This is a genomic window from Solitalea agri (assembly GCF_023914155.1).
GTDB lineage: Bacteria > Bacteroidota > Bacteroidia > Sphingobacteriales > Sphingobacteriaceae > Solitalea > Solitalea agri.
Genome location: NZ_JAMWYS010000013.1, coordinates 1 through 82,096 on the forward strand (window position 1 = coordinate 1; position 82,096 = coordinate 82,096).

Consider the following 82,096-nt stretch of genomic DNA (forward strand, 5'->3'; position numbering starts at 1 on the left):
CAACAAATCCTGCTTTAACTTGTTGATAACCCCTGAAAATAGAAAGAGGCCGTCCTTTTGAGACAGCCTCTCCTGTATGTTGGTGCAAAAATTAAGAGTTCACTTCTATTTGTTTTGGCGTTGGTTTAAAGCCATATGCCCGATATAAGTAGAACAAAACATTTACTGCCGCAAAAATCAAAGAGAATAGATAAATTACTGAATCATCGGTTTCAGCATATGCATGATGCGCAATTGCCACAATGATTAATAAAATCGAAAGTCCTAAGCCAACTAAAGAGACTGTTTTATTACTGTTTAATAAAGTTTCCTTCTTGTTGTCTGATAGCAAGCTGTTTTTCATGCCATATGCAAGATAAACCGTAACTCCGATGATCATCCAGACGATTAAACGAATCCATGTGTCTAATGGAAGAAATACCATCATAAATAAGCAAGTTGCAACGCCCAAGATTGGCACTAAAGGAACAAGCGGTGTTTTAAATGCACGTGGTGCATCAGGCATTTTAACTCGCATAACAATAATGCCGATACAAACCAGGATAAATGCAAATAAAGTTCCGATACTGGTCATTTCTCCAACCACACGAGCAGGAACGAAAGCTGCAAATAAACTCACGAAAAGCATAAATAATAAATTGCTTTTAGCTGGTGTACGGAATTTAGCGTTTACATCTGAAAATACTTTTGGTAATAAACCATCTTTACTCATGGAGAAGAATACGCGTGATTGTCCCATTAACATCACCAGGATTACTGATGCATAGCCTGCAAGAATTGCCAGAATAATGGTTTGATTTAACCATGGGAATGCAGGGGTAATTTTTCCATTTGCTCCAACAGAGCCCATATGGTCAATTGCCACAGCAACTGGAGCAATGCCATCCTGACCTTTGAATGAAGTGAAGTTTGTTACACCTGTCATTACATGAGCAAAGAGTATGTACAGAACTGTACAAATTAATAAAGAAACCAGGATACCGATAGGCATATCTTTTTTAGGATTCTTAGCCTCTTGTGCTGCAGTTGAAACCGCATCAAAACCTATGTAGGCAAAGAATACAATTGCGGCTGCACGAACAATACCACTAAAACCAAATGCACCAAATGTACCGGTATTTTGTGGTATATAAGGAACGTAGTTTTCGGTTTTGATATAAGCCCATCCTAATGCAATGAATATTAACACAACGGCAACTTTTAATGCTACGATAATACCATTTATGAATGCAGATTCTTTTGTTCCTTTGATAAGCACTAATGACATTACCACAATGATAAATACTGCAGGCAAGTTTACTACTCCAGATATAACTGAACCGTCGGCCAAAGTTGCTGTGTCGAATGGAGACATGGTCATTTGGGCGGGCAGATGAATATTATAATAATCGAGGAACTTAACCAAGTACCTGCTCCAGCTAATCGAAACCGTTGCTGCTCCTACGGCATATTCTAATACCAAGTCCCAGCCTATTACCCATGCAATGAACTCTCCGAGGGTAGCATAGGAATAAGTGTACGCACTACCGGCAACAGGAATCATGGATGCAAATTCAGCGTAGCATAAGCCTGCGAATGCACAACCAACAGCTGCAATAATAAATGAAATGGTAATTGCAGGTCCCGCGTTATTAGCGGCCGCTCCACCGGTTATTGAAAACAAGCCTGCTCCAATAATGGCTCCGATGCCTAATGCTACAAGGTGATAACTAGTTAAAGTTCTCTTGAGTGAGTGTTCGCCTACTGCTTCAGATTCTTTAATTAATGACTCTAATGGTTTTCTGAAATTCATGATTGATAATTTCCGAGTAAGGTTCTGTATATAACTATTGAATGGTTAATTTTTCAAACCTAATTAAATTTTATGAAATATAATCTTGTTAAATGAAATTATCAGCAGTTAATTTAAACGCCAATTTTTATTTGTTACTAGGTGAAAATTATCATATAAGTAAAGTTATATAAAAAGAAAAGCAAGCCGATTAGGCTTGCTTTTAATTGTTTTATTTACAAATAGTTATTTCTTCTGGCAGCAAGATTTGTTTAATAACTCACTTCTGCTTGATCCTGCAGAGCTAACACATTTGTTACTTCCTTTATGTTCTACACAGCATTTTGCTTTTTCTTGCATTAACATGCCTGTGTGATTATCTGATTTTACAGCAATATGTGGTGCAATTACTAATGAAACAATCGACATTAGTTTAATCAAAATGTTCATTGATGGGCCTGATGTATCTTTGAAAGGATCTCCAACTGTATCGCCCGTTACGGATGCTTTATGCGGTTCTGATCCTTTATAAAAAGTTTCTCCGTTGATGACAACTCCTTTTTCAAAAGACTTTTTAGCATTATCCCATGCTCCACCTGCATTTGATTGGAACATTCCCATTAATACGCCTGATACAGTAACACCCGCTAGCGTTCCTCCCAAAACCTCAGGGCCAAAAGTGAATCCGATAATAAGTGGAACGATCAAAGCGATAGCCCCAGGTAAGATCATTTCACGGATGGATGCTTGCGTTGATATAGCCACACATTTTTCATATTCAGGTTTAGCCTTATATTCCATAATGCCTGGAATTTCGCGGAACTGGCGACGAACCTCTTGTACCATTGCCATAGCAGCACGACCTACCGCAGCGATGGCCAATGATGAGAAAATGAATGGAATCATTCCACCAATAAACAACCCGGCTAAAACGTCGGCTTTATAAATATCAATACTGCTAATTCCCGCTACACCTACGAATGCGGCAAATAATGCTAATGAGGTTAAAGCTGCTGATGCAATGGCAAATCCTTTACCTGTTGCCGCAGTGGTATTACCAACAGCATCTAAATTATCGGTGCGCTCACGCACTTCTTTAGGTAAGCCACTCATTTCAGCAATTCCCCCAGCATTATCAGCAATTGGTCCGAATGCATCAATCGCTAATTGCATTGCTGTGGTAGCCATCATACCTGCGGCGGCAATTGCCACCCCATATAGTCCTGCAAAATGAAAGGAACCAAAAATACCGGCAGCTAAAACAATGATCGGTAATACAGTTGACTGCATACCAACCGCCAATCCGCCGATAATATTTGTGGCATGACCGGTTGATGATTGCTGTACAATTGAATTTACCGGACCTTTACCCATGGCGGTATAGTATTCCGTAATTATGCTCATCAAAGCACCTACTATTAAACCTACTATAATTGCCAAATAAACATTGGTGGCGCTAAATTCAATCCCACGAAGTGACATGGTTTCAGGTAATAAATATTTAACTGCAAAGAACGAAGCTATGGCAGTTAATATTACCGACGACCAGTTACCCATGTTTAAGGCTCCTTGCACACTTGAATGTTCATCTTTAATGCGAACAAACACCATACTTACAATAGAGAATATTAATCCCAAACCAGCAATTAGCATTGGTAATAATATAGGTGCTAAACCTCCGAAGTTATCTTTCGAATCAATTTCTTGTCCTAAAACCATGGTAGCCAGAATAGTAGCTACATAAGAGCCAAATAGATCGGCGCCCATACCGGCAACGTCTCCTACGTTATCACCCACGTTATCGGCAATAGTAGCAGGGTTACGCACATCATCCTCCGGTATTCCTGCTTCAACTTTACCTACAAGGTCAGCACCTACATCGGCTGCTTTGGTATAAATACCTCCACCAACACGAGCAAATAGGGCAATAGATTCAGATCCCAATGAAAATCCGGTTAATACCTCAATGGCAGTACGCATTTCTTGTCCTGTAATTGCGGCTCCGGCCGGAACAAAGATTTTATAAAACACGATGAATAAACCACCTAATCCTAAAACGGCTAATCCGGAAACACCGAGTCCCATTACACTTCCTCCGGTAAATGATACTTTTAAAGCTTGAGCTAAGCTGGTACGAGCAGCTTGTGTAGTACGAACGTTCGCTTTAGTGGCTATTTTCATTCCGATGTAGCCGGCTGTTGCCGATAATACAGCTCCAATAATAAAAGCTACCGCAATGAGCCAATGTGAATGTACATTCGGTAGTGTACCCGACCAACCTAATAAAATGGCTGCAAGAATTACATAGTAACTAAGCACTTTCCATTCGGCTTTTAAAAAGGCCATGGCTCCGTCGGCAATATACCCGGCAAGTTCAACCATGTTCTTGTCGCCTGCATCTTGTTTTGAAACCCACGATGCTTTTATAGCTGTAACCAATAAGGCTACCACTCCAAAAAGTGGGATAATGTAAATGAGATTTTCTTGAAAAAAAGACATAATAATTAGTTAGATTTTTTCGGATCGCCTAAAATAGTTTTGATGAATGGAATAGTCAAATAAAATTTGATGAATCTGCGTGTTTTTAAAATAAAAAATTAGTTATTAGCAGATACAAAAGCATGGACATGGCTAAGTTTTGCTTCGTTAAGAGTGTGATAGTACATCCTTTTTTCAGCATAAAAGGCTACCTTGTTTCTTTAACTTAAACCCAAAACATTGTATGGAGCAAACAATTACTCATCAAAATCACCAAAATTTGAGTACAGAACATTCTGAAATGAAACGAGAACTGGGATTATTTGATTCGACCATGATCGTGGTAGGATCGATGATTGGCTCAGGTATTTTTATTGTAACCAGCGATATAGCCCGTTTATTGGGTTCTCCTTTCTGGATACTTTTCGTTTGGTTATTAACAGGTGCCATTACCTTAATGGCTGCATTAAGTTATGGGGAGCTTGCCGGCATGATGCCTAAGGCTGGTGGACAGTATGTTTATTTGCGTGAAGCCTATAATAAGTTTGTAGGTTTTCTGTACGGCTGGACAACCTTTATGGTTATTCAAACCGGAACTATTGCCGCTGTGGCTATTGCCTTTGCAAAGTACACAGGTGTTTTATTACCTCAATTGATCAACGCCGATCCTTTGTTTAATTTAGGTCCGATAGCGTTTTCAAGTCAGCAGTTTTTAGGAGTTGCTTTAATTGCTTTGCTAACCATTATCAATCTTTACGGCGTTAAGAATGCCAAAATTATCCAGGGGATTTTTACTGTCGCTAAGATTGTTTCGTTGTTGGGTCTGATTGTTTTAGGAGTTTACATTGGATGGAATTCGAACGCTTTTCACCAGAATTTTTCTAATTTTTTTGCAGCGCCTTTTAAAACTACGGCTAACGTAAATACATTAGATGTGATAAAGCTTTCAGGCTGGGCACTAATTGGCGCTATTGGTGGAGCTTTGGTTGGTTCGTTATTTTCATCAGATGCCTGGAATAATATTACCTACACTGCAGGCGAAGTAAAAGAGCCTAAAAGAAACATTCCACTAAGTTTATTCTTTGGAACTCTGATTGTTACCGTTTTGTATATTTTGGCCAATATTGCTTATTTATCTTTATTGCCGGTAAATGGTAACCCTGCAGGAAGTGATGTTCTTGCGAGAGGAATAATGTTCGCTACCAATGATCGTGTTGCAACGGCAGGTGCCGAAATCATTTTTGGAGGGGCAGCAGTAGTCATTATGGCCGTTTTGATTATGATCTCGACTTTTGGTTGTAATAATGGTTTAATTATGGCTGGGGCTCGTTTGTATTATGCAATGGCTAAGGACGGACTGTTTCTGAAAAAAGCTGAAAACTTGAACAACAAAGGTGTTCCTGCTTACGGATTAATTATACAAGGTATTTGGGCTTCTGTTTTGTGTTTTTCTGGAAAATATAATGAGCTGCTAGATTATGTGATTTTTGCGGTGTTGATATTTTATTCTTTGACCATCGGTGGGATTTTTATCCTTCGTAAAACACAACCTAATGCTGAGCGTCCATACAAAGCATTCGGTTTTCCAATCGTTCCGGCATTGTATATTATACTGGCAATGGCCATTTGTATCGATTTATTGATCGTTAAATCAACTACGAGCTTAATTGGCCTGGGAATTGTTCTTATAGGTATTCCGGTTTATTTTATCTTAAACTCGGGAAAAAACTTGCAACAGAATAAGAGTTGAGGATTATTAAGATAAACAAGGTTGATTTATAGGTGTTTATAACTTTTTTGAGAGAAATTGATTAAGTTTTGCTCAATTAAAAAATAACCTTAACTTAGATTCCTTTGAATGAATGAATGAAGAGTAATGACTTTTCCTGTAAGTGCAAGAATGCCATGTTTCTTTTATCGATCATTCTAAATGGATTGCTCATTTTTTAATAATTATAATGAAAACAGGAAAAGTAAAATTCTTTAATGAGTCAAAAGGTTTTGGATTCATTAAAACTAATGAAGGTCAGGAAATTTTTGTTCACGTAACAGGTCTTATCGACAAAGTTCGTGAAAACGACAATGTAACCTTCGAAGTTGCTCAAGGAAAAAAAGGATTAAATGCAGTGAATGTAAAGATTGCTTAAGATATTTTAATTACTTTTTGCAAAAGCCGGTTATTAACCGGCTTTTTTGTTTTATACAACCTCTGCAACAACAAATGTGCTTCCGCCTACAAATATTAAATCATCACTTGTGGCATTGGCTTTTGCAGTATTTAGTGCTTCAATAACCGATGCATAAACATCCCCGTTTAATCCATGGCTATTTGCTAGTTGTTGTAATTCTTTGGCGTCCATGCCACGTGGAATATCTGCTTTGCAGAAATAGTAGGTTGCGTTTTTAGGCATTAACTCTAGCACATGACTGATATCTTTATCTTTCACCATGCCAAAAACTATATGTAACTGATTGAAAGGAGTTTCGTTAATTTGTTCCACAACTTGAGTAATTCCGTCAACATTGTGTCCTGTATCACTAATGATTAACGGATTTTCACCCAGTAAATGCCACCTTCCTAAAAGCCCGGTTAATTTTTTCACCTGTTTTAATGCCGCATAAACATGCTCATCGCTAATATTGAAATTGGATGACCTTAAGAGCTCAACAGATTCGAGAACTGTTTTTATATTTTTTAGCTGATAGTTTCCCGTTAGATCGAGTTGAAGCTGATGGTATTCTTTTTCTGAAGCATTTTTGATATTTAACTTCCAGGTATGTGAAGTTTTAGTTTGATGTTCAATAATCCAGTTTTCAGAAGCAAAAGAAATAGGAGCATTCATCTCCTTAGCCTTTCCCAAAAATACTTCTCCCGCTTTTTTCTGAAGCTGACCAATAACCACAGGTACATTCTTTTTAATGATACCCGCTTTTTCAAAAGCGATGGCTTCAATTGTATCACCTAAAATGGCTGTGTGGTCAAAGCTGATGTTGGTAATGACAGATAATACAGGTGTGATGATATTGGTTGAATCCAGGCGGCCACCTAAACCTGTTTCAATTACAGCTATGTCTACCTGCTCTTTCACGAAATAATCAAAAGCCAGGGCTACACCCATTTCGAAAAAAGACGGCTCAACTTGATCAAACGTGGCTTTTTGAGCATCCACAAAGTTGATCACTTCCTGCTCTGGAATCATCCCTCCGTTAATTCGAATGCGTTCACGAAAATCACGAAGGTGGGGGGAGGTGTAGAGTCCTGTTTTGTAACCGGCTTCTTGCAGTATCGCCGCTAACATGTGTGAAGTTGAACCTTTGCCATTTGTGCCTGCAATGTGGATGGTAGTTAACTGTTCATGCGGATTGCCTAATACTTCGCAAAGCGCTTTTATATTGTTCAAATCAGCCTTATACGCTTTATCGCCGATGCGATGAAACATGGGTAAACGGCTGAACAGATAATCTAAGATTTGTTGATAGGTTGACACGGAATTAAAAACACTAATTGTCACATGAATTGCACGAATTGGATTTGTATGATTAGATCAATTCGTGCTTTAATTTATAGTCGAATTACACGAATTAAATTAGTGCAATTAGTTTTAATTCGTGCAATCCGTGTTGGAAGTTATTCTAATCTGAATGTAATCACCACCAAACCAACTTGTGTGTCTGGTCCTGAGTTGATAGCATTCAATTTGCATTGCAGTACCGCTTTTTCACATTTTTTCCAAAGGGCAACATTCGAAATGGTAGTTCCACGGGCACCAGCCTTCGCACTGGTAATATTTCCGTCCCTGTCTACAATAATCTCAACAGCTATACGACCTTCTTGTTGTCCATTATCTTCAATGCTAGGGCGACTTAAAAATTTACGTCCGGCCAGGTTCAAGGCTATACCTCCTGTGCCACTACCGGTTCCGTTATAGTTAGTAGAATTAGGATCTCCGTTAATTTTTCCTTGGTTGCCTGGTTCGGTACCTGTTCCATCACCGCCTCCAGTTCCGCTTTGTGTCTTTTTACCTTTGTACAAGGCATTTTGATTGACTTTTGGCGTTTGCTCTTTTGCAGTTTCCGTTGGTGATTTTGGAGTATTTACTGGTTGCTTAGTTTCAGTTTTTACTACTTTGTTGGCCGAAGTTTTTACTTCAGGAGCGTCTTCATTATCCTGTGTAACTAACGCATCGGTGTTTTCATTAGAAACTGTAGGCTTTGTTGGAGCAATGTCTTCAACTTTTTCGGTTTGTGGCTTATTGTTGGCGTTGGGTGAAATAGAAGGTTCGTCCATGCTGGTATAATCTGAGCCCATACCAACATCGGAAGTTCCGTAGTTAACCACAATTCCTCCTTCACCTTCTTCTTGTTGAGGTGTATAGGGGTTGGTAATCTTTACCAAAAAGCAAATCAGCAAGAATACCACATAAATTGATGTGGTTACCAAAAAGGCCCTGCCTGAATTTTTCTCTTCTTTTCTATAGATTGATTCCACAGACTAATCCTTTTTCTGGGCTGCCACCACCAGTTTTAACTTATATCGGCTGGCAATATCCATTACATTTACAAACGGCTGAACCTGAGCCGCAGAATCGGCGCTGATAATTACGGTTACCTCTTCGGCTTTACCTTGATAACTTTTTAGTGTTTCTTCAAGTTGAGCCTCGTTTACCGGCGTTTTATCGATAAAATATTCACCGGTTTTGGTTACCGAAACATTCAGGTTCTTTTTGGGAACGGTTTGTCCTGTAGCCGCTTTTGGCAAAGTTACTTTAATTACATGCGGTGCAACCAATGTTGATGCCAACAGGAAAAACAGTAGCAAGAAGAACATAATATCGTTTAATGACGAGGTGTTAACTTCTGCTCCAATCTTATGTCTTCGTCTTAAATTCATCGTAATGTTGTTGTTGTTGGTTCTTCTAGCAAGTCAATAAAATCTATAGCGTCGGTTTCCATGCGTAAAATCACTCGGTCTACCATCATGGTTAAAATATGATGCCCGATATAGGCGAAAATACCAATGATAAGACCAGTTGCCGAGGTGATCATCTTTTGATATAAACCACCCGATACTAAACCAATATTAATTTCGCCAGCTTGAGAAATACTATAAAAGATGGTGATTACCCCCGAAATGGTTCCCACGAAACCCAACATTGGAGCAATTCCGGCAATAATTCCTAAAATGTTAATATTCTTTTCAAGTTTCGAAACTTCCAGTTTACCAACGTTTTCAATGGAACCTTCAATCTCTTTGATCGGCTTGCCAATACGGGCAAGTCCTTTTTGCAACATACGTCCAATAGGAGTATTGCTGTTTTTACAAACGCTGATTGCAGCATCTAAATTACCGGTAATAATGTATTGGCGAATCTGCATCATTAACGATGATTCAGATTTATTAGCTTTTCTGATGGTAAAATAGCGTTCAAAAAAGATGAATAAGGCAAGGAATAACAAAATTGCCAATGGTATCATAACCCATCCGCCTTTGAACATCAGGTCTATTAAACTAAGACTTTCTGGCTTTTGAACCGAATTGATCGGTAGGTTGTTTACGGTATCGGCTACCCGTTGTGCAGTATCGGTAATTTGTAATAAAAACATATATGTTTTAAGTCTTTAAATAAGTAATTAATCGTTTTTTAAATTTCTATTCAGCTTTCAGGGAGTAATAGTAATACTGAAGGCCAAGCAGCAATCCCAGGGAAATGATGATGATGATAGCCAAAGAAATCAGCAGCCATTTCCAAACGCTTTTTTCCTGTTTTGTATTTTCAGCAAAGGAAATTTTCTTTTCAACAGCGTAGGCCCCTTTATGTGGTTCCATCGGCTTTGAAACAACTTGGCTTAGTCCAATATTGGCTTTGTTTAATACAAAATTATCGTTGCTAATAAACTTAATGTTGGCCATTTCGTCAACCATTAATGTGCCAATGCCCTCTAAGTCAATTCGGTTATGTCGGCTTAAGCCTTGCTTAATTTTTATGATGAACTTTTGCACTTCATATTCAGCCATATGTTTTTCCATATTTTCGGCTGATGCAATCTTATCTCTAAGCAATCCATCATCTGATAAACGGAATGGATTAAACGTAACCGAAACAGTTCTTGGATAAAACGTTCCATTATCATTGTCATAGTTCGTTTCCGTACGGCTAAGGTAAAAACCACCTATTCCCGGTATGGTTACTTCATTGTTTCGTTCAAGTAGTTGGATTATATATTTATTTACGTCGATCATTCTTTAGAAGGTTACACTAATTCCGGCAATAAAATTAAAGCCATAACTCGGATAATTTAGGTATAGATCATATTTTTTACCTAAAATATTGTTGATGTTGGCAAATGCGCCGAAGTTTTTGTGAAAACGATAGTTCATCCCAAGGTTTAAATCGGTATAACCACTTAGTGTTTGATATGAATTTACCGATGGGTCAATAAGTGCGTATTGTTTGCCAACATTAAACAAATCAGCTGTAAACGACAGGTCTTTCATAGCTTGGTAAGTACCAGATAAGGTTACACGGTAGTTAGGTGTTAACCAGGGTTTATCCACACCATTTAAATCATAGCTGTTAGTTAATATGTCCATGCCTAAACGCAATCTTTCTGAAGCGGCATACTCAAGGTTTGCAGAAAGAGTTGTCATATTACTTTTCTTGCCAGAATAAACCACATTATATCGTTCCGAAATATTTACCTCGGAACCTGTTGACGGCAATAGCTTATTGACGAAGAACGGCAAACTATCAATGCTGCTCGATGTAAACTGCACTTTAAAGCCAAGACCAGTAATAATAGTACCTTTTAAACCGGCGAAAACTTTCAAACGCTCGTTAGAGTTTTTGAGTACAATGTCGTTGCCTAAAAACGGATTTTTTACAGAAAGGTCTTTCAAAGTGTTTTTTTGAAGATCGCCATTCAAACCTCCGAAAAAGCTTAAATACTTATCAATTGCCTGGTATTCGGCATAAATATTTGGATAAATTTTAAATGAACTATTATCTCCAAAGTTCGACACAAAGTTCAGTCCTAGTTTGCTTTGCAGGCGTTCCTTACTTAGTGTTACATAAGGGTTTAACCTGAAAAAATGATTCTTGAACTTAGCAGCATCCTGATAATTATTCATGTCAAGATTTAATGCTACATGACCTCCAAAGTTGCCAAAATCATTTCCCAACAAGGTGTTTAGGTAAACATTGTTTTCTTTAGCTGAATAATTGTCAGAAAACGCATAACCACCCAGTTTAACTGCATAGGTCAAGGTTTTTACCGGATCGATATTGCTTGCAAGTTCAACTTCTCCGTTAAAGTTATTTAGCTTGTGCAAAACATCACTTTTATCGTACGATACCTGTGAATGATCGTATCCATAATAGTAATTATTGTTTTGCTTATAATTCAGGCTGCCTGTAGTGGTAAACGATTCGTTAATGAATTTTCCAAAAAGACCAACATTGTTACGTGAGTAATTTTGATTTTCAATTTCACCCTTAGCTGTGTATGCCTGATAGTAAAAGCCGTAATGTTCTGTTGGTGATTGAGCACTGTTAAAGAAGAACTCGCCTAAAATTGCAGAGTTATTGCCACCTCCTAATCTGGCATTAAACAATGGTAATATGGCATTGCCTTCTGATGGTAATTGCTGTGCATTTACTTTAGAAGTATTGGTGTTTTGGGTGAACTGCCTGTCGAACTGCGTATACTGCAGAACAGGTTTTGTTGTGTTTTCATCATTAAAATCAGGGTTTTTGCGAATTTTAATCGCATCACCTAACACTGGTTTATACGGACGAACAACATCAATTTCCTCCTCCAATTTTTTTTGTGCAAAGCTATTTGAACTGGCAAACAGGAGGGTGCCTAATACTATATAATATAAATTATGTTGAAATTTCATGATCGCTGTTATTTACCTGAACGGTTAATCAATGCTAATTTTTCTTTTGCCGAAGGAATTATATCATCGTTGCCTTCATAATTATCGATTATACTTTGCAAGGTGCTTTTCGCCTGAAAATTATCACCTTGTTTATAATAGTTGTCAGAAAGCAATAAGAAACTTTTTGCAACCCAATAGTCATGGTTTGAAAGGTTGTCGATCACCTCGAAGCAGCTTTTTTGCGACTGTTTGAACTGTCCCTTATTATACTGAATAAGCGCTGTTAGGTATTTGGCTTCAGCAGCGTTAACCGATTTGGTACTCGAAGAAACATTTCCTAATGATTTAACAGCTATTGTTGTATCTCCTTTAGCTAAATAAGCTTTTGCTGAGAATAGATAAGCGGAATTAATCTCTTCTAATGGCATTTTATCGAAACCAATTACTTTATTGGCATAATAAAGCGTTGAATCATTATTTTCTTCCTGGTTACTTACTCTCATTAAACCAACAATTGCATATCCGTAATTGGCCTTAAAATCGGCACTTTCCAGGCGTTTTAAATATGGTTTGGCCGCTTGATAATCCTTTTTGTCTAAATAGATCTTAGAAGTGTTGAATAAAGCCTTTTCGGTGTATTTATTATTGGTTTTTGCTGAAAGATATTGGTAGTCGGCCAAAGCATCTTCTGCGCGTTTTTGTTTCATTAAACATTCAGCCCGGCTGAAATGTGCGTCGTTGATAAAATAACCATTCGAAAACTCATCGATATAAGCCGTAAAAGCCGGAATGCTTTCATCACATTTACCTTTTAGGAACAAGTTGTTGGCCGCTTCAAAGCTAATCGAATCTTGGGCACTGGCACTTATTGCTGCCCCTGGGGTGTTTTTAGCGTAAGTTAAAAACTCACCGGCATTACCTTTATCTACGTAAATATTTTTAATGGCTAAAACAGCTTCTTTTGACTCAGGCGTGTTTGGATATTTAGCCACCACCGCTTTGTAGGCTATTAAAGCGTTGTTATCATCTTCGGTATTAAAATATATTAACCCTAAGTTAAGCATGGCCTTAGGGACGTAGCTACTATTAGGGAAGCGATGAATAAGATCATTAAAGCCAGTTTTTGCCTGGTCAAAGTTGTTTAATACGAAACTAGCATAAGCCGATTCGTAGATTCCATCATCAATGTATGAAGAACTAGGATATAGCTCTTGCAGTGATTTAAGTGAATAAACCTTGTCATTCAATTTGTTCTGCACACCCTGGATCATTGCTTTTTGGAAAATAGCATAGTCAGCTCCGGCTGCTCCGGCAATGATCACTTTATTATATTGTGTTAAGGCTTTATCATAGCTCTTCGCAACGAAGTTGCAGTCGCCAATGCGTAGTGTTGCGTCCATTGCCATTTTTTTATCAGCATTGGCGCTATTTACGTAACGATCAAAATAATCGGCTGCTTTTGCATAGTTTTCTCGTTGGAAATAAGCATAACCCAAATTGTAATAAGCGAACTTATAAATTGGTAAACCTGCAACACCCGGATAGCTTAAAAAGTCATCGTAGGTATTAATGGCTTCGTCATAACGTTGCAATTCAAATAACGACTCTGCTTTCCAGTATAAGGCCTGCATCTCAATTTTTCCATCAACTGGGTTGTTCAATGATTTGTCGAACAACTCTTCCGCATAGGCAAAATCACGTGCATTGAAAACTTCAGCTCCACGGTAATAAGCTACCTTTTGGTACAATAAGTCAGTGTTTTCCTTGCGTTTTTTAACGCTTTCAAGGGTTTCAAGCGCTTCTTTATAGTTTTTAGATGATAGCAAAATTTCTCCTAAAAGGGTTTTCGCTTCATCTATATTTTTAGAACGTGGGTATTTGCTCACGAATTCCTTAGCGGCTAATAAGCCTTGCTGAGAAAAGTTGGTTTCATATGCCAGTTTAGCATAGTTCAGTAAACAATCTTCCCGAACACCCTCATCATAGGTGAGTTTAGCTCCCCTTTGAAATGCTGCACGAGCATTCAACTTATTCTGTTTTGCCAAAAAAGCATTGCCTAGGGTAAGCATTCCATACTGACCGTATACATCATCAGCATCAATTAATTTTTCAAGCTGACCGATGGCTTTATCATATTCTTTGTTTTGGAAATAAGTATAACCAATTTGGTAAGTATCCTGAGTTGTTTGATCAGCAGTTGCTGCTGAGTTCTCCAGATAAATATCAAAATTACGTTGAGCAATCGGGTAGTTCTTTTTATTGAAATAAGCAGCACCTAAAATTTTATGCAATTGAGGCTTGTATTTCGAACTTCCCTTATTAATAATTGGTTCAGTAAAAGAAATTACATCATTATACTTTCCATTGATCAGGAAAATTTGCGCAGTGTAAAACTGATAGATCTCTGCGTATTTCGCTGAATTTTTAATTTTATTCAGATGCGTAAGAGCCGTCGGATAATCCTTATTTATGTAAGCAATGTGAGCATAGTAATAGGTAGCATCTTCGCTAAAGCGATTGTAGCCATCTTTTACTTTCGTAAAATGCGCTTTTGCTTTGTTGTAGTCTTTCGCAACAAAATAGCAGTATCCTAATTTGAAATTGTATTCTATTTGGTCGGTTTCGTTCAGGTCAATTTCTTCAACCTGTGTGAACCAGTTTAAAGCCTCGGCAAAGCTCTCGTTTTTAAAGTAAACTTTACCGATTTGAAATTTCGCAGTTTTCGACTTCGGGTTATCCGGATAAGTTTTTATGAATGATAAGAGTTCGCTTTCGGCGTTTTTATTGTTCAACTCCAGTGCACAAACAGCTGCATAGTATTTTGCATTTACCTTATAAGTAGTGTTTTTGCTTGGGTCGTAACTGCTGTTGGATGTAGAGTTTGCATCCGTGTAAACCTGTCGAAATAATTCATTAGCGGAAGCATATCGCTGGGTGTCGAAAAGTTCGAGTGCTTTTCTGTAAGTTTCGTTAACAGTATATTCAGCTGTTGCCTGTGCGTATGAAAAGTGAACGGCAAAAAATGAGATTATTAACGCTAACAGTCCTGATTTTTTAATCATTGTTGATGAACCTTATCTAAATTTATTTAATCGTATATCTTGATTGCCCCTTAGGCAAAGTTTGTACTAGTTATTAGCTTTTGCTGGTAAATGAAACCGCGATTGCGCCTTACTTTATGAATAAAATGTTCAAAATCTAAAATTATTGCAATTCTCGACGTTAAACAGTGGGGAGTTATTCACAGGTGTGGATAATTAAGATGAGTGTAAGCCTAAAGTTACACAAGAAAACAAAGTTCGTTGACGTTCGCTTTTTTCTTAAATACTACAGCGTGTACAAAAATGAGGCATTAACTCCACAACTTTTGAGTAGAAGCTACAGCAACATCGATAAAAGACTTAATTAGGCTAATTGATTTTGGCTGGCCAATAAATACATAACTGCCATACGCACTGCCACTCCATTTTCCACTTGTTCTAAGATGATCGATTGTTTAGAATCGGCCACATCAGATGTAATCTCCACTCCCCGGTTAATTGGTCCAGGGTGCATAATGGTAATTTCTTTATCAAGCGAGTTGAGGATTTGCTTATTCAATCCATACATCATCGAGTATTCGCGGATAGAAGGGAAATATTTAATGTCGAAACGCTCAAGTTGGATACGCAACATATTGGCAACATCGCACCAATTGAGCGCTTTAATCAAGTTATGCTCTACTTTTACGCCTAGTTCTTTAATGTAACGAGGCATTAGGGTGGTTGGACCGCACACCATTACTTCTGCGCCTAATTTTTGAAGGCAAAGAATATTTGAAAGGGCTACGCGTGAGTGTAAAATATCGCCAACAATAACCACTTTTTTACCGGCTACATCGCCATATTTCTGACGAATCGAAAAGGCATCTAACAGAGCTTGTGTTGGGTGCTCATGGGCTCCATCGCCCGCATTTACTATTTGTGCATTAATATGTTTCGAAAGAAATATTCCAGCCCCAGCATACGGATGGCGCATGACGATCATATCAACCTTCATGGCTAAAATATTATTAACTGTATCGATCAAGGTTTCGCCTTTGCTCACTGATGATGAGGAGGCCGCAAAGTTGATAATATCCGCTGATAGGCGTTTTTGTGCTAATTCAAATGAAAGTTTAGTACGAGTAGAGTTCTCAAAGAAAATATTGGCAATGGTCACGTCTCTTAGTGAAGGAACCTTTTTAATTGGCCGGTTAATCACTTCTTTGAAATTGTCGGCAGTCTCGAGAATTAATTGGATATCATTTTCGGTGAGGTCTTTAATACCAAGTAAGTGTCGGGTGCTGAGCTGTTGCATGTTTTAGAATTTGAGTCTTTTTACTTCGGTTTTATTGCAAAGCGCAGAGACGTGTAAGTTTTTTCTGCACCTTCGCGTCTCTGCGGTATTTAAAGGCACAGAAAATCCTGTTTATTTTCCGGTAATCAATTCAACTATATCAGTTCCTTCAGTTTCTTTCCATGAAACCCGCACGTTTTGTGATGCGATCGAATCAACCTGGATTCCTATATAATCAGGCTCAATAGGAATTTCACGAGAGAAACGACGGTCGACCAAAACCAAAAGTTCTATTTTTTTCGGTCTTCCATAGGCAAGCATGGCATCCATACCGGCTCTGATAGTTCTTCCGGTGAAAAGCACGTCGTCAACCAGGATAACCTTTTTGCCTTCAATAATAAAGTTGATATTGGTAGCATTGGGAACTAAAGGTGATTCGCGGCGACGAAAATCATCCCTGAAAAATGTGATATCCAAGTTGCCGCAATCAATATGTGCTTTTGGTAAAATTTTAGATAATTCTTCCTTAATCCGGTTAGCTAAATAAATACCTCTCGGCTGCAAGCCAATAATTGCCGTGTTTGAGAAATTATTATGATTCTCTATCAACTGATAGCAAAGACGTTTGATGGTAAGGTCGAATTTTGGACTGCTAAGCAACGGTTTGTGTAGCATTGATTGCGTTTAAAATTTGACAAATATAGAAAAATGATGGAAGAATACATTGAACAAGATAGAAGGAATTTGACGACAAAAGCATTTAAATGAAGAAAGCCTCCCGTTTCCGGAAGGCTTTCAATATGTTAAACAGAAAAATTAAAGATTATTTTTTCTTGTCATTTTCCATTTGTTCTTTCAAAGCAGCAAGAACATCAAGATCACCTAAAGTGGTTCTCTCTACTGATTCTTTTACTTTTTTCACAGCTTTAGCTTGAGCACCAGCCTCTTTTTTCTTGGTATCTCTTTCTACCGCACGCTCTTGGGCTTTTTCTTCTTCCCAAATACGTGAGTGAGAAACTAAGATACGTTTTGAGTCTTTGTTAAACTCAATAACCAAGAATTCAGAAGTATCTTCAGCACCTAAAGATTTACCGTCTTCTTTAACTAAGTGTTTAGTAGGAGCGAATCCTTCAACACCGTAAGGTAAAGCAACGATAGCACCTTTATCGGCCATTTTGATGATAGTACCTTGATGAACTGAATCTAACGTGAAGATAGTTTCGAATGTATCCCAAGGGTTCTCTTCTAATTGCTTGTGACCTAAGCTTAATTTGCGATTTTCAGCATCAACCTCTAATACTACAACTTCTAAAGTTTCACCAACTTTAGTGAATTCGTGAGGGTGGTTGATTTTCTTAGACCAAGAAAGGTCAGAGATGTGAACTAAACCGTCGATACCATCTTCTAACTCAACGAACACGCCGAAGTTAGTCATGTTTTTAACGGTAGCTTTGTGCTTGCTGCCAACAGGGTATTTATCAGCAACACCTACCCAAGGATCTGGAGTAAGTTGTTTAACACCTAATGACATTTTACGCTCTTCGCGGTCTAAGGTTAATACAACTGCTTCAACCTCATCACCCACTTTCATGAATTCTTGAGGATTGCGTAAGTGTTGTGACCATGACATTTCAGAAACGTGGATCAAACCTTCAACACCTGGGATGATTTCTAAGAATGCTCCGTAGTCAGCTACAGTAACGATCTTACCTTTTACTTTAGAACCAACCTGAATTTCGGTAGCTAAAGATTCCCAAGGATGAGCTTGTAATTGTTTCAAGCCTAAAGCAATACGTTTTTTGTCATCATCGAAATCAAGAACTACAACGTTGATTTTCTGATCTAATTTCAATACCTCTTCTGGGTGATCGATACGACCCCATGAAATATCGGTAATGTGTAATAGACCATCTACGCCGCCAAGGTCGATGAACACACCAAATGCGGTGATGTTTTTAACAGTACCTTCAAGTACCTGACCTTTTTCAAGTTTAGAGATGATGTCGATTTTTTGATTTTCAAGATCGTCTTCGATAAGTACTTTGTGAGATACAACAACGTTCTTGAATTCGTGGTTGATTTTAACAACTTTGAATTCCATTGTTTTACCAACGTACACATCGTAGTCGCGGATAGGTTTGATATCGATTTGAGAACCAGGTAAGAAAGCTTCTACACCTTGGATATCAACGATCAAACCACCTTTAGTGCGGCTCTTAACAAAACCATTAATGATTTCGTCGTTTTCGAGCGCTTTATTGATAGTTTCCCAAGATCTTTGGGTTTTAGCGCGTTTGCGAGAAAGGATTAACTGACCGTTTGAATCTTCCTGGCTTTCAACGAAAACGTCAACGTCATCGCCTACTTTTAAATCAGGGGTGTCACGGAATTCAGATAATGATACTAAACCATCAGATTTAAAACCGATGTTTAATACCACGTCTTTGTTGTTGATCAATACTACTTTACCAGTAACGATCTCTCCTTTAGTAACTGAGCTTAAAGTGCCTTCGTAAAGAGCCTCTAATTTTTCACGCTCAGCTTTAGAGTAGTTTCCAAAACCTTTTTTGTTGCCATCCCAGTCAAAATCACCTGCGTTTTGGGTCAGGCTTGCTGATTTGATCTGTTCAATAGACAATGAATCTGCTTCAGATTCAACTTGTTCGCGGCGAGAAGTTTTCTCTACGCCCTCAACATTAGCAGTCTTTAATTCAGCTGCCAGAACGTCTTGTTCTTTGTCTTTTTTTGCCATTTATTTTTTCATGTCTCCTTTTTCCGCCCTTTGGCGGACCGCAAAAGTACACATATTCTCTGAAATAAATGAAAAATTATTTAATTGAAAATGAACGTTATAGCAAGATGAATTGAAATATAGGCTAGTTATTTATTCATCTTTTGATGAATGATTGCTAAAAACTTGCAGTATTAAATGGTTCTATTGCCTTTCCAATAAATTCTTATATAATTTTGCCACAAATTCTAGTTGCTGTTCAGGTGTCATGTGTGAGTTGTCGAGAATAACAGCGTCGTCGGCTTTACGCAATGGGCTTTCTTCACGAGTAGTATCTTCGTAATCGCGCTCTTTCAAATTGTCGAGTACTTCACGAACCGAAATTTCTTCACCTTTGGCTTTTAGTTCTTTGTAACGTCGTTCTGCTCGTATTAATGGTTCGGCTGTCATAAATACTTTTAACTGTGCATCCGGAAATACGGTGGTGCCTATATCTCGGCCATCCATCACTATGTTTTTGGTTTTGCCCATTTTCTGTTGCAGCTTCACCATCGCTTTCCGAACCTCTTTGATGGCACTAACTTTACTTACATTTTGCGAAACCGGCATTAGGCGTATTTCCTCCGAAACATCTTCATCGTTTAATAAAACCTGAGTGTAATCATCTTCGAGGTGAAGTTCTACATGCACTTGGTGTAGCACATTCATAACGGCATCATGATCATGCCAGTCGATATTATTGCGTAGGAAGTACAAAGTAATTGCTCTGTACATAGCTCCTGAATCAATATAAATAAAATTTAAACGTTTGGCTAAAGCTTTGGCAATTGTGCTTTTTCCACAGGAAGAATATCCGTCGATAGCAATAATAAAATTTTTCGGCATGCTATTAAGTTAGAACGCCGCAAATTTAGAAAATTCATGCTTAGAAACAGCAGTTGTTGAAATTTGAGACAAGCTATTGATAATGGAGAAGGTATTGAAAAAAAAACAAGGCGACTTGTTTAAGTCGCCTGTTTCTTCTTAGATATTGGATTAGAGTGGATTGCTAAGTAAAGAATTTTATTTCTTTAAAACAACAGTTGGTTTACTTATTATTTTGTATCAAAGTTCAAAAGAAGTGCTATCTCTTGGTTGCTAGTTTGTTGGATAAGTTATCTTTTAATGAATTTGTGAGCGTATTCCATTGCAACGAATCTAAAGCGCTTGTTTTGTTTTTTAAGTGTAACTTATTGATTTGATTAAGTATTGAACCGGCTCTTTCTTTTGAATTAGGATGCGTGTTTAATAAAACTAAAAGGTCAGACATATCGGTAGTGGCCGACAAACGCATTAAGAAAGTGGCTAAGTATTCAGGATCGATATTGGCATTAAATAAATAGGTTACAGCCGTAGCATCTGCTTCACTCTCAAGTTCTCTGTCAAATGCGGTGGATGATGCACGTTGCATTACTTGCTTTAGCATTTCACCTCCTTGTTTGCTGTTAATTAATGCAGAGAGTACTGAAGAACCCATTTCCTTAACCATTTTGTCCATTATGTGTTTTTTTTCTATATGGGCAATTTCATGCGCCATTACAGCGGCTAGTTCTTCAGGGTTATTACACCAGCTAATCAACCCTGAATGCAACACTAAATGACCATTAGGTAACGCAAAAGCATTGATCTCATCATTTGAAACCACATGAATTTGAATTTTACTAGCATTAATGTGATTGTTAGTAAAAAGTTTTTGTTTTATTGTATTAACTGCTGTGATGATTTTGGGATTTTCTATTAACTGAGTGTTTTTTTTATATTGTTCCCAAATCAAGTCTCCTATTTTTTGCTCATTTAAAGTTTTGGTTTCATTTATTTTAAAAATGCTTAGGTAGTTTATTTGGCTTAAGGCTAGCCAACAACCCAAAAATGTAAATAATAGTACGAGGAGTTGAGTAAATGCTTTTTTCATATTATGATTTACAAAATAGATGCGTTAATGTGCTATAAAACCACCATTCTACATGAATACCTTTTCGAACTTTTATAGCAGTGCCAATAGTGGCAATAAATTCAATAACGTTAAATAGAATTACTGTAAGCGCATACCCTATATAAAAGTTGCTTAATTGTTGAGGTCCAAATACTATTGCCAGCGTCCAATAGAAACAAATACTATTTATTAATAATAGCGAAAATTGAGAGGATAATGCTTGTGTGCAATGCCATCTAACAAAATATGTAGACCTTTTATTGCCTAGGTAAAAGATAAGGGTAGCAATAAGGTTGATAATTGGAAAAGGAAGTCCTGCAATTACTGCAATTAGTGACATTAGATAGCTATTTGAAGCTTTTTCCGATTCATGATCGGTAACTTTATAAATAAACAATGCAGATTTCATAGATGTTTATAAATATTCCAACTCCAATTGATTATTAATAAAAGAATCAGTATAACAGATACTTTTTTCCTTCTAATAAAATTTTCGATTGAAATATATGAAACGTAAAAGGTGGAAGATTTTTTAATAAAATCAGCTATAATCCAAAATGGCAAAACAACCATTAAGGTTAAGATGATAATTCCTAAAGGATTATAATAAATTGAAACAGTGAAATTTCCTTTTAAAAATTCAATTACAGCCCGGGTTGATCCACATGATGGGCAAGGTATACCAAGTGTGTTTTTAATTAAGCAAACACTAAAACCTTCGTTATGGTTGCTATTAACTAAATTGAAGATCACCCAGGTATACCCTGCCAACAAACAAATTGATACAAGGGTATAAAGCCTTGTTTTGCTTATCATGCTAAATTATAATGCCGTGTTTAATAAGATCATGTTTTTCTCACGAGTGGCACTTTGAATCATGAACCAATCGATAATTGACCAAATTCCAAACCCGCCACAAGTAAGTAATTTGCCAATACCTAAACCTGTGTCTCCGATAATAAAGCGATCAATACCTAAGCCACCAGCTAAAATTGAAACGATTAGGCTTGTTGTTGGATCTTTATAACCCAATGATTGCACCATAATCCATTTTGATTCATCAATATTTAGCAAACGCTGCCTTATTGCAGGAATTTGATGACTTTCAAAATACTTACTGTTTGCCATGATAAACATGTCTACCCTTTGTGATTCCATTGTTATATGTGTTGTTAAAAATTACGCTTTATATGTTTTCGAAGTTGAATGTTTTAGAAAATAGCAGCTTAATCATTGTTAGTTTTGGTGCGCAATTTTCAATAATTATGATCTGTTTTTGAGGTGCATGAAATCCAGATTGAGCGCCTTAAATCTAGTATTTTATAAATTAAAAGCAATAAATTGTTGTTTAATTTATTTTTAGTTCGATTTAATCATAGTTTGATAATGTAAGTATGGATTTTTAGGTTTAAGGAAAATGATTTTATAAGTATGTATATAGATAGAACAGCCTTGGCATCGGAGTTAATTTACCAGATGTCTAGAAGTGGAGGAAAAGGTGGCCAAAATGTAAATAAGGTTTCTACAAAAGTTGAAATCGGATTTTCGATTAATAATTCTCAGCTGCTTGATGCAGCGCAGAAGGAGTTGTTAAATCAGAAACTTATACATCGAATTACCAAAGAAGGATTAATAAAAATTACTTGCGAAGAAGAAAGAAGTCAGTTGCTGAATAAAATCAAAGCGGTTGAAAAGATGGCTCATTTACTCGAAAATTCACTGAAAGTAGCGAAGCCTCGCAAAGCAACAAAACCTTCAAAAACTTCGATTGAAAAGCGATTGACTGATAAGCAGAAGAATTCGATGAAAAAGATAAACCGGGATAAGAATAAGTGGATTTAAAAGGGTAGCTCAAGAACTACCCTTTTGATTTAATATGTAGAAGTGTTTAGTTTATTAATTATTGGCAAGCTTGTTAGGTAATTGAGCAGATGGTCCTTGATAAGTAGCGTCTCCGAATGCTAAAATGGCCGCAAAAATCAGATTTAAAAAAAATAGTCCAATGCCAAATGCAGTTGATTTTCCAAAGCTTTTAGCTAAATCGAGACAACCAATAATAAGGATCACAAAATTCACAAACGGAACAAATAATAAAATTACCCACCAAGTTGGTCGTCCTACAATTTCTAATAAAACAATAACATTGTAAATTGGTATAATCGATGCCCATCCGGGCTTTCCAGCTTTTACAAAAATCTTCCACCCAATAATAATTCCCAGAAGTAAAATTGCCAGGTATGCAATTATAAAACCTGTGCCGAGTGTTGCTTGCGTAGATGTTTCAAATTGATTTTCCATAATAAGTGTTTGTTAGTTAATAAATTAATTGTCTTAAAGATAATAAATAGTTTTAAAAACAATTATTTTAACATTTTGAAAATCAATGATTTGAAAGCTTTTCTGCAAAAGTTCTAGCGCTTAGACCAAATCCACAACCCTAAGCCAATAAGGGCTGCCAGACTTATAACAAATGCACCTTTGAGTGTATTTTCTGTTTTTTCGTGGTATCTAATATCCTCTTTTAATACTGCTATTCTGCTTTCCCGCTGCTTAATGATATTTTGAAGACGCATTTGCTCGCTGTTAAAACGAAATGTTTGATTACTTAAAGAATCTTTTTTCTCAATCACCGAGCTGTTTTTAACAATGTTTAAACGGTCAATGGCATCCATAATCCGGTTATCCATTTCAATAATTCGTTGCTGGGTTGCGATTACCTGTTTTAAATCATTCTTAGACTGCCCCCCAAAAAAAGCATTTCGTTCTTCATTGTTTCGTTTCCATTCCTGAAATAACGAACTTCTTTGTTCAAGCAGTTTGTTAAGATCTTTGCGGGCGTCTTCAAGAGTTTGTGCAGGGCATTGTAGTATGGTAGAGGATATAAAAAATAAACCAAGAAAAAGGTATTTGGACATAAGTTCAATTGTTTTAATAAAAATAAGTGTTTACTAGTTTGAATTCTTTCAAGAACCATTCTTAAACGAAAAGATGTTTCATGAAAAAATAGTTTAATTTTAGCCTTTCAAAAAGTCGACCAATACTGTTTTAACCGATAGGCAAAAAAAGAGCAGCCAATCAAAATTGAAGTTATTAATGAATAAGATATTAATTGCCAACCGTGGAGAAATTGCTTTAAGAATAATGCGTTCAGCGCGTGAAATGGGAATAAAAACTGTAGCCGTATTTTCTGATGCTGATCGCAACGCATTACATGTTCGTTATGCTGATGAATCAGTTCATATTGGCCCTTCTGCCTCTAATCAGTCATACTTGGTTATTGAAAAGATCATCAATGCTGCATTAAGTACAGGGGCTGATGCGATTCACCCCGGATATGGCTTTTTATCAGAAAATGCTGAGTTTGCCAGGAAGGTAAAACAAGCCGGTATTACATTAATAGGCCCATCTCCTGAATCCATGGAGGTAATGGGTGATAAACTTTCGGCAAAAGCAGCTGCCAAAAAATATAATATTCCATTGGTTCCGGGCAGTGACGGAGCTATTTCAGATGAGAAAGAAGCGGAAAAAATTGCTCAGGAAATTGGATTTCCTATTTTAATTAAAGCCTCAGCCGGTGGAGGAGGAAAAGGGATGCGTGTTGTTGAACATGCTGGCGAGTTGGAAGAACAAATGCACCGTGCTATCAGTGAAGCTAAATCAGCTTTTGGTGATGGTTCAGTATTTATTGAGCGTTATGTGGCCTCGCCACGCCATATTGAGTTTCAGATTTTAGGTGATACACATGGAAATATTGTTCATTTGTTTGAACGTGAATGTTCGGTACAGCGTCGTCACCAAAAAGTAATTGAAGAGGCACCTTCTGCGATTCTTACTCCCGAAATTCGTGAGAAAATGGGGCAATGTGCTGTTGATGTTGCCAAAGCATGTAATTATGTGGGGGCGGGTACGGTTGAGTTCATTTTAGATGAAAAGCTCAATTTCTACTTCCTTGAAATGAATACACGTTTACAAGTGGAGCACCCGGTGACTGAAATGATTACTGGAATAGATTTGGTGAAAGAGCAAATTAAAGTGGCTCGAGGTGAAGCCTTAAGTTTTAAACAGGAAGACCTTAAAATTAATGGGCATGCCATTGAGTTAAGGGTTTATGCAGAAGATCCTAACAATAATTTCTTGCCTGATATTGGTAAACTTAAAAAATATAAAATTCCGAAAGGGCCGGGTGTGCGGGTTGATGATGGGTTTGAGCAAGGAATGGATATTCCTATTTATTATGACCCGATGATTGCCAAATTGATAACTCATGGTGAGAACCGCACAATTGCCATCGACAGAATGCTGCGAGCGATAAAAGATTATCGGATTTTTGGAATTGAAACAACACTGGGCTTCGGTCGTTTTGTTTTAAAACATGAAGCATTTGCTTCAGGTAATTTTGATACGCATTTTGTGAAAAAATACTTCAACGGAAAACTCGAAGAGGAATATCAAAATGATGAAGCTGAAATCGCTGCACTAGTGGCTGTAAAGGCTTTTGAAAAAGACAAAAAACGAATTGCTGATAATGCGATTTCAAAATCGGGTTATAGTAGCTGGAGGATGAGAAGCAGGATTTAGTAAGGTTGTTCATCTTGTTTCATGAGCTTTGGAAGTATAGATTAATAAGAAGATAATGGTTTTTCAAATTCTCAAATTAAAATAAAGTGTTTACAGGAATTATTGAAACCCTTGGAGTAGTAAAAGCTATTCAGAAAGAAGGCTCTAATATTCATTTTACCATTGAATCTCCTATTTCGAAAGAATTAAAAATTGATCAAAGTGTTGCCCACAATGGCGTTTGTTTAACGGTGGTAGCTCTGGGTGATAATAGTCATACGGTAACTGCAATTGACGAAACGTTGAAGAAAACCAATTTAGGTGATTGGATCACGGGTTCAAAAGTTAATCTTGAACGCTGCATGCAAATGAATGGCAGGCTGGATGGGCATATCGTTCAGGGACATGTGGATCAAACAGCAACCTGTATTAGTGTAGTAAGTAAAGACGGAAGCTGGGAGTTTGAGTTTAATTATGATTCATCAAAAGGAAATGTAACTGTTGAAAAAGGTTCGATAACCATTAACGGTACCAGCTTAACAGTTGTGAATTCTAAAGATTCAGGCTTTTCGGTAGCGATTATTCCTTACACCTACGAACACACTAATTTTCACGAGATTAAACAGGGTACTGTTGTCAACCTTGAGTTTGATATTATAGGAAAATACGTGGCCCGTTTGTTGGGAAAAACTCAATAAATATTTTCTAGTAATTGTTATTTCAAATAACTAAAAGTAATAGTAGATTATTAATAAGCAATTGGCTGGTTCTCTTTTAGAAAGCAGCCATTTTTTTTTATTTTAATTGCACTTTGCATTTGGCTATGAAACATATTTTATCATTTTTGCATCCGCTCGATATAATTAAACCAGTACGATAAATGAGGGGGACGATTTACCAAACTATTCTTTTTGTTGCATTAGGAGGCCTTGCTGCCTGTACGTCAAATAGTTCAAAGCCTGATAAAAAATCAGTTAACGCTCCACCGTGTTATGAAACATTAGACGTGGATCAGCGTGAAATTCCTGAAATAAGAGAGAAGATTCATGCTGATAAAAAAGCCTGGCAACTCGATACTATTTTTCAAAAAAAGGTTAAACGCGAAGGGTTTAATGGCGATGTATTAGTTGCCCAAAGAGGTGTTGTCATATATCGGAAGAAATTCGGCTATGCTTCTTTTGATCGCAAGATGCAGGACACATTAAAGTTTGATTCTAAATTTCAATTGGCTTCCATGTCGAAAACATTTACGGCAATGGCGGTGCTTAAGCTTTATGAAGCGGGTAAAATTAAGCTGGATGATAGCGTTCAAAAATTCATACCTGATTTTCCATATCATGGCATAAATATTCAAATGTTGCTTTCGCACCGTAGCGGACTGCCTTACTACGCATATGCCTTTGATGATAGTGTTCGTAAAGTAAGAACCCCGCCGGATAATAACCAAATTTTAAAATGGTTCGCTCAGTCTCGTCCTAAACCATACAATCGCCCAAATCGGTCATTCGCGTATAATAATAGCAATTACATGGTTTTAGCATCAATTGTTGAGCGTGTAAGCGGATTGCCTTTTGATCAGTTTTTGAAGAAAAATATTTTTGATCCGATAGGAATGAAGAATACTTATTTGTCAACAACCAAAAACGATTCGATCAATATGAATCGGACGATGGGTTATGAAGGACGGAGGAAAATTCAAACGGATTATTATGATTTTGTGATTGGAGACAAAGGAGTTTATTCAACAATAGACGATCTGTTTAAATGGTATAAAGCTTTAAATTCTGATTGTTTTTTAAGCAAGAAAACAATGAAGGAAGCCTGGCAACCGCGAAGTTTTGAACGCAAAGGTTTGAAGAATTATGGTTATGGTTTTCGGATGATGCTAAAAGATGCAGAAAGTAAAAAGGCCCGTTATGTTTATCACAATGGATGGTGGAAGGGTTATAGTACCTTATTTTGGTTTAATCCGCATGAAGATTATGTAGTGATTATTTTAGGGAACCGCAAAAACGGTACTGTTTATAAGGTGAAAAGCATTTTGCAGGTTATGGAAGAAGATGCCAATGCAGGTGAAATGGATGATGAACTGACAGATTAAATCGGTGAAAAATTAAAATGTACCAAGTGGTTAGTTAGGCGACACGTTAAATTTAGAAGTGCAAACTGATTAACTCTATCTAAAAATAGTTAGTCCTAAACATTGAAGGAGCAGATTGACTCAATACGGGTAATTTGCTCCTTTTGTTTTTGCATAAAATCATAATTAAGGCTAATTTGTTTCTATTGATTCAGTAACAATGTCAGTGTTAACTAATGGGAAACAAGCTCTGTTTTTCCGAAGGATTCGCTGGAGAGAGCTTTTAGCCATCTTATTCATTCTATTAGGTATCTACTTCTTTCGCCGGGAAAGGCATGAACTCCAATCCCTATCAAGTCTGATAACAAACGCTAACCATACCTGGTTGCTCATTGGGGTAGGGGTTACCGGCTTATACCTGCTTTTACAAGCAGCCTTTTTCTTATTCTGCTTTCGGGCGGTGCACTCAAATTTATCATTGATAACTGCTATCGTATTATTTCTAAAGCAAAACTTTATAAGCATTTTTTTACCCGGAGGCGGTGTTACTTCATTTGCATATTTGCCTTCACTACTCCGGAAAGAAAATATTGAACGTTACAAAATTTACCAGGCAGCTGCCCTTCAGGGCTTTGTTGGGATTTTTACCGTGTTATTGGTGGGCTTTCCAGTTATTTCTTATGCCTTATTGAACCATAAAGTTATTGAAGGAGTAAATTTTCTCTTTGCAGGAGTGTTTCTTTTGATTTCAATTCCTGTATCGCTGTTCATTTATTTAAAGAAAAAAAGAAATCCTCCTCAATTTATGACAAAGGCTTTCACGGAGTCAGGTCTTCGTAAACTGCTGTCTTTCGACCTTTCTAAGATTCAATTTTTTAAAGCAATTTTCTTGTCCGTTTGTATAGAGCTGGAAGGTGTAATCCATTTAAACATTGCGATGAGAGTAGTAGGGGCTGATCCCTCCTGGGAGGCTGCTTTTACCGGATATATCGTTTCTACTTTATTTCTGATTATTTCACCATTTCTAAAAGGACTCGGTGCTGTTGAACTGTCACTTGCTTATATTCTCCAGTTGTATGGGTTTAATCCTGATAGGGCAGTGGAAATTGCACTGATCTATCGTCTGCTAGAGTTTTGGTTGCCGTTGGGAGCAGGAATAATTGTCTGGACATGGAAAGGAAAAAATCTGTTTTTAAGGTTGGCGCCATCTCTGCTAATCTTTATCCTTGGAGTGGTTAATATTTTTTCGGCACTTATCCATCCAACTGGCTCCAAGCCGAGTCTGCTAAAAGAGTATATTCCCCTCGAATTAATTCATGCCTCTAACTGGCTGGTAATTATGCTTGGCTTGGTGTTGTTGGTCACAGCAACCTTTTTAATCAGGGGGTTAAAAGGAGCCTGGTGGCTTGCCTTATGTTTATCTGTGCTTTCATTGATCGGCCATCTAGTAAAATCTCCGGATTATAAAGAAGTCGTTTTAGCCATTGCGGTCATTACGATATTGCTGATCTCTCGTAAACAATACCGACTAAAGAGCGATCCCCGTTATGTTAATTTGGGCTTTATCACAGCATTAGGAGCTTTAATCATGGTACTAATATTTGGTACGCTTGGATTTTACCTGCTTGACAAAAAACACTTCGGCGTTGATTTTAGTTTGATGGAATCAGTACGTTACGCCATATCCAATTTTTTATTGATACAAGGAACTAATCAACTACCCATCACTCATTTTGGCAAGGAATTCATAATTGCTATCCGGGTATTGGGCATTACCGTTTGGAGCTTCTTGCTTTTCACGCTGTTCCGTCCTTTCCTCTTTAAAGCGTCATCATCGGATCAACAGCATGAAAAAGCTCTTTTTTTAACAGATCAATATGGGTCATCTGCTGTTGATTATTATAAAACCGATACCGATAAATTGCTGTTCTTTTCAGCTAAAAACGAAGGCTTTTTAGCTTACAAAGTTGCTAATGGTTTTGCAATAGTCTTGGAAGAACCTGTTTGCGATGAAAATGATAAAGTTTCGTTTTTAATGGAGTTTGATTTGTTTTGTATTAACTCTGGTTTAAAACCTGCTTATTACCGGGTAGATGAAGATAGTTTATATCACTTTTCGACCTTGAATAAAAGAAAGCTTCTCATAGGCCAAGAAGGCGTTACTGACATTGAGAATTTCACGTTGGAGGGAAAACAAAATAAAGCGCTTCGAAACGCCTTAAACAGTTTGACTAAAAAAGAGTACCAGGTGCAAGTACATAAAGCTCCTCATTCTATATCATTTGTCAGTGAATTAAAAAAAGTATCGGATGAATGGCTTTCCGGTAAGTCTGAAATTATTTTTTCGCAAGGCATGTTTAATTTTGCTGCAATCAGGAATCAGGATGTTATTGCCCTTCACGATTCGAACGAGACCATAGTAGCGTTTCTCAATATCATTCCCGATTATGCTCCTGACGAGTGCACCTATGATTTGATTCGTAAAACGGTGGATGCTCCTGCCGGATGCATGGACGCATTAATTATAAAACTGATTGAATATGCAAAGACAAAAGATCTCAAGTTTCTGAATTTGGGACTGGTTCCAATGTCGGGTATAAGCCAACCTGAAAGTACGGCTGAGCGGGTTGTTAAATATGCCTATGAAAGGATTCGCAGATTCAGGCACTACCAGGGTTTAAGAGAATTCAAAGAAAAATATGCCTCACAGTGGGTAAATAAATATTTGGTTTATGATAATGATTTTGATTTGATTCAATTACCAAACGCTTTAAGAAAAGTAATGGAGCCCAAAAAGAAAGGCTATACTATTACTGAATCTTTCTAAAACTTAAATTTCTCTTAGTTTTCTTCGAATCCGCTATAAATGCATGTGTTTGGTTTTATGCACGAATGCTTTATCTCGAAAAAAATAGATGATAGAAAAACAAAAGGGGGGAGGGTAAAAGGTAGGGCTATATGCCCGCAGGAGACTTGTTTTTATTTAAGCTTGTAAGTCTCCCAGAGGAAGACTTACACGGAGAAGGGATTTCAGATTATTTATTTTATTCGTACTTCTAAAATCTAATTTCTTACTTTATTAAAACCATTGCTGGTTGATATTGCCTAAATAAGTGGTTCTGTCGCTGGAACCGATTCCAAATAAAAGTTTGATCTCTGCCCCGATATTAGGATATAGGTTTTTACCGTCAATATCTTCAACATTGATCCATTCTGCGCTAAGGGCCGAAGTATGGATTGCATTCAATTCAGGAGTTCCAACTAAAATCTTTCCTGAAAAAATATTGTGAACTACTACCTCTTGTTTTTCCGTGCGATGGGTTTCAGCAACAAATAGTAAATCATCAATTTCAATAGTTAGATTTAGCTCTTCTTTCAATTCGCGAATAACAGCTTCTTGTAAACTTTCACCATCCTCGGGGTTGCCTCCTGGTAAACCATAAACTTCGGTGCCACTGTAAATATATTTCATCAATAACACCGAATCATTGTTTAATAGCACCACCGACGGTCGGATTTTGTGTTTCATTTTTTTATTGGTTTGTTTTTGAATTAATCTTGCCGTAAAGATAAAATCAGTCTGCATAGTATAGCAGGCCTATTTCAATTTATTAGTTAACGAGTATTTGCCTTTATAATTATTGTTGAACCAAGCCATTGCAATATCAGCTTCCAGTCCTTTTACTCCCATAACACGATTTTCAAACTGGCCTTCTATGGTAAATCCTAGTTTCTCATAAAACTTGATTGCATGCGTATTACTCTCACGGGCAAAAAGCTCAATCCGTAAAATATCTGAATGGTTTTCTTCCACTTCTTCAATTAAGGTTGTGAACAAAAGACGACCAATGCCTTTTCCTTGAAAATCAGGGTCAACTACTATAGTAAGATCACTCATTATGTGGGCGAAAATTTTGATCTTAGGCCGGTAACAATGGATCTCTCCTATAAGTTCTGAAGGTTTATCCGGATGTTCAACCACCAAAATGATTCCTTCTTCAATAGCCTTTTTAACAAAAGCACTTATATAATTATCAGTTATTTCAGCAACAATACGGGCTATTCCACCTTCTTTTTGAGCCACACGTTGATATAATTTCATGATGGCCTGTTTATCGGCAATCGTTGCTTGTCTGAGCTTAGGCATTTATTTTTGATCTTGATGAATGTTAATTAATATGAGCGTAATCTGATTTTATTTTGAAGTTAAAGTTGTTTATCAGATTTATTTCAGTGATTGGGAGAACAGCCACGATAATAAACCCGGTTCGGCAAATGTATTGTCCCAGCTATTATGTTCTGCCTCGGGGTATTCTGTGTACTTCACCTTTGCTTTGGCATCTTGTAATGCCTTATACATTGTTCTTGAAAAATCAGGCGGTACCACATTGTCTTTTGCACCATGGAAAATCCAAACAGCTGTTTTCTTTGCATATTTTTTTGCAGTTTTCGGATTTGCACCTCCACAAATCGGAATAGCCCCTGCAAATGTTTTTGGGTTTCGCCATAAAAGTTCAAATGTGCCCATTCCTCCCATCGAAAGTCCCATAACATAAATTCGCTTAGTATCTACTTTGTCCTGGGCTATATAAGCTTTCAATAAGCCCTGAACCAATGCTAATGGAGGTGTTGGCTCACCATCAGCTTGAAAATGAAATTCTCGTTTCCCCTCACTAAAATCAAATTTAACATTGGCCCAAAAGCTGTTTTCGGGACATTGAGGGAATATAATGATGGCAGGAAATTGCTTTCTGGCTGTATCGTTCAAGAAAAGCTTAGCACCATGGGTTAACTGCTTTTCATTGTCATTGCCACGCTCTCCTGCTCCATGCAGGAATAAGACTACCGGATATTTCTTAGTAGGGTTATAATTTTCAGGAAACAGGACACGGTAGTTTAAGGTGTCATTGTTTTGAACAAAAGTTTGTTTCTGGTATAAATTCAGGTCTTGAGCTGCTAACGGATTGAAAGCAAAATTTAAACATATGATCGTTATTAATAAGCCGAAGTTAATTTTTCTTGACATTGCCTATAGTTTCATAAATGGAATCCTAAAGTAAGTGAATGATTTTCTTATTTCAAATCTTAAAACGTTGATATTCTTTCAATAAGAAATCATTTTTGCTTTTATGTTCACCTGGCTTAACTTAGAGATCAACTTTTAAACAACTATTATATGACTAAAGGAAGAATGGAGGCATTTAGTGACGGTGTACTTGCAATTATTATTACCATTATGGTATTAGAAATTAAAGTGCCGCACACTGCTGAACTATCAGCATTGAAATCATTGATTCCGGTTCTGCTAAGCTATATTTTAAGTTTTATTTACATTGGCATTTACTGGAATAATCATCACCATATGTTACATGCCACTACGCGGATAAACGGAGGCATATTGTGGGCAAACTTACATCTGTTGTTCTGGCTATCGCTTGTGCCTTTTGTTACCGGATGGATGGGAGAGAACCACTTTGCAAGTATTACAATGGTTTTTTACGGTATTGTGCTGTTGATGGCAGGTATTGCTTATGTAATATTGCAAAACCTGATCATTGCCAAAAATGGGAAAGAGTCAACTCTTTCTAGAGCGGTCGGCAATGATTGGAAAGGAAAAATATCTCCGGTTTTGTATGTGCTGGGTATAGCTTCAGCCTTTATTCATGAAGCCTTGTCGGGCATGTTTTATGTAGTAGTGGCCATTATCTGGCTGATCCCTGATAAAAGAATTGAAAAGGTGGTAGAAGATTAGTGATTGGCATTAGGTTGTTAGCGGATAGCTATTAGCTAATAACTATCCGCTAATAGCTATACTTAAATCGCTTTACCCTTCATAGCAGTAGCAATGGCAATATCCATCACTCGCTCTGCAAATGGTCGGGTGTATTCGTTTAACGTATCAATTTTGTTCAGAATCTCATCTTTAGAACCGTTGGATAAAGAAGCTCTAAGGTCTTCTGACAATTCTAAGGTTTTAGCCCTTTCATCCTCGCTTAACAATTGACCATTGCTTTTAATAAAACGATCAACAGTGTAAAGCATTTGTTCACCTTCGGTACGTGCTTCTATGATCATTCGTTGAGCAACATCTTCTTTAGCATGTGATACCGAATCAAGCAACATCTTTTCAACTTCCTGATCCGTTAGGCCGTAAGTGGGTTTAATTTCCACTTCCTGTTTTACACCTGAGCGTAATTCGATGGCTTGAACCGTTAAAATACCATCGGCATTTAGTAAAAAGTTAATGTCCACTTTAGGGAAACCGGCAGGCATAGCAGGAATGCCTTTAAGGTCAAATTCGGCCAGTTTACGATTATCTTTAATCAAGTCGCGCTCGCCTTGAAAAACCGAAATTTTCATATTCACTTGTCCGTCGATAGCGGTGGTGTATTGACGGCCAGCTTTAGTTGGAACTTTAGAGTTACGAGGAATGATCACGTCCATTAATCCGCCCATGGTTTCAACGCCTAAAGAAAGCGGAGTAACATCAAGTAGAAGAATGTCTTTACGGTTTCCAGCTAAAATATCTGCCTGAATTGCAGCGCCCAAAGCAACTACTTCATCAGGGTTCAACGTATCATTTACTTCTTTTCCGAAGAAGTTTGAAACGGATTGTTTAACCAATGGTGTACGTGTTGAACCACCCACCATCACAATGGTATTAATATCCGAAGGCGTTAATCCAGCATCGCTTAATGCATTTTTACAGGCCAGTATCGTTTGATCAACCTTAGGTTGAATTAGGGTTTCGAAGGTCGAGCGGTCTATTGAACAATCAACTCCTTGAACTTCTGCTTCGAAAGCATAATTTTCACTCAGGTGTTTTTTCGCTTCTTCTGCTTTTAAACGCAATGCCTGACGAATTTCTTTGTATTGTTTAAGCTCATCATCCGTTAGTCCTGAGCGCTTAACCCAAAACTCAATAATTGCTCTATCGAAATCATCACCCCCTAAAAATGTATCGCCATTGGTTGAAAGTACTTCGAAGATGCCATTTTGGATCCTCAAAATAGAAATATCGAAGGTTCCTCCACCTAAATCATAAACGGCAATTGTTTTTTCTTCTTCAGGATTTAGGCCTATACCATAAGCTAAACTTGCTGCTGTTGGTTCGTTTACAATACGCAATACATCCAACCCAGCCAGTTTTCCAGCATCACGGGTCGCCTGACGCTGTGAATCGTTGAAATATGCCGGAACAGTAATAACTGCACGGTTTACCGGAGTTTTCAACGCATGCTCAGCACGTGTTTTTAGCTCCATTAATATCATGGCCGAAAGTTCAATAGGCGAATAGAACTTATCTTCTACCTTAATTTTTACAAGGGTTTCGCTGTCGTCGTCAACAATTTTATACGAAAAGAAATTCTGGTAATGTTCAATGTCTTTGTATGAACGACCTAAAAGCCGTTTTACAGAAAAAATGGTGTGCTCAGGATCTTCGATGAGGTGTTCTTTTGCATCGTTACCTACAATGGTATTTCCTGTTTTGGGATTTAGGTTAATAATAGAAGGCACTAAAACACCTTTACCGGCATCATTAATTACCTGCGGATGTTTTTCGGGATTGATAAAAGCAACCAAAGAGTTGGTGGTGCCCAAATCAATACCCACAATTATATCTTCTTTTTGCAATGAACCTGTTGCCAGGTTAATAGAAACTTTAGCCATTTGTTTTTGGTTATTGGTTTTTGAGTTATTGGTTATTAAAGGTGATTTTCTATCATCCCCGACTAATAACTAATAACCCAATAACTAAGTCTTTTTTAGAGAACCGCAAAGATAAAGAATAGTTTGGTGTAGCTTAGAATTGATAAAAATAAACTTAAGCTGTTTAAATGCTAAAAAAGTGAAGGCGATGAGTAATTTTACGGCCGATTAACTTTAATGAATGGATCAAATTAAGATAGCTATTGTGGGTTGGGGTTCTGTTTCGGCATTGGGTGCCGAAAAAAAAGATATCTGGACTACCTATTTAACTCCTCAGCACTGTTTTTCCCGAAAAGAATTTCCAATGGGAAATGAATGGGTGGCTGTGCTGGATAAAAAATCAGCTCAATTGGTCGCAAAGGTTGCAGAGGAGAGTTCAAAATATCGCCAATTGGACCCTACTGCCTGGTATGCAATGGCGGCTTCTCGAATTGCTGTAGAACAAGCGGGTTGGCAAAATGATGATACAATAGGAATAAACTTAGGTTCCTCTCGCGGAGCTACCGAAGCTTTTGAAAAATACCATACACAGTTTATTGATTCTGGCGAACAAAATACCGACACGCTTTCTTCGCCAACTACCACTTTAGGGAACATTGCCAGTTGGGTAGGGGTGGACCTGGGTTCACATGGCCCCCAAATTTCTCATTCAATAACCTGTTCAACCGCATTACACGCTGTTCTAAACGCAGTGGCCTGGCTCAAATCGGGCTTGTCGGATAAATTTTTGGCTGGCGGTTCAGAAGCGCCCTTAACACCTTTTACGCTTGCGCAAATGAAAGCTTTAAAGGTGTATGCTAATACCGATACAGATTTTCCTTGTCAATCGATGAATTTATTGAAAACCCGAAATTCGATGATTTTGGGAGAAGGAGCTGCTGTATTTGCATTGCAACGGGAGGCTGAAAATGCTCTTGCCTTTATTACCGGAATTGGATACGGCACCGAGATCATAAAGCATGGTGCATCAATTTCAGAAAACGCAACCTGTCAACAACAGGCTATACGTATGGCCATTAAGGGACATGATCCGGAAAGTATCGACGCAATCGTATTACATTCTCCCGGAACGGTAAAAGGTGACGAATCGGAGATAAAAGCCATTGAAGCCGTTTTTGGAAATTATAAACCTTTGCTCACTTCAAACAAATGGAAGATCGGCCATACTTTTGGAGCATCAGGTTCTTTGAGTATGGAAATGGCTATATTAATGCTTCAGCATAATCAGTTTATCCAACCACCTTATTTGCTTCAGCAGGAAATTAAAAAGCCTTTGAAGAAAATTTTGGTAAATGCAGTAGGTTTTGGAGGAAACGCGGTAAGTATTTTAATAGAAAGAGGAAAGTGAAAAGCATAATCTTTTCACTTTCCTCTTTAATTTTTGAAATTACACGCAATTGCAGCGCATAATTGGATTATAGTCTAAAAATTCAATTTTAGAAGCAAGGTAACCTTCTTTTAGCGGCTCTTCTTTCATCAAATCGGTACTTAAATACTTCTTGTTACTGTCGGAGAAGATAGTAACTACGTTGGCATTACTGCCCATCTCGTTTTGCAGTTTTACAGCACCAACAAAATTGGCTCCCGAAGATATACCTACAGCCAGGCCTAATTGTCTTGATAACTTTTGGGCAACCAAAATTGAGTCACCGTCTGAGGCCTGAATCACAGGGTCTAATTGGTCAAGTTTTACAATTGCAGGAATAAATTCGTCAGAAATACCTTGAATACGGTGAGCGCCTACTTTGTATCCGGTGGTTAATGTTGGCGATTCAGCGGGTTCCAATGGGTGAACTTTAATACCTGGGTGGATAGAACGCAAATAATTTCCTACCCCCATCACTGTACCTCCAGTTCCTACGCCGGCAACAAAGGCATCCGGAACCAGGTCAACGTGTTTCAACTGATTCCAAATCTCAATGCCGGTAGACCTTGCATGTGCCTCTGCATTGTATTGATTAGAAAACTGGCAGGGTAAAAATACATTTGGGTTTTCGGCAGCAAGCTTTTCCGAAAGGGCAATACTTCCCAGGAATCCCCCTTCTTCTTTGCTGATCAAAATAATTTCGGCGCCAAGGCTGCGAATAATATCAATCCGCTCTTTGCTTAGCCAATTAGGCATTATAATTTTAACGGGATGTCCTAAAGCGCGACCAATGGCTGCAAATGCAATACCGGTGTTGCCGCTGGTTGCTTCAATAATAACATCATTTCGCTTGATCTTTCCCTGACGATAGGCTTGTTCTAAAATAAACAAGGCCATTCTGTCTTTAATACTTCCTGTGAGATTGAAGTGCTCACATTTTACGTAAATCTTTCTTTTTTCTCCCTCGTAAGAGTATAAGATCTCTAACATCGGTGTATTTCCTACCAAATGTTTAAGATGTTTAAATTTTAATTCCAATTCGGGACTTAATGTTTGCTTCGTTTCCAGAACTATCATAAAGTTTTATTTGGTTTAGATTCGATGCGAAGTAAATTATTTTTTCTTTAAAAAAATAATATTTATTCAATGTAATCACTTGTTTACCAAATATATATAACTGGTTTTCATATTGTTTTTTTAGGAAAATAAATATGATTTTAAGCAGGTTTTTTATTTTTTTCCAAAATTCTAATTTCGGAATTTATGATTTCAGCTCACCATTTTAACTGGTTGTTTTCTCTGGGTATGAAGAAGCAAAGTGAATCTTTCCACAGAAAATGTTAAAGGGATTATCTTTTTGTTTTCCAGTATATGCAATTGTATCAACGAAGTTGAAATAATAAAGCCCTCGAATAGAAAGAATTTTTATTTAACTAAGTTTGCTGCTCATCAACCATTTTATCTCTGCTTTAAACAAATGTCCTACGAAAACCTCAAGCAAAAGATACTTTCTTATTCAACCTTTACGGTGGAAGAACTAGAATTGATTCTTTCCAAATTCACAGCCACTACTTTTAAAGCGAAGGAGTTTTTATTGTCAGAAGAGAAAATATGCGCTTCAGTTTACTTTATAACGAAGGGGTTGGTACGCACTTATTATGTTAGAGATGGTAAGGAGATAACTACTTATTTGGCTTGCGATGATCAATTTATTTCTGCCTACACCAGTTTCATTACACAATCAGCATCGGTTGAAATGATGCAGGCAATTGAGGAAACAGAGGTTCTTTCTGTTTCATACAAAAACATGCAAGAGTTGTATCAAGCTGTTCCTAACTGGCAAGTTATTGGCAGATTATTGGCTGAATACAATTATATATGCATGGCCGATCGGGTGTTGAAACTGCAAGGTATACCCGCTAAAGAAAAGTATGCAAACTTTCTTGCAACAAGTCCTTTTAAAATTGTTCAAAGAACCCCCATGATTCATATTGCATCTTACTTAGGTATTACACCCGAGTCGTTGAGCCGAATCCGAAATGGCATTTCTTAACATTTGTCAAATGGAAGCAGTTTTCGATTTCGAAAATTTGTAAACGCATTAAGCATTTATCAAATGATCGAAATCGCAAAAAACGTTTACCAGTTACCGTTACTTCCCAGAAACAGTATCAACTGTTATATTGTAGATGATTTACTAATTGACGCTGGCATAAGGGCCTCTGCTAGTAAAATTCTTAGAGCTCTTAAATTTCATAAAATTAACGCGCATGCACTGACTCATGCTCATGCCGACCACCAAGGAAGCAGTTCGTTGATTTGCAAACAATTGGGTATTCCATTATGGACTTCCGAAAAGGAAAAATCGAATGCAATGTCGGGAAGCGTAGTGGACGATTACCCGAATCCAAAGCATTTTATAGCCCGTTTTCAGCAGTTAAATTGGGCCGGTAAGGGTTTTAAAGTATCAAAAACGTTAGCAGAAGGTGATGAAGTAGGGAGCTTTACAGTTATTGAAACACCCGGTCACTCCAAAGGGCATATTTCTTTTTTTCGTGAATCGGATAGATTGCTAATTGCAGGTGATGCACTTGTAAATATGAACTTACTAACCACGGTAGTTGGGTTAAATACTCCACCCGCTTTATTCACAACCGATATGCTTCAAATGCAACAATCAGTGCTTAAGTTGTATAAGCTTAATCCTTCCATTATTTGCTTTGGTCATGGTCCTGTTTTGCGTAATGATAAAGGGCAATTTGAGAAATTGATAGCAAGGATGGGTTAGAAATCTTCGTTTTGTTTTGGGATATCGTTTTCTATTTATATTAAAAGCTTAAATTGCTCTAACATTATCGTAAAACATTATTGCCCGGCGATGACTACCCAAGCTTTATCACTTTTTGTATCTGAAACAATCGGTACAGTTTCAGCCGAATGTAATATTCCTGAAAATGCCTATTGCGTACTTACGCTTGCTCACGGAGCTGGGGCGAACATGCAACACGAATTTATGGTGGCATTGTCGGAATCGTTAGCCGAAAAGGGTATTGCTACAATACGATTTAACTTTCCGTTTATGGAAGGTAAAAAAGGAAGGCCCGATACGCCGGCTACAGCCTATAAAGCCATTGATGCAGCCGTTTTAAAAGCAAGGGAGCTTTTTTCAGGTCTTCCGCTTTTTGTTTCAGGTAAATCATTTGGAGGGCGCATGAGCTCACAATATTTAGCACTTCATCATTCTGAAAATGTTAAAGGAATCATTTTTTATGGCTTTCCTTTGCATTCACCCGGTAAACCTTCGGTTGAACGAGCTGAACATTTGAAAGAAGTTAAAGTGCCTTTGCTTTTTTTACAGGGGTCACGCGATGAGTTTGCAACCTGGGAGTTGATAAAATCTGTTTGTGATGAACTTTCACTAGCCACTTTGGTAGAAATTGAAGGGGCTAATCATGCTTTTAAGGCGGGTAAGAAAAATGTAATAGAGGTTCTCGTCGAAGCTATCCAAAATTGGATATTGAAAGTTATGTGATTGTTAGGTTTTTAGTTTTAAATGTATTGTAATCAGTGATTTAAATGAATAAGATAAAAGTAATAATTACAGGTACTACCGGTATGGTTGGCGAAGGGGTTTTGTTCGAATGCTTAAACAATCCCGAAGTCGCTGAAGTATTAAGCATTTCAAGACGACCCTATGAGGTAAAGCACCCTAAATTCAAGGAATTGATCGTGCCTGATTTCTTCCAGCTAGCTAATCATATGGAGTCATTAAGAGGGTATGATGCCTGTTTTTTCTGTGCCGGAGTGAGTTCGGTAGGTATGAAAGAAGATAAATATACCCTCCTTACTTATAATACTACACTGGCATTTGCGAGGGTGGTATCTGAAGCGAATAGTAATATGGTTTTCACCTACGTGTCGGGTATGCATACCGATAGCTCTGAAAAAGGAAAAAGTATGTGGGCTCGGGTAAAAGGGAAAACGGAAAATGATTTGATGAAACTTCCCTTCAGAGCAGTATATAATTTTAGACCGGGTGCAATGCTGCCGTTTAAGGGGCAGAAAAATTGGAAATCTATTTATAAAACTATTGTTAAGTTTATTAAAGCTTTTGCTCCCAAGAGTATATTAACCATGCAAGAGGTTGGAAGAGCTATGATCAATGCAGTTATAAAAGGTTATCCGAAATCGATCTTAGAAATAGTGGATATTAAAGAACTCGCCAATAAATAAAAAGACCTCACTCCGTGACAAGGAGTGAGGCCTTTTATTTAATTTCTATCAAATAATAAGCGTTGGCCTTTTTGATGATGGTCTAAAACGCCCTCATTATAAACCAAATTACCGCTTACTATTGTATGAGTAACTTTTGATGTAAACGCTTGTCCTTCAAATGGCGACCAGCCACATTTATATAAAATGTTCTCTTTTGATACTGTCCAAGGTGATTTAAGGTCAACTAAAACCAAGTCGGCCCAATATCCTTCACGGATGAACCCACGTTTCTCAATTTGAAAACAGATGGCAACATTATGAGCCATTTTCTCCACTATTTTTTCAAGTGAAATTTTACCCTGATGATAAAACTCTAACATAGCAGTTAATGCATGCTGAACCAGCGGGCCGCCCGAAGGCGCTTTGCTATACGGTTGTTCTTTTTCTTCAATAGTATGTGGAGCATGATCAGTAGCAATCACATCAATATGGTCATTTAAAACAGCTTCAAAAATTTGAGATCTGTCGGTAGCCGATTTAACTGCCGGGTTCCATTTAATATAGTTGCCTTTAGCAGCATAATCAGCGTCGCTGAACCAAAGGTGATGAACACAGGCTTCAGCAGTAATCTTTTTGTCTTTTAAAGGAATGGTGTTTTCGAAAAGTTTGGTTTCGATACCGGTTGAAATGTGAAGAATATGCAAGCGGCTATCGAATTTCTTTGCCAGTTCTACAGCTTTGCTCGATGATAGATAACAAGCTTCAGCATTGCGGATCAAAGGGTGCATTTCAGGTGTTAAGCCTTCTTCTCCATATTTTATCTTAAATAGCTCCAGGTTATGGCGAATCGTGGCCTCATCTTCACAGTGTGTTGCTACTAGCATCGGCACTTTCGAAAATATACCTTCCAGTGTTTTTTCGTTATCCACCAGCATGTTTCCGGTAGAAGAACCCATGAACACTTTTACCCCACATACATCTTTCGGATTTGTTTTCAAAACCTCTTCCAAATTATCATTGCCTGCACCCATGAAAAATGAATAATTGGCAAATGAGTTACGGGCAGCGGTTTGGTATTTCTCTTCCAGTAAAGTCTGGCTGAGTGTATTTGGAACCGTATTGGGCATCTCCATAAACGAGGTGATACCGCCAGCTACCGCAGCCGCTGATTCGGAAGCGATATTTGCTTTGTGTGTTAATCCCGGCTCGCGGAAATGCACCTGATCATCAATGCATCCCGGTAAAAGGTATTTTCCTTCAGCATTAATTATCGTGTCAGCTGATGAATTAATAGAAGAATCAATCTTTTCAATAAAGCCATTTTTAATTAAAACATCAGCGTTGAATTGCCTGCCTTCGTTTACTATTGTGGCGTTTTTTATAAGGATAGAACTCATTTTTTGTGTTGAAATTTGGAGATGTGCAAAGGTGCGAATTTTGATTGTTTTATGGCAGTTTTTGATTGCTAAAAACATTCTGTTAAATTATTACAACAAAATCTACCTAATGGAACCTTTACTTATTGAAGAGAACATTGCTTAAGATTTATTTTTTTAGAGGCTATAAGGTTATGCTTGATAGCGATTTGGCCGGGCTATATGGTGTTACCACCAAACGATTAAACGAACAAGTAAAACGAAATTTATTTCGATTTCCTGCTGATTTTATGTTCCAGCTTACTGAAGAAGAGTATGAGGAATATCTTTTGAGGTCGCAATTTGCGACCTTAAAGGAAGAAAACTTGAGGTCACAATCTGCGACCTCAAAAACAGAAAACTTGAGGTCGCAATTTGCGACCTCAAGTGTAAAGCATGGTGGACGAAGGTATCTGCCTTATGTGTTTACAGAACACGGTGCTGTAATGCTAGCCAGCGTTTTAAATAGTCCGGTAGCAATTGAAGCTAGTATTTTGGTAGTAAGAGCATTCGTTAAATTGAGGAATTTACTGGAATCGAATAAAGAATTGGAGCAGAAGTTAAATGAACTGGAACGAACAACGAAAGGCAAATTTGATGAACAGTCGGGTCAAATTGATCGTTTATTTAAGGCGCTTAGACAATTGATTAACCTACCTAACGAACCCCGAAAACGGATAGGCTATAAACCGGAAGATTGATCAATCCTTTGGTAGGATTGCTATAACCGATAACTCATAAGCCTCAATTGTTAAATAAATGCTAATTTTGCGCCATGTCCAAAACATTTGAGGATTTTCAGTTTAACCGTCAAATTCTGAATGCAATAGAAGAGGCGGGGTATACTTCTCCCACATTAATTCAACAAAAAGCCATTACACCTATTTTATCGGGTAACGATTTAATGGGTATTGCGCAAACCGGTACTGGTAAAACAGCGGCCTATGTATTGCCAATGGTGATGAAGCTAAAATATGCTCAGGGGCAAAACCCTCGAGCGTTAATTCTGGTTCCTACCCGTGAGCTGGCTTTGCAAGTATTAGAGGCTACGCAGGCCTTAGCAAAATATACGGATTTACGAATCACTGCAATCTTCGGCGGACTTGGTCCGAAGACTCAAATTGAAACGATAAAAGCAGGAGTAGATGTAATTATTGCAACTCCTGGCCGCTTTATGGAAATCTACCTGAAAGAGGAGCTGGTCGTAAAACAACTGAGTTATTTTGTGATTGATGAAGCTGATAAGATGATGGATATGGGCTTTTTGCCACAGATCCACAAGATATTGGAGATCATCCCGCGTAAGCGTCAAAATCTATTGTTTTCGGCCACCATGCATCAAAGGGTGGAGACCTTGGCTGGCGATTTTCTGAAATTTCCGGTTAAGGTAGAAGTTACTCAACAAGCAACACCTGCCGAAACAGTTTCACAAGCTTTGTATTACGTTCCCAATCTGAAAAGTAAGATCAACTTAATGATGCATTTGCTTAAGGATGAGGAGGATATTAGCAAGTTAATTGTATTTACCAAAACAAAAACTACCGCAGACAATATTGCAAAGTACCTGGTGCGTCGATTCGGAGAAGAGCAGGTGAGGGTGATTCACGCCAATAAAGGGCAAAACTCGCGTATCAATGCAATCAATCAATTTAAGAATGACGATATCCGCATTTTAGTAGCTACAGACGTTGCCGCAAGAGGTTTGGATGTTACAGATGTGAGTCACGTAATCAATTTTGATGTTCCGTTGATTTACGAAGACTATGTGCATAGGATTGGTCGTACTGGCAGGGCTAACAAAACAGGTGATGCGATTACATTTTGCAACGAAGCAGAAAAGTTTCATATCGAAAAAATTCAGAAATTGATCCGTCAGCAAATTCCAGTTATAGAAATACCTCAGGGTGTTTTTGTTGAGGAAACAGCTTATGATGAGCGTCAGGCTATGGCTCGCGAAATTGATGAACAAAAACGCAAAGCCGATCCCGATTTTAAGGGAGCTTTTCACGAGAAGAAAAATCCATTTGCCAAGAAGGTGGAGAAAACAAAAAAGGATCAAAAACGTAATTATGTAGACCCGAAAAGTAAAGAAGCCCGTTTCGGTCCAAAAGACAAGAACAAAGGCAAAAGAAGATAAAAGTCACATAAGGGATTTGTATTACGCAGCTAATTCGTAGAATTCAAGTAATTAGTGGTTTAAAAGTTTAATATAGTCAGACAATTAGTGTTATAAATAAATGAAAAAAGCAGAAATCAAATTAAATATAGAGCTCGATGATCAGAATGTTCCTGAAAAAATCACCTGGGAGTCAACTGATTCTGAAAAGAAAGACGCTGTTCCGTCTAAGGCTTTTATGTTAGCAATATGGGATCACAACTATCAAAATACCTTAAAAATTGACTTGTGGACCAAAGAAATGCCGATTGACGAAATGAAGCGTTTCTTCTATGAGACTTTAATGACGATGGGTGATACCTTTCAACGTGCAACAGGCGAAACAGCTATTGTAGAAGATTTAAGAGATTACTGCGCTCATTTTGCCGAAAAAATGGAAGTTACTAAAAAGTAATCCTTACCTAATAAATAAACAACAATGGCGTTACTTTCATTTAAACGAAAAGTAACGCCATTGCTGTTTTATTCCTAAAGATTCACTACCTGTATTAGTCGAGCAAGAACGAAAAATCGTCGTTAGTGTTTAACTCTTTGATTTCCTCATTCGTTCTAAAAATCCTTACCGACTTTCTGCCTTCTAATCTTATCGTATTGTTTTCTACATAAAACATACAACCTTCGCGTAAGCCTGCTACATACCTATTGGGGTTAGCAGTTATGTATTCCAATAGTCGTTGTTCACGGGTTTCTCCGGCATGGTTGTCGGGATGACTATCCAAATAGTGGGGATTAATTTGAAAAGGTATCAGATTTAATGCATTGAATGATTGGGGCTGAACTATAGGCATATCATTCGTGGTGCAAATAGTTGGGCACGTTACATTGGTGCCTGCGCTCCAACCAATATAAGGTGTGCCTGCAAGTACCTTCTGTCTGATGCAATCTATTAAGCCAAGCTCCTGCATGTTCTTTAATAAATGAAAAGTATTTCCACCGCCAATAACAATGGCCTGAGCTGCATTTACAGTATTTATTGGGTTGTTAAAAGTGTGAATGGAATTAACCTTTACATCAAATTCTGAAAAACGCTGCTGAACTTTTGCCAGATACTCATCATATGAAAAAGTTACCGCTGCAAACGGAATAAAAAGAACTTCTGTAATGTTGTGTTTGGCTAAAAAATCAGCGATATATTGTTTTGGGTATTCTAAGTAACTTTCACCGGCATTGGTCGAGTTGCTTAATAAAAGAAGATTCATCATAAGGTTTTATAAAATTTAGTTGTTAAAGCTCTTAAGCTTTCCGACTAACGAGTCGAGCATAGCATCCGTAAAATCTAAATGGGTGACAAACCGAATGTGTTGCTTGCCGGGAGAGGCACAAAGGATGTTTTGCTCCTTCATTTTTTGAATGAATCCAGCTTCGGATACAGAATCAATTAGTTCAAAGATGACAATATTAGTTTCAACCGGAACTACCGATTTTACAAAACTGCATTTGGTTAATGCGGTTTCAATGGTTTTTGCTCGTTGATGATCCTCAACTAATCGGTCAATGTGATGGTCTAATGCATAAATTCCGGCGGCAGCTAAATAGCCTGCTTGTCGCCAGCCTCCACCCATCACTTTGCGCACACGTTTAGCTTTTTCTATAAATGGTTTTGTTCCTAGTAGAACCGAACCAATAGGGGCTCCCAAGCCTTTTGACAGGCAAACTGAAATTCCGTCGAAATAACTACCCACTTGCATGGGCGAATAACCTTTTGCCACAGTTGCATTAAAAATCCGGGCTCCGTCTAAATGCAAATAAAGGCCGTGCTCTTTACAAACCTTGGCAATTGATTCAATTTCTGAAAGATCCCAGCATTTTCCTCCACCTCGATTAGCTGTGTTTTCAATTACAACAAGACTAGTGGTGGGGTTATGAATATCGTTTTTGTTAATGTTGGCAATTAACTGATCGGCAGTGAAAATGCCTCTTTTCCCTTTGAGCGTTCGTGTTGAGGCTGAAGAGTTAAACGCAATTCCGCCTCCCTCATAATAATAAACGTGGGCTCCTTCATCACAAACTACTTCTTCTAAGGGATTGGTAAAGCACTTGATGGCAATTTGGTTGGTCATCGTCCCCGATGGACAGAAAAGAGCAGCTTCTTTACCAAATAATTCGGCAGTTTTAGTTTCCAGTTTTTTAACGGTCGGATCTTCACCATAAACATCGTCCCCAACAGGAGGACTCATCATTTCCTCAAGCATTTTGGGCGTAGGCTTGGTAATGGTATCACTTCTTAAGTCGATTAGCATAATAAAATGAAAAGCTAAATATCAATAATTATTTCGGGTTAACGGCCAGTAATAAAAGGTGGAATGTGAACCTTTTGATTTAATTATTTCAAACTCTTGCACCAAATTACTTATTGCTTATATTGCCTGCAGAAATTTAACGACCAATTAATTAAACTAAAATGTTCGACGATGAAGATGATGATTTCGATTTCGAATCGGGAGATTTTGACCCTGATGCTTATCGACGGGAGCAGGAGAGAATACATAATTTACCAATCTATAAAAAGGCGGTAGAGATCGCTGATATAACCAAAGCCATAACAGAGGCTATTGATCCTGAAAAAGATGTAATGGAAATTGGCCAGCAAATGTTGGGCAATGCATATATGCTCGCAGCTAAAGTGGTAGGTGCCGAGGGAGGTGATTTATATACCTTACGAATGGAATGTGCAGTAGTTATAAAGATCCATGCGCGAGAACTGACATCGCAAACAACCTTATGTAAAATGGAGGAGTTGGCAGCTGATAAGTACCTTCAATTGTTGCGTGATGAGATTGATAGTTTCAGACTTCTTTTTATTGATTGGGTGAATGGTTTCGACAAGGAAAATGATATTCAGGACAATTGGGGGCTCTTCTATTAAATAATTTAAACTTTACGGTTTTGTTTTTAGGTGTCTTATTGATGTTTGTAAGTCATAAATAGTTTATTTTAAATGATTTAGGTCAAATTTTATATGCGCTAATAGGCTGATATTTGCAGTGTTAAAACTACAATTATTGTGAGTGAGACGGAATGAGAGGTTGATTTTTAGTGTTAGATGTATAGATAGTGTTTTGATTGTAGTTTCCCATAGATACGGTGTTGTTGATAGTTGTTTTTTGAGGTATTTGTGGTAGTGCATATGGTAAGTGCTGGGATGTTTGTGGTTAAACAGGAATGTGATTTTGAACCTTACCAAAATGCTAAGATTAAAGAACAGATGCGTAAACCGAGCAGGTTTATAAGTTGTTTTAAGTTTATTCCTTTCGTTGATGCCGGTACGCTTTGTTCTTTTTTAGATTCCTTTTATTAATATCCTCCAGGTCGTTTATTCCTTTTATTTTCCTTTGTTTCGTCTTTTTAATGTCCTGTTTGAATGGTTTATTGAACCTTCTTTATTTGGCACTAATTAGTGTTTTGGAATGCGTAAATGCGCTCATTTAAAATGATTTACATCAATTTTTATATGAGTTAATAGGCTGATATTTGCAGTGTTAAAACTACAATCGTTGTGAGTGAGTTGAGGAGGTTGGTTTTTAGTGTTAGATGTATAGATAGTGTTTTGATTGTAGTTGCCCAAAGATATAGGTGCTGTTGATTGTTTCTTTTTGAATTATCCGCGGGAAGGCATGCGGTAAGAATGGGGAGTTGTGGATAATAGGAAAATATTTTTAAACCTTACCAAAATGCTAAGATTAAAGAACAGATGCGTAAACCGAGCAGGTTTATAAGTTGTTTTAAGTTTATTTCTTTCGTTGATGCCGGTACGCTTTGTTCTTTTTAATACCCTCCTTTGTTCCCCCTTTTTATCCGATTTTAATTTCCTTTCGCCAATTTATTTCTGTGCTGCTATCTCAGGATGTTTCATGTTCTCAATTTCAGATTGCTTTAGTTTATAGAAATTAAATTCAGGTAAGTACAGTTTAACAATTGTTCGTACAAGGATGGTTGTGCTTTTTTAATTCATAATGTGTTTATATAAAATGATTTAGATCAAATTTTATATAGGTTAATAGACTGATATTTGCAGTGTTAAAACTACAATCGTGTGAGTGAGTTGAGGAGGTTGGTTTTTAGTGTTAGATGTATAGATAGTGTTTTGATTGTAGTTGCCCAAAGATATAGGTGCTGTTGATTGTTTCTTTTTGAATTATCCGCGGGAAGGCATGCGGTAAGAATGGGGAGTTGTGGATAATAGGAAAATATTTTTAAACCTTACCAAAATGCCAAGAGTAAAGAACAGATGCGTTAACCGAGCAGGTTTATAAGTTGTTTTAAGTTTATTTCTTTCGTTGATGCCGGTACGCTTTGTTCTTTTTTAGATTCCTTTATTAATATCCTCCAGGTCGTTTATTCCTTTTTATTTTCCTTTGTTTCGTCTTTTTAATGTCCTGTTTGAATGGTTTATTGAACCTTCTTTATTTGGCACTAATTAGTGTTTTGGAATGCGTAAATGCGTTCAGTTAAAATGATTTGGATCAATTTTTATATGAGTTAATAGGCTGATATTTGCAGTGTTAAAACTACAATCGTTGTGAATGAGATGAGGTGATCGATTAGTTAGTGTTAGTTGAATAGTGCGAGTGTTGTGAGTAGGAAAATATTTTAAACCTTACCAAAAGTAAAGAACAGATGCGTAAACCGAGCAGGTTTATAAGTTGTTTTAAGTTTATTCCTTTCGTTGATGCCGGTACGCTTTGTTCTTTTTTATACCCTCCAATTAGTTCCATTTTAGCTGGTTATTAATTTCCCTTTTATTCCCGTGTTTCTTGTATTCTGATGTTTTATCAGCCAAAGTTATATCTCATTGGTTTGTGAGCTTGAATATTTTTTTTTTTAATCATAAAAATCTGATTTAAAATGATTTAGGTCAATTTTTATATAGGTTAATAGACTGATATTTGCAGTGTTAAAACTACAATCGTTGTGCGCAAGAGTGTAAGATAGATTAGTAAGTTAGTGTTAGTTGTATAGAAAAAATTGATTGTAGTGGCCCACAAATATGGTGTTGTTGATTGGTGTTTTTAGAAGTATTTGCGGGGTGGCATTCGGTAAGAGCTGGGGAATTTGTGATTGAATAGGAAAATATTTTTAAACCTTACCAAAATGCCAAGAGTAAAGAACATAAGCGATCATCGTGCAGGTTTATAAGTTGTTTTTAAGTTTATTACTTTCGTTGATGCCGATACGCTTTGTTCTTTTTTGACCTTCCTCCTTAACGGGTTTTATTTTCCTTTCACCTATTTATTTTCCTTGTTTTTATCTCTGGATGCTTCATTTGATCAATGTAACATTTTGTTTGTTTATTGAATTTATATGTCACTGAAAACGGTTTTGAACTATTTTAGGCTTATTTTTGTGTATTCAAAATGGAGTTGAATAACCAATCAATAAAGTGATTTCTTCACACAGCAATGACAGTTTAACTCCGCTGAACAAAATCTGCATTATTACGACTCTTAGTACTGAATACATGCATCCCTATGTATGATCCAACATGTTCTGGATTCACATGGTGTGATGTGGTCTTTTTATTACTATCTAATTTTAAAATTATGAAAACAAAAACCTTCTTGCTCGGCATTGTTGCAGTTATGGCAGCATGGGGTGTTAATGCACAAAATAATCCTTCTGTAATGGTTAGCAAAGGCTATTACAGCATTGACGATCATTATAAGAAGCTTAACGAGCCTTCGTTAATTACGTTTAACACTCAAGCTCAAACTGCTGAAAAAGGGTTTTATGCAGTTGAGAATAACGCAATACAGGTAAATAAAACGGCAATTAAACCGATATCAAAAAATAGTACTGTTCAAAAAGGCTATTACAGTATTGGAAATAATGTTGATAAGCTAAAATAAAAATTGATAGGCCCATTAAGTTTAAACTTAACGGGCCTTTTCTTATAAAGATTTCTAATTAGAAAGATTAAGTTTGAATCGACCTAAACCAAATTAAATTTATGATAAAGTTAAGAGCCATTTTTATTTTGGCAATTTGTTTGACCGGACAATCCCTTAGCGCACAAAATTCAGAGCAAACGCTTTTTAATAAAGAGATTGCCGGAAAACTGGCTGAAATGCCTTTGAAATGTATTCCTAACGAATGGCCTAATAAAACAAGTCATCTTTCGGAAACCCAAGCAGATCATGTGCTGTTACCTCACGAAATTCACCCAAGTTTTTATGGTTGTTTAGATTGGCATTCAAGCGTTCATGGTCACTGGATGCTGGTTAAACTATTGAAGACCTTTAAAGATCTTCCGGAACGTGAGAAAATAATTGCAGTGCTTGAAAATAGCTTTCAGTCTGAAAAGATAGTAGGGGAGGCCGATTATTTTTCTAAATATGCTACTGCAAAAAACTATGAGCGAACTTACGGTTGGGCATGGTTACTTAAACTTGATCAGGAGCTGTACACATGGGACGATCCATTAGGCAAAAAATGGTATGCGGCCTTACAACCGCTTACAAAAAAAATAGTGGCTTTATGGACTGCTTATCTTCCTAAACAGACATATCCTAACCGCACGGGTGTGCACCCTAACACCGCTTTTGGATTAGTTTTCGCACTCGATTGGGCTACCACTTTTAACCAAACGGATTTCGCCGGGTTAATAAAGCAAAGGAGTAAAGAGTATTATTTAAACAATCAAAACACACCGGCGTATTTAGAACCAGATGGAACAGACTTTCTTTCGCCAAGTCTGGAAATTGCTGATTTAATGCGAAGAGTGCTACCTCAAAAGGAATTTGTGTCTTGGTTCAATAAGTTTTATACAAAAGAAGGTATAACCAATATTTTGAAACAGCCTGTTGTGAGTGATCGAACCGACTATCAAATTGTGCATTTAGATGGATTAAGTTTAAGTAGGGCCTGGTGCTTAAAAGGTGTTTCCAAGAGCCTGCCTGTCAATCATCCTCAGAAGAAACTATTTGAAGCTACTGCCCAGAAATTCTTAGTTTCAACAATGCCAAATGTAACATCAGGTAATTACGGTGGCGATCATTGGCTGGCGTCTTTTGCTGTCTATGCTATTTTTGATTAAAAGTATTTCAATATCGAAAGTGAAAGTAGGACATTCTCATGAAACGTTTACATAACATACTTCTTAGTAAGTTATATAAAAGCAAATCCCCGTTTGGTAATAAACCTAACGGGGATTTGTATTTTATAATGATTGCTAAAAAGTGCTTAATTAGCAATCACCGGTTTAACATCTTCCTTAATTGTAAGATCTAAAGGATGTTCTACTTTTTCTTTTAACAAAGCGAAATCAATCACTTCTTTCATTTCGGTAACGTAGTGGAATTTCATATCCTTTATATAATCAGCGTTGATTTCTTCCACATCCTTACGGTTTGTCTTACACATGATCACCTCTTTAATTCCAGCGCGTCTAGCGGCCAGAATTTTTTCTTTAATACCACCTACCGGAAGAACTTTTCCACGCAAGGTGATTTCACCAGTCATGGCCAGTTGTGAGCGAACTTTTTGCTGTGTAAATGCTGATGAAAGAGAGGTTAACATGGTAATACCTGCAGATGGCCCATCTTTCGGAACAGCTCCTGCTGGTACGTGTACGTGTACATCCCATAAATCGAATAGACGTGGATCGATACCAAATTTTTTACCATTGGCACGCAAGTAGGCAAGGGCAATTACCGCTGATTCTTTCATTACATCACCCAAACTACCTGTAAGGGTTAATTTACCTTTTCCAGGACTAATACTGGTTTCAATGAATAGAATGTCGCCGCCAACTTGTGTCCATGCTAATCCAGTAACAACTCCCGCTACGCTGTTATCCTCGTATTCATCTTTATCAAAGATGGTTGGTCCCAAGATTTTTTCAACGTCTTTCTCTGTAAGCGTTGTGTTGTATTCTTCTTCTAATGCAACACTTTTAGCTACGCCACGCACCAATGTTGCTACTTTCTTTTCTAAAGTACGAACGCCAGATTCACGAGTGTAATCTTCAATCAGTTTTTCAATAATGGAAGATTTAATAGTAACATCTTTAGGTTTAAGTCCGTGTGCTTCTAATTGTTTTGGAACCAGGTATTTTTTTGCAATCTGAACCTTTTCTTCAACTGTATAGCCATTCACTTCAATAATCTCCATACGATCGCGAAGGGCAGGGTGAATAGAGCCTAATGAATTGGCAGTAGCAATAAACATTACGTTTGAAAGATCGAAATCCAACTCAACATAATGGTCATAAAACGCGTTGTTTTGTTCCGGGTCCAAAACTTCTAATAATGCCGAAGAAGGATCTCCACGGAAATCATTTCCAACCTTATCGATCTCATCTAAAACAAAGACTGGATTCGCTGATTTAGCCTTTTTCAACGACTGAATTACACGGCCTGGCATGGCACCAATATAGGTTTTGCGGTGTCCGCGAATTTCAGCTTCATCCCTTACACCTCCTAATGCCATTCTAACATATTTACGCCCCACAGCTTTGGCAATTGATTTACCCAAGGAGGTTTTACCAACTCCCGGAGGGCCAACCAAACAAAGAATGGGTGCTTTCATGTCGTGTTTTAGTTTTAACACGGCAATATATTCGAGTATACGGTCTTTAACTTTTTCTAAGCCGAAATGATCTTTGTCTAATATCTTCTTTGCTCTCTTAAGGTCGAAATTATCCTTAGTAAAATCATTCCATGGAAGATCCAGAAGAAGCTCTAGGTAATTGGTAATAACCGAATATTCGGCAGCTGCAGGATTCATGCGAGCCAGTTTTTCCAGTTCCTTGCCAAAATGCTCGCTTACATCTTTGCTCCATTTTTTCTTTCGGGCGCGCTCACGTAAGTTTTGCACTTCCAGGTCGGGAGTGTTGCCTCCTAATTCTTCCTGTATGGTTTTTAACTGCTGATGCAGAAAATATTCACGCTGCTGTTTGTCTAAATCAACACGCACTTTACTTTGGATCTGGTTCTTTAACTCAAGCATTTGCAGCTCTTTGGTTAAATGCTCCAGTACCATTTCAGCACGTTTTTTAATATTGGTTTCCTCAAGCAAAGATTGCTTTTCACCAACTTCGGCATTCATATTCGAACAAATGAAGTTGATCAAAAACGAAGGACTTTCGATGTTTTTAATAGCAAAAGCCGCTTCTGATGGAATGTTAGGTGAGTTTTGAATGATTTGGGTTGAAAGCTCTTTCAGCGAACTGATCAGTGCTTTAAACTCCTTGTCTTCCGAAGCCTTAGGCTCTTCGAATAAATGAATTTTCGCCTTGAAATAAGGTTCTGACTGCATCATTTCACCCACCGAAAACCGGCGCTTACCCTGGATAATCACGGTGGTGTTTCCATCCGGCATTTGCAGGGTTTTAATAATATAAGCAACGGTTCCAATTGGATTCAGGTCATCAGGGGTTGGATCCTCGATGGCCACGTTCTTTTGCGAAACAACGCCAATTATTTTGTTTGATTTATAGGCTTCCTTAATCAGTTTAATTGATTTATCGCGGCCTACTGTAATTGGAATAACAACTCCGGGAAACAAAACCGTGTTGCGTAAAGGTAAAATCGGAAGAACTTCCGGCATTTCCTCGCGGTTCATTTCCTCCTCATCTTCCGGAGTCATCAAAGGGAAAAATTCGGTTTCTTCGGTAATCATAGATTCTACTCTTCTATTTATATCAAACGGATCAAATATGCTCATGTATCTCCTTTTCTTCTTTTCGTCAAATTATTCCAGTATAACAATTGAAGCGGGTCAATGTGTCAGTGTTTAGGTAATATATTTGAGGGTAACGTAAGTTTCAAGACTTATGCCATTACAAAAATAGACTTTGTTTATGAAGGTTAGCTGAAAAAAAGGCAGAATTTAATGGCTAAAAGTGTTATTCTTTTCTTGCCTTTTGTAATTGCGACTTAAGCAAGTATAAACTAGGTGTAAGCCCGGTAACTTTCTTAAATATCCGGTTAAAGTTAGAAAGGTTGTTAAATCCTGAATTGGCACTAATTTCTGCTATTGTTAAATCTTTATTAATTAAAAGCTTGCAGGCATTGGTAATGCGGATCTCGTTCAAAAAGTTAAGGTACGTTTTACGCGTGCATACTTTAAAATACCTGCAAAATGCCTCCGGTGTCATATTGGCAACCTGTGCAATTTCTTCAATGGTTATTTTTCTGTGGAATTGCTTGATTGAAAAGGTTAATATATCATTCATTCGCTTCCCTTCCGATGCATCATATGATTTTGATGCCTTGAAATTGGAAAGCTTTACAATTTCAGTAGAAGTAGCCATTAGGTTAATGATGCTTAGCAAATGCAACATCCTGTCAAACCCCTCTAGCTTAAATAGCTGAAGCATTTTTTGCTTAATTCGTTCGGCAGTTTCTCCAGTGATTTTATAACAATTGGTTAATCCATAAATAAATGAACGAATACCAGCGGTCTCAGGTAGCAAAAGGAAGTCTTTACCAAATGATTCTTTATCAAAAAAAACAGAGATCATGTGGGCTTCCGTTTTACCATTTTGGTAAAATCGATCTTCGTTTTTGAATACATGTGGTAAGTTAGATCCTATTAAATAAAGATCATCTACATAAAAACTCCCGATAAAATCACCCGCAATCAAGGTTCCTTCACTTTTAAGCATTAGTGTCAGCTGCACCTCCGAATGTTGATGCAGTTTGTCATAAAAATGACTTACATGATCTTCCTGCAAGAGAAACGAATCTTTTTCTGTTTTCGGAATTTTAAAAGGGATAATTTTCATATGAATACAGCGCTAAAATCACCTGCTTTAAATTTGAATGGCTAAAATTAGCAATGAAATCTTTGTTTGAGTATAATTTAGGTTAGAATAGTATTATAATTGATTAATCCTCCATCAGCATCCTGTTTGTTGAGCATCTACTTTTGTGATTATAATTTTTACAGATACCAAATAATGATGGCTACGATAAATTGGAACGGAGTATTCCCGGCGGTAACCACAAAGTTTACTGCTAATGATCGAATCGATTTTTATGCATTCAAGAAAAACTTAAATGCTCAATTAAGCGCTGGTGTTGATGGAATTATTTTGGGTGGTACTTTAGGAGAATCGAGCGTATTAACAAATAGAGAGAAGGCTGAATTGGTTCGTTTTACGGTGGAAAAAGTTGCCGGTAAGGTTCCTGTCATTCTTAATATTGCCGAAGGTGCTACCAGCGAAGCCATATTGCAAGCAAAAAATGCCGAAGAATTAGGAGCTTCCGGTTTAATGTTGTTGCCTCCAATGCGTTACAAATCTGATCACCGTGAAACTGTTGAGTACTTCAAAGCAGTGGCGAATTCAACGCGACTTCCTATAATGATTTACAATAATCCAGTGGATTATAAAATCGAAGTGACCTTGGATATGTTTGCCGAACTGGTTGAATGTGAAAATATTCAGGCGGTTAAAGAATCAACACGTGATGTGTCTAACGTAACACGTATGATTAATCGTTTTGGTGATCGGTTTAAAATTCTTTGTGGGGTTGATACCCTTGCAATGGAAGAATTATTAATGGGTGCACATGGTTGGGTTGCAGGTTTAGTTTGCGCCTTCCCGGAAGAAACAGTGGCCATATTCCGTCTGATTAAAGCCGGTCAAATTGATGAAGCACTTGAAATTTATCGTTGGTTCTTACCGCTCCTTGAGTTAGATATCCACCCTAAATTGGTTCAATACATAAAACTTGCAGAAGTGGCAACGGGTATTGGCACCGAATACGTTAGGGCTCCTCGCTTAATGTTAGAAGGAGAAGAAAGAGAACGAATTCTTGGAATTATTAATCAAGGATTGGCTACACGACCTGTACTGCCTGAATATATGAGTCTTTAATTTTCTTTGGTCTATACATCAATGGGCAGGCTATCTACTGGCTTGCTCTGTTTTTAATGAATGATAAAGATGGAAATACAAGAAGTTAAAACTACTGATTTGCAGCAATTTCAAGCCATTATGCTGAAGGCTGTAAATGCAGGAAATGAATATAAAAAAGTCAGTAAAGAGGCTAAAGCGAATTTCCTGGAAGAAATTGTCAGGCAAATTGAATTGTTAGGATTTGAGTTGATTGAAACTGCCATGACAGAAACCAACTTGCCTGAGGCAAGATTAATTGGTGAACGTGGCAGAACTTGCAATCAGCTTAAAATGTTTGCTGATTTGATCCGTGAAGGATCATGGGTAGAAGCAAGTATTGATACTGCTCTACCTCAACGATTGCCAATCCCTAAATCTGATATCCGGAAAATGCTGGTTCCTCTCGGTCCGGTAGTGGTCTTTGGAGCCAGCAATTTTCCACTCGCATTCTCTACCGCAGGTGGAGATACGGCGTCTGCTTTGGCTGCCGGTTGTCCGGTTGTGTTAAAGGCTCATTCTGCGCATCGGAAAACATCGGTATTAGTTGCCGGGGCTATTGAGAAAGCCATACAATTGGCTCAAATGCCCAAAAATGTATTTCAACATGTTATTGGTAGGTATGAAATCGGACAAGCACTGGTAAAACATCCTGCTACGCAAGCGGTGGCGTTTACAGGTTCTTATACCGGAGGAAAGGCCTTGTTCGATTTGGCAAATCACCGTCATCGTCCTATTCCGGTTTTTGCCGAAATGGGGAGTGTTAATCCGGTTTGTTTGTTGTCTGAAAAACTTGCTACTCAGCCAGAATCACTGGCAAAAGAAATGGCGGCTTCGATAACACAAGGAGTTGGGCAGTTTTGTACAAATCCAGGAGTCATGATCGCTGTTGAAGATAAAGCATTAGATGAGTTTTTAAGCCATTTGAAAATAGCAATCCAGCAAGTTTCTCCTGCCAAGATGTTGCATTCAGGAATTGCTCAGTCTTATCATGAGGGAATTGCTTCAGTAATTAATGATGAGGATTTAAGCATTGAAGCTGCTGTTCAAAAAACAGAAAATGATGCGGGTAACGCCCTAATTGCTTCAGTTTCGGCAGCTGTATTCATGGAAAGGCCAACATTGCATCAGGAAATATTCGGACCTTATTCTTTATTGGTGAAATGTAAAGATAAAGCTGAAATGTTAGCGGTGGTAAACGTATTGGAAGGACAGCTAACAGGTACAATTATGGGTACTGATTCGGATTTACAGCAAAACATTGATCTGTTAGAAAGCTTAACAACTATTGCCGGCCGGGTTATGATTAATAATGTACCTACAGGCGTGGAAGTTTGTCCCTCAATGGTGCATGGTGGTCCTTTTCCTGCTACAACAGATGCCAGATTTACCTCTGTAGGCACATCAGCTATCAAGCGTTTCGTGCGACCTGTGTGTTTACAGAATTTTTCTCAGTCGTTATTGCCTGCTGAATTACAAGACGGTAATCCAATGCAGATTTGGCGATTGATTGATGGTGAGTTTTCAAAGGCTTAATAAAAAGCCTCTATTCTATGATGGTTATTCTTTTGTCTTAATATAAATGGCAAGTAAAACATTTTTTTGTATTGATGCTCACACCTGCGGTAATCCAGTAAGAGTTGTTGCCGGCGGCGGACCGATTCTTAAAGGTGCCAACATGAGTGAAAAGCGCCAGCATTTTTTAAGAGAATACGATTGGATACGTAAAGGATTAATGTTTGAGCCCCGGGGACATGACATGATGAGCGGGAGTATTTTATATCCACCATCAGATCCAAGCAACGATGTTGGAGTTTTATTTATTGAAACCAGTGGCTGTTTACCAATGTGTGGCCACGGAACAATAGGTACTGTAACAATTGCCATTGAACAGGGGCTCGTTAGTCCAAAAACACCTGGTGTATTGCATCTTGAAGTTCCGGCTGGTTTAGTAAAAATCGAATACAAGCAAGAAGGTAAAAAAGTTAAATCGGTAAAGATTACCAATATCAAATCATATCTGGCCGCCGAAAACCTTACCGTTGAATGTCCTGATTTAGGCGAGTTAACTATTGATGTATCATATGGTGGTAATTTTTATGCCATCGTTGATCCTCAGCCTAATTTTAAAGGTGTTCATGAATATACTGCTGATCAATTGATTTCATGGAGTCGGGAATTGCGTAAACGCATTAACGAAAAATATGCGTTTGTTCATCCCGAAAACCCAACCATTAACGGTTGCAGTCATATTTTATGGGCAGGAGATCCATTAGATCCAACCTCAACAGCTCGTAATGCGGTATTCTATGGCGACAAGGCGATTGATCGTTCTCCATGTGGAACAGGGACTTCAGCACGGCTGGCACAATGGTATGCGAAAGGAAAGCTAAAACCGGGTCAGGATTTTATTCATGAGAGTATCATTGGTTCAAAATTCATCGGGCGAATTGAAGAAGAAACTGAGTTGGATGGAAAACCCGCGATTATTCCAAGTGTTGAAGGATGGGCCATGGTTTACGGTTATAATACGATTGTTATTGATGATGACGATCCTTATGCGCATGGGTTTCAGGTAATCTAACCCATCAGTCCCCTAAAAGGGTCTTTTGAAAATACTTATTATATAATTCATCACTTTAGAAGAGAGTAAGCCTCCCTTTAGTGAAGTTTGGAGGGTTTTATGTCAACACAAAAAGAAATAATTATTGTTGGAGGAGGGGTAATTGGTCTTTGTTCGGCTTATTATTTAAACAAGGAAGGACATCAGGTTACAATAATTGATAAATCTGACATGCAGAATAGCTGTTCCATTGGTAATGCCGGGATGATAGTGCCCAGTCATTTTATTCCACTGGCTGCCCCAGGAATGATCGCCCAGGGAATACAATGGATGTTCAACTCTGAAAGCCCTTTTTATGTAAAACCCAGGTTCGATTTTGATTTTCTCTCATGGGGACTAAAGTTTTACAAAGCCGCCAATGCCTCAAAAGTAGAACGTGCTATGCCGGCGTTACGAGATATAAGTTTGTTAAGCCGCAGATTGTTTGAAGAACTTTCCACTGAACCGGAACTTAAATTCGCGTTTGAAGGCAAGGGGTTGATGATGTTGTGTAAATCAGATCAGGCACTTGAAGAAGAGGCCCATGTTGCACAGCTTTCAAATGAGCTTGGAATAGAAGCGCAATTATTGAGCAGGGAAGAAGTTTGGAAGAAAGAGCCCGAACTTAAGCCTGAGGTTGCGGGTGGTGTGTTTTTCCCGGGAGATGCACATTGTTATCCGAATGCTTTTGTAAAGCATTTGCAGCAAGTACTGCAAAAACGAGGTGTGAAAATAGTGCAAAACACTAAGGTTAATGGGTTCACAATAAAAAATGCTAAGGTTGATGCGATAATAACCGATAAAGAACATTTTCGTGCAGATGAAATTATTGTGGCAGGTGGTTCATGGTCGCCAGAGATTGTGAAAACATTGAAACTGAATATTCCCGTTCAAGCCGGGAAGGGATACAGTATAACCTTAGATCAACCTGTGATAAACCTTAACTATCCTTCAATTTTATGTGAAGCAAGGGTTGCGATGACGCCAATGGCTGGGAAACTACGTGTTGGCGGAACAATGGAAATTGCAGGTATCAATACAGAAATAAATATGAAAAGAGTGGGAGGGATAATTAAATCAGTGCCTGACTACTTTCCTTCAATGATGCTTCAAATGCCTGAACCAGAACAAGTATGGAGCGGTTTACGCCCATGTTCACCGGATGGTCTACCTTATATTGGAAGAAGCGAAAAATATAAAAATCTAATTATAGCGACCGGGCATGCCATGATGGGCCTAAGTTTAGCTCCGGCAACAGGTTTACTTATAAATAGTTTGGTGAATAAACAATCTACCTGTGTTAACATTGATCTGTTTTCGCCTGATCGTTATAATTAGGTTGTTTTTATCGTTTAAGTTTAATTGGTCGAGTCCTGTCAGCTTAATATGCTGGCAGGTTTTTTTGTTTTTCTGAAAAAGTAAATCGTTACAAATTGATTTTCTTTTTAATATCACCTTCTTTGAAAAGTAAAGTTTTATGAGCAGAACCACTAATGATGTTCACAATATTGGTTTGTGTATTAAAATCATTTATTAAAACGGCTTGTGTTAATTCGGTATTGTTTAGTCCTTCAGGGAGGGGAATCTCAAGATAAACACTCATCGTTTCGCCCTTTATTTCTTTTCCCACAAACGTAAATGGCTTTAACTGACGGTTGCTGTTTTTAAGCTGAAACGTTTGTTGTAAATAGCTTTTCAGGTAAGTATCAAAGTTGGGAGTTTCAGCCTTTATAGTTTTCTTTTGAATTTTACTAAGTGCAACTTCAATATCATCCCAGAAAACATTCATGATAATTTCCACTGATTTCGATGATGTGTTATATTCCATTTGTGTCATCGAGGTATAAAATTTATGTGAACTGGCCGGCAACACAAAAAGTAAGCACAACGCAAATGATAAAATCAGCTTTTTCATGACTGCAAATTTATGTATATAATTTAGGTGAATAAGTTTGATGCCTGAAACAAACAAGGCTACCTGTTGCCAGATAGCCTCACTCATTTAAAATAATTATTGATTTACTTGTTGTTTTGTGGGTTTGAAGTACCTGAGGCCGAACTTCTTTCCAATTGCATTTGGTTCGGCTGCTTAGCTCTTTGTTGCTGTTTGAATAACTGAAACTGAGAGGCAACCGATGCTTCAGGATAGCTGTTGTTAGCTTGGTTAATATCTGCTGTTTCCTGTAATGGATCGATAGTGAACTGTTTTACAGGTTTTTCGGTAACAAATATCTTCGAGACTTTATCGTTGTTTCTTCTCCATATTTCAGCCGGAATACGAACAATTTCTTTTGAACCATCTTCGTATTGCATTTGTAAAATAATTGGCATCACCAATCCTCCAACATTCTCGAAATCGATTAAATAAACATTTGTCGATGATGTTGAAAGCTGTTTTTCATTATCATTTAAGTTGCTGGTGAATAATTGATAACGTTTACGGTCGCTTTCGGTAACCTCCAGGGCATCGTATTTATTATAGAAATCCTGCAAGTCAGGGAAACGATCAACTCGATATTGTTTAATGCTTTTTTGATTGCGTTGATCCGAAACAGTTTTTGGAGCACTATCTTTTTTCTGACGTTGAGCAGTTTTTTCAATATCAGGGTTTTGGGAATCAACCTTGTACCAGCTTACGTTTTTAATGGCAATATCAACGGCATCAGTTCCATAAAACCAGCCTCTCCAAAACCAATCGAGGTCAACGGCCGATGCATCTTCCATCGTTCTGAAGAAATCGGCAGGTTCAGGATGTTTAAACTTCCAACGTTTAGCGTATTCTTTAAACGAATAGTCGAAAAGCTCGCGACCCATTACCGTTTCACGTAAAATGTTTAAAGCCGTTGCCGGTTTACCATAGGCATTATTTCCAAATTGGATGATCGACTCTGAGTTCGACATGATCGGCTCTAAAGTTGATTTGTCACTTGCCATGTAGCTGGTGATGTTCTTAGGTTCACCTCTTCTTGATGGATAATTTTGCTCCCATTCCTGTTCCGAAAGATATTGAAGGAATGTATTCAAGCCTTCATCCATCCAGCTCCACTGACGTTCGTCAGAATTTACAATCATAGGGAAGAAGTTATGGCCAACTTCGTGGATAACCACAGAGATTAGACCATATTTAGTTTCTGCCGCATAAGTGCCATCTTTTTCAGGACGAGGGCCATTGAAACAGATCATAGGGTATTCCATACCGCCCACTGGTCCGTTAACCGAAATGGCAACAGGGTAAGGGTAATCGAAGGTATAGCGCGAATAAACCTCTAAAGTATGTGCAGCGGCCTGCGTTGAGTATTTTTCCCAAAGCGGATTGCCTTCTTTAGGGTAGGCCGACATAGCCATAACGGTTTTGCCGTTTACATTTACACCCATGGCATCCCAAATAAATTTACGTGAAGAAGCCCATGCAAAGTCGCGTACGTTATCGCCCTGGAAAATCCAGGTTTTTTTATCTTTTGAATGTGATTTTTCTTTTTGAGTAGCTTCCTCCTGAGAAACAATAATTACAGGCTTTTTAACAGAAGCTTTGGCTTGCTCTAAACGGTCAATTTGTTGTTTGCTAAGTACCTGACTTTGATTTTGAAGGATGCCGGTAGCCATTACAATATGATCAGCAGGAACGGTTAAGCTTACTTTATAGTCGCCAAACTCCAGTGCAAACTCACCGGTTCCTAAGAACTGTTTGTTTTGCCATCCATTTACATCATCATAAACGCATAAACGAGGGAACCACTGCGCCATTTCGTAAATGTAGTTTCCATCTTCAAAATACTCCATTCCGCCACGGCCACCTGTTTTACGTGAATCGTTGATATAATTGAACCAATCAACCGAGAAGCTGAAACTTGCTCCGGGTTTAAGGGGTTGTGGAAGATCCACACGCATCATCGTTTTGTTGATGGTGAAAGGTAGGCTTTTCCCTGCGGCGTCTTTTACACTTTTAATGGTATAACCTAATTTTGATTTGTTGTTAGCCGTTAATCGTTCTAAAGCGTCAAAACTCATGTTCTCTACCTTACCATTGGTTTGCGTAAGCGAAGCGTCAGAATTTGCAGCATAATTATTCTGATCGAGCTGCAGCCAAACGTAGGTCAATACATCAGGAGAATTGTTGTGATAGGTGATGGTTTCTGAACCGGTAAGGCTCTGGTTGTCGTCATTTAGTTCAGCCTTAATTACGTAATCAACCTTTTGTTGCCAGTATGCATGTCCCGGGGCTCCCGAAGCGGTTCGGTATTCATTTGGCGTAGGTAAAATTTCTTGTAATTGGTGAAATTTATTGTTGTTATAACTGCCCGACTGAGCAAAAACGGAATGATAACTAATAAATGCTAATGCAGTAACGAGTACTTTTTTCTTCATGCGCTTATTTGGAATGGATTGAGGGCTAAATGTAATAGCTTGAAGTTGCAATAGAAATTTGTTGTTGTAACATTTTTATGGTCTTTGTTTGTAAAAGCCAAATTACTATAAAGAACAAATTAAAATTACCTGATTAAATTTGGTGTTTACCATGGAAATCGCTGCCACATCCAAATGGCTGATTGAGCTAGAACCGGAATTGAGATCAAATAGCTAATGGTTTTTGGTTGCAGTTTACAGAATCTTATCAGACAATAAATAACAGTTAGAATAAAGCTTATAATTATAACCTGACCGAATTCTAAACCTAGGTTAAAAGGAAGTAGGGTAGTGAATGCATTAAACTCCATACCCATGAAAAGGTCTTTCAGTAGGCGCGAAAACCCCATACCATGTATTAATCCGAAGAAACCAGAGAATAAAACCCGGTAGTTGTGCAACTGTGGAATAAAAAGATTCTCCACACAGGTAAAAAAGATAGTGAATGCGATAAGGAATTCTACCAAATTACCATTTATTGAGATGATGTTTAGTACACACAAAGCGAGTGTAATCGAATGAGCAATAGTGAAGGAAGTAACAATCCATAGGATACGTTTCCAGTCATTTATGGTGTAAATGGCACAAATGGCAAATAAAAAAAGAATATGATCGTACCCCTGTAAATCGAGTATGTGAAAAAAGCCTTCTTGCAGAAAGGTTAAAAATTGGTCCATGAGGGCCGAAAATAAACGCTTTCTTTAGTTTTTCAGGTATTAATTATTCGTTAAATGTTAATGCGGTAATTTTCAGCAACTTTAGAAAACCTGCTGACTTGGTCATTTATCCAATCCTGATTGAGGTTAAGTTCAAGGGCCATTAATTCAGCTATCGATTTTGAACATTCAATAGCTGCTGCAGCATCGAGGAAAAGCGAACGTGTACGGCGGGCTAAAATATCTTCAACCGTGATCGCCATTTCGTTTCTTATCGCCCAAATTACTTCCGCTTTTATATAAGGCAGATTAGGGTGAATGCTTTCCGAAAGATGTGGGGCATCTTTAATAAGAGTTCTTATTTCATCTGCATCAGCTCCATAACAATTTAATGGTTCATTTAGGTTTACATTTTCTTTCCATCCATGTATTCTAAGTGTCGAGGTTACCGAGCTTTTTTCTTCTAATCCACCAATTAAACAGGCTTTATCAATAACATCTTCTCCCATCCGTCGATAAGTGGTCCATTTGCCTCCAGTAACAGTTAGTAAACCCGATTCGGACACTAAAATGGTATGATCACGCGAAAGGGCAGAGGTGCTGTTGCCATTCCCATTTTTTACCAATGGACGTAATCCTGCAAATACACTTCGCACATCAGCTGCCGTTGGATCTTCCTCTAAATAGCGGGCTGCGTGTTTTAGAATAAACTCAATTTCTGATGCTTGCGCTTTAGGCTCGAGTTGTGGTGCATCAACAGCTGTATCAGTTGTTCCAACTACCACCTTATTATGCCATGGTATGGCAAAAAGAACCCGGCCATCATCGGTTTGAGGAACCATAATGGCACTCTCACCCGGCAAAAACTTACGATCGAACACCAAGTGAATTCCCTGGCTTGGGCTTACTATTTTTGAAGCTTTTGGATTATCAGTTTGTATTAAAGTATCAGCAAAAACTCCTGTGGCATTGATCACTACTTTTGCTTTTAGTTCATATTCTTTACTCGTAATCTGATCAGTTGCTAATACTCCGGCAATCAGGTTTTGCTCTTTGATGAAACTGTTTACTTTGAAGTAGTTAATAAGGGTTGCTCCATTATCGGCTGCGGTTTGTGCTAAATTTATGGCCAGGCGCGCATCATCAAATTGCCCATCGTGGTAGATAACACCACCTTTTAGTCCATCCTGTTCCAACGTAGGGATATGATCTAAAGTTTCATTTACAGATAGAAACTCTGATGGGCCTAATCCTAGCTTTCCGGCTAATAAGTCGTAAAATTTGAGCCCTATGCCATAAAACGGCCCCGACCACCAACTGTAATTAGGTACAATAAAAGATAAATTATGCACCAGGTGTGGTGCATTTTGAATGAGTAAACCACGCTCTTTTAGCGCTTCCAATACCAACGACAGATTACCTTGCTGTAAATAACGAACTCCGCCATGTATAAGTTTGGTTGAACGACTTGATGTGCCTTTGGCAAAATCTTCCTGTTCAAGCAGTAAGGTTTTATATCCCCTGGTGGTAGCTTCAACCGCTGCTCCCAGTCCCGTTGCTCCACCGCCAATAATGATAACATCCCAAACCAATCCTTTCATTGTTTCAATTTCGGCAAGCATCAGGGTTCGTTTCATAGTGAGTCGTTTTTTATGCGGTTCAATTTAAATTATTATTCGTTTAAACCTAATCCTTTGTTTAATTGTTTTGAGATTGATAGGAGGGTAAGTTATGAAACGTTTCATGATGGTGTTGAAATCTCTGTTTTGGGTGATGTTTTTAGTCGGCCCAATAATGAAGATTACAGAACGGGTAGCGTATGCCTACCATTACAAACTTGAGCCATTAGGTATTCTGGGTTTATTTATCTGTGGAATTGGCATTTTCGGTTTAACGATTGTTTTACTGATTGATGAATGGTATTTCCCGGATGCTCATAAACCTCAAATTGATTAAAAAATAATTGCCTTTAAACCTTTTTTCAGAATACGAGTCATACTATTAAAAGCAAAACTTCAATGTTAGTTGTTGTGAACTGATGGCAAGTTTTGATTTGGCAGATAGTAAAAAGTGTTAGGTTTAGTTAATAGTTTAGTTCGTTGCGCCCCCTTGTTTCCAACAGCAAGGGGGTTGATTTTTTATATTCCTTTGAGACTATATTTTTGCACCTATTAATTAGAAGCTATTATTTTCTAGACCCATCAAGTGTTTATGAATATTGAGATACTCCAAAATTTGTGTAAAACCCTGCCTGCAATTACTGAGGATATTAAGTGGGAAGACCATTTATGTTTTTTAATTGGCAATAAGATGTTTTGCGTGGGCAGTTTGTCCGAAAACTTTTCAGCTTCGCTAAAAGTGTCAGATGAAGATTTTGTTTCATTAACGGAAAGAAATGGAATAATTCCAGCCCCGTATATGGCACGATATAAATGGATATTAATTTCTGATCCAAATGCCTTATCGGTTCAAGAGTGGGAGTATTATATTCAACATTCGTACGAGTTAATAAAAAACAAACTTCCTAAAAAGGTTTTGAAAGAATTAGGATTGTAGCAACAACTCTAATTTTTTCGAACTTTGCCACTTCCGCTTATATTCACATTCACCACCGGCGTGCCCATATAAATCACATTCCCGCTTCCGCTAATTGTTGCATCCAAAGTTTTTGAAACATTTACCTCACTGTCACCAGAGCCCGATATGTTTACTTTGGCATTTTCGCTTGTTAAACCAAACGACTTAATTTTACCTGAACCAGAAATGGTTTGATTGTTATTGATTACACTTCCCTGCAATTGGATTAATCCCGAACCAGATAAACTGCTGGTTAAATTTTGCCCCACTATAACCATGTTAATCGTGCCGGAACCGCTGATGTTCAATTTTAGGTTTTCGCTAACCGTATTGTTTGTATTCTTAATTGAACCCGAACCGGATAAATCAACGCTGTTTAAATTTTTAACCGGCACGTAAATTTCCACTTTTCCATGTACGTATTTTGTTCGGTGATCACGGTAATAAATAGAGAGCGTTTTGTTTCCTTTTAACTGGGTTGTTAACTCTGGGATGATATTATCCTCAGCATAAATTCTAACTGAGGAAATAGAGTCTTTATGCAGTATGATTGTAAACTCGCCACTGCTTTCTACTGCGTTAATCTCCCCAATTGCCCGTTCTTCTGTTTTATAATTTCCAGAGCCTTCAATCGTATTTCTACAAGAAGTAAATGAAAGAACTATTAGTAATAGTTGAAGAGAATAAAAGATAGATGATTTCATAGATTTTTATGTTTTATGTAAAGTTAGATATGTGAAGTCGAATATGATTAATTGAGGTGTAACGGATAGGTTATATAAGCTCATTTTTTTTATTCAAAAAAAAGCTTAAAACGTATGTAATAAAGGTTTTTGAAGACAAGAAGCCAATGCTTCTATTGGAGAAAATAGTTTTAAAAATATTTATTATAAACTATTAATTATGAGATTTTTATCGTAACTTAAGATCGTAAAACAAAGCCATAGTTAATTATGAAAACACAAGCTCATCACAGTCCTCTTTACTGGCTGGTAATGCTTTTCACAGGCCTTTTTATTTTAGGTATTGTGATAAAAGTATTTTCATTTTTTTTCAATCCTACTGAAGGATTTGGCGCTACTCTAATAACAATCAGTTGGTATGCATTTCTTCCAGGTGCAGCAGGCTTACTGATATTAATGTTAATTCATGCAATCTTTCAAAAAGAATTGGATTAAAAGTATGCGCTCTCTAAAAAGAAAAGGTCGGTTTCAATTTCTGAAACCGACCTTTTCTTTTTAAGTCTATATTTAATTTAAGCCTCTTTTTAGATTATCCTGAACAAGTAACACAACCTTCTTCCATTGTACACACAGGACCGCTGATTTCTTCTTCAACGCCGGTATGTTGTACCATTGGTTCCAATTGTTTTTCAGCCTGCTGCTCAACAGTAAACTTAACTGCGGCGTTAGCTGCTTGCGTACGCAAGTAGTACATACCAGTTTTTAAACCTTTTTTCCATGCGTAGAAATGCATTGAAGTAAGCTTAGCCGTATTCGGACTTTGTACAAACAAGTTCAACGACTGGCTTTGGCAAATAAAGGCTCCTCGATCGGCAGCCATATCAATTAATGTACGTTGTTTGATCTCCCAAACTGTTTTATACAAATCTTTGATAGATTGAGGAATCTCAGCGATCTCCTGAATTGAGCCTTCGGCAGCAATGATTTTATTTTTCATGGTGCCATCCCACAAATTCAAAGCAACCAGGTCTTTTAAAAGGTGTTTATTTACAACGATAAACTCTCCCGAAAGTACCCTGCGTACATAAATGTTTGAGGTGTAAGGCTCAAAACATTCGTTATTACCTAAAATTTGAGAAGTAGAAGCTGTAGGCATAGGTGCAACCAATAATGAGTTGCGAACACCATGTTTTTTAATTTCTTTCTTCAAGCCGGTAAAATCCCAACGACCACTAGGCGTAACACCCCACATATCATATTGAAGATTGCCTTTAGAAATCGGAGAACCTTCATAAGTTGAATAAGGACCCTCAACTTTAGCCAGATCTTTTGACGCTGTTAAAGCCGCAAAATAAATGGTTTCAGCAATCTCGGTATTCAATTTCTGTGCTTCAGGTGATTCAAATGGATAGCGCAGCATAATGAAGGCATCGGCTAATCCTTGTACTCCTAAACCAACCGGACGATGACGCATGTTTGAATTACGTGCCTCTTCAACCGGATAATAGTTATTGTCGATAATTTTATTCAGGTTATAGGTTGCCTGATAAGTTACCTCATATAATTTTTGATGATCGAACTCGCCATTGATCACGAATTTAGGAAGTGCGAGAGATGCAAGGTTACAAACCGCAACTTCATCATCTGAAGTGTATTCAATAATTTCGGTACACAAGTTTGATGACTTGATTGTTCCTAAATTTTGCTGGTTCGATTTTTTGTTTGCCGCATCTTTATAGAGCATGTAAGGCGTTCCGGTTTCAACTTGTGAATCCATAATGGCAAACCATAGCTCTTGTGCTTTTATAGTTTTGCGGGCACGACCTTCCTGTTCGTATTTGGTATAAAGCGCTTCAAATTCTTCGCTATGCGTTTCGTGCAATCCTGGCGCCTCATGCGGACAGAATAAACTCCATGTGCCGTTTTCTTCAACACGTTTCATGAAAAGATCAGGAATCCAAAGGGCATAGAATAAATCACGTGCACGTAATTCTTCTTTACCATGGTTCTTACGCAAATCGAGGAAATCGAAGATATCGGCATGCCAAGGCTCTAAATAGATGGCAAAAGCTCCTTTGCGTTTACCGCCTCCTTGATCAACGTAACGAGCAGTATCATTGAACACACGTAACATTGGTACAATACCATTAGAGGTTCCATTGGTGCCGCTAATGTATGAACCTGTTGCACGGATATTATGAATGCTTAAACCAATACCGCCTGCCGATTGTGAGATCTTGGCTGTTTGTTTAAGTGTATCATAAATGCCTTCAATGCTGTCGTCTTTCATGGTTAATAAGAAACACGATGACATTTGCGCTTTAGGTGTACCTCCATTGAACAGGGTAGGAGTGGCATGGGTAAACCATTTTTCCGACATTAAATTGTAGGTTTTGATAACCGAATCAATATCGTTTAGGTGAATGCCAACGGAAACGCGCATGTACATATGCTGCGGACGTTCAACCACACGGCCGTTCAGTTTTAGAAGATATGAGCGCTCAAGGGTTTTAAATCCGAAGTAATCAAACGAAAAATCACGATCGTAGATAATACTTGAATCTAAGATCTCGGCATTATTACGAATAACTTCGATTACTTCATCCGATAAAAGCGCGGCATTTAAGCCTGTTTTAGGATCAACGTAATTATATAGTTTCTCCATTGTTTTGGAGAACGATTTTTCGGTGTTTTTATGCAGGTTCGACACCGCGATGCGCGAGGCCAATAAAGCATAATCAGGATGCTTAACGGTTAGAGAAGCAGCGGTTTCGGCAGCAAGGTTGTCAAGTTCTGAAGTGGTAACCCCGTCGTATAAACCTTCAATTACCTTTTTAGCCACGTCAATTGCGTCAACGTGTACCGGATCAAGGCCATAATTAAGTTTTTCTATACGAGCAGTGATTTTGTCAAACTTCACCGATTCTGTTCTTCCGTCGCGTTTTATTACAAACATAAGTTTAGATATGAGATGTGAGATATGTGTATTGAGACTTTCAGAATACTCATTTCTCTAGTTTATAATTTTATTTTTTGTTCATAATTGTGATTGACGTCTCAATTCTCAGATCACAATTCTCAAATCTTATTGATTAAAAGTCCTCATCTAAAGAGAAGATATTACTGTCTTTATCAGACATTACACCGCTTTTTTGATAATCACCAACACGTTTTTCAAAAAAGTTGGTTTTTCCCTGTAAGGAGATCATCTCCATAAAATCAAACGGATTGGTTGCATTGTATATTTTATCATAACCTAAAGCAACCAGCCACCTGTCTGCTACAAACTCAATGTACTGCTGCATCAATTTGGCGTTCATACCTATTAATGAAACAGGTAGTGCATCTGAAATAAATTCTTTTTCAATGGTCACCGCATCGGTGATAATTTCATGAACACGCTCTTGTGAAAGTTTGTTTACAAGCATGCTGTATAGTAAGCAGGCAAATTCACAGTGAGAACCTTCATCGCGAGAGATCAACTCATTTGAGAAAGTTAAACCCGGCATTAAGCCACGTTTTTTAAGCCAGAAGATTGAACAGAAAGAACCTGAAAAGAAAATTCCTTCAACAGCTGCGAAAGCAACCAAACGCTCAGCAAAAGTTCCATTTTCAATCCAGCGTAATGCCCATTCAGCTTTTTTCTTTACACAAGGTACCGTTTCAATAGCGTTGAATAAGCGGTTTTTCTCAACCGTATCTTTGATATAAGTGTCAATTAATAAGGCATATGTTTCAGAGTGGATGTTCTCCATCATTATCTGAAAGCCATAATAACAACGGGCTTCCGGAATTTGAACCTCACTCATAAAGTTCACTGCTAGGTTTTCGTTCACAATGCCGTCGCTGGCAGCAAAAAATGCCAATACATGCGAAATGAAATGACGTTCTCCATCATTAAAACTCTCCCAATCTTTCAAATCGTGTGAAAGGTCTATTTCTTCTGCTGTCCAAAAACTAGCTTCGGCCTTTTTATACATTTCCCATACAGTGGGATATTTGATAGGAAGCAGTACAAACCGCTCCTTATTCTCTTGTAAAATTGGCTCCTGAACGTTTTCCATATATCTTACTTTCTAATTACTTATAAAATTACATAACAATTAAACACCTCGGTCGACAACTTTACCTTTCGCCCGGCCCTTGCCTGCGTTCATAGGAACTAACGAAGTTGTTTTGTCAACTGTAAAACTGGTGGTTTAATTGTTTTTGTAGTAAATACCTTTAAAAAACCGTTTTTGTTTTCGGTTTTTGAGGCATTGTCTGCAGAATCCGGATGGAATTGCTGCTGCGCTTCGACTTTTTTCGTAATAGGACTTAAGCTAACCGATTGATTTTGTGAAGGGATAGATTATTGTCCGTGTATCCAAAGAACGAAATCAAAAGTAATTAGTGGAAGGGATTGAAGACTGAATTTATTTTCAACAAAATGTTAGAAACATAACCGCTTGTTTTTCAGAAAATTATTCTGTTAACGAATAATCCAAGAAACTTAAATTTTTATTAGCAGTTTTTTTTAAGTATGAAAGCACTAATAGTTACCTATTGGCTTGATTGTTAGGAAAGTAGTTTTTGACGTAGCAAGAATTCCAATTGGTCATTGGCCTGAGCAAGATCTTCTGTTAATTGCTTGTTTTTTCTTCTCAACATGTAAACATCATACCCGTTTTGAATATTTTGACGCAATTCATACTCATCCCATGGTTTACTAATGTATCTATATACCTGTCCTTTATTAATTGCGTCAATAACAGCGCTAATATCAGCGTATCCTGTTAATAACATGCGAATTGGGTTAGGGTGTATCTCCAAAATTGACTCTAAAAATTCAATTCCGGTAATATTAGGCATGCGTTGGTCGGTAATTAATATATGAATTTCATTTTCATCCAATATTTTTCTGCCTTCTGCAGCTGATTCGGCAGTAAAAACAGTGAATTCACGTCTAAAAGCAGCTTTGAATGCTGTTAAATTGTGAGGTTCGTCGTCAATATATAATATGTTTATTTGTTCATCTGTCATAAGAGCCTTTTGTATATGATACGAATGTTCGAATATCTTAATTAATTTTATCTTCGAAAGAATTTTTCATTTAAATTACGCCTTTCAATTAAACCCATTAAAACCAAGATCATGAATTTAAGCGTAGATATTCCTCAGTTGCTGAGGTATAAACTTCGTGAAACCAATGTTAGAAATAATGAATGTCAGCCCGAGTTTTTTAGGTTGTCTAATGCATTGGATGCCGAAAAGCTTTACCACCTCCTTCAATATAATTCATCCATTGCTGTTTATGATGAAATTCATGCGCAGCTAAAAGAGTTGATGAAGATTCGCAATCCCGACAAATTGTTGCCAGCCAATGTGCTTGATCAGTTAATTAAAGACCATTTGAAAGGTAATTCATCTGATACTTATGGTGTTTGGGTTTTTTATCCATGGATTAATAAAGTAGTGCATTTGCTTGATGAAAATGAATTTATCGAAGTACGAACTGCTCGCAACAAGCTTAAAATTACAGAAGAGGAACAAAATCTTTTAAGGAATAAAAAAGTAGGAATCATCGGTCTGTCAGTTGGTCAATCTGTGGCAGTAACCATGGCCATGGAACGGGTTTGCGGTGAATTACGTTTGGCCGATTTTGATGCACTTGAACTAGGTAATTTAAACAGGTTAAGAGCAGGTGTACAGCAGTTGAGTGTTCCTAAAGTGATATGTGCTGCCCGCGAAATAGCTGAGATTGATCCGTTTATAAAAGTTAAAGTTTATAAAGAAGGGCTTTCAATTGCCAATATGGCTGAGTTTTTAGGTGAAGGGGAGCAGCGTTTAAACTTATTGGTAGAAGTTTGTGATAGCTTTGAAATGAAGATTTTATCAAGGATTGAAGCTCGTAAAAGGCAAATTCCGGTAGTGATGGAAACAAATGACCGGGGAATGTTGGATATAGAGCGATTTGACCTTGAACCTCAGCGAATGCTTATGCATGGAATGGTTCCACAGCTCGAAGGTGAAAGTACTGTAATTGCCAAAAAGCTGGAGGGAATAAACCCTCAGGAGCGTATGCAGTACTTATCGCAGATGATAGGAATGGAAAATCTTTCAGAACGGATGCTGTATTCATTGCAAAGTTTAGGAAAAACCATTAACGGCTGGCCTCAGTTAGCCTCCGGAGCAGTTTTAGGCGGAGCAATCGTAACCCATTCTTGTCGTAAAATATTATTGGATTCGTTTCGGTCATCCGGAAGGTATTTTATCGACCTCGAAAAAATTATTAATGATATGAATAAAAGTTAACAAGAATCCTAAATGATCGAAGTCAGAGTTTTTCGTGCTATCGACGATCCTGATGCTTGCCAGAAATATATAGATGGTCACCGCCGTATTTTAGAAATACATGGTGTAACCAAAATAACCTCTTATAAGCATGATTGGATGAATGACAAGCATACAATGGTTATTTTGGTGGAGGAGCAGGAAAGTAAGAGGGTATTGGGTGGGGCACGTTTACAATTGAGACGGAGTGGAATGAGTTTGCCAATTGAATTGGCGTTATATAAATATGATGAGAAAATATTGAACATGGTTCGTGATGCGGAATTAAATGGGGGTACTAGTGAACTATGTGGTTTATGGAACTCGATGGAAGTGGCCGGCATGGGGATAGGGAGTTATATTCTGTCACGGATCGGTGCAGCTATTTCTTCTCAATTACCCATTACCAGCATTTTTGTATTATGCTCTCCTGTTACTGTGCGCATGGGCAGAAGGGTTGGGGCCGTTGTTGAAAGCACACTGGGTAATAATGGCTTGTTTTATTATCCCAAGGATGATTTAATTGCAACAGCAATGTTGCTAAGTGATTGTGATACACTAGTAAATGCCGATGCCAGCGAGCGGGAATTAATTTTTGATTTAAGAGCAAATCCTATTCAAAGCAGATTGGAAAGAGGACCGAAAGGGCAGTTCGAATTAAATTACGACCTTGTTATAAATCAATTAGACTATCATGATATAAGTAACAAATGAAGTTTTTAAAGATCATTTTATTCTTCTGTTTTATTTTTTCAGGGTTAAACGCGCTGGCGGGTTCTCCCATAGTTATAACCGATCATACAAAGGTTTACGTTTTAGGAAATGCGTTGTCAATTTATGAAGATCCTTCAGGCAAGGAATCATTACAACAGGTTATAGTTAAAAATGATTTTAAATCTAATGCTCACCAGAATCCCAATTTTGGGATTACAAAATCGGCTTATTGGCTAAAATTCACCGTTGAGAACCGTAGTGGTGTGGAGCAATTGCTGCTGGCTGTTGAAAACCCTATAATTGATGAGATCGATCTTTATCAGTATAACGCTAAAGGGCAACTGATCGCCCAAAAACTAGGTGAACACTATTCGTTTGATAAACGAAAAATCGATCAATCGAATTATGTTTTTCAGCTTAATCTTCCAAATGAAGCCTCCTCCTCTTATTATTTAAGGGTTAAAAGCAACGACCAACTTCAGCTTCCTATTTTTATAGGAACCCAAGAGGCTATTTATAAACATTCCTCGCAGCGTGATCTATTATTTGGGATATATGTTGGAATCATCTTAATAATGATGGTTTATAACCTGTTTGTCTATATCTCGGTAAAAGATAGCAGTTATATCTATTATGTGTTGTTTATCTTCTTTGTGGGATTATCTCAGGCAACACTCGAAGGTTTCGGTTTTCAGTTTTTGTGGCCAAATAATAGCTGGTTTGCGATAAATAGTACGATTATCGTCCCAGTTTTTTCGGGCATTACTACGGGTTTGTTTATGAAGAAGTTTCTTCAAACCAGGCTCGTTGCGGCAAACCTTGATAAAGGGATTAACCTTTTTATTTCTTCTTATTTTATTGCCCTTGCATGCTGCTTTGCCGGTTATAATCATTTAGCCTTACAACTATTGCATGTTATAGGAGCTATCGGTTCATTTTATGCATTGTATGTCGGTTATCGGATTCATAAAATGGGTATCCGTTCGGGGCAGTTCTTTTTAATTGCCAATGTGATATTTCTATTGGCGGTAGTGGTGTTTGTATTGCGTAATGTTAACATCATTCCTTACAATACATTTACTTCCTTTATCCTTGAACTTGGCTCTGCTTTTCAGGTATCGTTACTTTCGTTTGCTTTAGCTGATAAGATTAATACTCTGAAAAGAGAAAAAGAACATTCTCAGGAAATGGCTTTAGCGGCTTCCAAAGAAAATGAACGCTTGGTTAAAGAACAGAACGTTTTCTTAGAGACTAAGGTAAATGAACGGACACAGGAACTTCAAAATGCCAATGTCGAGCTGAACCATACACTGCATCAACTAAAAGACACTCAATCACAATTGGTGGAAGCAGAGAAAATGGCTTCATTAGGTACACTTACTGCTGGTATTGCCCACGAAATTAATAACCCAATCAACTTTGTAAGCTCAAATGTTCGTCCTTTGCAAATGGATATCGATGATTTGTTTGCTGTTATTGCTAAGTATGAGAATCTAAATCCAAATCAAAGTGTAGAAGAGCAGCTGATTGAAATTGAGCGTTTTAAAAAGAAAATTGATCTGACCTACGTAGGTGAAGAGATTAAAATGTTGTTGCGAGGCATTGAAGATGGTGCCAGCCGTACTGCGGAAATAGTGAAGGGCTTACGGAACTTCAGCCGTCTTGATGAAAGTGATTTAAAAATGACCGATATACATGAGTGTTTAGACTCAACATTGGTGGTTTTAAAACATTCCATTCCTTCCTTTATAACCATAGAAAAAAATTATCTGGCCGATAAACTAATTGAATGTTATCCTGGGAAACTAAATCAGGCCTTGCTTAATTTATTGAACAATGCCATCCATGCTATCAATAAGAATAATCCTGAACTACAGCATTTTATCAAAATTAAAACGCAGATTGATGATGATGTGATGAAAATATCGGTTACTGATTCTGGTATAGGGATACCTGATGAGGTAAAAGATCGCATATTCGATCCTTTCTTCACTACCAAGGAGGTAGGAGAGGGTACCGGTTTGGGATTGTCAATTGTATATAATATAATTGAAAAACATCAAGGTAAAATTGATGTGGTTTCAGTTCCAAACAAAGGAACAACATTTACGCTGCTCTTACCAATTAAACTAAAAACCAAAACCAATCAAAGCGTAAATGAGGTCATTAGGACATGATATCATCAGAATACTTTATATTGATGATGAGAGGGAAAATCTGAATGCATTTAAGGCAGCTTTCAGAAGAGAATTTGAAATTTACACTGTACAATCAGCTTTTGAGGCACATCGTATACTTCAGGAGGTGTCAATTCATGTTATTATTGCCGACCAACGAATGCCGAATTGTACCGGAGTGGAGTTTTTTGGAACTATACTCGAAAGATTTCCAGATCCAATCAGAATTTTAATTACTGGCTACATTGACTCGGAAACCTTGATTGAGGCCATAAACAGTGGACGTATTTACCGCTTTTTGCGTAAGCCATGGGATGAGTTGGAGCTGAGGAATACAATTTATAATGCTTACAACAGTTACCAAACCGCTAAGCAGCTTAAGCAAAATATAGAAGAGCTTGAAAAAACCAATAATGAGTTAAGCAGGTTTATTTATAGCATGTCGCATGATTTACGATCGCCTTTAATGTCAATTTTAGGGATTGTAAAGCTGGCCAATCTCGAACAGTCAGTAACCGATCCCAATGGTTACCTGGATATTATTGCCCAAAGTGTTCATAAGCTTGATGCTTATATTTTAAAAGTTATCGAATATTATCAAAATTCAAAGGCGGAAGTGGTAAACGAATGTATTGATTTTGAATGTTTTGTGAACGGGCTTTTAGAGGAATTTAAACCGCAAAACAATGGAATAAACTATAGGCTTGATGTTGAGCAATCAGCAAACTTCAAAGGAGATCATTTTCATATTGCGGTTATTTTCAATAATCTGATTTCTAATGCAGTTAAATATCAGCGAACCGAAGAATCTTCTCAGCAGATCAATATCTCGATAAAGGCAGATGAGATAAAAGCAGTTATATCCATTGTCGATAACGGAATCGGAATATTAAATGAGCATCTTGATCAAATATTCAAATTGTTTTTCAGGGCGAAAAATACCCGTAGAACAGGTACCGGAATAGGTTTATATATTGTTAAAGACGCATTGAACAAAATTGGAGGCAGTATTTCGGTACAATCGATAATAAATGAAGGAACAAAATTCGAAATTTCAATTCCTAACCGAGTGATTGAGGGGGTAAAATTATGCGTATAATGTTGGTTGATGATAGTAAGATCGATCTTTTTTTGGCCGAAAGGATGATCAAGTTAAGTGGCATAAGCAATCATATTATTGCTTGTTCATCAGCTTCTGATTCACTTGATTATATAAGAAAAAATGCTCACTTAAATGAAATGCTACCTCAGTTAATATTATTGGATATCCACATGCCCGAAATGGATGGTTTCGAATTTCTGGCTGAGTTGATCCGTTTCCCTCTGGCTGTCAGTCAGCAAATGAATGTGATCATGCTCACCTCTTCTGTTGATATAAAAGACCAGACAATGGCCGATGCTAATCCAATAGTTACAAAACTTATCAAAAAACCACTAGATACAGATGAACTTAGGCTAGTCTTGGATAGCCTCAAATGTGTTTAGAATAAATAATTGTTGAAACATCAATTTATGACACAAAATTTTGTTATAACCATATTTTCCACATAAGTGGAAAATATTCCTACTAATTAAAAAGATTCCCCTCTTTCTATTTTTCTAAATAAATAACTCGTCTTTTATTAGTTTTTATTTTTTTTAACTTTAAGTTAATAGTATTAATTATTATATTTCCAACTAGATAATAATATCTATTAATTCTGCCTACTATTTATAAAGACCTAACTGAAACTTTTGATTTCTCTATTTCGTATAAAACTTTAGAGAAAGTGTCTGCGAAAAATATTGCTCATTACGCTCTGCTATTGGAAATTTTACATTTTTTTAGTTAATAAAAATTACTAATAGCTTATCAGTCAAAGCATTAAATACAATTAAACCCAATTCCGATTTTCGGAATAACCAACAAACTAACCCTAACTGCTACTGCATGGAACACAACTTCTACGCACAAAAATTGAGTTTATTGAAATCTGTAAAGGGTTCTTTACGGTTTTTAATAATCTTTTTGTTTTCACTAATAGGTTTCTTTGGAAACTTTGAGCGAACTTATGCTCAAAAGGTTTCCAGCGGAGCTTTATGTAGTGGAACACTAGGTAACCCGGTTGTAACAATTGACTTTGGCTATGGCAGCGCAAGCAGCAACTATGGCCCGGCATTGGCATCCGGCATCACCAATTATAACTATTGGTTCCCAAGTGTGCTGCCTAATCCGGGTGGATCTGACGATTTGCATGATAATAAATATGCAATTCTTCCACGTCTGAATTGGAATGTCAGTCACCCTACATCTAAAGATGGAAGTGGGAAGTTTACTGCGCCAGGAGCATGGCACATCTATAACCATGACCATTCCTATTGGATGAACGGGAAATCGGACGGTTACATGTATGTGGTAAATGCTGCATATGAGCCGGGGATTTTTTACCAGCAGCGTATAGATGCATTGTGTTCAGGAACTACTTATGAGTTCTCTGCATATATTACCAATTTAATTAACGGATCATCTTGTGGGGGAAATGCGGCGATTAAGCCAAATATTCGTTTTCAAATTGAGTCTGTTTCCGGTACAGTTTTAGGGTATTACGAAACCGGGGACTTAAACCAAACAAATTGTACTTCTGCAGCCAGCTACGGTTTGCCATCATCTAATCCAACAGAGTGTGTTACGGAGCAGAATTTATGGCAACAAGTGGGGTTCTTATTTACCATACCTTCGGGTAACTCCTCAGTTATTATTAAGATGATTAATAATAATCCTGGAGGATGTGGTAATGACTTGGCGATTGATGATATTAACTTCCGTCCTTGTGGTCCTTCAATAGGAATGCTACCTACCAGTGATAAAAGCATTTGTGTGGGTGGTAACTTTACATTTTCGGCAGTTTTAGGAGCTGGTTATAGTAATCCTGATTTCTTATGGCAAAAGAGTGTTGATAACGGGGCGACCTGGATTGATATGCCAATCCAAACCACAACTGATTTAGCGTTTACAAATCTTCAAGTTTCTAATTCAGGTTTGTATCGTGTATTGGTAGGTGGCGGGGGAGGTGCTGTAAGTAATCCTAACTGTAGGGTGGCTTCTGATCCTGTACGATTAACGGTCTATCCACCACCAGTTGTTACTGTCAGTGGTAGTGGAACCTATTGTGTGGGGGATGTTATTACATTAACGGCATCACCAGGGGCCAAATCTTATCAATGGTTTAAACAGGGTGGAACAGCAGTTACGGCAAAAGGAAATTTTGCGACTTATACATTTACAGCATCAAATGCTTCTGAATCAGGCAATTATTATGTAGTTGCATATAATGATCAACAGACAGGGACAAACACATTTATTGAATGTTCTCAAACTTCCAATAATGTTGCCTTAACTATAAACCCGGCGCCAATACCTGTTATTACCGGTTCGCCATATTTTTGTGGTGCAACAAGTACAACACTCTCAACCGGAACATTTAATTCGTATAAATGGTATAATACAGCTAGTCCGGGTACAATACTATCAACTTCTCAAAGTTTAACAGTTACTAATAACGGAACTTATGCAGTTGAAGTTTTTAATGGAAACTGTTATGGAACGCAAACTATAACTGTCTCTAACGGGACTGTTCCAACGGTTAGTATTTCATTAGCAAGTACTTGTAATGGGGCAACCTTAACAAGTTCTGGTTCAAATATTTCAACCCGTCAATGGTCTAAAGATGGTGTTGATATTCCTGCAGCCTCAGGTGGAACGGGTACTTCATTAAATGTTACCCTGGCTGGAGTCTACAAAATAACAGTTACATCCACTACAGGTTGTACGGCTTCTGCTACTCAAACAGTAACTACAGCAAACTTTGCAGTTGCACCATCACCGGTACTTACTCCAAATCCTAATAAAATAGGTTTATGTACAGGAGATGCATATCCAACATTAAGTGTTGCCGATGCATCTGGAGCAGCTTATAATACTACTGATTATGATTTCGAATGGTACTATAATGGTGTATTAGCCACGGTATCAGACGCCGGTCGGGCAAGTAATCCTAGTCAATCACCAAATAACTCTTCTAGAAGTATAATGCAAATTATACCTAAGAAGCCAGGTACTTTTACGGTGAAAGTTACCAAAACAGCAGGTACTTGTCTTGGAACCTATACTTCTCCTGGTGTAACTATTACTGTTACCAATCCTCCATCAGTTTCTATCACCGGAACACCATCCTATTGTGCCGGTGGAAGTACTACTCTTACGGCTAACCCTTCAGGCAAAGTATATGAGTGGAAGAATTCTGCGGGAACCGTTTTGGGTACTTCTCAAAGTTTAACCGTTAGCGGTGCTGCTGATACCTATACAGTAAAAGTTACTGATCAAGGTTGTAGTGCAACTTCTAGTCAGGCTGTTACGGTTAATCCTGTAAATAAACCAAGCATTTCTGGTGCAGGTGCATTAACCTTCTGTCAAAATGCTGCTGGAAATGCGAGTATAGTTCTAACTGCATCAAGTATCGTATCCGGAACAACTTTCCAATGGTATAAAGATGGTGCTATTATTTCAGGAGCAACAAATTCTACTTACACAGCAACAGCGAGTGGGAGTTATACAGTAGTTCCTTCTAATAAGCCTTGTCCGATATCCTCTGATCCTGCAGTAGTAACAATTAATGTATTACCAACGGTAACCTTAAACGCAGCGGGTCCATACACGTTCTGTCAGGGCGGCTCACAGGTAATTTCGGTTACTGATGAATCAGCCTTAGGCGTAACGTATCAGTGGTACAATGGAGCGACAGCCATTCCGTCGGCAACCTCAAACAGTTATACTGCAACGGCAACCGGTCAGTATAAAGTGGTGGCCAGCTACCCTGCAGCAGCAGGCGGCTGTTCGGCTACTTCGGCTACGGTGAACGTAACGGTGAATCCGTTGCCAACAGCTACTATATCAGCTTCTGGTCCAACCACGTTCTGTAATGGCGGCAGTGTAACCTTAACCGCGCCGGTACAATCGAACGTGAACTATCAGTGGTACCAAGGAGCAACAGCTGTAGGAACAAACAGCAATACATTAATAGTAACCACAGCTGGGTCATATACAGTCAAAGTAACCAATACCATTACTACCTGTTCTGCCACTTCGCCTGCTACAGTAGTAACAGTTAATTCAGTTCCAACGGTAACCTTGAATGCACCAGGCCCATACACGTTTTGTCAGGGCGGATCACAAGTTATTTCAGTTCCTAATCAATCAGCTTCAGGAGTAACTTATCAGTGGTATAATGGAGCGACTTTAATTGGAGGTGCAACCTCTAACAGCTATACAGCAACGGCAACTGGGCAGTATACAGTGGTAGCAAGCTATCCTGCAGCAGCAGGTGGATGTTCTGCTACTTCAGCGGTAGTAAATGTAACGGTGAATCCATTACCGGTAGCGACGATCAGTCCTTCAGGACCGACCACCTTCTGTAGCGGCGGCT

The 82,096-nt window shown here is 37.8% G+C and carries 69 protein-coding genes; 32 read left to right on the top strand and 37 right to left on the bottom strand.

Annotated elements, in window-relative coordinates:
• Positions 1 to 91: 91 nt before the first annotated feature.
• Together NF867_RS03415 and NF867_RS03420 are read right to left on the bottom strand one after the other, a co-directional pair.
• Positions 92 to 1,792 (bottom strand): amino acid permease, encoded by a 1,701-nt coding sequence (locus tag NF867_RS03415; protein ID WP_252586144.1) that lies wholly within the window; start codon positions 1,790 to 1,792, stop codon positions 92 to 94.
• Positions 1,793 to 2,017: 225 nt separating this feature from the next.
• Positions 2,018 to 4,270 carry a sodium-translocating pyrophosphatase gene (locus tag NF867_RS03420; protein ID WP_252586145.1) on the bottom strand — a complete coding sequence of 751 codons (2,253 nt, stop codon included), beginning with the start codon at positions 4,268 to 4,270 and terminating at the stop codon, positions 2,018 to 2,020.
• Between the two features lie 223 nt (positions 4,271 to 4,493).
• Here NF867_RS03420 and NF867_RS03425 point away from each other — a divergent pair, with 223 nt between their 5' ends.
• Positions 4,494 to 5,999, top strand: coding sequence for an APC family permease (locus NF867_RS03425; protein WP_252586146.1), 1,506 nt, complete (start codon positions 4,494 to 4,496; stop codon positions 5,997 to 5,999).
• 208 nt (positions 6,000 to 6,207) lie between these two features.
• A complete protein-coding gene (locus NF867_RS03430) occupies positions 6,208 to 6,396 on the top strand; it encodes a cold-shock protein (protein WP_103790263.1) in 189 nt (62 codons plus the stop codon).
• Positions 6,397 to 6,447: 51 nt separating this feature from the next.
• Here NF867_RS03430 and NF867_RS03435 read toward each other — a convergent pair whose 3' ends face one another.
• The 15 genes from NF867_RS03435 to NF867_RS03500 all read right to left on the bottom strand — a co-directional run bounded on the left by NF867_RS03435 (position 6,448) and on the right by NF867_RS03500 (position 22,309).
• Positions 6,448 to 7,689 (bottom strand): bifunctional folylpolyglutamate synthase/dihydrofolate synthase, encoded by a 1,242-nt coding sequence (locus NF867_RS03435; protein ID WP_252586147.1) that lies wholly within the window; start codon positions 7,687 to 7,689, stop codon positions 6,448 to 6,450.
• A 188-nt stretch (positions 7,690 to 7,877) separates the two neighbouring features.
• A complete protein-coding gene (locus NF867_RS03440) occupies positions 7,878 to 8,738 on the bottom strand; it encodes an energy transducer TonB (protein ID WP_252586148.1) in 861 nt (286 codons plus the stop codon).
• A 3-nt stretch (positions 8,739 to 8,741) separates the two neighbouring features.
• Positions 8,742 to 9,140 carry an ExbD/TolR family protein gene (locus tag NF867_RS03445; RefSeq protein WP_252586149.1) on the bottom strand — a complete coding sequence of 133 codons (399 nt, stop codon included), beginning with the start codon at positions 9,138 to 9,140 and terminating at the stop codon, positions 8,742 to 8,744.
• Complete coding sequence (locus tag NF867_RS03450) at positions 9,137 to 9,853, bottom strand: MotA/TolQ/ExbB proton channel family protein (protein WP_252586150.1); 717 nt, start codon at positions 9,851 to 9,853, stop codon at positions 9,137 to 9,139. The genes NF867_RS03445 and NF867_RS03450 overlap by 4 nt, the downstream gene beginning before the upstream one ends.
• A gap of 46 nt (positions 9,854 to 9,899) precedes the next feature.
• A complete protein-coding gene (locus NF867_RS03455; RefSeq protein WP_252586151.1) occupies positions 9,900 to 10,490 on the bottom strand; it encodes an HU domain-containing protein in 591 nt (196 codons plus the stop codon).
• 3 nt (positions 10,491 to 10,493) lie between these two features.
• Positions 10,494 to 12,149, bottom strand: a complete 1,656-nt coding sequence (locus NF867_RS03460; protein ID WP_252586152.1) for a TonB-dependent receptor — start codon at positions 12,147 to 12,149, stop codon at positions 10,494 to 10,496.
• A gap of 8 nt (positions 12,150 to 12,157) precedes the next feature.
• A complete protein-coding gene (locus NF867_RS03465) occupies positions 12,158 to 15,193 on the bottom strand; it encodes a tetratricopeptide repeat protein (RefSeq protein WP_252586153.1) in 3,036 nt (1,011 codons plus the stop codon).
• A gap of 343 nt (positions 15,194 to 15,536) precedes the next feature.
• Positions 15,537 to 16,469: an aspartate carbamoyltransferase catalytic subunit gene (locus tag NF867_RS03470; protein WP_252586154.1), complete on the bottom strand. Its 933-nt coding sequence runs from the start codon at positions 16,467 to 16,469 to the stop codon at positions 15,537 to 15,539.
• Positions 16,470 to 16,580: 111 nt separating this feature from the next.
• Positions 16,581 to 17,123, bottom strand: coding sequence for a bifunctional pyr operon transcriptional regulator/uracil phosphoribosyltransferase PyrR (gene pyrR, locus NF867_RS03475; RefSeq protein WP_252586155.1), 543 nt, complete (start codon positions 17,121 to 17,123; stop codon positions 16,581 to 16,583).
• A gap of 148 nt (positions 17,124 to 17,271) precedes the next feature.
• On the bottom strand, positions 17,272 to 19,200 hold the full coding sequence (rpsA, locus tag NF867_RS03480) for a 30S ribosomal protein S1 (protein ID WP_252586156.1): 1,929 nt from the start codon (positions 19,198 to 19,200) through the stop codon (positions 17,272 to 17,274).
• Between the two features lie 183 nt (positions 19,201 to 19,383).
• On the bottom strand, positions 19,384 to 20,064 hold the full coding sequence (gene cmk / locus NF867_RS03485) for a (d)CMP kinase (RefSeq protein ID WP_252586157.1): 681 nt from the start codon (positions 20,062 to 20,064) through the stop codon (positions 19,384 to 19,386).
• Positions 20,065 to 20,302: 238 nt separating this feature from the next.
• Positions 20,303 to 21,130, bottom strand: a complete 828-nt coding sequence (locus NF867_RS03490) for a M48 family metallopeptidase (protein ID WP_252586158.1) — start codon at positions 21,128 to 21,130, stop codon at positions 20,303 to 20,305.
• A gap of 1 nt (position 21,131) precedes the next feature.
• Positions 21,132 to 21,560, bottom strand: coding sequence for a magnetosome magnetite crystal formation protein family (locus NF867_RS03495; RefSeq protein ID WP_252586159.1), 429 nt, complete (start codon positions 21,558 to 21,560; stop codon positions 21,132 to 21,134).
• Positions 21,557 to 21,967, bottom strand: coding sequence for a DUF2752 domain-containing protein (locus tag NF867_RS18435; protein ID WP_380724370.1), 411 nt, complete (start codon positions 21,965 to 21,967; stop codon positions 21,557 to 21,559). The genes NF867_RS03495 and NF867_RS18435 overlap by 4 nt, the downstream gene beginning before the upstream one ends.
• Before the next feature lie 6 nt (positions 21,968 to 21,973).
• Positions 21,974 to 22,309: a TM2 domain-containing protein gene (locus NF867_RS03500; RefSeq protein WP_252586160.1), complete on the bottom strand. Its 336-nt coding sequence runs from the start codon at positions 22,307 to 22,309 to the stop codon at positions 21,974 to 21,976.
• Between the two features lie 273 nt (positions 22,310 to 22,582).
• Here NF867_RS03500 and arfB point away from each other — a divergent pair, with 273 nt between their 5' ends.
• On the top strand, positions 22,583 to 22,993 hold the full coding sequence (arfB, locus tag NF867_RS03505; protein WP_252586161.1) for an alternative ribosome rescue aminoacyl-tRNA hydrolase ArfB: 411 nt from the start codon (positions 22,583 to 22,585) through the stop codon (positions 22,991 to 22,993).
• Between the two features lie 54 nt (positions 22,994 to 23,047).
• Here arfB and NF867_RS03510 read toward each other — a convergent pair whose 3' ends face one another.
• Both NF867_RS03510 and NF867_RS03515 read right to left on the bottom strand, forming a co-directional pair.
• On the bottom strand, positions 23,048 to 23,449 hold the full coding sequence (locus NF867_RS03510) for a DUF5684 domain-containing protein (protein ID WP_252586162.1): 402 nt from the start codon (positions 23,447 to 23,449) through the stop codon (positions 23,048 to 23,050).
• 113 nt (positions 23,450 to 23,562) lie between these two features.
• The gene (locus NF867_RS03515) at positions 23,563 to 24,066 is read right to left on the bottom strand and encodes a hypothetical protein (RefSeq protein WP_252586163.1); all 504 of its coding nucleotides are present in this window, start codon (positions 24,064 to 24,066) and stop codon (positions 23,563 to 23,565) included.
• 178 nt (positions 24,067 to 24,244) lie between these two features.
• On the opposite strand from NF867_RS03515, the gene accC reads away from it, so the two are divergent.
• The 4 genes from accC to NF867_RS03535 all read left to right on the top strand — a co-directional run bounded on the left by accC (position 24,245) and on the right by NF867_RS03535 (position 30,615).
• Positions 24,245 to 25,729 (top strand): acetyl-CoA carboxylase biotin carboxylase subunit, encoded by a 1,485-nt coding sequence (gene accC / locus NF867_RS03520; RefSeq protein WP_252586164.1) that lies wholly within the window; start codon positions 24,245 to 24,247, stop codon positions 25,727 to 25,729.
• Between the two features lie 86 nt (positions 25,730 to 25,815).
• Positions 25,816 to 26,406, top strand: coding sequence for a riboflavin synthase (locus tag NF867_RS03525; protein WP_252586165.1), 591 nt, complete (start codon positions 25,816 to 25,818; stop codon positions 26,404 to 26,406).
• Between the two features lie 182 nt (positions 26,407 to 26,588).
• Positions 26,589 to 27,809 carry a serine hydrolase domain-containing protein gene (locus tag NF867_RS03530; protein WP_252586166.1) on the top strand — a complete coding sequence of 407 codons (1,221 nt, stop codon included), beginning with the start codon at positions 26,589 to 26,591 and terminating at the stop codon, positions 27,807 to 27,809.
• Between the two features lie 199 nt (positions 27,810 to 28,008).
• Positions 28,009 to 30,615, top strand: coding sequence for a phosphatidylglycerol lysyltransferase domain-containing protein (locus tag NF867_RS03535; protein ID WP_252586167.1), 2,607 nt, complete (start codon positions 28,009 to 28,011; stop codon positions 30,613 to 30,615).
• 252 nt (positions 30,616 to 30,867) lie between these two features.
• On the opposite strand, the gene NF867_RS03540 is transcribed toward NF867_RS03535, so the two are convergent.
• From NF867_RS03540 to NF867_RS03550, 3 genes are all read right to left on the bottom strand, one after another.
• Complete coding sequence (locus NF867_RS03540) at positions 30,868 to 31,317, bottom strand: NUDIX domain-containing protein (RefSeq protein ID WP_252586168.1); 450 nt, start codon at positions 31,315 to 31,317, stop codon at positions 30,868 to 30,870.
• A 69-nt stretch (positions 31,318 to 31,386) separates the two neighbouring features.
• The gene (locus NF867_RS03545) at positions 31,387 to 31,935 is read right to left on the bottom strand and encodes a GNAT family N-acetyltransferase (RefSeq protein ID WP_252586169.1); all 549 of its coding nucleotides are present in this window, start codon (positions 31,933 to 31,935) and stop codon (positions 31,387 to 31,389) included.
• 78 nt (positions 31,936 to 32,013) lie between these two features.
• Positions 32,014 to 32,814, bottom strand: a complete 801-nt coding sequence (locus tag NF867_RS03550) for a carboxylesterase family protein (protein WP_252586170.1) — start codon at positions 32,812 to 32,814, stop codon at positions 32,014 to 32,016.
• Between the two features lie 150 nt (positions 32,815 to 32,964).
• Here NF867_RS03550 and NF867_RS03555 point away from each other — a divergent pair, with 150 nt between their 5' ends.
• Positions 32,965 to 33,540 carry a TMEM175 family protein gene (locus NF867_RS03555; RefSeq protein WP_252586171.1) on the top strand — a complete coding sequence of 192 codons (576 nt, stop codon included), beginning with the start codon at positions 32,965 to 32,967 and terminating at the stop codon, positions 33,538 to 33,540.
• A 62-nt stretch (positions 33,541 to 33,602) separates the two neighbouring features.
• Here NF867_RS03555 and hscA read toward each other — a convergent pair whose 3' ends face one another.
• Positions 33,603 to 35,459 carry a Fe-S protein assembly chaperone HscA gene (gene hscA / locus NF867_RS03560; protein ID WP_252586172.1) on the bottom strand — a complete coding sequence of 619 codons (1,857 nt, stop codon included), beginning with the start codon at positions 35,457 to 35,459 and terminating at the stop codon, positions 33,603 to 33,605.
• A gap of 220 nt (positions 35,460 to 35,679) precedes the next feature.
• Between hscA and NF867_RS03565 the strand changes: the two genes are divergently transcribed.
• Positions 35,680 to 36,846 (top strand): beta-ketoacyl synthase N-terminal-like domain-containing protein, encoded by a 1,167-nt coding sequence (locus NF867_RS03565; RefSeq protein WP_252586173.1) that lies wholly within the window; start codon positions 35,680 to 35,682, stop codon positions 36,844 to 36,846.
• A 39-nt stretch (positions 36,847 to 36,885) separates the two neighbouring features.
• Here NF867_RS03565 and NF867_RS03570 read toward each other — a convergent pair whose 3' ends face one another.
• Complete coding sequence (locus tag NF867_RS03570) at positions 36,886 to 37,941, bottom strand: PLP-dependent cysteine synthase family protein (protein WP_252586174.1); 1,056 nt, start codon at positions 37,939 to 37,941, stop codon at positions 36,886 to 36,888.
• Between the two features lie 400 nt (positions 37,942 to 38,341).
• Between NF867_RS03570 and NF867_RS03575 the strand changes: the two genes are divergently transcribed.
• The 4 genes from NF867_RS03575 to NF867_RS03590 all read left to right on the top strand — a co-directional run bounded on the left by NF867_RS03575 (position 38,342) and on the right by NF867_RS03590 (position 41,097).
• The gene (locus NF867_RS03575) at positions 38,342 to 38,917 is read left to right on the top strand and encodes a Crp/Fnr family transcriptional regulator (protein ID WP_252586175.1); all 576 of its coding nucleotides are present in this window, start codon (positions 38,342 to 38,344) and stop codon (positions 38,915 to 38,917) included.
• Positions 38,918 to 38,980: 63 nt separating this feature from the next.
• Positions 38,981 to 39,652, top strand: a complete 672-nt coding sequence (locus tag NF867_RS03580; RefSeq protein ID WP_252586176.1) for an MBL fold metallo-hydrolase — start codon at positions 38,981 to 38,983, stop codon at positions 39,650 to 39,652.
• Positions 39,653 to 39,742: 90 nt separating this feature from the next.
• Positions 39,743 to 40,396, top strand: coding sequence for an alpha/beta hydrolase family protein (locus tag NF867_RS03585; protein WP_252586177.1), 654 nt, complete (start codon positions 39,743 to 39,745; stop codon positions 40,394 to 40,396).
• Between the two features lie 44 nt (positions 40,397 to 40,440).
• Positions 40,441 to 41,097, top strand: a complete 657-nt coding sequence (locus tag NF867_RS03590) for an NAD-dependent epimerase/dehydratase family protein (RefSeq protein ID WP_256471352.1) — start codon at positions 40,441 to 40,443, stop codon at positions 41,095 to 41,097.
• A gap of 38 nt (positions 41,098 to 41,135) precedes the next feature.
• Here the strand turns inward: NF867_RS03590 and NF867_RS03595 are convergent, their stop codons facing one another.
• Positions 41,136 to 42,476 carry a dihydroorotase gene (locus NF867_RS03595; RefSeq protein ID WP_252586178.1) on the bottom strand — a complete coding sequence of 447 codons (1,341 nt, stop codon included), beginning with the start codon at positions 42,474 to 42,476 and terminating at the stop codon, positions 41,136 to 41,138.
• A 173-nt stretch (positions 42,477 to 42,649) separates the two neighbouring features.
• Between NF867_RS03595 and NF867_RS03600 the strand changes: the two genes are divergently transcribed.
• The 3 genes from NF867_RS03600 (at position 42,650) to gldC (ending at position 45,064) form a co-directional block, all read left to right on the top strand.
• On the top strand, positions 42,650 to 43,195 hold the full coding sequence (locus tag NF867_RS03600) for an ORF6N domain-containing protein (RefSeq protein WP_252586179.1): 546 nt from the start codon (positions 42,650 to 42,652) through the stop codon (positions 43,193 to 43,195).
• 74 nt (positions 43,196 to 43,269) lie between these two features.
• Positions 43,270 to 44,631, top strand: coding sequence for a DEAD/DEAH box helicase (locus NF867_RS03605; protein WP_252586180.1), 1,362 nt, complete (start codon positions 43,270 to 43,272; stop codon positions 44,629 to 44,631).
• 100 nt (positions 44,632 to 44,731) lie between these two features.
• Positions 44,732 to 45,064 carry a gliding motility protein GldC gene (gldC, locus tag NF867_RS03610; RefSeq protein WP_252586181.1) on the top strand — a complete coding sequence of 111 codons (333 nt, stop codon included), beginning with the start codon at positions 44,732 to 44,734 and terminating at the stop codon, positions 45,062 to 45,064.
• Positions 45,065 to 45,158: 94 nt separating this feature from the next.
• Here the strand turns inward: gldC and pepE are convergent, their stop codons facing one another.
• Both pepE and NF867_RS03620 read right to left on the bottom strand, forming a co-directional pair.
• Positions 45,159 to 45,872: a dipeptidase PepE gene (gene pepE / locus NF867_RS03615; RefSeq protein ID WP_252586182.1), complete on the bottom strand. Its 714-nt coding sequence runs from the start codon at positions 45,870 to 45,872 to the stop codon at positions 45,159 to 45,161.
• A 15-nt stretch (positions 45,873 to 45,887) separates the two neighbouring features.
• Positions 45,888 to 46,910, bottom strand: coding sequence for a threonine aldolase family protein (locus tag NF867_RS03620; RefSeq protein ID WP_252586183.1), 1,023 nt, complete (start codon positions 46,908 to 46,910; stop codon positions 45,888 to 45,890).
• A 161-nt stretch (positions 46,911 to 47,071) separates the two neighbouring features.
• Between NF867_RS03620 and NF867_RS03625 the strand changes: the two genes are divergently transcribed.
• From NF867_RS03625 to NF867_RS03635, 3 genes are all read left to right on the top strand, one after another.
• Positions 47,072 to 47,536: a hypothetical protein gene (locus tag NF867_RS03625; protein WP_252586184.1), complete on the top strand. Its 465-nt coding sequence runs from the start codon at positions 47,072 to 47,074 to the stop codon at positions 47,534 to 47,536.
• Positions 47,537 to 50,210: 2,674 nt separating this feature from the next.
• Positions 50,211 to 50,516 (top strand): hypothetical protein, encoded by a 306-nt coding sequence (locus NF867_RS03630; RefSeq protein ID WP_252586185.1) that lies wholly within the window; start codon positions 50,211 to 50,213, stop codon positions 50,514 to 50,516.
• A gap of 101 nt (positions 50,517 to 50,617) precedes the next feature.
• The gene (locus NF867_RS03635) at positions 50,618 to 51,703 is read left to right on the top strand and encodes a DUF2891 domain-containing protein (RefSeq protein WP_252586186.1); all 1,086 of its coding nucleotides are present in this window, start codon (positions 50,618 to 50,620) and stop codon (positions 51,701 to 51,703) included.
• Positions 51,704 to 51,849: 146 nt separating this feature from the next.
• Here the strand turns inward: NF867_RS03635 and lon are convergent, their stop codons facing one another.
• On the bottom strand, positions 51,850 to 54,333 hold the full coding sequence (gene lon, locus NF867_RS03640) for an endopeptidase La (RefSeq protein ID WP_252586187.1): 2,484 nt from the start codon (positions 54,331 to 54,333) through the stop codon (positions 51,850 to 51,852).
• 181 nt (positions 54,334 to 54,514) lie between these two features.
• Positions 54,515 to 55,396, bottom strand: a complete 882-nt coding sequence (locus NF867_RS03645) for an AraC family transcriptional regulator (protein WP_252586188.1) — start codon at positions 55,394 to 55,396, stop codon at positions 54,515 to 54,517.
• 174 nt (positions 55,397 to 55,570) lie between these two features.
• Between NF867_RS03645 and NF867_RS03650 the strand changes: the two genes are divergently transcribed.
• The 4 genes from NF867_RS03650 (at position 55,571) to NF867_RS03665 (ending at position 60,449) form a co-directional block, all read left to right on the top strand.
• Entirely contained in the window at positions 55,571 to 56,491 is a 921-nt protein-coding gene (locus NF867_RS03650; RefSeq protein ID WP_252586189.1) for a dihydrodipicolinate synthase family protein, read from the top strand.
• Between the two features lie 69 nt (positions 56,492 to 56,560).
• Positions 56,561 to 58,045, top strand: a complete 1,485-nt coding sequence (locus NF867_RS03655; RefSeq protein WP_252586190.1) for an aldehyde dehydrogenase (NADP(+)) — start codon at positions 56,561 to 56,563, stop codon at positions 58,043 to 58,045.
• Positions 58,046 to 58,091: 46 nt separating this feature from the next.
• On the top strand, positions 58,092 to 59,093 hold the full coding sequence (locus NF867_RS03660; RefSeq protein ID WP_252586191.1) for a 4-hydroxyproline epimerase: 1,002 nt from the start codon (positions 58,092 to 58,094) through the stop codon (positions 59,091 to 59,093).
• Positions 59,094 to 59,192: 99 nt separating this feature from the next.
• Positions 59,193 to 60,449: an NAD(P)/FAD-dependent oxidoreductase gene (locus NF867_RS03665; RefSeq protein ID WP_252586192.1), complete on the top strand. Its 1,257-nt coding sequence runs from the start codon at positions 59,193 to 59,195 to the stop codon at positions 60,447 to 60,449.
• 88 nt (positions 60,450 to 60,537) lie between these two features.
• Here NF867_RS03665 and NF867_RS03670 read toward each other — a convergent pair whose 3' ends face one another.
• The 4 genes from NF867_RS03670 to NF867_RS03685 form a co-directional block, all read right to left on the bottom strand.
• Positions 60,538 to 61,026, bottom strand: a complete 489-nt coding sequence (locus NF867_RS03670; protein WP_252586193.1) for a DUF6702 family protein — start codon at positions 61,024 to 61,026, stop codon at positions 60,538 to 60,540.
• 104 nt (positions 61,027 to 61,130) lie between these two features.
• Positions 61,131 to 63,476, bottom strand: a complete 2,346-nt coding sequence (locus NF867_RS03675) for a M1 family metallopeptidase (RefSeq protein ID WP_252586194.1) — start codon at positions 63,474 to 63,476, stop codon at positions 61,131 to 61,133.
• Between the two features lie 146 nt (positions 63,477 to 63,622).
• Positions 63,623 to 64,192, bottom strand: a complete 570-nt coding sequence (locus tag NF867_RS03680) for a HupE/UreJ family protein (RefSeq protein ID WP_252586195.1) — start codon at positions 64,190 to 64,192, stop codon at positions 63,623 to 63,625.
• Positions 64,193 to 64,242: 50 nt separating this feature from the next.
• Complete coding sequence (locus NF867_RS03685; RefSeq protein ID WP_252586196.1) at positions 64,243 to 65,808, bottom strand: glycerol-3-phosphate dehydrogenase/oxidase; 1,566 nt, start codon at positions 65,806 to 65,808, stop codon at positions 64,243 to 64,245.
• Between the two features lie 157 nt (positions 65,809 to 65,965).
• On the opposite strand from NF867_RS03685, the gene NF867_RS03690 reads away from it, so the two are divergent.
• Together NF867_RS03690 and NF867_RS03695 are read left to right on the top strand one after the other, a co-directional pair.
• Positions 65,966 to 66,127, top strand: coding sequence for a hypothetical protein (locus tag NF867_RS03690; RefSeq protein WP_252586197.1), 162 nt, complete (start codon positions 65,966 to 65,968; stop codon positions 66,125 to 66,127).
• Between the two features lie 255 nt (positions 66,128 to 66,382).
• A complete protein-coding gene (locus NF867_RS03695; RefSeq protein WP_252586198.1) occupies positions 66,383 to 66,727 on the top strand; it encodes an MmcQ/YjbR family DNA-binding protein in 345 nt (114 codons plus the stop codon).
• Between the two features lie 8 nt (positions 66,728 to 66,735).
• On the opposite strand, the gene NF867_RS03700 is transcribed toward NF867_RS03695, so the two are convergent.
• Complete coding sequence (locus NF867_RS03700) at positions 66,736 to 67,452, bottom strand: head GIN domain-containing protein (protein ID WP_252586199.1); 717 nt, start codon at positions 67,450 to 67,452, stop codon at positions 66,736 to 66,738.
• Positions 67,453 to 67,701: 249 nt separating this feature from the next.
• On the opposite strand from NF867_RS03700, the gene NF867_RS03705 reads away from it, so the two are divergent.
• The gene (locus NF867_RS03705; RefSeq protein ID WP_252586200.1) at positions 67,702 to 67,926 is read left to right on the top strand and encodes a hypothetical protein; all 225 of its coding nucleotides are present in this window, start codon (positions 67,702 to 67,704) and stop codon (positions 67,924 to 67,926) included.
• Positions 67,927 to 68,020: 94 nt separating this feature from the next.
• Here NF867_RS03705 and NF867_RS03710 read toward each other — a convergent pair whose 3' ends face one another.
• The 3 genes from NF867_RS03710 to NF867_RS03720 all read right to left on the bottom strand — a co-directional run bounded on the left by NF867_RS03710 (position 68,021) and on the right by NF867_RS03720 (position 72,453).
• Entirely contained in the window at positions 68,021 to 70,387 is a 2,367-nt protein-coding gene (locus NF867_RS03710; protein WP_252586201.1) for a ribonucleoside-diphosphate reductase subunit alpha, read from the bottom strand.
• Between the two features lie 136 nt (positions 70,388 to 70,523).
• Positions 70,524 to 71,495, bottom strand: coding sequence for a ribonucleoside-diphosphate reductase small subunit (locus tag NF867_RS03715; protein ID WP_252586202.1), 972 nt, complete (start codon positions 71,493 to 71,495; stop codon positions 70,524 to 70,526).
• A gap of 493 nt (positions 71,496 to 71,988) precedes the next feature.
• A complete protein-coding gene (locus NF867_RS03720; RefSeq protein WP_252586203.1) occupies positions 71,989 to 72,453 on the bottom strand; it encodes a response regulator in 465 nt (154 codons plus the stop codon).
• 111 nt (positions 72,454 to 72,564) lie between these two features.
• Here NF867_RS03720 and NF867_RS03725 point away from each other — a divergent pair, with 111 nt between their 5' ends.
• The 6 genes from NF867_RS03725 to NF867_RS03750 form a co-directional block, all read left to right on the top strand.
• On the top strand, positions 72,565 to 73,725 hold the full coding sequence (locus NF867_RS03725) for a ThiF family adenylyltransferase (protein WP_252586204.1): 1,161 nt from the start codon (positions 72,565 to 72,567) through the stop codon (positions 73,723 to 73,725).
• A 12-nt stretch (positions 73,726 to 73,737) separates the two neighbouring features.
• A complete protein-coding gene (locus NF867_RS03730; RefSeq protein WP_252586205.1) occupies positions 73,738 to 74,457 on the top strand; it encodes a hypothetical protein in 720 nt (239 codons plus the stop codon).
• The gene (locus NF867_RS03735) at positions 74,454 to 76,634 is read left to right on the top strand and encodes a sensor histidine kinase (RefSeq protein ID WP_252586206.1); all 2,181 of its coding nucleotides are present in this window, start codon (positions 74,454 to 74,456) and stop codon (positions 76,632 to 76,634) included. The genes NF867_RS03730 and NF867_RS03735 overlap by 4 nt, the downstream gene beginning before the upstream one ends.
• Positions 76,615 to 77,733 (top strand): hybrid sensor histidine kinase/response regulator, encoded by a 1,119-nt coding sequence (locus tag NF867_RS03740; protein WP_252586207.1) that lies wholly within the window; start codon positions 76,615 to 76,617, stop codon positions 77,731 to 77,733. The genes NF867_RS03735 and NF867_RS03740 overlap by 20 nt, the downstream gene beginning before the upstream one ends.
• Positions 77,724 to 78,119: a response regulator gene (locus NF867_RS03745; RefSeq protein WP_252586208.1), complete on the top strand. Its 396-nt coding sequence runs from the start codon at positions 77,724 to 77,726 to the stop codon at positions 78,117 to 78,119. Before NF867_RS03740 ends, NF867_RS03745 begins: the two co-directional genes overlap by 10 nt.
• Before the next feature lie 445 nt (positions 78,120 to 78,564).
• A partial coding sequence (locus tag NF867_RS03750; protein ID WP_465269307.1) for an Ig-like domain-containing protein occupies positions 78,565 to 82,096 on the top strand: 3,532 nt, incomplete at its 3' end.

Coding starts and splice junctions, on each gene's coding strand:
- NF867_RS03500 (WP_252586160.1), bottom strand. CDS start 22,309: ATGGAATCACAAAGGGTAGACATGTTTATCATGGCAAACAGTAAGTAT.
- hscA (WP_252586172.1), bottom strand. CDS start 35,459: ATGGCTAAAGTTTCTATTAACCTGGCAACAGGTTCATTGCAAAAAGAA.
- NF867_RS03625 (WP_252586184.1), top strand. CDS start 47,072: ATGTTCGACGATGAAGATGATGATTTCGATTTCGAATCGGGAGATTTT.
- NF867_RS03435 (WP_252586147.1), bottom strand. CDS start 7,689: ATGTTTCATCGCATCGGCGATAAAGCGTATAAGGCTGATTTGAACAAT.
- NF867_RS03465 (WP_252586153.1), bottom strand. CDS start 15,193: ATGATTAAAAAATCAGGACTGTTAGCGTTAATAATCTCATTTTTTGCC.
- lon (WP_252586187.1), bottom strand. CDS start 54,333: ATGAGCATATTTGATCCGTTTGATATAAATAGAAGAGTAGAATCTATG.
- NF867_RS03510 (WP_252586162.1), bottom strand. CDS start 23,449: ATGGAAAATCAATTTGAAACATCTACGCAAGCAACACTCGGCACAGGT.
- NF867_RS03575 (WP_252586175.1), top strand. CDS start 38,342: ATGTCCTACGAAAACCTCAAGCAAAAGATACTTTCTTATTCAACCTTT.
- NF867_RS03635 (WP_252586186.1), top strand. CDS start 50,618: ATGATAAAGTTAAGAGCCATTTTTATTTTGGCAATTTGTTTGACCGGA.
- NF867_RS03585 (WP_252586177.1), top strand. CDS start 39,743: ATGACTACCCAAGCTTTATCACTTTTTGTATCTGAAACAATCGGTACA.
- pyrR (WP_252586155.1), bottom strand. CDS start 17,123: ATGCTACACAAACCGTTGCTTAGCAGTCCAAAATTCGACCTTACCATC.
- NF867_RS03550 (WP_252586170.1), bottom strand. CDS start 32,814: ATGTCAAGAAAAATTAACTTCGGCTTATTAATAACGATCATATGTTTA.
- NF867_RS03595 (WP_252586178.1), bottom strand. CDS start 42,476: ATGAGTTCTATCCTTATAAAAAACGCCACAATAGTAAACGAAGGCAGG.
- NF867_RS03600 (WP_252586179.1), top strand. CDS start 42,650: ATGCTTGATAGCGATTTGGCCGGGCTATATGGTGTTACCACCAAACGA.
- NF867_RS03630 (WP_252586185.1), top strand. CDS start 50,211: ATGAAAACAAAAACCTTCTTGCTCGGCATTGTTGCAGTTATGGCAGCA.
- NF867_RS03535 (WP_252586167.1), top strand. CDS start 28,009: ATGTCAGTGTTAACTAATGGGAAACAAGCTCTGTTTTTCCGAAGGATT.
- NF867_RS03715 (WP_252586202.1), bottom strand. CDS start 71,495: ATGGAAAACGTTCAGGAGCCAATTTTACAAGAGAATAAGGAGCGGTTT.
- arfB (WP_252586161.1), top strand. CDS start 22,583: ATGTATATAGATAGAACAGCCTTGGCATCGGAGTTAATTTACCAGATG.
- accC (WP_252586164.1), top strand. CDS start 24,245: ATGAATAAGATATTAATTGCCAACCGTGGAGAAATTGCTTTAAGAATA.
- NF867_RS03740 (WP_252586207.1), top strand. CDS start 76,615: ATGAGGTCATTAGGACATGATATCATCAGAATACTTTATATTGATGAT.
- NF867_RS03425 (WP_252586146.1), top strand. CDS start 4,494: ATGGAGCAAACAATTACTCATCAAAATCACCAAAATTTGAGTACAGAA.
- NF867_RS03495 (WP_252586159.1), bottom strand. CDS start 21,560: ATGAAATCTGCATTGTTTATTTATAAAGTTACCGATCATGAATCGGAA.
- cmk (WP_252586157.1), bottom strand. CDS start 20,064: ATGCCGAAAAATTTTATTATTGCTATCGACGGATATTCTTCCTGTGGA.
- NF867_RS03515 (WP_252586163.1), bottom strand. CDS start 24,066: ATGTCCAAATACCTTTTTCTTGGTTTATTTTTTATATCCTCTACCATA.
- NF867_RS18435 (WP_380724370.1), bottom strand. CDS start 21,967: ATGATAAGCAAAACAAGGCTTTATACCCTTGTATCAATTTGTTTGTTG.
- NF867_RS03580 (WP_252586176.1), top strand. CDS start 38,981: ATGATCGAAATCGCAAAAAACGTTTACCAGTTACCGTTACTTCCCAGA.
- NF867_RS03420 (WP_252586145.1), bottom strand. CDS start 4,270: ATGTCTTTTTTTCAAGAAAATCTCATTTACATTATCCCACTTTTTGGA.
- NF867_RS03720 (WP_252586203.1), bottom strand. CDS start 72,453: ATGACAGATGAACAAATAAACATATTATATATTGACGACGAACCTCAC.
- NF867_RS03725 (WP_252586204.1), top strand. CDS start 72,565: ATGAATTTAAGCGTAGATATTCCTCAGTTGCTGAGGTATAAACTTCGT.
- NF867_RS03665 (WP_252586192.1), top strand. CDS start 59,193: ATGTCAACACAAAAAGAAATAATTATTGTTGGAGGAGGGGTAATTGGT.
- NF867_RS03620 (WP_252586183.1), bottom strand. CDS start 46,910: ATGCTAATCGACTTAAGAAGTGATACCATTACCAAGCCTACGCCCAAA.
- NF867_RS03455 (WP_252586151.1), bottom strand. CDS start 10,490: ATGATCGACGTAAATAAATATATAATCCAACTACTTGAACGAAACAAT.
- NF867_RS03450 (WP_252586150.1), bottom strand. CDS start 9,853: ATGTTTTTATTACAAATTACCGATACTGCACAACGGGTAGCCGATACC.
- NF867_RS03430 (WP_103790263.1), top strand. CDS start 6,208: ATGAAAACAGGAAAAGTAAAATTCTTTAATGAGTCAAAAGGTTTTGGA.
- NF867_RS03460 (WP_252586152.1), bottom strand. CDS start 12,149: ATGAAATTTCAACATAATTTATATTATATAGTATTAGGCACCCTCCTG.
- NF867_RS03690 (WP_252586197.1), top strand. CDS start 65,966: ATGAAGATTACAGAACGGGTAGCGTATGCCTACCATTACAAACTTGAG.
- NF867_RS03565 (WP_252586173.1), top strand. CDS start 35,680: ATGGATCAAATTAAGATAGCTATTGTGGGTTGGGGTTCTGTTTCGGCA.
- NF867_RS03675 (WP_252586194.1), bottom strand. CDS start 63,476: ATGAAGAAAAAAGTACTCGTTACTGCATTAGCATTTATTAGTTATCAT.
- NF867_RS03590 (WP_256471352.1), top strand. CDS start 40,441: ATGAATAAGATAAAAGTAATAATTACAGGTACTACCGGTATGGTTGGC.
- rpsA (WP_252586156.1), bottom strand. CDS start 19,200: ATGGCAAAAAAAGACAAAGAACAAGACGTTCTGGCAGCTGAATTAAAG.
- NF867_RS03745 (WP_252586208.1), top strand. CDS start 77,724: ATGCGTATAATGTTGGTTGATGATAGTAAGATCGATCTTTTTTTGGCC.
- NF867_RS03490 (WP_252586158.1), bottom strand. CDS start 21,130: ATGAAAAAAGCATTTACTCAACTCCTCGTACTATTATTTACATTTTTG.
- NF867_RS03655 (WP_252586190.1), top strand. CDS start 56,561: ATGGAAATACAAGAAGTTAAAACTACTGATTTGCAGCAATTTCAAGCC.
- NF867_RS03735 (WP_252586206.1), top strand. CDS start 74,454: ATGAAGTTTTTAAAGATCATTTTATTCTTCTGTTTTATTTTTTCAGGG.
- gldC (WP_252586181.1), top strand. CDS start 44,732: ATGAAAAAAGCAGAAATCAAATTAAATATAGAGCTCGATGATCAGAAT.
- NF867_RS03705 (WP_252586200.1), top strand. CDS start 67,702: ATGAAAACACAAGCTCATCACAGTCCTCTTTACTGGCTGGTAATGCTT.
- NF867_RS03695 (WP_252586198.1), top strand. CDS start 66,383: ATGAATATTGAGATACTCCAAAATTTGTGTAAAACCCTGCCTGCAATT.
- NF867_RS03415 (WP_252586144.1), bottom strand. CDS start 1,792: ATGAATTTCAGAAAACCATTAGAGTCATTAATTAAAGAATCTGAAGCA.
- NF867_RS03660 (WP_252586191.1), top strand. CDS start 58,092: ATGGCAAGTAAAACATTTTTTTGTATTGATGCTCACACCTGCGGTAAT.
- NF867_RS03645 (WP_252586188.1), bottom strand. CDS start 55,396: ATGAAAATTATCCCTTTTAAAATTCCGAAAACAGAAAAAGATTCGTTT.
- NF867_RS03445 (WP_252586149.1), bottom strand. CDS start 9,140: ATGAATTTAAGACGAAGACATAAGATTGGAGCAGAAGTTAACACCTCG.
- NF867_RS03710 (WP_252586201.1), bottom strand. CDS start 70,387: ATGTTTGTAATAAAACGCGACGGAAGAACAGAATCGGTGAAGTTTGAC.
- NF867_RS03540 (WP_252586168.1), bottom strand. CDS start 31,317: ATGAAACACAAAATCCGACCGTCGGTGGTGCTATTAAACAATGATTCG.
- NF867_RS03730 (WP_252586205.1), top strand. CDS start 73,738: ATGATCGAAGTCAGAGTTTTTCGTGCTATCGACGATCCTGATGCTTGC.
- pepE (WP_252586182.1), bottom strand. CDS start 45,872: ATGATGAATCTTCTTTTATTAAGCAACTCGACCAATGCCGGTGAAAGT.
- NF867_RS03570 (WP_252586174.1), bottom strand. CDS start 37,941: ATGATAGTTCTGGAAACGAAGCAAACATTAAGTCCCGAATTGGAATTA.
- NF867_RS03700 (WP_252586199.1), bottom strand. CDS start 67,452: ATGAAATCATCTATCTTTTATTCTCTTCAACTATTACTAATAGTTCTT.
- NF867_RS03685 (WP_252586196.1), bottom strand. CDS start 65,808: ATGAAACGAACCCTGATGCTTGCCGAAATTGAAACAATGAAAGGATTG.
- NF867_RS03555 (WP_252586171.1), top strand. CDS start 32,965: ATGACTAAAGGAAGAATGGAGGCATTTAGTGACGGTGTACTTGCAATT.
- NF867_RS03470 (WP_252586154.1), bottom strand. CDS start 16,469: ATGCAACAGCTCAGCACCCGACACTTACTTGGTATTAAAGACCTCACC.
- NF867_RS03680 (WP_252586195.1), bottom strand. CDS start 64,192: ATGGACCAATTTTTAACCTTTCTGCAAGAAGGCTTTTTTCACATACTC.
- NF867_RS03605 (WP_252586180.1), top strand. CDS start 43,270: ATGTCCAAAACATTTGAGGATTTTCAGTTTAACCGTCAAATTCTGAAT.
- NF867_RS03530 (WP_252586166.1), top strand. CDS start 26,589: ATGAGGGGGACGATTTACCAAACTATTCTTTTTGTTGCATTAGGAGGC.
- NF867_RS03670 (WP_252586193.1), bottom strand. CDS start 61,026: ATGAAAAAGCTGATTTTATCATTTGCGTTGTGCTTACTTTTTGTGTTG.
- NF867_RS03650 (WP_252586189.1), top strand. CDS start 55,571: ATGATGGCTACGATAAATTGGAACGGAGTATTCCCGGCGGTAACCACA.
- NF867_RS03545 (WP_252586169.1), bottom strand. CDS start 31,935: ATGCCTAAGCTCAGACAAGCAACGATTGCCGATAAACAGGCCATCATG.